The sequence below is a fragment of the Actinomadura nitritigenes genome, from assembly GCF_017573545.1.
GTDB classification, from domain to species: Bacteria; Actinomycetota; Actinomycetes; order Streptosporangiales; family Streptosporangiaceae; genus Spirillospora; species Spirillospora nitritigenes.
On sequence record NZ_JAGEOK010000014.1, the window covers coordinates 57,209 to 167,719 of the forward strand.

Annotated in this window: 114 protein-coding genes, 3 tRNA genes, 1 pseudogene and 1 riboswitch (2 of these 119 only partly in view); of the genes and pseudogenes, 51 read left to right on the forward strand and 67 right to left on the reverse strand. The window is 72.3% G+C overall.

Going from position 1 to position 110,511, the window contains the following annotated elements; all coding sequences use genetic code 11:
• The 6 genes in view from J4557_RS22375 to J4557_RS22400 are tightly spaced (at most 33 nt apart) and all read right to left on the reverse strand, a layout consistent with a single transcriptional unit that may run on beyond the window.
• Positions 1-604, reverse strand: partial view of a putative type IV secretion/conjugal transfer ATPase gene (locus tag J4557_RS22375; RefSeq protein ID WP_243776186.1) — the start only. It extends 824 nt beyond the left edge of the window; 604 of the gene's 1,428 nt are visible here — the first part of the coding sequence; it begins with the start codon at positions 602-604; the stop codon falls past the left edge of the window.
• A gap of 33 nt (positions 605-637) precedes the next feature.
• Positions 638-2,113, reverse strand: a complete 1,476-nt coding sequence (locus tag J4557_RS22380; protein WP_307800134.1) for an SCO6880 family protein — start codon at positions 2,111-2,113, stop codon at positions 638-640.
• Positions 2,103-3,527: a hypothetical protein gene (locus tag J4557_RS22385; RefSeq protein WP_208268672.1), complete on the reverse strand. Its 1,425-nt coding sequence runs from the start codon at positions 3,525-3,527 to the stop codon at positions 2,103-2,105. Before J4557_RS22385 ends, J4557_RS22380 begins: the two co-directional genes overlap by 11 nt.
• Positions 3,524-4,288: a DUF8175 domain-containg protein gene (locus J4557_RS52555; RefSeq protein WP_486303381.1), complete on the reverse strand. Its 765-nt coding sequence runs from the start codon at positions 4,286-4,288 to the stop codon at positions 3,524-3,526. Before J4557_RS52555 ends, J4557_RS22385 begins: the two co-directional genes overlap by 4 nt.
• A complete protein-coding gene (locus J4557_RS22395; protein ID WP_208268674.1) occupies positions 4,285-4,629 on the reverse strand; it encodes a hypothetical protein in 345 nt (114 codons plus the stop codon). Before J4557_RS22395 ends, J4557_RS52555 begins: the two co-directional genes overlap by 4 nt.
• Complete coding sequence (locus tag J4557_RS22400; protein WP_208268675.1) at positions 4,620-5,117, reverse strand: hypothetical protein; 498 nt, start codon at positions 5,115-5,117, stop codon at positions 4,620-4,622. The genes J4557_RS22395 and J4557_RS22400 overlap by 10 nt, the downstream gene beginning before the upstream one ends.
• Before the next feature lie 234 nt (positions 5,118-5,351).
• Between J4557_RS22400 and J4557_RS22405 the strand changes: the two genes are divergently transcribed.
• The 4 genes from J4557_RS22405 to J4557_RS22420 all read left to right on the forward strand — a co-directional run bounded on the left by J4557_RS22405 (position 5,352) and on the right by J4557_RS22420 (position 8,877).
• On the forward strand, positions 5,352-5,645 hold the full coding sequence (locus J4557_RS22405; RefSeq protein ID WP_208268676.1) for a helix-turn-helix domain-containing protein: 294 nt from the start codon (positions 5,352-5,354) through the stop codon (positions 5,643-5,645).
• A 27-nt stretch (positions 5,646-5,672) separates the two neighbouring features.
• Complete coding sequence (locus J4557_RS49770) at positions 5,673-6,650, forward strand: C40 family peptidase (RefSeq protein ID WP_243776187.1); 978 nt, start codon at positions 5,673-5,675, stop codon at positions 6,648-6,650.
• Positions 6,651-6,838: 188 nt separating this feature from the next.
• A complete protein-coding gene (locus J4557_RS22415) occupies positions 6,839-7,051 on the forward strand; it encodes a helix-turn-helix transcriptional regulator (RefSeq protein WP_243776188.1) in 213 nt (70 codons plus the stop codon).
• A 263-nt stretch (positions 7,052-7,314) separates the two neighbouring features.
• Positions 7,315-8,877 (forward strand): site-specific integrase, encoded by a 1,563-nt coding sequence (locus J4557_RS22420; RefSeq protein ID WP_208268677.1) that lies wholly within the window; start codon positions 7,315-7,317, stop codon positions 8,875-8,877.
• Here J4557_RS22420 and J4557_RS22425 read toward each other — a convergent pair.
• Both J4557_RS22425 and J4557_RS22430 read right to left on the reverse strand, forming a co-directional pair.
• Positions 8,856-8,948, reverse strand: a tRNA-Ser gene (locus J4557_RS22425). The two genes, J4557_RS22420 and J4557_RS22425, sit on opposite strands and share 22 nt — an antisense overlap.
• Positions 8,949-9,100: 152 nt before the next feature.
• On the reverse strand, positions 9,101-9,532 hold the full coding sequence (locus J4557_RS22430; RefSeq protein WP_208268678.1) for a hypothetical protein: 432 nt from the start codon (positions 9,530-9,532) through the stop codon (positions 9,101-9,103).
• 193 nt (positions 9,533-9,725) lie between these two features.
• Here J4557_RS22430 and J4557_RS22435 point away from each other — a divergent pair.
• A tRNA-Arg gene (locus J4557_RS22435) sits at positions 9,726-9,798 on the forward strand.
• A gap of 78 nt (positions 9,799-9,876) precedes the next feature.
• Here J4557_RS22435 and J4557_RS22440 read toward each other — a convergent pair.
• From J4557_RS22440 to J4557_RS22485, 10 genes are all read right to left on the reverse strand, one after another.
• Complete coding sequence (locus J4557_RS22440; RefSeq protein ID WP_243776189.1) at positions 9,877-11,130, reverse strand: tyrosine-type recombinase/integrase; 1,254 nt, start codon at positions 11,128-11,130, stop codon at positions 9,877-9,879.
• Positions 11,127-11,306 (reverse strand): helix-turn-helix domain-containing protein, encoded by a 180-nt coding sequence (locus J4557_RS22445; protein ID WP_208268679.1) that lies wholly within the window; start codon positions 11,304-11,306, stop codon positions 11,127-11,129. The genes J4557_RS22440 and J4557_RS22445 overlap by 4 nt, the downstream gene beginning before the upstream one ends.
• Positions 11,288-12,706: a replication initiator gene (locus J4557_RS22450; protein WP_307800135.1), complete on the reverse strand. Its 1,419-nt coding sequence runs from the start codon at positions 12,704-12,706 to the stop codon at positions 11,288-11,290. The genes J4557_RS22445 and J4557_RS22450 overlap by 19 nt, the downstream gene beginning before the upstream one ends.
• A gap of 98 nt (positions 12,707-12,804) precedes the next feature.
• The gene (locus J4557_RS22455; protein WP_208268680.1) at positions 12,805-12,960 is read right to left on the reverse strand and encodes a hypothetical protein; all 156 of its coding nucleotides are present in this window, start codon (positions 12,958-12,960) and stop codon (positions 12,805-12,807) included.
• 258 nt (positions 12,961-13,218) lie between these two features.
• A complete protein-coding gene (locus J4557_RS22460; protein WP_208268681.1) occupies positions 13,219-14,079 on the reverse strand; it encodes a DUF2637 domain-containing protein in 861 nt (286 codons plus the stop codon).
• Positions 14,076-14,273 (reverse strand): hypothetical protein, encoded by a 198-nt coding sequence (locus J4557_RS22465; RefSeq protein WP_208268682.1) that lies wholly within the window; start codon positions 14,271-14,273, stop codon positions 14,076-14,078. Before J4557_RS22465 ends, J4557_RS22460 begins: the two co-directional genes overlap by 4 nt.
• Before the next feature lie 171 nt (positions 14,274-14,444).
• Positions 14,445-15,785 (reverse strand): FtsK/SpoIIIE domain-containing protein, encoded by a 1,341-nt coding sequence (locus tag J4557_RS22470; RefSeq protein ID WP_208268683.1) that lies wholly within the window; start codon positions 15,783-15,785, stop codon positions 14,445-14,447.
• 14 nt (positions 15,786-15,799) lie between these two features.
• Positions 15,800-16,174: an SCO3933 family regulatory protein gene (locus J4557_RS22475; RefSeq protein ID WP_208268684.1), complete on the reverse strand. Its 375-nt coding sequence runs from the start codon at positions 16,172-16,174 to the stop codon at positions 15,800-15,802.
• Between the two features lie 316 nt (positions 16,175-16,490).
• The gene (locus J4557_RS22480) at positions 16,491-17,693 is read right to left on the reverse strand and encodes a helix-turn-helix transcriptional regulator (protein ID WP_208268685.1); all 1,203 of its coding nucleotides are present in this window, start codon (positions 17,691-17,693) and stop codon (positions 16,491-16,493) included.
• Entirely contained in the window at positions 17,690-17,998 is a 309-nt protein-coding gene (locus tag J4557_RS22485) for a putative quinol monooxygenase (protein ID WP_208268686.1), read from the reverse strand. The genes J4557_RS22480 and J4557_RS22485 overlap by 4 nt, the downstream gene beginning before the upstream one ends.
• A 187-nt stretch (positions 17,999-18,185) precedes the next feature.
• On the opposite strand from J4557_RS22485, the gene J4557_RS22490 reads away from it, so the two are divergent.
• From J4557_RS22490 to J4557_RS22510, 5 genes are all read left to right on the forward strand, one after another.
• Positions 18,186-18,593 (forward strand): hypothetical protein, encoded by a 408-nt coding sequence (locus J4557_RS22490; protein ID WP_208268687.1) that lies wholly within the window; start codon positions 18,186-18,188, stop codon positions 18,591-18,593.
• Positions 18,590-18,982, forward strand: coding sequence for a hypothetical protein (locus J4557_RS22495; protein ID WP_208268688.1), 393 nt, complete (start codon positions 18,590-18,592; stop codon positions 18,980-18,982). The genes J4557_RS22490 and J4557_RS22495 overlap by 4 nt, the downstream gene beginning before the upstream one ends.
• 1,301 nt (positions 18,983-20,283) lie before the next feature.
• Positions 20,284-20,622: a hypothetical protein gene (locus J4557_RS22500; protein ID WP_208268689.1), complete on the forward strand. Its 339-nt coding sequence runs from the start codon at positions 20,284-20,286 to the stop codon at positions 20,620-20,622.
• Between the two features lie 515 nt (positions 20,623-21,137).
• On the forward strand, positions 21,138-21,674 hold the full coding sequence (locus J4557_RS22505; RefSeq protein ID WP_208268690.1) for a hypothetical protein: 537 nt from the start codon (positions 21,138-21,140) through the stop codon (positions 21,672-21,674).
• A 192-nt stretch (positions 21,675-21,866) separates the two neighbouring features.
• Positions 21,867-22,358 carry an SMI1/KNR4 family protein gene (locus J4557_RS22510; protein WP_243776190.1) on the forward strand — a complete coding sequence of 164 codons (492 nt, stop codon included), beginning with the start codon at positions 21,867-21,869 and terminating at the stop codon, positions 22,356-22,358.
• A gap of 102 nt (positions 22,359-22,460) precedes the next feature.
• On the opposite strand, the gene J4557_RS22515 is transcribed toward J4557_RS22510, so the two are convergent.
• Together J4557_RS22515 and J4557_RS52215 are read right to left on the reverse strand one after the other, a co-directional pair.
• A complete protein-coding gene (locus J4557_RS22515; RefSeq protein ID WP_344409225.1) occupies positions 22,461-22,931 on the reverse strand; it encodes a DUF4282 domain-containing protein in 471 nt (156 codons plus the stop codon).
• A 332-nt stretch (positions 22,932-23,263) separates the two neighbouring features.
• On the reverse strand, positions 23,264-23,491 hold the full coding sequence (locus J4557_RS52215) for a site-specific integrase (protein ID WP_372442514.1): 228 nt from the start codon (positions 23,489-23,491) through the stop codon (positions 23,264-23,266).
• A gap of 298 nt (positions 23,492-23,789) precedes the next feature.
• Between J4557_RS52215 and J4557_RS22520 the strand changes: the two genes are divergently transcribed.
• Both J4557_RS22520 and J4557_RS22525 read left to right on the forward strand, forming a co-directional pair.
• Positions 23,790-24,233 (forward strand): hypothetical protein, encoded by a 444-nt coding sequence (locus tag J4557_RS22520; RefSeq protein ID WP_208268692.1) that lies wholly within the window; start codon positions 23,790-23,792, stop codon positions 24,231-24,233.
• 148 nt (positions 24,234-24,381) lie between these two features.
• Positions 24,382-24,849, forward strand: a complete 468-nt coding sequence (locus tag J4557_RS22525) for a hypothetical protein (protein WP_208268693.1) — start codon at positions 24,382-24,384, stop codon at positions 24,847-24,849.
• On the opposite strand, the gene J4557_RS22530 is transcribed toward J4557_RS22525, so the two are convergent.
• Positions 24,800-25,402, reverse strand: coding sequence for a TetR/AcrR family transcriptional regulator (locus J4557_RS22530; RefSeq protein WP_208268694.1), 603 nt, complete (start codon positions 25,400-25,402; stop codon positions 24,800-24,802). The two genes, J4557_RS22525 and J4557_RS22530, sit on opposite strands and share 50 nt — an antisense overlap.
• A 98-nt stretch (positions 25,403-25,500) precedes the next feature.
• Here J4557_RS22530 and J4557_RS22535 point away from each other — a divergent pair, with 98 nt between their 5' ends.
• Complete coding sequence (locus J4557_RS22535) at positions 25,501-26,403, forward strand: SDR family oxidoreductase (RefSeq protein ID WP_208268695.1); 903 nt, start codon at positions 25,501-25,503, stop codon at positions 26,401-26,403.
• Here the strand turns inward: J4557_RS22535 and J4557_RS22540 are convergent.
• Positions 26,400-26,714 carry a hypothetical protein gene (locus J4557_RS22540; protein ID WP_208268696.1) on the reverse strand — a complete coding sequence of 105 codons (315 nt, stop codon included), beginning with the start codon at positions 26,712-26,714 and terminating at the stop codon, positions 26,400-26,402. The two genes, J4557_RS22535 and J4557_RS22540, sit on opposite strands and share 4 nt — an antisense overlap.
• Positions 26,715-26,886: 172 nt before the next feature.
• Here J4557_RS22540 and lepB point away from each other — a divergent pair, with 172 nt between their 5' ends.
• The 3 genes from lepB (at position 26,887) to pabB (ending at position 31,521) form a co-directional block, all read left to right on the forward strand.
• Positions 26,887-27,801 carry a signal peptidase I gene (lepB, locus tag J4557_RS22545; RefSeq protein WP_208268697.1) on the forward strand — a complete coding sequence of 305 codons (915 nt, stop codon included), beginning with the start codon at positions 26,887-26,889 and terminating at the stop codon, positions 27,799-27,801.
• Positions 27,802-27,959: 158 nt separating this feature from the next.
• A complete protein-coding gene (locus J4557_RS22550) occupies positions 27,960-29,201 on the forward strand; it encodes an ion channel protein (RefSeq protein ID WP_307800136.1) in 1,242 nt (413 codons plus the stop codon).
• A gap of 39 nt (positions 29,202-29,240) precedes the next feature.
• A riboswitch (ZMP/ZTP riboswitch) is annotated at positions 29,241-29,322 on the forward strand.
• A gap of 24 nt (positions 29,323-29,346) precedes the next feature.
• Positions 29,347-31,521: an aminodeoxychorismate synthase component I gene (pabB, locus tag J4557_RS22555; RefSeq protein ID WP_208268698.1), complete on the forward strand. Its 2,175-nt coding sequence runs from the start codon at positions 29,347-29,349 to the stop codon at positions 31,519-31,521.
• On the opposite strand, the gene J4557_RS22560 is transcribed toward pabB, so the two are convergent.
• The gene (locus J4557_RS22560) at positions 31,432-32,070 is read right to left on the reverse strand and encodes a helix-turn-helix domain-containing protein (protein WP_208268699.1); all 639 of its coding nucleotides are present in this window, start codon (positions 32,068-32,070) and stop codon (positions 31,432-31,434) included. The genes pabB and J4557_RS22560 overlap by 90 nt on opposite strands.
• Before the next feature lie 92 nt (positions 32,071-32,162).
• Between J4557_RS22560 and J4557_RS22565 the strand changes: the two genes are divergently transcribed.
• The 4 genes from J4557_RS22565 to J4557_RS22580 all read left to right on the forward strand — a co-directional run bounded on the left by J4557_RS22565 (position 32,163) and on the right by J4557_RS22580 (position 36,486).
• On the forward strand, positions 32,163-33,146 hold the full coding sequence (locus J4557_RS22565) for an NAD(P)/FAD-dependent oxidoreductase (protein ID WP_208268700.1): 984 nt from the start codon (positions 32,163-32,165) through the stop codon (positions 33,144-33,146).
• Complete coding sequence (locus J4557_RS22570; RefSeq protein ID WP_208268701.1) at positions 33,143-34,366, forward strand: MFS transporter; 1,224 nt, start codon at positions 33,143-33,145, stop codon at positions 34,364-34,366. Before J4557_RS22565 ends, J4557_RS22570 begins: the two co-directional genes overlap by 4 nt.
• A gap of 82 nt (positions 34,367-34,448) precedes the next feature.
• Complete coding sequence (locus tag J4557_RS22575) at positions 34,449-35,543, forward strand: NAD(P)/FAD-dependent oxidoreductase (protein ID WP_208268702.1); 1,095 nt, start codon at positions 34,449-34,451, stop codon at positions 35,541-35,543.
• A 37-nt stretch (positions 35,544-35,580) separates the two neighbouring features.
• The gene (locus J4557_RS22580; RefSeq protein ID WP_208268703.1) at positions 35,581-36,486 is read left to right on the forward strand and encodes an RNA polymerase sigma-70 factor; all 906 of its coding nucleotides are present in this window, start codon (positions 35,581-35,583) and stop codon (positions 36,484-36,486) included.
• Between the two features lie 37 nt (positions 36,487-36,523).
• On the opposite strand, the gene J4557_RS22585 is transcribed toward J4557_RS22580, so the two are convergent.
• A complete protein-coding gene (locus J4557_RS22585) occupies positions 36,524-36,982 on the reverse strand; it encodes an STAS domain-containing protein (RefSeq protein ID WP_208268704.1) in 459 nt (152 codons plus the stop codon).
• Positions 36,983-37,197: 215 nt separating this feature from the next.
• On the opposite strand from J4557_RS22585, the gene J4557_RS22590 reads away from it, so the two are divergent.
• The 5 genes from J4557_RS22590 to J4557_RS22610 all read left to right on the forward strand — a co-directional run bounded on the left by J4557_RS22590 (position 37,198) and on the right by J4557_RS22610 (position 40,837).
• Positions 37,198-37,635 carry a hypothetical protein gene (locus J4557_RS22590; protein ID WP_208268705.1) on the forward strand — a complete coding sequence of 146 codons (438 nt, stop codon included), beginning with the start codon at positions 37,198-37,200 and terminating at the stop codon, positions 37,633-37,635.
• A gap of 112 nt (positions 37,636-37,747) precedes the next feature.
• Positions 37,748-38,683: a DUF5996 family protein gene (locus J4557_RS22595; RefSeq protein WP_208268706.1), complete on the forward strand. Its 936-nt coding sequence runs from the start codon at positions 37,748-37,750 to the stop codon at positions 38,681-38,683.
• 75 nt (positions 38,684-38,758) lie between these two features.
• Entirely contained in the window at positions 38,759-39,211 is a 453-nt protein-coding gene (locus J4557_RS22600) for a VOC family protein (protein ID WP_208268707.1), read from the forward strand.
• A 168-nt stretch (positions 39,212-39,379) separates the two neighbouring features.
• Positions 39,380-40,339, forward strand: a complete 960-nt coding sequence (locus J4557_RS22605; RefSeq protein WP_208268708.1) for a sigma-70 family RNA polymerase sigma factor — start codon at positions 39,380-39,382, stop codon at positions 40,337-40,339.
• A gap of 48 nt (positions 40,340-40,387) precedes the next feature.
• Positions 40,388-40,837, forward strand: coding sequence for a MarR family winged helix-turn-helix transcriptional regulator (locus J4557_RS22610; protein WP_208268709.1), 450 nt, complete (start codon positions 40,388-40,390; stop codon positions 40,835-40,837).
• Here the strand turns inward: J4557_RS22610 and J4557_RS22615 are convergent.
• Both J4557_RS22615 and J4557_RS22620 read right to left on the reverse strand, forming a co-directional pair.
• Positions 40,809-41,984: a hypothetical protein gene (locus J4557_RS22615; protein ID WP_208268710.1), complete on the reverse strand. Its 1,176-nt coding sequence runs from the start codon at positions 41,982-41,984 to the stop codon at positions 40,809-40,811. The genes J4557_RS22610 and J4557_RS22615 overlap by 29 nt on opposite strands.
• A 78-nt stretch (positions 41,985-42,062) precedes the next feature.
• Positions 42,063-43,070 (reverse strand): adenylate/guanylate cyclase domain-containing protein, encoded by a 1,008-nt coding sequence (locus J4557_RS22620; RefSeq protein WP_208268711.1) that lies wholly within the window; start codon positions 43,068-43,070, stop codon positions 42,063-42,065.
• 90 nt (positions 43,071-43,160) lie between these two features.
• Here J4557_RS22620 and J4557_RS22625 point away from each other — a divergent pair, with 90 nt between their 5' ends.
• Complete coding sequence (locus tag J4557_RS22625; protein ID WP_208268712.1) at positions 43,161-43,928, forward strand: MerR family transcriptional regulator; 768 nt, start codon at positions 43,161-43,163, stop codon at positions 43,926-43,928.
• A gap of 27 nt (positions 43,929-43,955) precedes the next feature.
• Here J4557_RS22625 and J4557_RS51010 read toward each other — a convergent pair whose 3' ends face one another.
• Positions 43,956-45,704 (reverse strand): sigma-70 family RNA polymerase sigma factor, encoded by a 1,749-nt coding sequence (locus J4557_RS51010; RefSeq protein ID WP_208268713.1) that lies wholly within the window; start codon positions 45,702-45,704, stop codon positions 43,956-43,958.
• A gap of 222 nt (positions 45,705-45,926) precedes the next feature.
• Between J4557_RS51010 and J4557_RS22635 the strand changes: the two genes are divergently transcribed.
• Both J4557_RS22635 and J4557_RS22640 read left to right on the forward strand, forming a co-directional pair.
• Positions 45,927-46,172 (forward strand): hypothetical protein, encoded by a 246-nt coding sequence (locus J4557_RS22635; protein WP_208268714.1) that lies wholly within the window; start codon positions 45,927-45,929, stop codon positions 46,170-46,172.
• Positions 46,169-46,633 carry an SRPBCC family protein gene (locus J4557_RS22640; RefSeq protein WP_208268715.1) on the forward strand — a complete coding sequence of 155 codons (465 nt, stop codon included), beginning with the start codon at positions 46,169-46,171 and terminating at the stop codon, positions 46,631-46,633. The genes J4557_RS22635 and J4557_RS22640 overlap by 4 nt, the downstream gene beginning before the upstream one ends.
• Here the strand turns inward: J4557_RS22640 and J4557_RS22645 are convergent.
• The gene (locus J4557_RS22645) at positions 46,594-48,216 is read right to left on the reverse strand and encodes a long-chain fatty acid--CoA ligase (protein WP_208268716.1); all 1,623 of its coding nucleotides are present in this window, start codon (positions 48,214-48,216) and stop codon (positions 46,594-46,596) included. The two genes, J4557_RS22640 and J4557_RS22645, sit on opposite strands and share 40 nt — an antisense overlap.
• A gap of 67 nt (positions 48,217-48,283) precedes the next feature.
• Positions 48,284-48,805: a SigE family RNA polymerase sigma factor gene (locus J4557_RS22650; RefSeq protein WP_208268717.1), complete on the reverse strand. Its 522-nt coding sequence runs from the start codon at positions 48,803-48,805 to the stop codon at positions 48,284-48,286.
• 284 nt (positions 48,806-49,089) lie between these two features.
• Between J4557_RS22650 and J4557_RS22655 the strand changes: the two genes are divergently transcribed.
• From J4557_RS22655 to J4557_RS22665, 3 genes are all read left to right on the forward strand, one after another.
• Entirely contained in the window at positions 49,090-50,079 is a 990-nt protein-coding gene (locus J4557_RS22655; protein WP_208268718.1) for a hypothetical protein, read from the forward strand.
• Entirely contained in the window at positions 50,073-50,903 is an 831-nt protein-coding gene (locus J4557_RS22660; protein ID WP_208268719.1) for a MauE/DoxX family redox-associated membrane protein, read from the forward strand. The genes J4557_RS22655 and J4557_RS22660 overlap by 7 nt, the downstream gene beginning before the upstream one ends.
• A gap of 67 nt (positions 50,904-50,970) precedes the next feature.
• Positions 50,971-54,222, forward strand: coding sequence for a S41 family peptidase (locus J4557_RS22665; protein WP_208268720.1), 3,252 nt, complete (start codon positions 50,971-50,973; stop codon positions 54,220-54,222).
• Positions 54,223-54,281: 59 nt separating this feature from the next.
• Here the strand turns inward: J4557_RS22665 and J4557_RS22670 are convergent, their stop codons facing one another.
• Together J4557_RS22670 and J4557_RS22675 are read right to left on the reverse strand one after the other, a co-directional pair.
• Complete coding sequence (locus J4557_RS22670) at positions 54,282-54,719, reverse strand: hypothetical protein (RefSeq protein ID WP_208268721.1); 438 nt, start codon at positions 54,717-54,719, stop codon at positions 54,282-54,284.
• Between the two features lie 235 nt (positions 54,720-54,954).
• On the reverse strand, positions 54,955-56,142 hold the full coding sequence (locus J4557_RS22675; protein WP_425544054.1) for an ATP-binding protein: 1,188 nt from the start codon (positions 56,140-56,142) through the stop codon (positions 54,955-54,957).
• Between the two features lie 548 nt (positions 56,143-56,690).
• Between J4557_RS22675 and J4557_RS22680 the strand changes: the two genes are divergently transcribed.
• From J4557_RS22680 to J4557_RS22695, 4 genes are all read left to right on the forward strand, one after another.
• The gene (locus J4557_RS22680; protein ID WP_208268723.1) at positions 56,691-57,302 is read left to right on the forward strand and encodes a hypothetical protein; all 612 of its coding nucleotides are present in this window, start codon (positions 56,691-56,693) and stop codon (positions 57,300-57,302) included.
• A 55-nt stretch (positions 57,303-57,357) separates the two neighbouring features.
• Entirely contained in the window at positions 57,358-57,837 is a 480-nt protein-coding gene (locus J4557_RS22685; protein ID WP_208268724.1) for a macro domain-containing protein, read from the forward strand.
• A 105-nt stretch (positions 57,838-57,942) separates the two neighbouring features.
• Complete coding sequence (locus J4557_RS22690; RefSeq protein ID WP_208268725.1) at positions 57,943-59,085, forward strand: serine hydrolase domain-containing protein; 1,143 nt, start codon at positions 57,943-57,945, stop codon at positions 59,083-59,085.
• 93 nt (positions 59,086-59,178) lie between these two features.
• Complete coding sequence (locus J4557_RS22695) at positions 59,179-59,637, forward strand: hypothetical protein (protein ID WP_208268726.1); 459 nt, start codon at positions 59,179-59,181, stop codon at positions 59,635-59,637.
• 12 nt (positions 59,638-59,649) lie between these two features.
• Here the strand turns inward: J4557_RS22695 and J4557_RS22700 are convergent, their stop codons facing one another.
• From J4557_RS22700 to J4557_RS22715, 4 genes are all read right to left on the reverse strand, one after another.
• On the reverse strand, positions 59,650-60,900 hold the full coding sequence (locus tag J4557_RS22700) for an RNA polymerase sigma factor (RefSeq protein ID WP_208268727.1): 1,251 nt from the start codon (positions 60,898-60,900) through the stop codon (positions 59,650-59,652).
• Complete coding sequence (locus J4557_RS22705; protein ID WP_208268728.1) at positions 60,897-61,250, reverse strand: YciI family protein; 354 nt, start codon at positions 61,248-61,250, stop codon at positions 60,897-60,899. Before J4557_RS22705 ends, J4557_RS22700 begins: the two co-directional genes overlap by 4 nt.
• Before the next feature lie 136 nt (positions 61,251-61,386).
• A complete protein-coding gene (locus tag J4557_RS51715; protein WP_208268729.1) occupies positions 61,387-62,130 on the reverse strand; it encodes a GntR family transcriptional regulator in 744 nt (247 codons plus the stop codon).
• Positions 62,131-62,235: 105 nt separating this feature from the next.
• Positions 62,236-63,546, reverse strand: a complete 1,311-nt coding sequence (locus tag J4557_RS22715; protein ID WP_208268730.1) for a helix-turn-helix transcriptional regulator — start codon at positions 63,544-63,546, stop codon at positions 62,236-62,238.
• Between the two features lie 251 nt (positions 63,547-63,797).
• On the opposite strand from J4557_RS22715, the gene J4557_RS22720 reads away from it, so the two are divergent.
• Positions 63,798-64,091 (forward strand): hypothetical protein, encoded by a 294-nt coding sequence (locus J4557_RS22720; protein ID WP_208268731.1) that lies wholly within the window; start codon positions 63,798-63,800, stop codon positions 64,089-64,091.
• Between the two features lie 395 nt (positions 64,092-64,486).
• Here J4557_RS22720 and J4557_RS22725 read toward each other — a convergent pair whose 3' ends face one another.
• Entirely contained in the window at positions 64,487-65,488 is a 1,002-nt protein-coding gene (locus J4557_RS22725) for a pirin family protein (protein ID WP_208268732.1), read from the reverse strand.
• Between the two features lie 92 nt (positions 65,489-65,580).
• On the opposite strand from J4557_RS22725, the gene J4557_RS22730 reads away from it, so the two are divergent.
• On the forward strand, positions 65,581-66,039 hold the full coding sequence (locus J4557_RS22730) for a MarR family winged helix-turn-helix transcriptional regulator (RefSeq protein ID WP_208268733.1): 459 nt from the start codon (positions 65,581-65,583) through the stop codon (positions 66,037-66,039).
• A 21-nt stretch (positions 66,040-66,060) separates the two neighbouring features.
• Here J4557_RS22730 and J4557_RS22735 read toward each other — a convergent pair whose 3' ends face one another.
• Positions 66,061-66,492, reverse strand: a complete 432-nt coding sequence (locus tag J4557_RS22735; protein WP_208268734.1) for an MFS transporter — start codon at positions 66,490-66,492, stop codon at positions 66,061-66,063.
• A gap of 164 nt (positions 66,493-66,656) precedes the next feature.
• On the opposite strand from J4557_RS22735, the gene J4557_RS22740 reads away from it, so the two are divergent.
• A complete protein-coding gene (locus J4557_RS22740; protein ID WP_208268735.1) occupies positions 66,657-67,421 on the forward strand; it encodes a M15 family metallopeptidase in 765 nt (254 codons plus the stop codon).
• A 61-nt stretch (positions 67,422-67,482) separates the two neighbouring features.
• Here J4557_RS22740 and J4557_RS22745 read toward each other — a convergent pair whose 3' ends face one another.
• The 4 genes from J4557_RS22745 to J4557_RS49785 form a co-directional block, all read right to left on the reverse strand.
• Entirely contained in the window at positions 67,483-67,647 is a 165-nt protein-coding gene (locus J4557_RS22745; RefSeq protein ID WP_208268736.1) for a hypothetical protein, read from the reverse strand.
• Positions 67,648-67,718: 71 nt separating this feature from the next.
• Positions 67,719-67,807 (reverse strand) — tRNA-Ser (locus J4557_RS22750).
• A 39-nt stretch (positions 67,808-67,846) separates the two neighbouring features.
• A complete protein-coding gene (locus J4557_RS22755; RefSeq protein WP_208268737.1) occupies positions 67,847-68,227 on the reverse strand; it encodes a cupin domain-containing protein in 381 nt (126 codons plus the stop codon).
• A 79-nt stretch (positions 68,228-68,306) separates the two neighbouring features.
• The gene (locus J4557_RS49785; protein ID WP_307800137.1) at positions 68,307-70,472 is read right to left on the reverse strand and encodes a MinD/ParA family protein; all 2,166 of its coding nucleotides are present in this window, start codon (positions 70,470-70,472) and stop codon (positions 68,307-68,309) included.
• A gap of 201 nt (positions 70,473-70,673) precedes the next feature.
• Here J4557_RS49785 and J4557_RS22765 point away from each other — a divergent pair, with 201 nt between their 5' ends.
• Together J4557_RS22765 and J4557_RS22770 are read left to right on the forward strand one after the other, a co-directional pair.
• Positions 70,674-71,630, forward strand: coding sequence for an NAD(P)H-quinone oxidoreductase (locus J4557_RS22765; protein WP_208268738.1), 957 nt, complete (start codon positions 70,674-70,676; stop codon positions 71,628-71,630).
• A gap of 13 nt (positions 71,631-71,643) precedes the next feature.
• A complete protein-coding gene (locus J4557_RS22770) occupies positions 71,644-72,189 on the forward strand; it encodes a bacterial proteasome activator family protein (protein WP_208268739.1) in 546 nt (181 codons plus the stop codon).
• 46 nt (positions 72,190-72,235) lie between these two features.
• Here the strand turns inward: J4557_RS22770 and J4557_RS22775 are convergent, their stop codons facing one another.
• Complete coding sequence (locus J4557_RS22775) at positions 72,236-73,039, reverse strand: HAD family hydrolase (protein ID WP_208268740.1); 804 nt, start codon at positions 73,037-73,039, stop codon at positions 72,236-72,238.
• A gap of 267 nt (positions 73,040-73,306) precedes the next feature.
• On the opposite strand from J4557_RS22775, the gene J4557_RS22780 reads away from it, so the two are divergent.
• The gene (locus tag J4557_RS22780) at positions 73,307-74,191 is read left to right on the forward strand and encodes a tyrosine-protein phosphatase (RefSeq protein WP_208268741.1); all 885 of its coding nucleotides are present in this window, start codon (positions 73,307-73,309) and stop codon (positions 74,189-74,191) included.
• Positions 74,192-74,239: 48 nt separating this feature from the next.
• On the opposite strand, the gene serS is transcribed toward J4557_RS22780, so the two are convergent.
• The 5 genes from serS to J4557_RS22805 all read right to left on the reverse strand — a co-directional run bounded on the left by serS (position 74,240) and on the right by J4557_RS22805 (position 80,694).
• Positions 74,240-75,499: a serine--tRNA ligase gene (gene serS, locus J4557_RS22785; protein ID WP_208268742.1), complete on the reverse strand. Its 1,260-nt coding sequence runs from the start codon at positions 75,497-75,499 to the stop codon at positions 74,240-74,242.
• 103 nt (positions 75,500-75,602) lie between these two features.
• Entirely contained in the window at positions 75,603-76,436 is an 834-nt protein-coding gene (locus J4557_RS22790) for a class I SAM-dependent methyltransferase (RefSeq protein ID WP_208268743.1), read from the reverse strand.
• 99 nt (positions 76,437-76,535) lie between these two features.
• A complete protein-coding gene (locus J4557_RS22795) occupies positions 76,536-78,158 on the reverse strand; it encodes a hypothetical protein (RefSeq protein ID WP_208268745.1) in 1,623 nt (540 codons plus the stop codon).
• Entirely contained in the window at positions 78,155-79,774 is a 1,620-nt protein-coding gene (locus J4557_RS22800; protein WP_208268747.1) for a hypothetical protein, read from the reverse strand. The genes J4557_RS22795 and J4557_RS22800 overlap by 4 nt, the downstream gene beginning before the upstream one ends.
• A gap of 161 nt (positions 79,775-79,935) precedes the next feature.
• Complete coding sequence (locus J4557_RS22805; protein ID WP_208268748.1) at positions 79,936-80,694, reverse strand: SDR family oxidoreductase; 759 nt, start codon at positions 80,692-80,694, stop codon at positions 79,936-79,938.
• A gap of 197 nt (positions 80,695-80,891) precedes the next feature.
• Here J4557_RS22805 and J4557_RS22810 point away from each other — a divergent pair, with 197 nt between their 5' ends.
• The gene (locus tag J4557_RS22810) at positions 80,892-81,803 is read left to right on the forward strand and encodes an RNA polymerase sigma-70 factor (protein WP_208268749.1); all 912 of its coding nucleotides are present in this window, start codon (positions 80,892-80,894) and stop codon (positions 81,801-81,803) included.
• Positions 81,804-81,995: 192 nt separating this feature from the next.
• Here J4557_RS22810 and pheA read toward each other — a convergent pair whose 3' ends face one another.
• The 3 genes from pheA to J4557_RS22825 form a co-directional block, all read right to left on the reverse strand.
• Positions 81,996-82,934, reverse strand: a complete 939-nt coding sequence (pheA, locus tag J4557_RS22815) for a prephenate dehydratase (RefSeq protein WP_307800138.1) — start codon at positions 82,932-82,934, stop codon at positions 81,996-81,998.
• 252 nt (positions 82,935-83,186) lie between these two features.
• A complete protein-coding gene (locus J4557_RS22820) occupies positions 83,187-83,639 on the reverse strand; it encodes a DUF4446 family protein (protein ID WP_190851383.1) in 453 nt (150 codons plus the stop codon).
• Positions 83,639-85,030, reverse strand: coding sequence for a glycosyltransferase 87 family protein (locus J4557_RS22825; RefSeq protein ID WP_208268750.1), 1,392 nt, complete (start codon positions 85,028-85,030; stop codon positions 83,639-83,641). The genes J4557_RS22820 and J4557_RS22825 overlap by 1 nt, the downstream gene beginning before the upstream one ends.
• A 206-nt stretch (positions 85,031-85,236) precedes the next feature.
• On the opposite strand from J4557_RS22825, the gene J4557_RS49790 reads away from it, so the two are divergent.
• A complete protein-coding gene (locus J4557_RS49790; RefSeq protein WP_307800139.1) occupies positions 85,237-87,498 on the forward strand; it encodes a hypothetical protein in 2,262 nt (753 codons plus the stop codon).
• 547 nt (positions 87,499-88,045) lie between these two features.
• On the opposite strand, the pseudogene mptB reads toward J4557_RS49790, so the two are convergent.
• The 3 genes and pseudogenes from mptB to J4557_RS22840 all read right to left on the reverse strand — a co-directional run.
• Positions 88,046-88,789, reverse strand: a pseudogene (gene mptB, locus J4557_RS49795) (polyprenol phosphomannose-dependent alpha 1,6 mannosyltransferase MptB); the annotation flags it as partial.
• A 110-nt stretch (positions 88,790-88,899) separates the two neighbouring features.
• Positions 88,900-89,646, reverse strand: a complete 747-nt coding sequence (locus J4557_RS22835; protein ID WP_208268752.1) for a glycosyltransferase family 2 protein — start codon at positions 89,644-89,646, stop codon at positions 88,900-88,902.
• 72 nt (positions 89,647-89,718) lie between these two features.
• Positions 89,719-90,051, reverse strand: coding sequence for an STAS domain-containing protein (locus J4557_RS22840; protein ID WP_190851203.1), 333 nt, complete (start codon positions 90,049-90,051; stop codon positions 89,719-89,721).
• Between the two features lie 288 nt (positions 90,052-90,339).
• On the opposite strand from J4557_RS22840, the gene J4557_RS22845 reads away from it, so the two are divergent.
• Positions 90,340-90,711, forward strand: coding sequence for a hypothetical protein (locus J4557_RS22845; protein ID WP_208268753.1), 372 nt, complete (start codon positions 90,340-90,342; stop codon positions 90,709-90,711).
• Between the two features lie 69 nt (positions 90,712-90,780).
• Here J4557_RS22845 and J4557_RS22850 read toward each other — a convergent pair whose 3' ends face one another.
• The gene (locus J4557_RS22850) at positions 90,781-91,896 is read right to left on the reverse strand and encodes a sensor histidine kinase (protein WP_307800140.1); all 1,116 of its coding nucleotides are present in this window, start codon (positions 91,894-91,896) and stop codon (positions 90,781-90,783) included.
• Entirely contained in the window at positions 91,893-92,621 is a 729-nt protein-coding gene (locus J4557_RS22855; RefSeq protein ID WP_279576142.1) for a response regulator, read from the reverse strand. Before J4557_RS22855 ends, J4557_RS22850 begins: the two co-directional genes overlap by 4 nt.
• A gap of 99 nt (positions 92,622-92,720) precedes the next feature.
• Between J4557_RS22855 and J4557_RS22860 the strand changes: the two genes are divergently transcribed.
• The 3 genes from J4557_RS22860 to J4557_RS22870 all read left to right on the forward strand — a co-directional run bounded on the left by J4557_RS22860 (position 92,721) and on the right by J4557_RS22870 (position 95,379).
• Positions 92,721-93,485 (forward strand): hypothetical protein, encoded by a 765-nt coding sequence (locus J4557_RS22860; protein WP_208268755.1) that lies wholly within the window; start codon positions 92,721-92,723, stop codon positions 93,483-93,485.
• 87 nt (positions 93,486-93,572) lie between these two features.
• Positions 93,573-93,743, forward strand: coding sequence for a hypothetical protein (locus tag J4557_RS22865; RefSeq protein ID WP_173097526.1), 171 nt, complete (start codon positions 93,573-93,575; stop codon positions 93,741-93,743).
• Between the two features lie 79 nt (positions 93,744-93,822).
• On the forward strand, positions 93,823-95,379 hold the full coding sequence (locus tag J4557_RS22870; RefSeq protein ID WP_208268756.1) for a long-chain-fatty-acid--CoA ligase: 1,557 nt from the start codon (positions 93,823-93,825) through the stop codon (positions 95,377-95,379).
• Between the two features lie 72 nt (positions 95,380-95,451).
• Here the strand turns inward: J4557_RS22870 and J4557_RS22875 are convergent, their stop codons facing one another.
• From J4557_RS22875 to tuf, 6 genes are all read right to left on the reverse strand, one after another.
• Positions 95,452-96,354 (reverse strand): endonuclease/exonuclease/phosphatase family protein, encoded by a 903-nt coding sequence (locus J4557_RS22875; protein ID WP_208268757.1) that lies wholly within the window; start codon positions 96,352-96,354, stop codon positions 95,452-95,454.
• 206 nt (positions 96,355-96,560) lie between these two features.
• Positions 96,561-97,787 (reverse strand): alpha/beta hydrolase family protein, encoded by a 1,227-nt coding sequence (locus tag J4557_RS22880; protein WP_208268758.1) that lies wholly within the window; start codon positions 97,785-97,787, stop codon positions 96,561-96,563.
• A 114-nt stretch (positions 97,788-97,901) separates the two neighbouring features.
• Positions 97,902-98,918, reverse strand: coding sequence for an ABC-2 membrane transporter-related protein (locus J4557_RS22885; RefSeq protein WP_208268760.1), 1,017 nt, complete (start codon positions 98,916-98,918; stop codon positions 97,902-97,904).
• The gene (locus tag J4557_RS22890) at positions 98,918-99,826 is read right to left on the reverse strand and encodes an ABC transporter ATP-binding protein (RefSeq protein WP_208268762.1); all 909 of its coding nucleotides are present in this window, start codon (positions 99,824-99,826) and stop codon (positions 98,918-98,920) included. Before J4557_RS22890 ends, J4557_RS22885 begins: the two co-directional genes overlap by 1 nt.
• A complete protein-coding gene (locus J4557_RS22895; RefSeq protein ID WP_208268763.1) occupies positions 99,823-100,287 on the reverse strand; it encodes a GntR family transcriptional regulator in 465 nt (154 codons plus the stop codon). Before J4557_RS22895 ends, J4557_RS22890 begins: the two co-directional genes overlap by 4 nt.
• Positions 100,288-100,420: 133 nt before the next feature.
• Positions 100,421-101,605: an elongation factor Tu gene (gene tuf / locus J4557_RS22900; protein WP_208268765.1), complete on the reverse strand. Its 1,185-nt coding sequence runs from the start codon at positions 101,603-101,605 to the stop codon at positions 100,421-100,423.
• Between the two features lie 369 nt (positions 101,606-101,974).
• Here tuf and J4557_RS22905 point away from each other — a divergent pair, with 369 nt between their 5' ends.
• Positions 101,975-102,859 (forward strand): haloalkane dehalogenase, encoded by an 885-nt coding sequence (locus tag J4557_RS22905; protein ID WP_208268766.1) that lies wholly within the window; start codon positions 101,975-101,977, stop codon positions 102,857-102,859.
• 7 nt (positions 102,860-102,866) lie between these two features.
• Here J4557_RS22905 and J4557_RS22910 read toward each other — a convergent pair whose 3' ends face one another.
• Positions 102,867-103,709, reverse strand: a complete 843-nt coding sequence (locus tag J4557_RS22910; protein ID WP_243776192.1) for an LLM class flavin-dependent oxidoreductase — start codon at positions 103,707-103,709, stop codon at positions 102,867-102,869.
• Between the two features lie 63 nt (positions 103,710-103,772).
• Positions 103,773-104,666 carry an alpha/beta hydrolase family protein gene (locus tag J4557_RS22915; RefSeq protein WP_307800141.1) on the reverse strand — a complete coding sequence of 298 codons (894 nt, stop codon included), beginning with the start codon at positions 104,664-104,666 and terminating at the stop codon, positions 103,773-103,775.
• Between the two features lie 173 nt (positions 104,667-104,839).
• Between J4557_RS22915 and J4557_RS22920 the strand changes: the two genes are divergently transcribed.
• Positions 104,840-105,421, forward strand: coding sequence for a TetR/AcrR family transcriptional regulator (locus tag J4557_RS22920; protein WP_208268769.1), 582 nt, complete (start codon positions 104,840-104,842; stop codon positions 105,419-105,421).
• A gap of 30 nt (positions 105,422-105,451) precedes the next feature.
• Here J4557_RS22920 and J4557_RS22925 read toward each other — a convergent pair whose 3' ends face one another.
• Positions 105,452-106,459: a sigma-70 family RNA polymerase sigma factor gene (locus J4557_RS22925; RefSeq protein ID WP_208268770.1), complete on the reverse strand. Its 1,008-nt coding sequence runs from the start codon at positions 106,457-106,459 to the stop codon at positions 105,452-105,454.
• A 151-nt stretch (positions 106,460-106,610) separates the two neighbouring features.
• On the opposite strand from J4557_RS22925, the gene J4557_RS22930 reads away from it, so the two are divergent.
• Positions 106,611-107,189 (forward strand): dihydrofolate reductase family protein, encoded by a 579-nt coding sequence (locus tag J4557_RS22930; RefSeq protein ID WP_208268771.1) that lies wholly within the window; start codon positions 106,611-106,613, stop codon positions 107,187-107,189.
• A 49-nt stretch (positions 107,190-107,238) separates the two neighbouring features.
• On the opposite strand, the gene J4557_RS22935 is transcribed toward J4557_RS22930, so the two are convergent.
• From J4557_RS22935 to J4557_RS22945, 3 genes are read right to left on the reverse strand one after another with little or no spacing between them, the layout of a single operon-like run.
• The gene (locus tag J4557_RS22935; protein WP_208268772.1) at positions 107,239-107,754 is read right to left on the reverse strand and encodes an SRPBCC family protein; all 516 of its coding nucleotides are present in this window, start codon (positions 107,752-107,754) and stop codon (positions 107,239-107,241) included.
• Positions 107,751-108,110, reverse strand: coding sequence for an ArsR/SmtB family transcription factor (locus tag J4557_RS22940; RefSeq protein WP_208268773.1), 360 nt, complete (start codon positions 108,108-108,110; stop codon positions 107,751-107,753). Before J4557_RS22940 ends, J4557_RS22935 begins: the two co-directional genes overlap by 4 nt.
• Positions 108,111-108,143: 33 nt before the next feature.
• On the reverse strand, positions 108,144-109,397 hold the full coding sequence (locus J4557_RS22945) for an MFS transporter (protein WP_208268775.1): 1,254 nt from the start codon (positions 109,395-109,397) through the stop codon (positions 108,144-108,146).
• Positions 109,398-109,462: 65 nt separating this feature from the next.
• Between J4557_RS22945 and J4557_RS22950 the strand changes: the two genes are divergently transcribed.
• Positions 109,463-110,511, forward strand: the 5' portion of a protein-coding gene (locus J4557_RS22950) for an arginine deiminase (protein ID WP_208268776.1). Its footprint extends 175 nt past the window's final position; only the first 1,049 of its 1,224 coding nucleotides appear in the window; it begins with the start codon at positions 109,463-109,465; the stop codon falls past the right edge of the window.

The following is a 110,511-nucleotide window of genomic DNA, read 5'->3' on the forward strand; positions in this document are numbered from 1 at the left end:
TGGCGCGGCCGAGAACGACTTCTTCAGCGTTGGTGATGCGGGACTCGCGAACGAGAGTCGCCAGCGCCAGCAGCAGCGAAAGCCGACGTGACCGGACTTCCCAGCGCAGTGTCTCGGCATCGGCACCGGTCAGACGTCGCCGTGCTTCGTCCAGCGGACCGGCGTCGAGCGGGTTGATGCGGTCGACGCCGCGCCCGACGCGGATGACCTGACCGCCCAAGTAGTCGACCAGCCGGGTGTAGTCGGGTTTGGTGTCGCCCAGGATGATCGGCGTGGTCCCGGTCGCGACAGCTCCGGTGACCAGCCGCTTGACCAGCGTGGATTTGCCGGTGCCGGGCTGGCCGAGGACGAACATGCCAGGGTTGGTGACCAGCCCCTCGCGCAACCACGCCAGCGGATCGAGGCAGACCACCTCGCCCCACAGTTGATGCCGTCCGATCGGCGTGCCGACGGTAGGCGTGCCGGAGCCGGCGGTGAACGGATACAGCCCGCAGACTTGGCTGGTGGTGGCCTGGAATTCGGGCGCGGGTTCGACGTGAGCGGCGCGGCCGGCGCCAGGACCGCGCCAGCCCCACGGCGGGGCGACCGGCTCGGACATGGCCATGGCTTCGACGTTTCTCAAGACATGTGCTCCGGTTCAGTGCAGGAGGCGGCGGGATAGTTCGGATGGGCAGATGCCGCACGGCAGCGTGGTGGCGAAGCCGGCGGCTTGGCTGCCCCACAGCCGACGCAGCCGGATCTTGGCCGCCTCCGCGGACGCGTCAACATGCGCCACGGCGCGGCGGAGTTGCTCGGGATCGGTGACAGTGACCGTCGCGTACATCGACACCAGGCAGACTCCGGCACCCATCGCCTCCTCGGCGGCGGCCTGCCGGGCGCGCGCCGAATCCCAGCTGTCGCGAGCGGTTTCGTCGCGTCCAGTCCGCCGACGGAACTGGGCGCGGAACGCCGCCGCGTTCACCTCCTGCTGCAACACGCGGCTGGCCGCTGCGGCGGGCAGCGCCCGATATTGCAGGGTGACGCGCTTAGGGAATGGGCCCGGCGCGACGAGCCGAGCGAGGATGTCGGAGCGGACGTTCTGGCGGGGCGGCTCGTGCCAGGCCCAGCTCACCGAGACTCCGCCGTCGTGCTCGTAGTGACCGGTGTGTTCGATCGCGGCCACCGGCCCGGCGTCGCACCAAGTGAGGACCTCGTCCGCTCCAGATCCGGCGAGAATGCGGTTGATCTCGCCGCGGGCGTGCGGGTCGAACGCGGTGCGGACCGCTCCGGCGGTCTCCGCCGCGGTCGCCCGTCCCAGCACCGAGACGCCGCAGCCGCCGAGCCGGGAGGCCAGACCGTCCAGGGTGCGGCCGAGGTCGGCGACCGCTTCGAACAAGTCCCTAGGGGATGCTGCCGAAGCCCTGGGGTCGAAGGTGACCGAGACGCGGGTGTCGACGTCCGCTGCCGCTGCCGGAGCCGTGCGCACCAGCTCGCTCATGATGGTCCGCGCCGCCTCCGGTGCGGCCGGGTCGATGGCTTTGTCGACGGTGTCGACGAGAGTGGAGCCGGGCTCGGGTGCGGTGTCGATGGTGACGGTGACCCAGCGGACGGCGGGCATGTGCCCCAGGGCGGCGAGCCAGCCGCCCCAGGCGGCGACCCACGTGTCGGCGTCGGCGCGGTCGGCCAGCCAGGTCGAGGCCGGCACTACCCGCAGGGTCGCGGTGAGCAGCCCGGTGCGCCGGTCCCAGACGATCCCGTACCGGCCGCCATAGCCGTCCTCGGCACTCAGCAAGGTCAACGGAGCCAGCACCCCAGGAAGCTGGAACGCGCGGGGATGGTCGATGACGACGCCGGCGCGGTAGCGATTGTGGCCGCGCAGCACCGCCCAGCGCCAGCGGCACCGCGCCAGCAGCAGGAGCGCCAGCGGAACACCCTCTACCCGTATGAGTCCCAGGCCGCCACCGATCAGAGCCGGTGGCAACAGGTAGATGAGCAGCCACGGGGCGGCCGCAGCGACGAGAACCAGCACCATCGCAGCACCGAGCGCCAGGAACGTCGACGTGGTGTCCAGGCCGAGCAGCCCGATGCCGCGCCGGCGGCGCCAGCCGCCGTAGGTGCGGATGTCATGCCCCACCTCCGCCACCTCCTTCCCCTACGGCACCGCTCGGGCCACCGTTGCCGGTGTCGGCCGAGCCGGTCGGGTTGCCCATCCAGCGGAGCGTGTCCTGGCCGCGGTGCCGCTCGCGTTCGAACGTCTGGACCGTTGCGGGCCCGACCGGGTCGCCATGGCCGCCATCGGGCGGCGCCCAGCCGTGGCCATTGGAGCTACCTGCGGCGTTCTCGGTGGTTGCGAACTGACCTGTGTCCGGTGGCGTGCCGCCGGAGGGGGCACTCGGATCGCCGCCCGGTGCCTGCGGGGAGCCAGCGGCCGCCTGGTGATCGGAGGGGGCGGGTGCCGGATCGGTGGGAGGCTGTGCGGCTGGCTGATCACCAGAGGGCGCGATGTTCTGGTCGCCCAACTGCTGGCTGAGGTAATCGGCGTGCTCACCGGCCGCACCTCGGCCTCCGCCGGCGGAACCGTTGGCCGCGCCGTAGGCACGCATGGCACCGAGAGCAGTAGCGCCGCCCATCAGCGCCCCAAGGATGCCGCCGCCGCTGCCGGACTCGGCGCCGCCGGTCGTCCAGGTGAAGAACTTCAGCAGCACCGGGAAAGCGATCAGGCTGATCAGCATCATGGCGAATCCCATCAGGACCGAGTGCAGGCTCTTTCCGCTCCCGATCAGGGTGAACGCCGTCGCGTACACCGCCGCGGCGGCGGGCTTGTAGAAGATCAGCGCGAGCATCCAGCCTCCGACGCGGGTCAGCCAGGACCGTGTCGCGGCGGTGAGCCCGCCAGCGGCGGCCAGCGGCAGCAGCCCGGCCAGGATGATCAGGGCGGCGCCGCGGAAGAGCAGCAACAGCGCCTGGACGATGCCGATGACCAGTGCGGCCAGGCACAGCACCAGCACCAGCGCGGCGGGCGTCCCGGTCGGGATGATGACGATCTCGGCCATCCGTTTGGCGAAGTCACCTTGGGACGAGGCGTCCAGCACCCAGCGGCACCACTGGTCGCCCCACTGCAGCAGCAGGTTCGGCAGCACGGTTCCGATCGCGGTCACTGCAGCCAGCACGACCAGCCCGCGACCTGCGTCCACGGCCGGGACGGCCTTGCGAGTGAGCGCCATGCGTGCGGCGACCATCAGCAGCGCCAGCACGGCCACCGCGATCGTCAACGGCCGCACCAGCAACTGCAGATAGCCGATCGCGGCCTCTGACTGCAGGTTCGGCGACGATGTCCGCACCCACCAGGACGCGGTGTGGGAGATCAGCCACCCCACCGCCGACTGGAAGGCCTTGGCCGCATCCTCCAAGGCGTTGCTGCCGATCTCGCCGGGGATGTCGGGCATCGGCGGGCCCCACGGGTGGTCGTCGTTGTCGACCGTCTGCACGCAGCCTGGGTCCAGCACCGACGAGCACGGATCCCACGGCAGTGCGATGAGCGTCATCATGACCCGCCTCCTCCGTTCGGGAAGCGGACATATCCGTCCGGCGACGGGATCGAAGCCGCAGAGCCGCCCCATGTGCCGCCGGGTGGAGCGATGACCCGCCAGTCGCCGTTCTGCCACCGGAGCTGGAGCCGGGTGACGGCCCGGACGGTGACGTCACTGTCGCCAGGGCCAGCGGAGACCAGGTCCAGGCTGGCCGTGTCGGAGGAGTAGCCCTGCCAGCGGAATCCCTCCAGCACCGCATACGCCCGCCCCAGCGCCGCACCATCCCGGAGGTGCCCGCGTCGCTTGTCGTACAGCCCCTGCGTCGCCGTCAGCAGGGACGCGGCGTCCGGCCCGATGACCTGGTCCTTGATGGTCGGCTCGAACACCTTCGGCCCCCACTGGGCGTTCGCCCGCACGGCCACATGCACCGCGGCCAGCAGCGCCCCTAACGGCGTCCGCGCAAACCCCGAAGCCAGGTCGCCGCGAACAATGCGCGGCCCATCGCCGGAGGAGTAGGGCAAGAGGACACCGTGGTAGTCCCGCCATCTCACCCAGGCGAACGAAACCGGCGGAGCGGACGCCATCTGCTGTACCAACACGGAGGAGGGACCGCTCGATGCCCGGGACACCCCCTTGGTCCGGGCTGTGGAGGCGGGACCGTGAAGCACGAAGTCGGCTGCGACGCCCACGACGGCACCACCGGTGATGGCCGCGAGAACGAGGCCGCCAGTGCGCAGCCGACCACCAGCTGCAGATCCGGTGAGACGGAGCCGGGTCATTTGAAGAACACCGCGACGATCGGGGCCGCGGTCGCGGCCAAACTGAGCCCGCCGAGCACCCAGGGGATGCCGGTGGCGCCGTCGGCGGCGAAGGTGGAGCGGTTCTTGCGGCCGATGGCCATCTGCCCGGCGCAGATGAACAGTCCGGCGACGCCGCAGATCAGCACGCCCCACTTGCCCCACGACAGCAGCGTGTTCATCTTGGCGTCCATCCCTGGCGGCGGCGCGGGCGGTGGATTGGGCACCGGCACCCCGAGACCATCCTTCGGGTGCAGCCTCGACGGCCTGTCCAGGAGCTCGCCGAACTCGGCTGCGCGGACGATGAGGGAGATCAGAAGCATTCCACCTCCTGCCGGCGCGTCGTGGCGTCACCGCCGGTCCGGCTGAGCAGGCTGCGGAGCTGCTGCAGAGCGTGGCGTGCCTTACTCGGCAGGACGACCTGTGCGGGGTCCTCGGCCAGCCGCAGCTGCCTGACGTGCGGGACGCGGACGATGCCGTCGACGCGCGCCTGGAGAAGTGCGAACCGGGCCGTGGCGTCACGCGTTTCGGGGCCGCCGTCGCTGACGATCGCCAGCGCCGCGACCTGCTCGTCCCACTCGCTCAGCACACCGATTGCCGCCGTCGCGCGCTTGGCCGCCACCGCGGTGTTGCGTACCGCGAGGACGATGGGGCGTCCCTTGGCGCGCAGCGGTGGACGGTCCAACTCCAGCAGGTGCTCCATCGAGCCCATGTCCCAAGGCGTGCGCAGCAGCGCTGCCAGCGTGGAGGTCCCGGCGCCGCCGTGCGCGCCGGCCACCACCACATCCAGGGCGCCCGGCTCTGCGGCCAAGCCCGGAGCTGGTCGGTGGTGGGTTGTTGTGGTTTGGCGGAGACTCACCCGCTACCCCCGAATCGTTGCTGTGAGTTGATCGAGCATCACCGTACGTGGCAACATTATGGAGCGCAAGCATCGTCAAACACTTTCTTTGGAACCCAACACGATTCACAGCGTGCTTCCGCGGCACCGCATCCGCGACACTTGAAGGGACCATCGCACGTGACCGCAACCCCAGGAGCCCCAGCGATGACCGACACGCCCGGCCGCGACCCCGACGTGCTCACCACCGCCGAACTCGCGACCAAACTCGGCCTGTCGCCCCAGACCGTCCGCCGGATGGCCAACGCCGGGCAGATCCCCGCGCTCAAGACCGGCAAGGACTTCCGCTACTCCTGGGAAGCGGTGCGAGAGGTGCTGCGGCAGCCCCACCACCAAGGGGACGCCGCCGATGACGAACAGACCGACCAACCTGCCCAGCCCACACGGAGGGGAGCCGGATACCGCGCCCAACGCCGCGCCCGCACCGGCGCCCAGGACTAACCTCCCGGACCCAAGGCGGCCCATCCGTTGAAGGCCGCCGCCACCGCATGCGCCGCCGTCCTGGCGCTCCCGCTCGGTCTCGTCCTACTCCTGGCCGGACAACAGGATCCGGCCGTCGGCGCCGGGCCAGCGGGGGCGCCTACCCGGCTCGCCCGCGCCGACATCCCGCCCGCCTACCTGCGCTGGTACCTCGACGCCGCCCTAACCTGCCCGGGCCTGGGCTGGAACGTCCTGGCCGCGGTCGGCAAGATCGAGTCCGACCACGGCCGCTCCACCGCACCCGGCGTCAAGACCGGGGAGAACAGCGCAGGCGCTGCCGGCCCCATGCAGTTCCTCGCCGGCACCTGGGCGACCTACGGCGTCGACGGCGACCACGACGGACACACCGACCGCTACAACCCCGCCGACGCCATCTACGGCGCCGCCCACTACCTGTGCGCCAACCACGCCGGCCAAGGCGGACGGCACCTCTACCAAGCGATCTGGCAGTACAACCACGCCGACTGGTACGTCCACAAAGTCCTCACCCAAGCCGCCGCCTACGCCACCCCCACACCCACCGCCAGCGGACACGGCGCCATCGCGGTCCGCGCCGCGCTGCACTGGCTCGGCACCCCCTACTCCTGGGGCGGCGGCGGACTGGCAGGTCCGAGCTACGGCATCGCTCAAGGCGCCGGCACCAAAGGTTTCGACTGCTCCGGCCTCACCCAATACGCCTGGGCCAAAGCCGGCATCCAGTTACCCCGCGTCGCGGCCGCCCAATACACCGCTGGACCGCACATCCCCCGCACCCAACTGCGCCCGGGTGACCTGCTGTTCTTCGCCACCGACACCCGCAACCCGGCGACGATCCACCACGTCGGCCTCTACTACGGCCGGGGGCAGATGATCCACGCCCCGCAGACCGGCGACGTCGTACGCATCTCCCAATTCACCGGCAACCCCTACCGCGAGCGCCAGTACATCGGCGCCACGCGCCCGAGCACTCCCCACATCACAGCCTGATCAACAAACGCCGCCACGTCCTCGACAGGACCCCGTCTACCTCACCCGCTACAACGCACCCCTCGCCGACGTCACGCTCAACGCAGACACTCTCCTCTTCGACCAGGACGACGGCACCCGTGACACCGGCTGGTGCTTCACCTAACCGATCCGCAGCCAACACGAACCCGACAACACGGAGGCTCTCCATGCAGCCCATGAAGTACACCGACCTGGCCGACCTGCCCACCGTCGTGGACATCACCACCGCCGCCCGAGCCCTCGGTCTCTCCCGCACCTACGCCTACCACCTCGCCAAACACGACCAGTTCCCCTGCAAGGTCATCCGTATCGGCATCTCCTACCGCGTCCCGGTGGCAGCGCTTCTAGACCTCCTCGACTACGAGCCAGAACCCGGCTGACGGACCTGCCTTCGCCACCAGCGTGACTCTGACGGCCGGGGTGTAGCGATAGCCGCAGCCTCACCACCCCGGCCGTCGGCTGGCAGGACGAGGAAGAGCAAAGACGCTGGTCAACACAGATACTCGATGCCCGCGCAACCGAGCTTCGACAATTAAAAGCGCCATACAACGTACTCAAGTCCTTCAGTTGACGAGCTGATGCCGACCATGTTAACACTGAACGCGCAAGTGCGATCACACAGAGTCACAAAGGTGGTGATGTCGTGAAGGGGGCCGTTTTCAAACGATGCCGCTGCACGAACCCCAAAACCGGCAAGCGGTACGACACCAACTGTCCCGAGATCAAGAAGAAGGGCCACGGCACCTGGTGGTTCCGCTACGAGGCGCCCGCGTCGGTCGATGGGAAGCGGCGCAGGCCCCGCGTCGGGCCGTTCAAGAGGAAGGAGGACGCCGAGGAGGAGCTCATCAAGGAACTTGCGAAGATCGGGCTAGACGGCCAAGCGTCAGACCGTCAGATGACCGTCGCTCAGTGGCTCGATCGATGGCTGGCCGGCAAGGTCGACCTGAAGAGCTCCACTCTCGCGAGCTACCGGGAGGCGGTCGAGCTCTACCACAAACCAGCGCTCGGCCACCTGCGGCTGGTGGACCTTCGAGCCCATCACGCGAGCGAGCTGTACGCGGAGATGATGAAGATCAACCGGCCGGAGTTCGCGGGCGAGAAGTGCAGCGAGATGATGCGCCGCCTCATCGACGCCCGAGCTGACTCGTCGAAGCGGACCGGACCTGCGGGCGAGAGGCTGAAGAAGCACACAAGGCCCGTGTCACCCGCGCGGATCAAGCGCGTCCATGCGGTGCTCAGTTCCGCAATGGGCTCTGCGGCCAAGAAGAAGTATCTGCCGCACAACCCTGTCGAGCACGTCGAACTCCCCCGCGTGCCCAGGCGCAAGCCTCTCGTCTGGACAGCCGCGCGTATCGCTCGGTGGGAGCAGACGAGAAAGGCCCCCGCGGCGGTCATGGTCTGGACCCCGGAGCAGACCGGGGCCTTCCTCGATTACATCTACGAGTCGGAACGTCTGTACGCGATGTTCCACCTCGTCGCCCTGCGAGGGCTCCGCCGAGCAGAGGTCGCCGGACTCCCCTGGAGTGATGTCGATCTGGACGCAGGCATCCTCGCGGTCCGCGAAACGCGGCCCGACGACGACCTGGAGGTGGACGACACCAAGTCCGAAGCCGGCGACCGGACCATCACCCTCGACTCCACGACCGTCGACATCCTCCGCTCCTGGCGCACTCACCAGCGCTCGGAAAGGCTCGCCGCCGGACCAGCATGGGTCGACTCCGCGCTGGTCTTCACACGTCCGGACGGATCCCCGCTCCGGCCCGAGTGGATCTCCCAGCGCCTCGACCTGCTGCTCAAGCAGTACGAGGCCATCAGGCGACGGTATGCCGAGGATGGATGGGACCTGTCCCGCATCGCCAGGCAGCACCGCGTCAGCGAGGCGAAAGCCCGAGCAGCCATCGAAGGCGGTCCTCTGCCGCCCATCCGGCTCCACGACCTCCGGCACGGGGCGGCGACGCTGTCTCTCACCGCCGGGGTCGACATGAAGGTGGTGAGCGAGACGCTCGGGCACGCCCGGTCGGCGTTCACCGCCGACGTCTACGCCTCGGTGGTCCCGCAGGTCTTCAAGGCCGCCGCCGAGGCGTCAGCCGCGGTGGTCCCCCGCCGCTTCGGCCCCCCATCGGCCCCCCAAAGCAAAACCAGCGGCCCGCTCGACGCTCGTCACATCGAGAGAACCGCTGGTAGTGGCGGAGGATCGGGGATTTGAACCCCGGATGGGCGGTAAACCCAAACCGCATTAGCAGTGCGGCGCCATAGACCGGACTAGGCGAATCCTCCAGGAGCCATCAGGCTCAGGACAGGTTACCGGTTCAGCGCAGCAACCGGCAAAGTCTGGCCTGTGGCACTGAAGCATAGTGCGAACACGCCCTCCGGGCGACGAGGTCGCCGGACGATTCGCTCCCGGGGCCGCGGGAGCGAAGCGCCGCGGATCAGCCGATGTGGAAGCCGGTGTAGCCGCAGGCCTTGCCGAGGTCCTCGCCGTGCTGCTGCATCTGCGTGAAGTTGGGCGTGCCGCCGGACAGGTTGCCGGAGCTGAGCTTGCGGAGCGTGGCGGCGGTCTCGTCGAGGTCGCCGGCGAACGCGGTGGCGGCGGTCTCGACATCGCCGCCGGCGTTCTGGCCCTCGCTGCGGATCTTGGCGGCCGCGTCGGAGAACGTCTGGGCCGTCGACTCGGCGCCGCCGGAGCCGGTGGCCGAGCCGCCGCTCGAGGCGACGCTCTTCAACTCGGTCTCGATGTTCTTGCAGGCGGTCTTCTTCTTGCCGCCGCCGGTGATGGAATCCACCGGACCGCAGGCCGTGGAGCCGATCAGCAGGCCACCGATGGCCAGGGCGCCGACGAGCTTGGCGGCAGACATGCGCATGAACTTTCTCCTTCAGGGGGGTTTGGGACTTCGGGACGAGGGTAAACCGCGCTGGCCACATCCGTCTCGAATACCCCTTTGGCGTTATTCCGCCACAGACGGTTCCGTGACCCAGCTCACACTGCCCTCGGCGCCTCTTCGGCCGCCGATTCGCCGTCCGGTGCCGGGAGCCGGTACAGTTGGGTCCGAACGGGCACCCGTAGCTCAATGGATAGAGCATCTGACTACGGATCAGAAGGTTAGGGGTTCGAATCCCTTCGGGTGCGCCCAGGTCAGAGGCCCTTCGCGATCACCGCGAGGGGCCCCTTTGCTAACGGCCTTGCTAACAGCGTGGCTCCCAGGGACTACGCCGCGCCCTCCACTTGCTGAGCGAAGATCGCGGCTGCCTCCACGAGCTGCTCGCTGATCACGTGCGCGTAGACCCGCAGCGTGATGGACGGGTCGGCGTGGCCGAGGCGGGCCGCCACCACATGGACGGGAACGCCCGCCAGAAGCAGCGTCGTCGCGTGGATGTGCCGGAGGTCGTGAAGCCGCGCGTGGGGCAGCGGCTCAGCCGGAAGCATCCCGTCCTTCGGCTCGTTGTGCGCCTTGATCAGGGTCGTCATCAGGGACGTTGCCGTGTCCGGGTGGATCGGCTCGCCCCATCCAGTGGCGAACACGAAATCGTCCGTGACCTTGTCCGCACCCTTCCACGCCTCACCGACCTTGAGCTTGTCGGCGGCCTGGCGCTTGCGGTGCGCCTTGAGGACATCGACCGTGCCAGGGTCGATGCTGACGACGCGAGACCGGCCGCTCTTGGTCGTCCCCTCGATGCGTTCGCCGGCGATGAAGGCAGCCGAGCCCTTGATGTGGATCGAGGCGCCGTCAAGGTCGACGTCTCGCCACCGCAGATTGAGCAGCTCACCGCGCCGAGCCCCGGTGTAGGCGGCCAGGTGGAAGAACGCGGCCAGCCGATGCCGTCCAGCGACCTTGAGGAAGGCGCGCAGCTCAGCCGCCGTCCAGACCTTGCCAGGCTCTGGACGCCGCATCCTGGGCCGCTTCGCCCGCTCGACCGGGTTGGACGGAATGAGCTGGTCGACGAGGACGGCGTCACCGAACGCCTTGCGGAGCACCGCGTGCACGTAGGAAACGGTTCGGGGCGACAGACCGGCCCCCCTTCGGCCCCCCGTGGTGATGAGGTCGCGGTAGAGCTTGGTGATCTGGCCGGGCCGGACGGCTTGGAGGCGCAGGCCGCCGATGTTGGGCTTGACGTGGCGATCGATGAGGTGGCGGTAGTCCGCGAGGGTCTTGGGCTTGACCTCGACCGCATGGGCTTCAAGCCACTCGTCGAGGTAATCGGCCACGGTGACGGCGTTGCGGTCGATGTACTCGCCGCGCCGTGCCCTGACGCGTGCCTCGTCGCGGGCTTCTTTGGCGGCGGCCTCGGTGGGAAAGCCGCCGACCCACTTGGGCTTGGAGATGCCTGTCTCCGGATCCGTGACGCGGATGACGTAGGACCAGGTTCTTCCGCGCTTCATGATCCCGTCGCGGAGCTTGGGCTTGTTCCTGCCGGGCCTGCGCGGCTCTTCCGGGTTGGCGAGAGCGGTCTTGGTCATCATGCAGCCTCTTTCATCAGAGTCTCGATGTAGGCGTTGAGAGCGTTGAGAGGAATGCGGCGAGAGCCGTCGATGCGGATGGAGCGGATCGCGCCAGAGGCGAGCAGCTCGTAGAGCTTGCTGCGCGAGATCGAGAGCGCTTTGGCGGCCTCCGGGACGGTCAGCAGGAGCTTGGACACGCGGAACTCCGTTCATCGGTGACGAGAGCTGGCAGCGGCTTGCCAGTGAGGGCAGCGGTGAGGAGTGCTTCGCCGGGCGTCATGCCTTGCCCGAGGTAGCGCCAGTGGGCGACGACGAGGACCTGGTCGTCGTCGAAGGGGAGGCGCCCGGTGGTGATCTCGTCGTGTTCGCGCTGGTTGTGCTCGATACGAGCCGCGCGGAGGCGCCCGAGGGTGGTCGAGTAGCGGCGGGATTTGGTGGAGAAGTGGCCGCGGAAGCCGAGCATGTGAGCCCACTCGGCCAGCCGCAGCCCCGCGTACTCCTCCAGGGCACTCAAGCGGAGGCATTCGGCGATGAGCCGCCGGGCGTGTGCCGAGACGGGTAGGTCGGCGAGGTCGTCGGTTGCCCGCACTCGGCGGTCGAGGGTGCCGACGCATTCGGCGGCTTTGGTGGCGTACTTGGCGATGTAGCCCGCCACGGCGTTATCGGTCAGGTCCCCGGTGGTGGTGATCGGCCGGACGTCGACCTGGGAGCCCCACGCGTGCGTCATGGCCGGGACGTCGCCCGCCGCTGGAGTCGACACCCGAACCGCGCTCGCCGAGTGGTCGACGGCCGCCTTGAGGAGCTCGTGTGTCGCCCAGGCGGGCGGGGCCGTGTCGGGGCCGCCGGGTCCGTCGAGGCGGATGACGGCGTGAAAGTGCACCAGTCCGCGCCGCTGGTATTCGGCGACCTTGGCGAAGGAGACGGTGAGCACCTCGCGCAGTTCGCGGACGAGCAGGCCCGCCGACCGGGCGACGTACCGGCGGAAGGCCAGGGTGAACCGTCGCCATAGTTCGGGTGCGTGTGCGTTCCAGAGCACGGCGCCGGTGTAGTCGAAGCAGTCGGGGCAGATGGGTTGCCCGAGTCGAGGGTCATCGGCGGAGTGCCGGACGGTGCACGACACCGGCCGCCCATGCTGGCAGCTCCCGCCGTTGCGTCGGGGATGGCAGGACACGACGGCGCCGCCGGCCCCGGTGCGGCGGGAGTGCACCGGCCCGAACGAGGGCGCGGTGAGGGTGACGCACGCCGCCGGATGCTGGGTGACCGTGTCCGGGACGCCTTTGCCGCCGACCAGGCCGGCGCGGACGAGTTGGTAGGTGTCGGCGCGGTAGATCTCGGCGCAGGCCGGGCAGCGCGACGCACGTCGAGTCTTGCACGCCACCCGCAACGCTCCGCCCGGTTCACGTGCGGTCGAGTAGCGGTGCAGGACGGCGCCGGTCGTGGGGTCGATGTGGTCGACGCCACCGCGTAGGTGGATGGGTTGGGCGCATCCGCCCGTGGTGTGGGCGCGGTGTGCCCAGGCGCGGAAGTCGGGCCGGTTGAAGCGTTCGGCCATGTCGCGCGCGGCGATCGTGGAGACGTGTGGAGCGGCGTGCGGCACGATGGACGGGTCTCCTCATCCGTTCAGGCGGTTGGCGGGGATGGCCCCGGCGTGGCTGTGTGTGCTTGGCGGCTTGTGCGGCCACGCCGGGGGCGGAGCTAGAATGCGGTCACGAAGCGCGAGAGCGCGTCGGCCAGCAACGCCAAGCCGCTGAAGATGGCCTGGACGGCATGCGCGGCGTTGGCGGGGTGGTTGAGGGCGAACAGGGCCAGGACGAGCCAGAAGGCGGCGAAGCCGCAGCGGCGCAGGAACATCGAGGCATCCCCCTCAGAGCGTGTGGCCGTGGCCGTCGCAGTCAGGACAGGTCGACCCGTCGGAGGCGACCCCGCCCCCGCCACAGGTGGCACACGCCCAGCGCCGCACCATCGAGAGGTGCGGCCGGTCATCCCGGTCGGCCCGTGCCCGGAGGCCGGCGATGGTCTGGTGACGGGTGAGCAAGGCCCCCAGTGCGACCGAAGCGGTCCGGCCGGTGGGGTTCGTGTGAGCGGTCATGGTGCGATGCCTCCAGGCGGTCAGGCGACGGGTGCGGGCTCGGTGCGGATCTGGCGGAGGAGGTCAGAGGCGAGTTGGTTGGACACTCCGAGGCGGGCACGCAGCGCGTCACGAGTGATCGGCCGCCCCTCCCGGTCCTCGTGTTCGGAGGCGACGCGGCGCGCGAAGTCGACCAGCGGGGCCGCTGCAGTCGGAACCGGATCGGACGAGGCAGCCGCGGACCCGTTCATGGCCGGGACAGGGATTGCGGTCTGCCCGTCTCGCGCGTCCTGGCTGCCAGCCATTCCCGGGGGCCGGTCGTCCGGAATTGGTCGAGCGGCCGGGGCGGCTTCAATGTTCTGAGGACGGCCGTCCTCCCACACCACCCACGGCGAGGACGGCGACGAGGCCGAGGACGGGACGGCGGACGAGGGCGACCTGTCCGAGGATGAACGGCCCACTGCGTCCGGGGTGGCCGCCCCATCCGAGACGAGAGCGGACGAGCCTCGCTGAGCCGCAGGCGCGGCCTTGCGCCGTTCGAGCATGGAGACTGCGACCAGAAAGCCCAGGGCCGGGGTGCCTGCGGTAATCCAGCCCCACACCGACCGGTCCGCCTGTGCCAAGTTCGCGGCCAGGGACAGCAGGACGCCGCCGACGAGGACAAGCGTCGGCCACGACAGCCGCCCCGTCTGACGCCCAGTGCGCTTGTCCCGTTGCCGCTCCCCCGCCGCCATGACGCAGGTCAGGTCAATGCACACGGCGATGGCCCAGGCCATCCACCCTTGCTGGCCGTGGTCGGTGGCGGTGTCGCGGATGTGGGTGAACGACCCGGCCGCCGCGATCCCAGCCAGAACGACCACCGGCCCGGAGTCCGCGACTACACCGACGACGCGCCGGGTCATGCGGCCCGCCGGGTGTCGACGAGCGCGAGCAGCGCGACGATTTCGGCATCGCAGCGGTGGGCGTCGGCCCAGTCATCGACCTCGCCAGCGCGAGACGAGGCGAACGACTCGGCGCACCACTGGCACCGAGCGACGTGCAGGGACAGAAACTCGTCCCACTCGACGCCGACCGGCCACACGTCCCACAACGACACCGGGGACGGCGAGGACGGGGCGGGGACGACAGCGAACCGAGGACGAGGACGAAGGACACGGATGCGAGCGGCCATCAGGAACCTCCAGAGGCGGTTTCGGGCAAGGACCAGGTAGGGACGCGGCGTGATCAGGGCTCACGCCGAGCCGCAGGGAAGAGAGAGACCGGGCGGTTATGCGGCCGGACGAAGCACCGGGACGGAGCCGATGAGGGTCTTCCAGTCCGGGGCCAAGTGCGCGTACTCGCGCGCAGCTTGTTCGGCCTCCTGCTCGGGGACGTAGACCGAGCGAGCGCGGTGCCAGGCGCCGTCTTGGCCGGCGACGATGCACACGCCCGGAGTCTCGGCAGGGATCGCGCGGGCGGCGTCCAGAGCGGCCGGGTCGAGATCGCCGAGCGTCATGTTCGCGGTCTCGGGGTCGTTGACCCGATGGCACACCCGCCCGGAGAGCTGCGCACGCAGAGCGGTGACGCCGGGTCCCAGGTCGGAGCCGATGCGCTGCCCGCACACGATCAGGTAGACCGCGAACGCCCGGCCGAGCTGCGCGACCCGCAGGAGTGAGGTTGCGGTCTTGGAGACCTCGTCTTTCTCGGACTTGTCGGCCATCAGGAACAGCTCGGCGACCTCGTCCACTAGGACCACGACTGGCACCGGCCGCAGGTCCTCAGGCAGCGTCCACACGTTGCGGGCGCCATGCGCGCGACACAGGGCCATGCGGTTCTCGACCTCCCCGACGAGGTCAGAGAGCAGGTCGACGGACTCTTTGCGAGTCGAGGCCAGCGCCGACAACCGAGGCGCGTACGGGGTGAACTCGACCCCGCCCTTGAGATCGAAGCCCACCAGCGCGACCGGTTGAGGTGCGAGGTCGCGAATGATGGCGTTGGCCAGGTTGGACTTGCCGGATTGTGTCGCCCCGGCGTTGAGCCAGTGCGGGACGATGCGGAAGTCCATCACCCAGTCGGCGCCGTTCTCCAGCTTCCCCGGCCGGACCCGCAGCAGCTCGACCGGTGCGGGCGGCACGATGACCTCGGTGAGCGGGTCACGCATGGTCGCCCACAGCGTCACGAACCCCGGCCGCACGTCGACCACCCGCACCGAGTGCACGCGCCAGGCGTGCGCGATTCCTTCCGCCGCCTTCTCGTAGTCCGCCGGTACCTGCCCATCATGCAGCCGCAGGCGCATCCGCCACCCGAGCCGAGTCGGGCGCAGGATGCCCAGGCGGGGAGAGCGCTCGACGTCGACCCGCCGCACCCGCCGCTTCTGCCGCACCACGGTCTCGCTCGCCCGAGCCGCGGGACCGAGCACCGGGACCGCATCGAAGGTGAGGCGGAACCTGCGCCGGTTGCGAGTCAGCTTGCAACCGGACGCGACGTGATGCCACGTCAGGTAGACCAGCGCGGCCCGCACTGGGAAGCCGACGCCGTACCAGAAGGACACCGGATGCCACCGGCGCCAGGCCCAGAGCCCGGCCGCCGCAGCGGCCGAGACTCCGAGCACCAGGTAGAAGTCAGTCATGACCGGGCCGCCGCTCAGGCCACGTCCGCCGCAGCGGACGACGAGCCCGGAGCGCCCGGCACCGCGACTGGACCGGCCACCGCGATCCGCGACGCCCGGTAGGCGACACCCCACCGCTTCTGACCGCCGATGACCTGCTCCCACGGAAACGCCACCAGCCCGACCGGCGTCACGATCTGCCCGATGCTCACGTCCTGGTCGCCGGGCACCGAGACGTTCACCAGCTCGACCCGCCCCATGGCGTCCGCCGCCGACAGCCCGACCGTGAACACCGTCTTGCCGTCCCGGTCCACCTTCACTTCGCCCGTGTCCTGGTTGACGAGCTTGGGACGCGGCGCGGACACGCACACGAAGGTGAGAGCGGAGACGTCGACAGGAATGCTGCGCATGCTGAATACACCTCTCGTCCGCCTGCTGAGCAGGCGTTACGGATACGTGGGAGCACGCACGCCATCAAGACGGACGAGGTAGCATCGAAGCGCCAACTAGGGTGCTAACCGCATCCGGCCTGGGCGGGTCTCCCGCTCAGGCCACTTTCATGTGTGGCCTGTCTCGCCGTTCAAGAGCGGCCTTCCGCCCCTGAAACACGAAGAGCGTTCGTGTTGGGCCTTCACCTCCTGTTAGGAGTGCTCCAGCGTCAACACGAACGCTACCCCGTACTCAGGGTATCTACTAGTACTTCAAGTACTAGGACACGTACTTTTTCTACGCGCCCACCCGATCGGCTAGTTCTCGCAGGTCAGACGAGGGTGAATCCTGCATGGTCAGCAGGTCGGACACGACCTGGCGCACGATTCGGTGGTTCCGTATCTGCTCCGGAGTGATCGACTCGGCGTCCAGCAGCGCGGCAACGGCCTCGTCGACTTGGCGCCGCTGGGCGTGCGCGCGCGCCATGTCGATCTGGAGGCGTGCCCGCCGCTCGCCCGACAGCGTCGAGGCATCCACCTCGGCCCCCACGCGCAGCGCATGACCGGCGTCGCCCAACTCGACCGCCACCGCGACCTCGTGAAGCGCGACGTTCGCCGGCCCGAACTCGGTGTTGTAGTCGTTGCGTCCATCCCCGAGCCGCTCGGCGACCTCGCGCGCCCGCGCCAGGTGCTCGTATGCGGCGTCAGCTTGATTCAGCCGGGACGCGGTCACGGCCCGTTGCAGCGTCAGGCCACCCCACAGTGACGTGGCCTCAGGCTTGCCCTGGTCGACGAGGAACCACAGTGCCTCGGCAGCGGTCCGGGCGTTCTCTTCCGCCTGGTCGAACTGCCGAGCGCCGAGGAACACGAAGCCGAGCCGGAAAGCCCCGGCCGCCATCATCAGGGGATCACCCGCGCGCTCGGCGGCCACGATCGCCCGGTCAGCGGCGATCCACGCCGCTTCCGGTTCACCGAGCTTGGACAGCGCGGCCGAGCAAGCTTGATAGGTCACCGCCAGCAGATCGAACAGCTCTGCCCGCCGCTCCTCGGGCGCCGACCGCACAGCGGACTCAAGCGCGGGGACCAGCCCCCGCAGCAGGTCCGCCAACTCGACGTACTGGCTCTCATGCGCCAGTTCCCAAGCACGATCCACCCGTGGCTTGATCTCCGCCGTCGTGGGGACGGGCGCCGAATGAAGCATGGCCCGCAACGAATGCGCACCGGACAAAACCAGGCGCAGCCCGGCCGAGCCCGGCATCTCCTCAGTCGTCGCAGCGACTACCGGCGCCTCAGCCGCCAACTCCGAGAGCGGAAGCTCCAGCACCTCGGCCACCCGCTCCAACACCGACATGCGGTCGACCTTGCGGACGCCACGTTCAACCTGCGACACCCAGGCAACCGACCGGTCGATCAGCCGCGCTAACTCGGCTTGAGAGAGTCCGCGCCGCTTGCGCTCCTGGGCGATCCGACGTCCCAGAGCCCTCTGATACTCGTTGCTCACCCGTCAGTTCCCTTGCCCGTCTGGAGGTCCAGCCAGTCGACCTCCACCGAGGCCAGCAGCTCGTCACGGGCGCCGAGGAAACGCCGCGTGTGCGTCTGCTCCTCGTGGGCGTCGAAGGCGGCCCGGTCCCGATAGAGCTCATAGAACATCCGCTGGAGCGGTTGCCCGTCGACCTTGTGCACCGCGTAGACGAGCGTGCCCGGTTCGTCGGTCCTGATCTTGTCGACCGTCTCTGACACCAGTTGATCGAACGCTCTCGCGCTCTGCTCGTCCTTGCAGGTGAACCGCACGACCAAGCCGAACATCGGCACCCTCCTCCATCGCTCACTACGAGACCAGTACTTATTGTGCGGCGCAAGTACACGAAGTGACTTGTACTTGAAGTACTGTACCCATACTTTAAGTATCAGTCACGGAGTCTCGCTCTGACCTGCAAGATCACCGTGCGACGGCCCAACCGACCTCAACCGAGGACCGCCCGAAGGGATCCTGATGTCTGTTCGACCGGACGCCCCCAGGCAAGGCACAGCGGAGCCGAGCCCGCGCCCGCCCGGAAGTCAACGGGAGTGGAGAGACGCGGCCCTGGCGCTGGTCGCCGCGCTCGACCAGCGCGGCCTGGTGGCGAGCCCGTACGGACACGGCGCCGTCCGGGCCACCAACCCAGACGGGGAACCAGACCCCGACAACCCGCTCGGCCAGTTGATGCACCCTGGCATGCGGCAGGAGGTCAGGTGCCGCCCGTACGGCCCCGCCGGCGAGCTGTGGTGGCACTGGGTCTGGTCTGGCCCGACCCGCGACGCCGAGCCCGAACTCGAACCCCTCTGCCCACTCTGGGAAGCCGACGTGGCCGCCGACCGCATCCACCGCGTCCTCGCCCTCATCGAGACGAGCGACCGATGACCGGCAGCCCACCTCTCACCCTGCGGCTATGGAGCCGTCGAACCCGGCGCTTCCTCCGCTGGTTCGGCACACGCGACCGCAAGGACCGCCTCACCATGTGGCACCTGGACCGCCTCGCCCACGCACTCGCCATGAACGGATGGCGAATCAAGCGACGCTTCAACGTCTCCCCGGCAACGCTTCGCGTCAGCCCCGCCAAGCACTCGCCGGCGGCCGCGGAACTCACCGCCATCCACTTTGGCGTGTGGGTCTACGTCACCCGCAGCAGCCCACTCCCCATCCCATGCGCCGACCTGGCAGGCGCAGTCGCCGAGGTCGAACACATCCTGTCCGAGCAGCTCGACACCCCGGACTCGACAAAGGCCCCGCCGCATGGACGCCAGCACTGACCGGCAGCGGGCCGCCCGGAGCCTCGCCCACCAGTTCCAAGGCGTCCACGCCTGGTACGGCGAGCACACCCACGAGTGGTGGGCGATGGTTTCCCTCCCAGGAGGCCCACGCCTCCTATCAGCCGCTGACCCGGGGCAACTGCGCCAAGCCATAGCCAACGCCCAGGCATGGCCATGGCGCCAAACCTGAACAGCCCCAACCACCACCGAACAACCAGGCCCCTGGAGCCGTGCCTCCTCAGGAGCACCGGCCCAGGGGCCTACTCACGCCCGCAATCTCCAGATCAGCAGGGCCCGCCCAGCTCGGATGAGAACTTTCTCTACGTTTTCAAGGGCGCCCGCTTCGCGGTCGCCGGCGGCCGCCCGCCCCGGCGCGCCGGGCGTGCGGGCCTGTTCCGTCCGGTCCCGCCGCGCCGCGTCGCCCGTCCGCCCACATGCAATCCTGGCGACATGACCGAAACCTCACGAGTGACGTTCTTGCGGCCGAAACTAGGCCCACGGGATTGGTTACGCGCTTACCGCCTCTTCATCGATGGCGCCCCCCACGGAAAAATCAAGCGAGGCCAAGAGGTCAGTGTTGACATCGCCCCAGGACCGCATGAGGTTGAGGCCCGCATCGACTGGACAGGCAGCCCTCGACTGACTTTTACTGCGTCTCCGGGGGCAGACACTCGCATACGTGTTGAGCCAGGAGGCAACCCTTTCCTGACCTTATGGCACGCCAGGAAACGGACGGGGTATCTCAGGATCACTCCTCTGCCGCCCGGGAGCTGAGCGAGCGCGCACCAGGGGCTGCACCGCACCCTGGACCCCCGCGAGCCGGGGTGCTCGGTCGGGCGAAAAACGGCCTGTCACACCCCGGACTGGCTTGCGAAAGCTGAGGGCTGAGTGTGTCAGGGAACAAACCGTGACCATGACTCTCATGGTTGTGAGGGGATACGTCAAGACAGAGCTAAGTGTTTACCTCTAAGATCATCTGGCGGCAGGTCGTGCACCCTTGCGAGGGAGGACTCATGGCAGGACAGCGGGTCTCGATCACTCTTGTTCTGACGGCGTTGCTCCTTGCTGGCTGTGGAGCAGGTGGGTCTACCTCGGGCAAGAGTTCACCGAAACTCCCCAGCGCACGAGAGCAGCCTAGGTCTGTCACTGCCTCGCCATCGAAGACGCCGGACACAGTGTCGGCGGCAGGGCCGGTCCTGGCGTTCGGGGGCGACTTCCCGTTCACGGTGCAAGGGGTCCAGGTTGCTGCCGGGCCTACCTACGGAGAGGAGGTGGCCCCAGCGGGTCAGCAGTTTGTTGATGTGACGCTGGAGATCAAGGGGCAACTCACGGACCGTCCTACGGTCGGGCCAAATCCTGACCTCTTCTTCGAGTGGTCAGCTTGCAAGCATACGGTTATCGGTTGTTTGGCAAAGCTGGAGCGCAAGACCAAATATCTGACATACGCCGAGAATGCCGCGTCAGAGGACGGGAATCTGCCACCGGCAAGCTATGGTGAACTCCTTGCCCCAGGTACGGCCTATGTCGCCGATTTCATCGGCCAGGTGCCTCAAAGTGTTCCAGTCGACTCATTGAAGATCTGTCCTGTCCAATCGGGCAACTGTATACCCACGCGGGAGTTGTGGCACCCACAAGGCTGATCGCAGCAAAAGGTCTTCGCGACTAGCGCCAGCACACGTCTGGCACGTTGTAGCTGAAGTGGATGGTGGCAGCGCTTCGGCCGTATGCGCTGGGGTGTTTGCTAACGCGGGCGTTAACGGCGGGTCTCGAAGAGGCTGGACGATCTTGGCCAAAGCGGCACTGGGGAGGTCGCAGAGCTGGTCAGCAGACGGATCCTCGACGAATGTGGATCTTGTTCGTGAGACTCGTAATGAATCGCTCTGCAACTCAGCCCTACGATCGCCACAGCGTGGTAGAGCTGGTTGCGTGGTTGGGGGCGATCGCTGCCGCGCGGCTTCCGGTGCTCGGGCCGTGGCCGGCCCTGCGCTCCGGGTCCGCTTGCCCTCGGATGATCGGGGTGCGGTCGCTGTTCCGAGAAGGCTGAGGACGCACAGCTCGGCCCCTACGGCGGCGTGCATTTAGCATGCAATCAGGCAGGGTGATCAGGAGGCAGTCACGGTCACTTGCGGTAAGAGCGAAGGCCAGGTCAGCCGCTATGACGGCCCGGATCGGTTTGATTCCCAAGCTGACAGCGTGGGTTCGCTTCCGTCGCCCGCTTCGGCATGCCTGGGGGCAGGCCAGGTTCTTGTACCGGAACGTCCTGGCAATCGGACAGTATGAAGCGATGCCCTTGGATCAGCCGGTGCCCCGCATGCTGAAGGTTGTGGACACTGCCGTACTGGTCACGCTGGAGGAGATTGCACTCCGGCTGAGCCTCTCCCAGCGACTTCCCGCTGCATGGGTGGTCGAGAACACCGCCCCCGAAGGACGCCACTACCTGTGGCCGGCTTTCTGGCACAGGCTGTCCCACCGCCCCGACATCCCCGACCACTTGCGGTGCGAGTTGCTGCTACAGCTTCGTACCGGGGACCAAGTGAGGAGCCTGCTGGACGTACTCCCGGTGGATTTCGACCCACTTGCGAACGTGACGTCACACGACGAAGGGCAACGGGTCGGCTACCTGCTGAACACGGAGCTCTCGGTGAGGGAATGGGACCTGCGCAGGGGCGAGGGCGCATCCGGTTCCGAGTGAACCCTTGCGATTGCTAACGGTGGTGCTACCAGCAAGAGTTGATGATCTTGGGCGGGTGCGGACCTGCGGGACGTCGCGAGGCTAGTCAGGGGACCTGTGGAGACATCCCTGGACGTCCTTGATCTTGCTTGTAACAGACGGCAGTTGGTGGAGCGGGGCCGGCCGCGGAGGCGGACACGTAGAATCCGCGCCATGGCCCCGTTCGGAGATGTCAAAGCCTCGTTCTGGGGGACTGGAGACCATGGTGTTCAGCCGCCCTTGGTGACGGGGGCGATCGAGGAGGCCGAAGGCCTGCTTGAGGTGAGGCTTCCCCCGGCTCTGCTTGATCTCCTAAGGGTCCAGAACGGTGGTCCCGTGGCTGACGCTTGGAATGCCTTCCCGACTGACCAGCCCAACTCATGGAGTCCCACTCATGTCCCCTTGGCCGAACTGTTCGGGATCGGTCGCCGTGAAGGCACGTTGTCTCTCCTCGACACCCCGTACTTGGTCCAGGAGTGGGACTTGCCGTCCCCAACCGTCCTCTTGTCAGGTGATGGGCACTACTGGATAGCGCTGGACTACCGCGCAAACGGACGACAGGGTGAGCCGTCTGTCGCCTGGATCGATGCCGATCTAGAAACCGCACTCTGGCTCGCGGCAGACTTCCGATCGTTCGTCCAGGGGCTCGTCCCTGCTGCCAGCTAGCTCGGTGTGCCGAATGCGGGAGTTCAGCGGCCTGGGAGAGAAAGCGTAGGCCGGGGAGTTCGGCGGTGGGACTGTAATTCCGTCGGCTTGCTGAGGCTGAGGTCACGGTGCTGATGCGCCGCTTCCGGTGCTCGGGCCGTGGCCGGCCCTGTGCCCCGGGTCGGCTTGTCCTCGGACTGTGGTCGTGCTGGCCGTTGCCCAGTCCGGGTTATGCGCGAAGGTATGCGGCGCGAAGGCTGTGGAATCTTGGGGGATGGCCGTCTGGGGTTGGGAGGGCCATGCGTGTTGGAAGCGGGTGAGGGTCCACTCGCAGGCGATGCGGACTGTGAGCAGGGTGACCAGGCCCGCGCCGAGGACGATGGGTGCTGCCAGCCAGAGTGCGACGCCCATCCAGGTGGCCAGCGACCAGACCCAGAGCAGGCCGAAGATGATTCCGAAGCCGACCATGACGAGGGCGCCGAGGTAGATCCAGCGGACCAGGAGCGGAGTCACTGCGCGTTCGAACTTCACGTCGACCAGGGCAGCGAACAGGCCGGGGCGGTGTGGAGCGTGGTTGTACTCGTCTGGCGGCATCACGAGGTCAGCGGATCGCAGGGCGTACGGGGCGGTCAAACACCTTGGAGTTGGGCTGAGCGTGTCTACCTCGTGGCTTTGCTTCGGCGCGACGGTTCGTCGGGCGGCTGTGCGCTGGGGGAGGTCCGGTGCTAACGGAGGTGCTAACAGCGAGGCTGGATGATCTTGGACGGGGGTGGACGGGCGGGGTGTTGCGGTGCTGGTCAGGGGAGCTTTGGGGACTGCGCTGGACGGCCTTGATCTTGCTACGGATCAGAAGGTTAGGGGTTCGAATCCCTTCGGGTGCGCCCAGGTCAGAGGCCCTTCGCGATCACCGCGAGGGGCCTCTTGCGTTAGCACGGGAGCCACGTTGGGAGCCACGGCAGGACGAGCGTCCGGCGTGACTTGGGCGTCTTCAACTCCCCCACCACCAGCCGTGTCTTCCGTCCGCTCGCCTTGTCGCGGTCTTTGATCCGCTTCACGGAGTGCGTCAGCCGAACCGTTCCGGCGTCCCAGTCGACAGCCGCCCAATGCAGGCCGAGAACCTCCCCACGGCGCAGGCCGTATGCCAGCGCGAGCATGATGGCAACGTCGAAGCGGTGGCCGAATCGAGGAGCGCTTTGGCCTGGTCGATGGTCAGCGTTCGGCCTTCGCCACTACTTGAGGAGCTGCCCAGAGAGCAGCGGCGTTGCGCGGGAGGGTGCCTCCCGGCTCCCCCTGGGTGAGAGCCTTCCGGGGGACCGTCCTGCTGTAGCCCGGAGCTTCTCCGCCGGTATGCGGCCGGGCGGAGACCTTCTTCTCGTCGTGGCCCAGGTGGATCACGCCACCGGGTCGCGCCGGTAGGCTCGCGCAGCCCCCCAATGCGTACAGCGGAGCGTTATGCGAGTCGAGGATGCACAGCAGCAGTTGCTCGCGTGCCTGCAAGAGGCGGGCCAAGAGCCGTGTCGACTCGACCCGCCGCCAGCGTGGAGAGCATTCGGCCGCTTCATGCGTCACCCGGTAGAGGCCGAGGAAGACGCCCTGCTGTACGAGTACGGCACCTTCTCCTTCAGAGGGCCACGACGCTTCACCCTCAGCTTCTGCCGACAGTTCGACGTCGACGAGGACGGCGCGCCGGCTCTCATCCAACTGCGCTGCGAGATCGAATACGAGCCGACACCTGCGCTCGAAGCCCTGGGTGCACACAATCAATGGTGGTCCGGCGCGGAGGGGGAGCCGTCGCTCGCCGTAATGCTGGACGAGATCGACCGCAGGCCGGAATGGCAGGTCATCAGCGCACACCGGCCGGTCGGCAGCTCGGTGTATCAGGAGCGTCCCTGCTGATCCTCGGCTCCTGAGGGCTCGGTTTCATTCGGCCGAGGTTCGTCCGGCGGGGATCCCGCGGCACCCGTCATCGAAGAGCGCCCCGCCCCAGGGGCTCATGTTCGGGGAGGAACCGGGGGGCGGGGGCGGGCGTCTCAGCGGGGTGAGCGTGGCGACGACGGTTCTGCCGTTGGCCGGGGTGGCTCTCGGTTCGGCCGGGACGCTGGTCGGTCAGTACATCTCCACACGCGTGGACGCGCGGCGGGCGCGGTTCGAGCGGGACAGCGCGGAACGGGCGGAGCGCAAGGAGGCGCTCATGGAGTTCCTGTCCGCGGCCCAGCAGGTGGAACTGTGCCTGGACCGCCTCTCCATGGGGGAGGTGATCGAGGATGCCGAGAAGTGGCGGCATCTGCACGCGCTCTGGCTCGCCAAGAAGGTTCCGGAACTGGTGTGCAGCCCTTCGCTGGCCCAGGCGGCTCACGACTACACGGCGGCCCTCCACGCGTTGCTTCGGGGGATGGACGCGCCGGCCAAGCGTGAGCTCCGGTTCGCGTTCATGGAGGCCGCGAGGGTGGAGCTCGGTGTGGCTAGCGAGCCGTTGAGGAGGGATCCTCCGGCGGTGGCGTCCGGCCCGTAGCCGAGAGGGCGCGCAGGTCGTCGAAGGCCTGGAGGAGATGGGCGTCCAGGCTCTGCGAGGGGTCGTCGATCCAGGCCTGGGCGGCGTGGTGGAAGGCGGCCCAGCCGGTCTGGGCGGCGAGGGCGGCCAGCCGGTCGGGGACGCCGCGCCGGCGCAGGGCGCCCGCCAGGGCGTCGGTGAGCGAGGCGGCCTTCGCCAGTTCCCGTTCGCGGAGCGTGGGCGTCGCGGCGATGATCTCCAGCCGGGGTTCGGAGAACGGGCGGTTCTCCTCGAGGACGCGTCCGGCCGTGCGGAAGGTGCCGAGCAGGACGTCGAGCGGTTCCAGGCCGGCGGGCGCCTCGGCCACCGCCTGGATCAGCGCGTCGCGCAGGTCGGCCTCGCCGTCGAAGAGCACTTCGCGCTTGTCGGGGAAGTGCCGGAAGAACGTGCGCTCGTTGACGCCGGCGCGGGCGGCGATCTCGGCCGCGGTGGTCCGGTCGTAGCCGCGTTCCCGGTACAGCTCCAGGGCCGCCTGGCGAAGGCGGCGGCGCGCTTCTGCTCCACTCCGTGGCACCCGTCGAGACTACCCCATATGTCAGTGACTGGCGTTACGTGTAGAGTCAGTGACTGGCGCTAAGAAGCGCCAGTCACTGGCGTTATGAGGGAGTTGCCATGCACGTCTTCGTCACGGGCGGTTCGGGTCTGACCGGACCGGCCGTCGTCGCCGAGCTCATCGCGGCCGGTCACAGCGTCACCGGGCTGGCGCGTTCGGACGCGGCGGCGGCGCGCCTGGAGTCGCTGGGCGCCGTGCCGCACCGGGGTTCCCTGGACGATCTCGACAGCCTGCGCCGCGGCGCCGAAGCCGCCGACGGCGTCCTGCACATGGCGTTCGGCGGCGACTTCGCCGACCCCGACGGCATGATCAGGCGCGACCGGACCGCGATCGAGACGCTCGGCCGGGCGCTCGGCGGCTCGGGCAGGCCGTTCGTCAGCACCTCGGGCACGCTGGTCATGCCCGCCGGACGGGTGGGCACCGAGCAGGACGAGCCCGATCCGTCCGGGATCGCCGGCTTCCGGCTCCCGGGCGAGCGGGCCTGCCTGGGCTTCGCCGCCGAGGGGGTGCGCTCGAGCGTGGTCCGGCTCGCCCCGACCGTCCACGGGCCCGGCGACTACGGGTTCATCGGCATGCTCGTCGACACCGCGCGGAAGACCGGTGTGTCGGCCTATGTCGGGGACGGGGGCAACCGGTGGCCCGCGGTGCATCGGCTCGACGCGGCGGTCCTGTTCCGCCTGGCGCTGGAGAAGGCGCCTGCGGGGAGCGTGCTGCACGGGGCGGCGGAAACCGGCGTGACGTTGAGGAGCGTCGCGGAGACGATCGCGCGTGGTCTGGGGCTGCCTGCGGTCTCACTGTCCCCGGACGAGGCCGCCGCGCATTTCCCGAGCCCGTTCATGGCCGTCGTCTACGGCTGCGACGCGCCCGTCTCCGCGTCGTCCACGCGGGAGCTGCTCGGCTGGACGCCCGTCCATCCGACCCTGCTCGACGACCTGGAGCACGGCGACTACCTCAAGGACTAGCGCGCCCGCGAGCGGCGCCGCTCCACCACGGCCGCCGCCAGGAACAGCGCCACCGTCACCCCGACGGCCACCTGTCCCGGACGCTTGACCTGGTCCCTGGCCTCGCCGCACCGGACGTCGCGCTGGAGATCGACCTCGCCGGTCGGATCGTTCCTCGACGGATGCTCGTCGCTGGGCGTCCGGGAGAACCACACCGACCCGCAGCTCTCCTTCTCGACGCCCACCCGGATGTGCGTCGGCCAGAGGCCGAGAACGGCCACAACGAGCAGCGAGCAGAATCCCAGCACGACGAGGAGGCGCGGAAGAGACATAGAGGCATCATGGATCACTCTCCGCCGCCGAGACAGGGGCCCGAACCGGGCCATCACTAATCCCCGGGTTTCGGACAGGGGTGCCGGCGGAGGGCGGCTCTTCATGAGGAGATGGGGCGCGGCGACAGTAGGATCCCGGCTTGGACGGAAGGCGCGAGGCGATCGGAGAGACATGCATCCCAGCTCTGACGGCGCGGCGCCCCGCGAGGAGGACCTCGACGGGTCCGCACCCGCAGACGAGGACTCGGAGCGGCCGTCCGGCGGAGCGGGCACCGGGACGGACGGCGAACGGCCCGACGACGCGCCGGAACCGGAGAAGAGGAAGAAGAAGGGGTCGTTCTGGAAGGAACTGCCCGTCCTCATCGTCGTCGCCGTGGTCCTCGCCCTCGTGGTGAAGACGTTCCTGGTGCAGGCCTTCTACATCCCGTCGGGATCCATGCAGAACACGCTGGAGATCGGCGACCGGGTCCTCGTCAACAAGATCGTTTACCACACGCGCGACGTCAAGCGCGGCGACATCGTGGTGTTCAACGGGATGGACTCGTGGGACCCCGAGGTGACGTACACGACGCCGAAGAACCCGGTGGCGCGGTTCTTCCGGTGGGTCGGCGGCGCGTTCGGGGTGGCCCCCGGCGAGAAGGACTACATCAAGCGGGTCATCGGCGTGCCGGGCGACCACGTGAAGTGCTGCGACGCGCAGGGCCGCGTGACCGTCAACGGGGTGGCCCTGGACGAGCGGTCGTACCTCTACACCGATCCGGTAACGCACGAGCGGAACAAGCCGTCCGAGCAGCCGTTCGACGTGACGGTGAAGCCGGGGACCCTGTGGGTCATGGGCGACCACCGGGAGCTGTCCGCGGATTCGCGCGCGCATCGGAGCGACCCCGGCGGCGGCGCGATCCCGAGGGACCGGGTCATCGGCCGCGCCTTCGTCGTCGTGTGGCCGCTGAACCGGATGAAGATGCTCCCCATCCCCGGCACTTTCGATCAGGCCATCGGCGGTCTAGCGCCGGCCACGCCGTTCGCGCTCGGACTGGCGGCCGCGACGCCGGTCGTCCTGCTGCGGCGCCGCTCGCGGAAGGGCTGAGGATCGGGGCGCCCGGACGGAACGCAGCGGGCCCTCCCCCGCGGGGCGGTCGCCGCGCGGGGGTCGTCGCGGGAATTTGACCAGGGGTTTCCGCGCAGCGCGATCCCCGCGGGTACGGCGGTGGAAGATCGATCGCGTCGGCTCCGGGGGGAGGGCGGGTGGCCGAGACCACCGCGACCAAGCCTTCCGCGCTGCTGGCGCTGTCGCTTCCCGCGCTGCTGATCGGCGTGGTGTCGAGCCTGCTCCTGCTCGGCGTGAGCACCGTCGCCGGGGCGTTGCAGAAGTCCGTCTGGGACCGGCTGCCGCACGCCCTCGGCATCGGCGGGGAGCCCGCCTGGTGGACGTTCGTGATCCTCACCCTGACGGGCGTCGCGGTGGGGCTCACCGTCTGGAAGGTGCCGGGCCACGCGGGACCCGACCCCGCCACCGAGGGGCTGGTCGGGCCGCCGATGCCCGCACCCGTCGTCCCGAGCCTGCTGCTCGCCACCGTGCTCGCCCTCGCGGGCGGCGTCAGCCTCGGCCCGGAGAACCCGATCACCGCGGTCAACATCGCGCTGGCGTTCGCGCTCGGGCGGCGCTTCCTGCCCGCGGTCCCGGGCGAGGCGTGGGGGGGACTCGCGGCGGCCGGGACGATCGGCGCGCTGTTCGGCACCCCGGTCGCCGCCGCGCTCATCCTGTCGGAGACGGCGACGGGCAAGGACGGCAACCCCCTGTGGGACCGCCTGGTCGCACCGCTCGTCGCGGCCGGCGCCGGGTCGCTCACCACCGTCGCGCTCGCCGCGCCGGTGCTGGCGGTGGACGTCCCCCGCTACCCCGGCTTCAAGGTCGCCGATCTCGTCAGCGGCTCGGTCATCGCGCTCGCGGCGTGCGCGCTCGGCATGGTGCTGGTGTACGCGTTCCCGCACGTCCACGGGCTCTTCCACCGGCTGCCCGGCCCGGTCGCCGCGCTCGCGGCCGGCGGGGCGGTGCTCGGCGTGCTCGGCGCTATCGGCGGCCGGATCACCCTGTTCAAGGGCCTGGACGAGATGAAGACCCTCACCGAGCACGCATCGTCCCACTCGACGGGCGGGCTGCTGCTGATCGTCGCGGTGAAGCCGGCCGCGCTGCTGGTCGCCGCGTCGTGCGGGTTCCGCGGCGGGCGGATCTTCCCGTCGGTGTTCACGGGCGTGGCGATCGGGCTGCTCGCGAACCGGCTGGTGGACGCCGTCCCGGCGGCCCTCGCGGTCAGCGCCGGGGTGCTCGGCATGCTCGTCGCCATCACCCGGCTGGGCTGGCTGAGCCTGTTCGTGGCGGTCGGCGTCGTCGACGACATCAAGCTGCTGCCGCTGCTGTGCGTCGTCATCCTGCCGCCGTGGCTGCTGGCGGTCGGACGCCCTCCGATGCTCGTCGAGAAGGACTGAGGCGCCGGCCGTCGGCGGTGCCCGCGCCCGGTTACAGTGTGGGCGGGCCGTGACTGGCGCCTAGGGTGGAGCACCACCGGGGAGCGGCCCGACACGGCCGCCGTGCGCCTGGGCGATCCATGACGACGCCCGGGAGCGGTCGCCGATGCGGACACTTCTGATCGACAACTACGACTCGTTCACGTTCAACCTGTACCAGCTGCTGGGCGAGGTGAACGGGCGGCCGCCGACGGTCGTCCGCAACGACGCCGACTGGTCGCTGCTGTCCCCCGCCGACTTCGACAACGTCGTCATCTCCCCCGGGCCGGGGCGTCCCGACCGCGACCGCGACGTCGGCATCGGCGGCCGGGTGATCGACGACTGGTCGCTGCCGCTGCTCGGCGTGTGCCTGGGGCACCAGGGCATCTGCCACCGGCTCGGCGGCAAGGTCGAGCACGCGCCGGAACCCGTGCACGGGCGCGTCTCCCAGGTCGTCCACACCGGGGAGGGGCTCTTCGCGGGGCTGCCGTCGCCGCTGCCCGTCGTCCGGTACCACTCGCTGGCCGTCACGGCGCTGCCGGACGAGCTGGAGGCCGTCGCGTGGTCGGAGGACGGCGTCCTGATGGGGGTGCGGCACCGGTCGGCGCCGATCTGGGGCATCCAGTTCCATCCGGAGTCCGTCCGGACCGGCCACGGCCGCGAACTGCTGGCCAACTTCCGCGACCTCACGCGCGCCCACCACGGCGCGGGGCCCTACCGGCTCCACGTCCACCGGCTGGCGGCGGCGCCCGACGCCGAGGCGGCCTACCGGACGGTGTTCGCCGGACGTCCCGGCGCGTTCTGGCTGGACAGCGGCACGCACGCGGAGGGGACGTCGCGGTTCACGATGATGGGCGACGGCGACGGCCCGCTCGGCGAGCTGGTGACGTACCGGGTCGGGGAGCGGCGCGTCCGGGTGGCCGGGCACGGCACCGTGTCCGAGCAGGCCGCCGGCTCGTTCTTCGACTACCTGGAACGGGAGGTGACCCGGCGGGCGCTGCCCGACGACGGCGATCTCCCGTTCGGGTTCCGCCTGGGCTACGTCGGCTACCTCGGGTACGAGCTGAAGGCCGAGACGGGCGGCACCGCCGCGCACGCCTCGCCCACCCCGGACGCCGCGATGGTGTTCGCCGACCGGGCGCTGGTCATCGACCACGCGGAGGGCGAGTCCTACCTGCTGCGCCTCAGCCGCCTGGCCCGCGACCCGGAGGTGGACGCGTGGTTCGCCGCGACCGCCGAGCGCGTCCGGGGCCTCCCGTCCGGGCCGGAGGCGCCGGCTCCGCCGCTGACGGGGCCGCTGACCGGGCCGCTGACCGGCGACGGGACGGCGGAGCCGCACGTCGAGCTGCACCACGACCGGGAGGCGTACCTCGGGCTGGTCGCCGAGTGCCTGGACGAGATCCGCGACGGGGAGTCGTACGAGATCTGCCTGTCCAACACCGCGACCGCGCGCACCGCCGTCGACCCCGCCGCCACGTTCGCGCACCTCCGGCGGGTCAGCCCCGTCCCGTACGGCGCGCTGCTCGCCTTCCCCGGGGTCGCGGTGCTCAGCGCCTCACCGGAGCAGTTCCTGGCGGTGACCTCCGAGGGGCTGGTGCGGTCGAAGCCGATCAAGGGCACCCGGCCGCGCGGCGCCACCCCGGAACGGGACGCCGCCCTCCGCGGCGAGCTGGCGGGCAGCGAGAAGGACCGCGCCGAGAACCTCATGATCGTGGACCTCGTCCGCAACGACCTGAACACCGTCTGCGCCGTCGGCTCCGTGCGCGTCCCGCGGCTGTTCGACGTCGAGTCGTTCGCGCCCGTCCACCACCTGGTGTCCACGGTCGAGGGCAGGCTCCGCGACGGGGTGACGGCCGTCGGGTGCGCGCGCGCCGCGTTCCCGCCGGGGTCGATGACCGGCGCGCCGAAGGTCCGCACGATGGAGATCATCGACCGGCTGGAGGGGCGGGCCCGCGGCGTCTACTCCGGGGCGCTCGGCTGGTTCTCCCTCGGCGGCGCGTGTGAGCTGAGCGTCGTCAACCGGACGATCGTCGCCACGCCCGGCGGCGCCTCCTTCAACGTGGGCGGCGCGGTCGTCGCGCTGTCCGACCCGGAGGAGGAGTTCGCCGAGACCCTGGTGAAGGCCCGCGCGATGATCGCCGCCATCGCCGCGTCGGCGCCCCCCGCGACGGGGACGCCCGCGACGGGGACGGCAGCGTCGGGTACAGAGCCGTCACCGGTCGGCGTCGCGGGAGCGCGGCCGGGCGCGGATGTGGACGCGCTCGCCCTGGCGGCCGAACAGGTTGAGGACCTCCACCGGTGAGTCGCCGGCGGGGCCGAACCAGTGCGGCAGGCGAGTGTCGAACTCGGCGGCCTCGCCCGGCCCCATGACGAGGTCGTGGTCGGCCAGGATAAGCCGCAGCCGCCCGGACAGGACGTACAGCCACTCGTAGCCCTCGTGCGTGCACGGGTCGGGGGTGTTCTGGTCGGCCGGGATGATCGACTTCCATGCCTGGAGCGGGCCCGGGTGCGGGGTCAGCGGGATCACCGTGCGGCCGTTGCGGACGACGGGCTTGGCGCGCACGCGCGGGTCGCCGACCTGCGGCGCCCCGACCAGCTCGTCCAGCGGCACCTGATGGGCCTGCGCGATCGGCAGCAGCAGTTCGAGGCTCGGTCGGCGCCGGCCCGTCTCCAGCCTGGACAGCGTGCTCTTGGAGATGCCGGTGGCCTCGGACAGCGCCGCGAGGCTCACGCCGCGCTGGGTGCGGACGCGTTTGAGGCGGGGGCCGACCTGGGCCAGCGTGTCGGCGATCGCGGCCGCCGGGGCCGGGGCGTCCGGTGCGGGCGCAGGAGGCAGGGGGTCCTCGGTCATCTCCCCATTCCACCTCTCGCGTCCCAGAAATGGCAACGGAAGTTGTCGGTTCGGGGTGCCGGACCTGAGCATCGGCGGCGGAGGTGATCGCCGTGAACGAGGCGACGAACGACCAGGCCGGCGGCGTGCCGCGCGCCGCCGGGGACGGGTCCTACGACGTGGTGGCGGTCGGCGCGGGTGCGGCCGGGCTGAACGCGGCCCTGCTGCTCGGACGGGCCCGCCGCAGGGTGGCGGTGATCGACGCCGGCGAGCCGCGCAACGCGCCCGCCGCGCACATGCACGGCTTCCTGTCCCGCGACGGGCTGCCCCCGGCGACGCTGCTGGAGCTCGGCCGCGCCGAGATCGCCCGGTACGGCGCCGGGCTGGTGCGCGGACGGGTGGAGCACATCGACCCCGGCTTCCACGTGCGGCTGGACGGCGGGCCGGTGCTCGCCGCCCGCCGGATCCTCGTCGCGACCGGGCTCCGCGACGAGCTGCCGGACATCCCCGGCGTGCGGGAGCGGTGGGGCAAGGACGTGCTGCACTGCCCCTACTGCCACGGGTTCGAGGTCCGCGACCGGCCGCTCGCCGTCCTCGGCACCGGGCCCGGGGCGGTGCACCAGGCGCTGCTCCTGCGCGGGTGGAGCGACGACGTCGCCTTCTTCGCCCACACGCTCGACCTGGCGGCGGAGGACCGGGAACGGCTGGAGGCGCGCGGGCTGCGCATCGTCGAGGGCCGGATCGAGCACCTGGTCGCCGACGGGGACGGGCTGCGGGGCGTCGCGCTCGCGGACGGCCGGACCGTCCCCCGCGCCGCCGCGTTCCTCTTCCCCCGCTTGGTCCCGAACGACGGGCTGCTGACCCGGCTGGGCTGCGAGAAGGACGGCGGGTGGGTCGTCACCGACCGCACCGGACGCACCAGCGTGGCGGGCGTCTGGGCGGCGGGGAACGTCGTCGACCCGCGCGCCCAGGTCGTCACGGCGGCCGGGATGGGCTCCGCCGCCGCGTTCGCGATCAACAACGACCTGCTGGAGGAGGACGTCGCGGGCGCGGTCGCGCGGCGCCGCGCCGCCACGGCGGGCGGTGGGGTCCGATGAGCGCCGCGTCCCGTCCGAGGAGCGCCGCGTCACGGGGGAGGCTGCCGCTCGGCGTCTACCTGCTCGCGTTCAGCCTGTTCGCGATGGGCAGCGCGGAGTTCCTGCTCGCCGGGGTCCTGCCGGACATCGCCGACGACCTCGATGTCGGCCTGTCGTCGGCCGGCGCACTGATCTCGGCGTTCGCGATCGGCGTCGTGATCGGCGGGCCGCCGTTCGCGATCCTCACGCTGCGCCTGCCGCGCCGCACCACGCTCGTCGCCACGCAGGCGGTCTTCGCCGCCGCGGTCGCCGCCGGGCTGCTGACCGGCGGTTACACGGTGCTGCTGGCCTGCCGCTTCGTCTGCGGCCTCGCCTACGCGGGGTACTGGGCGGTCGCCGCGGTCACCGCCGTCGGCCTCGTGGCCCCCGACCGCACCGCACGGGCCTCCGGGGTCGTCGTCAGCGGGCTCAGCCTCGCGATGATCGCGGGCGGGCCGGCGGGCGCGCTGCTCAGCCACTTCACCGGATGGCGGGGCGGGTTCTGGGGCGTCGCCGCGCTGACCGCCGCAGGCGCCGTCCTGAGCCTGACCGCCGTGCCCGCGACCGGCGGCGGCGGGGAGCCCAGCGTCAGGCGCGAGCTCGGCGCCATGAGGCGGCCGCAGCTGTGGGTCGTGTACGCGGCCACCCTGCTGAGCACGGCCGCCTACATGATCTCCTTCAACTACCTCGCGCCGCTCCTGACCGGCGTCACCGGCGTCCCCGGGGTGTGGGTGCCCGCGATCCTCGCGCTGTTCGGCGCCGGCGCGTTCGCCGGGCTGTCGGTCGGCGGGCGGATCGCCGACCGGCGCCCCACGCACGCGCTCCTCGCCGGGGCCGCGGGGATCCTGGCGTGCTCGGTCCTGCTCGCGCTCCTCGCCCGGCACGCGTGGGCCGTCGTCCCGCTCGTCCTGCTCCTCGGGATCGCGGGGTTCGTGCTGAACCCGGCGATCTACGGGCGGGTGTTCGCGATCGCAGGGCGGGCGCCGACGCTCGCGGGCGCCACCACCGTCTCGGCGTTCCAGCTCGGCATCAGCCTCGTCCCGGCGCTCGCCGGCGCCGCGCTGAACGCCGGCGCGGGCATCACCGCCGTCGCCTGGATCGGGGCGGCCCTCGCCGCCGCCGTCGTCCCCGCCGCCCTCCTCGACCGGGCGCTCTCCCGGCGCCGGTCGCGGGCGGTCCCCGCCCCGGTCTCGGCGGTGTGACGCACGTTACCTGCGGCGTTGTTATGGACCGGGCGTCCGCGGTGTCTCGTGGGCAGACCCATCCGAGACGCAGGAGGCGGACATGAAGGTGATCGTGGCAGGCGCCGGGTACGCCGGGACGCTCGCGGCGAACCGGCTGACGAAGAAGGCGCCGGGCGCGGAGATCACGGTGGTGAACCCGCGGCCCGACTTCGTCGAGCGGGTGCGGCTGCACCAGCAGATCGCGGGGACGGGCCGGGCGGCGACCCCGCTGGCGGAGATGCTCCGCGACGGGATCCGCACGCGGCAGGCGACCGTGGAGAAGATCGGCGACGGGTGCGTGGTGCTCGACGGCGGCGAGACCCTCGACTTCGACTACCTGGTCCTGGCCGTCGGGAGCACGCTCTCGCCCCTGCCGGGCACCGTCCCGGTCGGGACGTGGGAAGGGGCGGAGCAGGCCCGTGCGGCGCTGGCGGGCCTGCCCGCGGACGCCGCGGTGACCGTCGTCGGCGCCGGGCCGACCGGCATCGAGACCGCCGCCGAGGTCGCCCACGCCCGCCCCGACCTGACGGTGCGGCTCGTCGGGCGGGACTTCGCGGCGAGCATCTCGGAGAAGGCCCGCAGGCGCGTGCGGACGGGCTTGGAACGGTTGAATGTGACCGTGCTGGACGACGTGGTCACCGAAGTGCGGGACGCCGGAGAGGGCGCGGGCGAGGTGCGGCTCGAGTCGGGCGAGCGGCTCGCGTCGGACCTCGTCCTGTGGGCCGTCATCGGCGGCGTCCCCGACCTCGCCGCGCGCAGCGGCCTGAAGGTCGACGAGCGGGGCCGCGCCCTCGTGGACGAGTACCTGCGCAGCGTCGGCGACCCGCGCATCGTCGTCGCCGGCGACTGCGCCGCCGTCCCCGGCTCGCGGATGTCCTGCCAGACGGCGGAACCGCAGGGCGCGCAGGCCGCCGACACGGTGGCCTGGATGATCCGGGGAGGCCTGCCCAAGCCGTACTCGGTGGAGTACGTCGCCACGTGCATCAGCCTCGGCCGGCGCGACGGCGTCATCCAGCCGTCCCACCGGGACGACAGCCCGCGCCGCCGCTTCCTCGCCGGACGGGCGGCCGCCATGACGAAGGAAGGGATCGTCCGCAGCGCCCGGTTCAGCGCCCGCACCGGCATCGGCGCCACCGGGCTCCCCGGATCGAAGTGACCGGCCGGCGGCTCCGGCACAGGACAGGGACGAGGACATGACCGACGACCACGCCACCGACCCGGCGACCGACGCCTTCGTCGCCCACCGCAACCTCCTCTTCACCGTCGCCTACGAGATGCTCGGCTCCGCGGCCGACGCCGAGGACGTCCTCCAGGAGACGTGGCTGCGGTGGGTCGGGGTCGACCTGGACCATGTGCAGGACCCGCGCGCCTACCTGGTCCGGATCGCGACCCGGCAGGCGCTCAACCGGCTGCGCACGATGTCCCGGCGCAGGGAGTCCTATGTCGGCCCGTGGCTGCCGGAGCCGCTGCTCACCGCGCCGGACGTGGCCGAGGACGCCGTCCTCGCCGAGAGCATGTCGATGGCGCTGATGCTCGTGCTGGAGACGCTGTCGCCGACCGAGCGCGCGGTGTTCGTGCTGCGCGAGGCGTTCGACGTGAGCTACGAGGAGATCGCGGCCGCGGTCGGCAAGAGCCCCGCGGCCGTCCGGCAGATCGCCTACCGCGCCCGCCGGCACGTCGACGCCCGCCGCCCCCGCGAGGCGGTCTCGGCGACCGAGACCCGGGCGGTCGTGGAGTCGTTCCGGCGCGCGCTCGACACCGGCGACCTGCAGGGCCTGCTGGACGTCCTCGCGCCCGAGGTCGTCCTGATCGGCGACGGCGGCGGCGTGAAGCAGGCCGGGGCGCGGCCGATCGTCGGGGCGAGCAAGGTCGCCCGCTACATCGTCGGCGGCAGCGGCAAGCTCAAGGGCACGGTCACGATCACGACGGAGCTCACGGCCGTCAACGGCGCACCGGCGCTGCTCCTGCGGTTCGACGGCGAGCTCGACGGCGTCATGGCGGCCCGCGTGGAGGGCGGCCGCATCACCGGCCTCTACTACGTCCGCAACCCCGAGAAGCTGACCCGCGTGGACTCCGAGACCCCGCTCAGCCTGGGCTGATCGCCGGGCGGGGCGGGGACGCCGCCCTGGGAGCGGTTCAGGGGCCGGCGCGCGGCACCGTGGTCTGGTGCACGGCGACCGCCGGCTCCACCGCCGAGTAGATCGGCACGAACCGGGTGAACCCGGTGGTGCGCAGCACCTCGCGGATCCGCAGGTTCACCCCGGCGAGGGCGAGCGTCCCGGACGCGCGGCCGCCTTCGCCGGAACCGTCCGCACGGGAGCCCTCCCCGCCGGAGCCGGCACCGCCCTCGCCGGAGGCGGGACGCTCGGGGGAGGACAGCAGCCGGTGGATCCCGGCGAGCACGCTGAGCCCGCTGGAGTCGATGAACGCGACGCCCGCGAAGTCCAGCACCAGATGGCGCGCGCCGCGCGCGATCAGCGCGGCCAGGTGGTCGCGCAGGCGGCCGGCGGTGGCCACGTCCACCTCGCCGGTCAGCGTGACGACGACCAGATCGGTGTGCACCGGGTCGGCCCGGCTCTCCACGGTCAGGCCCATGGTGGCTGCTCCATACCCGAGGAAGAGCCGATTACTCATTTCTCTTATTTCGGACGCATTCGACGGAAAGACCGGAATTCCACTGCGGGGAAACGGGGCTTTTTGCGGCGGTTGCGCGGCCCGCCGGGAATCGCCGCGCTCCCCGGCGGTCGCCCGTCCGGCGCGCCCGCCCTGGAAGACTCGACGGTCGACATCGACGCGACGAAGAAAAGACGATGAGCAGCGAGCGGCAGCGGAACACGGCACCAGGGGTCCGATACCGAGGGGACCGCCGGGACCCGCGCGCGCGGACGGCCGCCGCCGGGCCGCCCGCCGCCGTCGCGGACCTCGCGCCGCCCCGCCCGCCCGGGACGCCCGGACCGCCGTCCGCGCTCCGCCCGCCCGCCGCCCCGGGCAGGGCGCGGCGCCGGCGGGCGGCCGTGGGCAGGGCCCTCGCCCGCACCGTCCTGATCATCGCCGCCGGCCTGGCGGCCGGGCTGCTGACGGCGCTCACGTTCGTCCTGCTGCTGTTCGCGGTCGGGTACCTGCTTCAGGGCACGTGGCGGACGGGCCTGTGGCTGCTCGCCGCCGCGCCGGCCGCCTTCGCGTCCGCGCTGGCCGCCGGCGGCTGCCTGTTCCGGCTGATCCGCCGCGCCCGGTCCCGGCGGCCCTGAGGCCCTCCGCACCGGACGGTTGCCCGGGGGGAACCGGGGGTAGGAGGGCGACCGTAGGAGGCGGGCGGGCCCCCGGACGCCCCGCGGAGGCGTGCGCGCGAGGGGGACTCCAGTGGGGGAGCACAGGCAGGAGGCATGGCCGCGGCTGCGCGTCGCGGACTGGACCGGCACGCGGGACACCCTGCACATGTGGGCGCAGATCGTCGGCAAGATCCGCTTGGCGCACGCTCCGCTGCTCAACCACTGGTGGCAGGTCACGCTGTACGTCAGCCCGCGGGGGCTGACCACCTCGACGATCCCGTACGCGGCCGGCGCGTTCGACCTCGAGTTCGACTTCGTCGACCACCTGCTGCGCATCCGCAGGGACAGCGGCGAGCAGCGCTGCGTGGTGCTGGAGCCGAAGCCGGTCGCCGACTTCTACGCCGAGACCATGGACCACCTCGTCGGGCTGGGGATCGAGACGACGATCCAGGCGCGGCCGAACGAGGTGGAGCCGTCGATCCCGTTCGCCGACGACCACCAGCACGCGTCCTACGACCCGGAGGCGGCGCACCTGTTCTGGCGGCAGCTGCTCCAGGCGAACCGGGTGCTCGGCGAGTTCCGGTCCCATTTCGTCGGCAAGGTGAGCCCGGTGCACTTCTTCTGGGGCGCGATGGACCTCGCCTGCACCCGGTTCTCCGGACGCGACGCGCCCCGGCATCCGGGCGGCGCGCCGAACTGCGGCGACTGGGTGATGGTCGAGGGGTACTCGAAGGAGCTGAGCAGCTGCGGGTTCTGGCCCGGCCTCGACGAGGGCGCCTTCTACGCCTACGCCTACCCCGAGCCCGAGGGGTTCGCCGACCGTCCCGTCGCGCCGGACGCGGCGTTCTACAGCCGCGAGAACGGGCAGTTCCTGCTGCCGTACGAGGCGGTGGCCACGGCGGACGACCCCGACCGGACGCTCTCCGCGTTCCTCCAGAGCACCTACGAGGCCGCCGCGGACCTCGGCGGCTGGGACCGGGCCGCGCTCGAGGCCGACCCGAACCGCTGGGCCCTGCACCAGGCGTAGCGCGGTACGGGCGTAGCGCGAATACAGGCGTAGCGCGGCACCAGGCGTAGCGCGCGACGAGAGAAGGGAGCCGGGATGCCCGGCCAAGGTGGTTTCCCCGCACCGACCGAAGGTCTGGTGCTCACGCACTTCCTGACCGTCCGGGACGTCGCCGTCTCCAGGGACTTCTACGTGAACGTCCTGGGCGGGGAGGTGATCCTTGAGGAGAACCCCGCCACCGTCAAGGTGGCGAACAGCTGGATCATCATGAACCCGGGCGGCGGACCGACACCGGACAAGCCGGACATCGTCCTTACGCCGCCCTCGCCGGGCGACCCGGTGTCGACATTCCTCAACGTCCGGGTGGCGGACATCAACGCCTTCTATGCGCATGCCACGGCCCAGGGGGTCCGGTTCCTCACCGAGCCGCTGGACCGCAAGGCCGAGATCCGCTGCTACATGCGCGACCCCGACGGCTACCTCATCGAGGTGGGCCAGGCGACCGGCCTGCTCCAGGGCATCTTCGCCGACCCGCCGGCGTCCGGCTGACGGCGCCCCTGCCGGTCCCGGAGGGATTCCCTCTCCCTGGAGCGATGAGAAAACCGGATCCGGCAGGTATATCCGACGACCTGACGAGTGCCCGGATGCCCCGCGCGCACACAGCCCGCCCGCGAACCGGCGTTCCGGCGCGGCGGACGCCCTTGGAGGAGGCCCGGTATGGACGAGGACTTCGAGGCCCGTGTGGAGCCCTACCGGCGCGAGCTGCTGGTGCACTGCTACCGGATGCTCGGGGCCGTCCACGAGGCCGAGGATCTCGTCCAGGAGACGATGCTGCGCGCGTGGCGGGCCCGCGAGCGCTACGACGCGGGGCGGGCGTCCGTCCGGACGTGGCTGTACCGGATCGCGACGAACGCCTGCCTGACGGCGCTCGAGGGCCGGTCGCGGCGGCCGCTGCCGTCCGGCCTCTGCGCCCCGAGCGACGACCCGTACGCGCCGCTCGCCCCGTCGCTGGACGTGCCGTGGCTCCAGCCCTTCCCGGACGCGCTGCTCGGCGATCCGGCGGAGCGAGCCGTCCGGCGGGGGAGCCTGCGGTTGGCGCTGATCGCGGCGATGCAGGCGCTGCCGCCCAAGCAGCGGGCGGTGCTGATCCTCCGCGACGTGCTGGAGTTCCCGGCGGCGGACGTCGCGGAGCTGCTGGAGACGACCCCGGCGGCGGTGAACAGCGCGCTCCAGCGGGCGCGGGCCGGCCTGGAGGAGGCGGCCCCGGTGGAGGACCGGATCGCCGAGCCGGACGACGGCGCCGTCGACGCGCTCGTGGACCGCTACATCCGGTCGTTCGAGGCCGCCGACGTGGCGGGGCTCGTCGCCCTGCTGACGGAGGACGCGGTGCTGGAGATGCCGCCCGTCCCGCTCTGGTATCGCGGGCGGGACGCCTACGGCCGGTTCATGGAGCGGCTCTTCGCGATGCGGGACACCGACTGGCGGATGGTGCGGACGGCGGCGAACGCGCAGCCCGCCGTCGCCGCCTACCACCGGGACGACGACGGCGGCGGCCTCGTGCTCCACACCCTTCAGGTCTTCTCCGTCCGCCCCGACGGGCTGGCGCGCAACGTCGTCTTCCAGGACGCGCGGGTCTTCGCGGCGTTCGAGCTGCCGCCGCGGCTGGAGGCGCGCTGAGATTCCGGTTGCGGACAACTCAATGGGCGCAAACGTAGACTGGCGGGCATGACCGGGATCCCCGACGGCGACCTGATGCGGCTCGACCACCAGGTCTGCTTCGCCCTGCACACCACGTCCCGGGCCTTCGACGCGCTCTACCGCACGGAGCTGAACGGCCTCGGGCTGACGTACCCGCAGTACCTGGCGATGCTCGCGCTGTGGGAGGCGGACGGCCCGACGGTCAAGCGGCTGGGCGAGCGCCTGCGGCTCGACTCGGGGACCCTCTCGCCGCTGCTCAAGCGGCTGGAGTCCGCGGGCCTGGTGGAGCGGCGCCGCAGCCGCGAGGACGAGCGCTCGGTGACGGTGCACCTCACCGAGCGGGGCGGTGCGCTCAGGGCGCGCGCGGCCGAGGTCCCGCGCCGGATCCTGGAGGCGACCGGCCTGGACCTCCAGGAGCTCCTCACCCTGCGCGAGACGCTGAGCCGGGTCACCGCCAACCTGGACGCCGCTCATTGAGTCGGTGGACGGCGATGCGGTCGAGGACGGGGAGCGGGACCAGGCCGTACTGGTAGAAGTCGACCGTGTCGGCGCCGGACGCGCGGGCCGCGTCGACCTTGGCCGCCAGGTGCTCGGCGGACGCGGTTTCCGGGCGCCCCGGGCGCAGGACGGCCCGCAGGGCGGTGTCCGGGCCGAGCGCGGCACGGTAGGCGGCGACGTCCTCGGCGATCCGCCCGGCCTCCCGGGCGTAGCAGAGGACGGCATAGGACGGGACGGCGCCCGCCAGGGAGGCGGGGTCGACGCCGACCTGCCAGGCGTCGGCGGCGGCCGGAGCGCCGGTGGGGAGGCCGTCCGCGTAGCCCTTCATGGCGCCGGTCAGGTCGACGAATGTCAACGGGGAGCCTTCCGCCGCCACGGCGTCGGCGACCTCGGCGGCCAGGGACGTGACGACCGGCGTCCGCGCGCGGGCGAACTCGGCCAGGACGTCAGGGATCTCCTCCGCGGGCGGGCCTCCGTCGAGCACCGGCGCCACGAGCCGGGCCGCGACGTCGCGGGCGTGGTCGGCCTCAGGGACGCGGCGGCGGCAGTGCTCGCAGAAGCACAGGCCGAGAGCGAACTCGGCGGCCGGGCCGAGTTCCACGAACGAGCGTTCGTGGTGGTAGCCGTGGCCGAACGTCCCGAAGTGCAGGGACTCGGCGACGACGGAGTCCATCCCCTGCCGGGCTATGGCGCGGCCGAGGGCGACGGCGTAGGCGCGGACGTCCGGGTGGGACGGGCACAGGTCGGCGGGCGCGGCGCGGTCGCCGAAGCAGTTCTCCTGCGTCACGTCCGGGAACGCCAGGCCGAGCGTGGTGTTGTGCAGGAACACGCCCCAGCCGTGTAGGGGGACACCGAGCGCGCGCGTCTCCTCCCTGAGCGCGCGCAGCGGCTGCTCGTCCGCTCCCTCGCGCACGGGCGGGACGAGCCTGAGCCCGTCGAAGTGGCCGTCCAGCGGGAAATGGACGCCGTCGTGGCGGAACGTGACGCGCGAGCGGCCGTGGGGCGTCACATCGCGGGCGCGGTGGTAGGCCGCGCCGACCGTGATCGAGGAGACCCCGTGGGCCAGGATCCCCGCGGCGTCGACGCCGCGCAGGTCCTCCACCAGGACATAGAGGGAGGAGTCCATCAGCTCTTCTCGGGGACGGCGGCGGGCCCGACGAGGATACGGCGCCCCCGACCCGCCCCGATCAGGGCCGCCGCGGCGTCAGCGCCCGCCGCCGGAGGCGCGGCGCAGGAGCCGCGGCCTGACCCGCCCGAGGCCCTGGAGCGGGCGGGGGCGGAGCGACGAGATGTCGAAGCGGCCGCCGCCGGGAAGCGCGGACGCCAGCTCGCCGTCGATGAGAACGGTGCCGGGGTAGGCGGTGGCGGTCAGGCGGGCGGCGAGGTTGACGGGGGTCCCGAAGACGTCGCCGAGCCGCTGGATGACCTCGCCGTACGCCAGGCCGACGCGGACCTTGGGGAACCCGGGGTCCTCGTCGAAGCGCTCCGCGACGCGCAGGCCGATCTCGGCGGCGGCGGACGGGTCGGTCGCGACGAAGAGGACCTCGTCGCCGAGGGTCTTGACGACCCGGCCGCCGAGGTCCGCGACGATCTCCGCCGTCGCGGACTCGAAGCGCTCGACGAACGCGGCGAGCGCGTCCGCGTCGAGGCTGCGGCTGAGCCGGGTGAAGGAGACGACGTCGGCGAACCCGACCGCGAGGTGGGCGAGGCCGGCGGCGGGGTCGGACGGCGCGGCGGCCGTGACGGCGGCGGCGCGCAGCCCGGCGGCGGTGAGCTGGCGGCGCCAGCCGTGCAGCAGCAGCCGCTCGAACGCGGGCCGCAGCTCCTCGGTGGCGGCGAGGGCCGCGGTGACCAGGTCGGGGGTGACGGGCTCGTCGGACGGCAGCACGCTGAGGCGCTGCAACCAGACGTCGCCGAGCCAGCTCGCGAGCCGCCCCATCGTCTGGCCGACGGCGCGGACCAGCTGCAGGACGGTGTCCTCGTCGACGAGGTCGTGGCCGAGCACCTCGTTGATCTCGCGGAGGGCGGTGACGTCGCCGTCGGTGAAGGCGACCTCGTCGTCGGGCGGGATGGGGAAGCCCAGGGCCTGCCAGATGCGGCGCGCGTACGCGTCCGGGACGCCGGAGAGGGCCTCGACGTCCTTGCGCGTGTAGCGCAGGGGGCCGCCGAGGAGGGTCTCCTCGATGTCCAGGGGTCCGCCGGGGTCCGTCATGGACTCCCCCTCTATGTCTCATTGATCAATGTAACAATGATGGCGGAGTAAGATCGCGGCGGTCAAGATGGACGCGACGGCAGGCGGGGCATGGCCGAGTACCGAATCGACGACCTGGCGCGAGCCGCCGGGAGCACCGTGCGCAACATCCGCGCCTACCAGGACCGGGGGCTGCTGCCGCCGCCGCGCCTCGCCGGCCGGGTCGGCCTGTACGACGACTCCCACCTGGCCCGGCTGCGGCTGATCGGCCAGCTCCTCGGCCGCGGCTACACGTTCGCGGTCATCAAGGACCTGCTGACGGCGTGGGAGACCGGCAAGGACGTCGGCGACGTCCTCGGCCTGGAGAAGGTGCTCACCGACCCGTGGTCGGACGAGATCCCCGGCACCGTCGGCTACGACGAGCTCGTCGCGATCTTCGGCGCCGGGCTGGACGACGCCGACCGGGAGCGGATCCGGGAGCGGACCATCGCGCTCGGCCTGATCGAGCCGGACGGCGACACGTTCCGCGTGCCGAGCCCCCGGCTGCTGCACGTCGGCGCCGAGCTGGTCGCGGCGGGCATCCCGCTGGACGCGGTGCTCGACATCGCCGAGAAGATCCGCGGCGACGTCGACGTGATCGCGGGACGGTTCGTGGGCCTCGTCCAGGAGCACGTCTTCACCCGGCTGGAGGACCAGCCGGGCGGCGAGGAGGTCACCGAGGTCGCCGCGGTGGTGCGGCGGATGCGCCCGCTGGTGAAGATGGTCGTCGACCCGCTGATCGCGCGGGCGATGGAGGCCCGCGTGCAGGCGGCGCTCGGCGAGCACCTCGAGACGATCAGGGACCACCTCGCCGGCGACGGCCGGCACGCCGCGGGCTGAGCCGGCGCCGAGGCCCGGAGCCGCGCGTCACAGCAGCGAGGCGCCCCACTTGACGGTGACCTGGTGGGCGGCGCCCTCGGAGTCGGTGAAGGTCAGCGTGCCCTGGCCGGGCAGGCCGATGAGCGCGGTCCGCAGCGTGACCGTCACGTACGCCGTCCCGCCCTTGGCGACGCCGCCCTGCATCTGCGACAGCACCAGCTCGCCGTTGGACGTCATCGCCGTCCAGGTCACCGGACCGTTCCGGGCGGACAGGCGGACCTGCGCGGTCTTGGTGCCGTACATCTCGACCGTGCCGGGGTTGACCACGAGCACGCCCGGCCGCGCGGGCGGCTTCGGGGTCGGCGGCGCTGACGTGGGGGGCGCGGACGTCGCCGGAGTCGACGGGCTCTTCCCGTCGGTCTGCGGCTGGACGGGCGCGCCGGACGGGCCGCCCGGCGTGCCGGACGGGCCGCCGGGCCCGCCGGGCGCGCCGGACCGGTGGCCGCCGTGCTCCTTGCCCCCGCCGCCGTGCCCGCCGTCGTGCTTGATCGACGGCTGGTTCAGGAACGGCGGCCACGACAGCGTGCCCCCGCCGATCCCGGGTCCCATGAGGAGCGCCGCCACGACCGCCGCCACCAGCGCTCCCGCCATCCCGCCGCCGGTGAACAGCCACCGCCGGGTGAACGGCGACGGCACGTCCGGCTGGCTCGGCAGGCCCTCCGGGGTCAGCGGGCCGCCGCGCGCGGCGATGTCCGCACGGTAGCCGGCCAGCTCCGGGTCGGTCGCGGTGTGCATGACGCGGTGGCGCAGCGCGGCGGGCAGCACGGGCGCGGGCGCCCGGCGCAGCAGCGGCGCGGCGCGGACCAGGCCGCGGGCCCGGCAGGCCGGGCATCCCTCGGCGTGCTCGGCGAGGGACGGGTCGGCGGCGGGGGTCTCGGCGCCGGCCTCGCCGCGGCGGTGGAACGTCCGCCACAGCGCGGCGGACAGCGGGCCGCGCCTCGCACCCTCGCGGGGGGCGCCGGACGCGCCGTCCGCCGCCTCAGGGCCGTCCTCGGGGTCCTGGTGATCTTCGGCCTCCGGCACCTCAGGGCCGGGCGGCGGCTTCACCGGCGGGGTGCGGGCCGCCAGGACCGCGATGGCGGCGGACCTGCTCTCCTCGGAGGGCTCCTCGCCGTCCGGTTCCGGAACGGGCGCCGTGGAACCGGCGCAGGAGCCGGCGGTCCGGACGACCTCGGCGGCGAGCGCGGCCTCCATCGCGGCGCCGCCCTGGCGGACGCGCGCGGCGGCCCGGCGGCCCGACATCCCGAGCGCGGCGCCGAGCCGCGCGGGCCGCAGGTCGTGCCGGAACGCCATCAGCACGGCCTCCTGGTCGACCGGGTCCAGGGCGTCGAGGCAGGCCCGCAGCAGGCGGTGCAGCTCGGCGGACGGCGGCCAGCCGGAGACGTCGCCCGCGTCGGCGCGATCCAGGAACGGGGTGTCGGAGAACTCCGCGTCCCGGTCCCAGTACAGGTGTCTGGGGCGGCCGCGGCGGATGCAGCGGCGCCGGGCGGAGCCGTAGAGCCACGAGCTCAGGTGCAGGTGGTCGCGCATCCGGGGGGCGCGGCGGCACGCGTCGATGAAGGTGTCGTGGACGATGTCGGCGGCGGTCTTCTCGTCTCCCGTCATCGACAACGCGTAGTCGTAAAGACGCTCACCGTACTCGTCATAGAGCGTGCCCAGCGCCGCCTCGTCGCCTTCGTTCAGACCCTGGACCAGTTTCCGGTCCGCCACGTCTTCGGAGGGGGACAACCTGGGCATACACGCTCCCCGACACCGACATGAGAGTCGCCCCCAAAGGGGCCGTCCGGACATTCAGCCCACCTTGCATACACCCCTTGGCCCGTTCGACACCACTCGATCCCCCGAAATCGCCGATACCGGTGACCGAGCGCCGAAGCACCCGCCCCCTCCGTGATCACTTCGTTCATGACCGGGCGTCAGAATCGGGTCAGATGGTGTTATGTTGGTACCATGGTACATGTGGACCGAGTTCAGACCGGCATGCGGATCGAGCGGAACGTGCTGAAGGTGCTCAAGGGGCTGGCCGAGTACCTCGACATCTCGCTCGGCGACCTGGTCGAGGGCATCGCCCTGCACGCCTTCGACGGCAGCGCCCCCTTCTCCCCCGAGACGCTCGACAAGATCCGGCAGCTCAAGTCCGTCTACGGGCTGACGCTCACCGCCGCCGACGCGCACGCCCTCACCGAGGACGGAGCGGCCCGATGAGGCGCCGCCTCTCGGGGACCGTCCGGGTCCCGCTGCCGCCCGCCGAGGCGTTCGCGCTGTTCACGCCGCGCGGCGAGGAGCGCTGGGTGCACGGCTGGCGACCACTCTTCCCCGCGGACGCCCCCGACGACACCGAACCCGGAACGGTCTTCGAGACCGTCCACGGCGACGAGCGGACGACGTGGGTCGTCCTCGCCCGCCACCCCGGACGGCACGTCTCCTACGCCCGCGTGACGCCGGGCCTCCGCGCCGGGACCGTCACCGTCGGCGTCGTCCCGCGCCCGGACGGCGGGAGCACCGCCGAGGTCGTCTACGACCTGACCGCCCTCACCGCCGACGGCGCGCGCGACCTCGACGCGTTCGCCGGCGGGTACGCGGCGTTCCTGCGGTCATGGGAGGACGCGATCGCCGCGCACCTCGCTCAGTCGACGCGCTCGACCTCCAGCCCGCCCTCCGCGTAGCGGCGGCGCAGCACCTTCTTGTCGAACTTTCCAACGCTCGTCTTGGGGACTTCGGCGATGAACGTCCAGCGCTCGGGGAGCTGCCACCTCGGCACCCGGTCGGTGAGGAACTCCCTGAGCCGCGCCGCCGTGACCGACGCGCCGTCCCGGACGACCACGGACGCCAGCGGGCGCTCCTGCCAGCGGTCGTCCGGGACCCCGACGACGGCCGCCTCGATCACGTCCGGATGGGCCATGAGGTGGTTCTCCAGCTCCACCGAGGAGATCCACTCGCCGCCGGACTTGATGACGTCCTTCGCCCGGTCGGTGAGGACCATGTACCCGTCGGGGGAGAGGTTGCCGACGTCGCCCGTGCGCAGCCAGCCGTCGTGGAACCTGCCGGGGTCCTCGTCGCGGTAGTAGGCGCCGGTGATCCACGGGCCGCGGATCTCCACCTCGCCGACGGCGTCCCCGTCGTTCGGCAGCACCACGTCCCCGTCCCCGACCACCCGGATCTCCAGCCCGGCGAGGACCCGCCCCTGGCTGACCCGCGCCTGCCACGCCCGCTCCCCCTCCGCGCCGGCCGGCGCGTGCGCCATCGTCGCGACCGGCGACGTCTCCGTCATCCCCCACGCCTGCACGATCCGCACGCCGATCTCGTCGAACCCGCGCATCAGGGCCTCCGGCACCGCCGACCCGCCGCACGGGACGAGCCGCAGCGAGCTGAGGTCCGACCCGTGCTCCCGCGTGTACCGCAGCACGTCCGACCAGATCGTGGGAACGGCGCCCGCGATCGTCGGACGCTCCTCCTCGATCAGCCTCACCAGCGGCTCCGCCTGGAGGAACCGGTCCGGCATCACCAGCGACGCGCCCGCCAGCATCGCCGCGTAGGGCAGGCCCCACGCGTTCGCGTGGAACATCGGGACCACCGGCAGCACCACGTCGGCGCCGCTCATCCCCAACGCGTTCCCGGTGCACACCGACAGCGAGTGCAGGTACGCGGACCGGTGCGAGTAGACGACGCCCTTCGGGTTTCCGGTGGTGCCGCTCGTGTAGCACATGGCCGCCGCCGCGCGTTCGTCGATCTCCGGCCAGTCGAACTCCGGCGGCGCGGCGGCCAGCAGCTCCTCGTACGAGTGCAACTGCTTGCCCGCCCCCTCCAGGGGCGCCGTGTCGCCGTCGCCCACCACGACGACGTGCCGGACGGTCTTCATCTGCGACAGCACCGGCGCGAGCAGCGGGAGGAGCGACCCGTCCACGATGACGACGTAGTCCTCGGCGTGGTTCGCGATGTACACGAGCTGGTCGGGGAACAGCCGCAGGTTGAGCGTGTGCAGGACGGCCCCCATCGACGGGACCGCGAGGTACGCCTCCAGGTGCTCGGTGTTGTTCCACATGAACGTGGCGACGCGCTGGTCACCGTCCACCCCGAGCGCGCGCAACGCCCCGGCGAGCCGGGCGGCGCGCTCACCGACCTCGGCATAGGTCCGGCGCCGCGCGCCGTCCCCGGTCCAGGTCGCGATCTCCGCGGACCCGCACACCTGCGTGCCGTACCGCATGATGGTGGTGATGGTCAGCGGGAAGTCCTGCATGGTGCTCCACACGGCACACCTCCGGCTCAGCTGCGGAACTCCGTTCTAGCCCACTGACCCCGGTTTGCCCAGAGTTCGGTCACTCCCGCTGCTGCGGGATTCCAGGGAAGTCGTCGCCGAGGGCGTCGTCGTCGCGGAGGCGGGCCATGGCGCGGGAGACGGTGCTCTTGACGGTGCCGACGCTGACGCCGAGGACGTCGGCGATCTCCGCTTCGGACATGTCCTCGTAATAGCGGAGCATAACGGCGAGGCGCTGCCGTTCGGGGAGCCGTCCGAGCGCGCGGCCGAGCGCGTCGCGCATTTCGGCGCGCCGCGTGTGATCGTCCACCGGACGGTCGGGAACCTGATCCGTGGGGTAGATATCCAGCTTTTTCCGGCGCCACCACGAGATCTGCGTGTTGGCCATGGCGCGCCGGACGTAACCGTCGAGGGCGGCCCGGTCCTGAATGCGGTCCCAGGCGAGGTAGGTCTTGGCGAGGGCGGCCTGGAGGAGGTCCTCGGCCTCGGCGCGGTCGCTGGTCAGCCGCATCGCGGCGCGCAGCAGGGTGGGGCCGCGGTCCGCCACGTAGGCGCGGAACTCCTCGTGCCGCGTGCTGTTCACCGTCACCACCGAACCAGGGGTCGTGGAGTCGGCGCGGATTGTGGATCTTGACCGCGCCGGTTCCCGGTACAGTTGACGATCTCAGGTTGATCGTAATTCCGGTCCTACTTAAAGTACATATCCGGGTCAACCAGTTAATAATCCTCATCCCAGGTGGATGGAACATCTCCCGTCGCTCGACTTATCGCGACAAATCCGTCGACAGCGCGTGCACGGCGCGTGACTCTTGACAGGCCGTCCTAACAGACGTCACCCCCCGTGAAGTTTCGAGCCGGAGTGCCGCCATGCCGCTACCCCACCGCCGTGGAGCCAGGCGCCGCCGTCTCCGGGAGGCCGTGCTCGGCGCGTCCCCCGAGGCCGGCGGCCTCCCGGAGAACGCGGCCCGGCCGCTCGGCGCGCTGTCCGGGACGATCCTGGACGCGAGCCCGCACCTGCTGGTGCTGGACGCGGACGGCGCCGAGCTGCGGCTGGCGATGAGCGGGGACACGACGGTGTGGCACGGCGGGCGCGGGGGCCCCGCCGCGCTGCGCCCGGGGCGTGAGGCGATCGTCCGGCCGAAGGCCGGCGGGCCGGGGATCGACCGGATCTGGGTCGATGCCGACCGGGTCGCCGGCACCCTGCTGGCGTGCGGGCGGGACGCCTGGGAGGTGGACATGGGCCCCCATCGCGGGCGCGCCCATGTGGCGATCCCCCCGCACGCCCTCCAGCAGGTGCTCGTCCGGCACCCTCGGCTGGAACCCGGCTATCTGGTCGACGTGATCTGCGTGCGCTCCCCCGGCGGGCCGCAGGCGGTGCGTCCGGGCACGTCGCAGCCCGGCTACCGGGCCGACGACCTGGCCGGTCCGGAGGCGGCGGAGCCCGCGCCGGCGGTGCTGCGGGGGACGGCGACCTGGTTCGCGGATCCCCCGGTGCCGCGCGGCGCGGCGTACCCGGCGGTCGACCCGGAGGGGAACGGCGGCGGGTGCGCGGACGCCCCGTCCGGCTGCGTCGCGTTCCCGTACCTGTCGATCGGCAGCGAGATCACGGTGCACAACGAGTGCAGCGGGCGGGCGGGGCGCGTGCCGGTGGTGGAGTGCGGCTGCGCGGCGGCCCGGTTCTGCGACCGGTGCGTGGAGTGCGGGGCGTCGCCCCGGGGCAGGATCGTGGAGCTGACCCCGGAGTCGTTCGTGGGGCTCGGCGGCGATCTGGAGGCCGGGTGCTTCAACGTGCTCGCGCAGCCGGACGTCCCGGCCATCGGTTTCGGCGGCGCCGCGGAGGAGGGCTCGTCATGGTGACGTTCCAGAACACGCAGGTGCTGCTGCTGGCGATGGTGCTGCTGGTGGCCTGCCTGGCGAAGCTGACGATCCGCGAGCGGGCGGCGGACGCGCCGGACCACGTGCACGGCGTGCCGGTGCCCGCCGGGCTCGCGGGGCTGACGGCGCTGCGCCGCAGCCGCGGGCTGAGCGTCGGGCTCGGCCTCGGCGAGGGCCTGCTCGGGCTGGCGCTGCTGGTGACCTCCCAGTTCTCGGTGCGGCTGGCGACGACGCTGGCGTTCGCGGCGGCGACCTGGGTGGTGGGGGAGCTGCGCGTGCGGCGGCCGGACGCGGGCTGCGGCTGCTTCGGCGGCCTCAGCGCCAAGCGGGTCGGCCGCCGCAGCGTGGCGCGCGCGCTGCTGTTCACCGGCGCGGGCATAGCGTCGCTGGGCGCGCCCATGGCGGGCCTGGACGTGCTGCGGGACGAGCACACGCAGGTGGGGCCGGTGCTGATACTGGAGCTCGCGCTGTTCGCCGCGCTGTCCCCGGAGTTGCCGGAGCTGCTGGACAGGCGGTCCCGCGCGCGCGGGCTGGGACGTCCGGAGGCACCGTGCGAGCGGCGCCCCAGCCCTATGGCGGAGACGTACGCGGCGCTCTATGACAGCCCCGCGTGGGCGGAGCACGAGAACGCGGTGGCGAGCGCCGTGCCGCTGGACGTGTGGCGGGAGGGCTGCTGGCGGTTCGTGGTGTTCCCGGCCCGCGTGGACGAGCACGACCTGGAGGTCGTGTTCGCGGTGTCGACGGCGGAGCGGAACCGGACCGTCCGGGCGGCGCTCGTCCCGGCGCCGGTGGCGACCGCCGTCTAACCGAGTATTGGACGCGTCCAAGAAGGCCGTAGAGATTCCTCGCCGGGAGAGCGGGCACTGACCGCGCGTGGGGGGAAACGGCGGCTACCTGCGGTTCCCGTCGATCCGCGGGGACGACGTCGTCTTCGTGTGCGAGGACGCCCTGTGGACGGTGCCCGCGTCCGGCGGCCGGGCCTACCGGCTGACGGCCGGGGTCGCGGCGGCCGCCTATCCCCGGCTGTCCCCGGACGGGCGGCTGCTGGCGTTCGTCGGGCGGGAGGAGGGCCCCGCCGAGGTGTACGTGATGCCGGCGACGGGCGGGGCGGCGCGGCGGCTGACGTTCCACGGGACGTCCTGCACGATCACCGGCTGGGACCCGGACGGACGGATCGTCTACGCCAGCGACGTCCGGCGCCCGTTCCGCGGCTACCAGTGGCTGTACGCGATCGACCCGTCCGGCAGCGGCATTCCCGCCGAGCTTCCGTACGGGCCGGCGAGCAGCGCCACCTACGGGCCGGACGGCGCGGTCGTCATCGGCCGCAACACCGCCGACCCGGCGAGGTGGAAGCGGTACCGGGGCGGCACCGCCGGCGACCTGTGGATCGCCCCCGACGGGTCCGGCGACTTCCGGCGGTTGATCGATCTGGACGGCAACCTCGCGGCCCCCTGCCGGGTCGGCGGCCGGATCCACTTCCTGTCCGACCACGAGGGCGTCGGCAACGTCTACTCGTGCCTGCCGGACGGCGGTGACCTGCGCAGGCACACCCACCACGAGGACTACTACGCCCGCAACCTCAGCGACGACGGCCGCCGGCTGGTCTACCACGCCGCCGCCGACCTGTACGTCCTCGACCCGGACGACGGCGGCGGCCCGCGCCGGATCGACGTGCGGCTCGGCAGCTCCCGCACGCAGCGGAACCGGCGGTTCGTGCCCGCCGCCGAGTACCTCGACACGGTCACGGTGAACTCGGCGGGCGACGGCCTGGCGGTCACCACCCGCGGCAAGGCGTACTCGTTCGCGGCCTGGGAGGGGCCGGTCCGCCAGCACGGGCGGCAGGACGGCGTCCGGTACCGGCTGCTGACCTGGTTCAACGACGACCGGCGGCTGATCGCGGCGGCGTCCGGGGAGGACGGGCGGGAGCGCCTCGTGGTGCTGACGGCGTCCGGCGCCCGGGACGCGGCGCACGCCGAGACGTCCGGGGACGTCGGCCGGGTGCTGGAGCTGGCGCCGTCGCCGGCCGCGGACCGGTTCGCGTTCACCAACCACCGCAACGAGCTGTACCTGCTCGAACCGGCGGGGGACGGCCCGCTGGAGCCGGTGCCGCTGGACGTCAGCCCCTACGGCGCGATCACCGGCCTGGCCTGGTCGCCCGGCGGCGAGTGGCTCGCCTACGCCTGCCCGACGTCCGCGCAGACCACCGCGATCAAGGTGTGCAACGCCGAGACGGGCCTGGTCGCGCCGGTCACCCGCCCCGTCCTGCACGACCGCGCACCGGCCTGGGACCCGGAGGGCCGCTACCTGTACTTCATCGGGCAGCGGGTGTTCGACCCGGTGTCCGACACGCTCCAGTTCGACCGGGGCTTCCCGCTCGGCGCCCGCCCGTACGCGGTCACCCTGCGCAAGGACGTGCCGTCGCCGTTCACGGCCGCGCCGCGCCCGGTGGCCGGCGAGGCCGCGCCCGCACCCGGCGAGGCGAGCCTCGCGGAGGGGTCGGACGCGCGGGACGTCGCCGGTCCGGGCCTCGGCGCGAGCGTCGCGGCGGCGGCGCGGCTGGCGATCGACTTCGACGGGATCGAGCGGCGGGTGGTCGCGTTCCCCGTCGCGGAGGGCCGCTACGGGCGGATCGCGGGGATCAGGGGCCAGGCGCTGTACTCGGTGTTCCCGGTGAAGGGCGGGCGCGGCGACGACCCGCCGCTCGGCCGCGTCGACGCGTTCGACTTCGCGGCGCGGCAGGCGCGGACCCGGCTGCGCGACGTCGGCGACTTCTGGCTCGCCCGGGACGGCGCCACGCTCCTCTACCGGTCGCGGTCGCGGCTGCGGCTGGTCGCGGCGGGCCGCGAGCAGCCCGCGGACGACCGGCCGGGCCGCCGCAGCGGCTGGGTCGACCTGGACCGCGTCAAGGTGTCGGTGTCCCCGGCGACCGAGTGGCGGCAGATGCTCCGCGAGACGTGGGTGCTGCAACGCGAGCACTTCTGGGACGAGGACATGGCGGGCATCGACTGGGACGCCGTGTACCGCCGATACCTCCCTCTTGTCGACAAAGTGACAACTCGTGGGGAGTTCTCCGACCTGCTCTGGGAGATGCAGGGCGAGCTCGGCACGTCCCACGCCTACGAGATCGGCGGCGAGTACCGCAGCCGCCCCGTCTACGACCAGGGCTTCCTCGGCGTCGACTGGGCGATCCGGGACGGCCGGTTCGTGCTCGCGCACATCATCGAGGGCGACCCGTGGGACCCGGCCGCCACGTCCCCGCTGAACCGGCCCGGCATCGACGTCCGGCCCGGCGACGCGGTCGTCGCGATCAACGGCGAGCCCGTCGCGCCGGGCGGTGTCGTCCCCGGCGAGCGGCTGGTCAACCTGGCCGGGGAGGAGGTGCTGCTGACGATCCGGCGCGGCGGGTCCGCACCGTTCACCGTCGCCGTCCGGACCCTCGCCGACGAGCGCCCCGGCCGGTACCGCGACTGGGTCGCCGCGAACCGCGCGCTCGTCCACGAGCGGACCGGCGGCCGCGCCGGCTACCTGCACGTCCCCGACATGGGCCCGGACGGGTTCGCCGAGTTCCACCGCGGCTTCCTCGCCGAGTACGACCGCGAGGCGCTGATCGTCGACGTCCGGTTCAACGGCGGCGGCAACGTGTCCGGGCTGCTGCTGCAGAAGCTGTCCCGCCGCCGGATCGGCTACAACTTCCCGCGCTGGGGCGTCCCCATGCCGTACCCGCGCGAGTCGCCGCGCGGGCCGATGGTCGCGATCACCAACGAGCGGACCGGCTCCGACGGCGACATCTTCAGCCACGCGTTCAAGCTGCTCGGCCTCGGCCCGCTCGTCGGCCGCCGGACGTGGGGCGGCGTCGTCGGCATCCGGCCCCGGCACCGCCTCGCCGACGGCACCGTGACCACCCAGCCCGAGTTCTCGTTCACGTTCGACGACGTCGGCTGGCGTGTCGAGAACTACGGGACGGACCCCGACATCGATGTCGACATAACGCCACAGGACCATGCGAACAGCACCGACGCCCAGCTCGTCCGCGCGATCGACGAGGCGCTCGGCCTGCTCGACCGGTTCCCGCCGCACACGCCCGACCCGTCCACCCGCCCGGTGTTCAAGGCGGGAGGCGCCTGAGCGGGTCCGCTACGGACGGCGCCCGAACCGAAGATCCCGCGCCGGCCCGGGCCGGGACGTCACCAGTTCTCGCCGGTCTCGTCGTCGCGGTCGTGCATGTCGTCGAGCTGGTTGCCGTACAGCTCGTCCTCGTCGTCCTGGGGGCGCGGGCGGTGGCTCGCGATGCCCTCGTCATGCATGCCGCCCATGTCGGACGAGTAGTAGTCGTCCTCGTCGAGCCCCTGGTCGCCGCCCGCGAAGCCCGGCTCGTCCTGGTAGCCGCGCGGGCCGGGGCCGTACCCCTGGCCGCCCTGCTCCTGCCGCATCGACGGCTCGTCGGCGCTCCGCGCCCCCGCCGGTCGCGCCGACGAGGTCGGCTCGTCGCCGCTCGCGTACGCGTCCTCCTCGCGCGTCGAGTACAGGTCGTCCGGGTCCTGGCCCCGGTAGCGGTCCTGGTCGCCCATCATGATCCCCCCGACATCGGCTTTTCGCGCCTGCTCCGGCACATCGACCCCCATACCCAGATAACTCCGCGTAACAACCGCGATGCCGGACAGCACCCTCTGCATCTTTATAGGGATGCATAGCACCAAGCCTAGAAAGCCTTAGAGAAACCTCGGAAGGCAGGGCAGGAGAATCTACGGCTTTCTAGTACGTCCGCTAGAAAGCCGGATAGACATCGGACGTCGCGACCCGATGCAGCCTTATAACGGCTTCTAGCATCACGGCTAGAAACCCGTAGAGAGTTCTGGGCTAGGCGGGCTGGGAGCGGAGGAACTTGCCGAAGTGCGGGACCGTGAACGCGACCATGCCGCGCTCCGCGCTGTAGATCAGGCCCTTCTTGATCAGGCCGTCGCGGGCCGGCGACAGGCTGGACGGCTTGCGGCCCAGCTCGTCGGCGACCGCCGCCGTCGGCACCGGATCGTCGCCGAGCATCGCCATCGCGCGCATGTAGTCGCGCTCGGCCGGCGTCGCGCGCTCGTAGCGGCTGCCGAAGAAGCCGACCGCCAGCTCGCTCTCGGCCTCCGGCGCGGCGACCCGGATGTCCTCGGCGGTGATCGGGGTGTCGGGCGCGACGTCCCAGACGACCTTCGCGTACGCCTGCACGAAGTACGGGTAGCCGTCGGCGGCGCCGTACAGCGCGTCGAGGGCGTCCTCGGTGAAGGTGACCTCCTCCCGCTCGGCCGGCGCGAGCAGCGCGACGTCGGCGGACTCGCGGTCGAGCCGGTCGATGCGCGCGTACCGGAACAGCCGCTCGGAGTAGGACTTGCTCGCCGACAGGACGGCCGGCAGGTGCGGCAGGCCCGCGCCGACCACGATCAGCGGCCCGCCGATCTGCGACAGCTCGTGGCACGCGGCGCACAGCGCGGACACGTCGTCGGCGGGGACGTCCTGCATCTCGTCCACGAACAGCGCGATGCCCGCGCCGACGTCCGTGGCGACGGACGCGGCGTCCACGAACAGCTCGGTGAGGTCGATCTCCAGGTCGCCGGAGTCGGCGCGGCCGCGCGAGGCGGGCACGTCGATCCCCGGCTGCCAGCGGTGCGCCCGCGCCTTCGCCTTGGTGCCGGACGGTTCCGGCCCGGCCTGCGCGAACGCCTTCAGCACGCCGAGGAACGCCTCGATCCGGTCGGGGGCGCGGTGCCGGGGCGCCAGCTCCCGCACCGCCATGTGCAGCGCGGACGCGACCGGCCGCCGGATCGACTGGTCGGGCCGGGCCTCGATCTTGCCGGTCCCCCAGAGCTTCTGGATCGCCATCGAGCGGAACGCGTTGAGCAGCACGGTCTTGCCGACGCCGCGCAGCCCGGTGATGATCATGCTGCGCTCCGGGCGGCCTCGGGCCACCCGTTCCAGCACCACCTCGAACTGCCTCAGCTCACGGTCGCGGCCGGCCAGCTCGGGAGGGCGCTGCCCGGCGCCAGGGGCATAGGGATTGCGCACGGGGTCCACGCTCTCGGACTCTATGAGGCGATATAGCTGCGGCCGTAGATTTGGGTAGAAACCGCTGCGGCGTGTCGCGTGCTCATGTCGCCGGGGGCGCCGGGCGGGGGCGTCCGCATGGCGGGCACCGCCGCCGCGAGCGTGCGCAGGGCCGCCGACCTGTGCAGGGCCGCTGACATGTGCAGGGCCGTTGACGTGCGCGGTGCCGTTGAGAGGTGGGGCCGCCGTCGCCACCATGTCGCCTCCCGGGCGAGCGGGTCCGAACAAGTCGAACTGCTGTTCGACTATTCGAACACAGTAGCGCACGCCTCCCACCCCGTCACCCGAACCCGCCAACTCCCCCGACGGCTCCCGGACGCGACTCTCGGACGCTGCTCCCGGACAGGCTTCGCGGCCGGAGGTGGCCCAGGCCGAACCTCCCACCACCCGGGCACGTCGAAACCGGCATGTTCGCGGGAAGCAGCCCATCCGGACGCGGCGCGCTCGCGGCGCCCTCGACCGCCGGGCCAGACGTCTTCGCAGCCATCCCCTTCCTGTTCTTCGGGCTCATGGCCTTGGTGGTCGCCGGAATCGTGTGGGGGGTGCTGCGGAACAGCCGGCGGATCAAGGCGCTCCACGCGCACGCGGCCCAGTGCGGCTGGTGGCCGATCACGGCCGACCAGCCGATGCCGGGCCCGGTCGCGCATGCGGCGCGGTCCCGGCGGACGAGGCTGGCCGTCGCGACGACGCGCGGGCAGCCGATGTGGCTGATCTGGCACCGCTGGACGGAGAGCAGCGGCGTCGGCGACGACCGCACGTCGTCCACCCACGACCTGACCCGCTACTTCCTGCTGCTCGGCCCGGGATACGAGGACGTGGAGGTCGTCAAGCGGACGGCCATCGGCGGGTTGTTCATGCCGGTCCGCGGCGTCGGCACCGGCGACGCGGACTTCGACAAGCGGTTCCTGATCCGCGGGCCCGGCGAGCACCAGGCCGTGCGGCTGCTCACGCCCCCGATCCGCGCGGCGATGCTCGCCGGCCACGCCCCCGCGTGGGCGGTCTCCGCCGGCGTGCTGATCTCCGCGTACTCCGTGCCGCCGTCCGTGGAGACCCTCGAACCGCGGGCGAACGCGCTCGTCGTCCTGTCCCGCATGCTGACCGGCCCCACCGCCGGCGGCTAGCGGCGGCGGCGGGCCGGGCGGGCGTTTGTCGGTGGCCCCGGATAGCGTCGCGATCATGGCGGTGATCCGATACCTCAAGGGCGACGCGACCTCGCCTCAGGCCAAGGGCCCGAAGGTCATCGCGCACATCTGCAACGACCGCGGCGGCTGGGGCCGGGGGTTCGTCGAGGCGGTCTCGCGGCGCTGGCCCGAGCCGGAGGCCGCCTACCGGCGCTGGCACCGCGAACGCGCCCGCAACGACTTCGCGCTCGGCGCCGTCCAGATCGTCCAGGTCAAGCCCGACACCTGGGTCGCGAACATGGTCGGGCAGCACGGCACCAGGCCGAGCCGGAGCGCCGGCCCGCCGATCCGCTACGAGGCGGTGCGCGCGTGCCTGCGCCGGCTCGCCGTGGAGGCAGCCGATCTCGGCGCGTCCGTCCACATGCCGCGGATCGGCTGCGGCCTGGCCGGCGGGCGCTGGGACCGCGTCGAACCGCTCATCACCGCCGAGCTCACCGGCCACGGCGTCCAGGTCACGGTCTACGACGCGGACTGACCGCCTCCGACTCCGGTGCCAGGCGGACGTTGGCTCTCGCGGGTGAGGCGCGTCCGGCACCGCGGTTCCTAGCGTGAGGGCTCCAACGATCAAGAAGGAGTCCACGTGTTCCGGAACAGGCGTGTCATGGTCGGCGCACTCGCCACGGGCCTCGCGGTCGGTGCGCTGGCGGGCACCGGCGTGCCCGCACGGTCCGCCGCGGCCGCCGACCGCACCGGGCTGCCCGCGATCCTGCATCGGCTGACCACGGACGACGGCGCGCCCGGGGCGCTCCTCGAAGTCCGGGACCGGAACCGCCGCACGGTGCTGACCAGCGGTGTCGGGGACGTGCGGAGCGGCACGCCCGTCCCCCGCGACAGCGCCTTCCGGATCGGCAGCGCGACGAAGCCGTTCGTGGCGACGGTCGTCCTTCAGCTGGTGGGCGAGCACCGCGTCGCCCTCGACGCGCCGGTCGAGCGCTACCTGCCCGGCGTCATCCGCGGGCACGGCAACGACGGGCGGCGCATCACCGTCCGGCAACTGCTCCAGCACACCAGCGGCCTGCCCGACTACCTGGACTACGTCACCCCGCAGGACATCCTCAAGGACCCGCTCGCCCACCATGACCTCCGCGACATGGTGGACGTCGCGCTCGCCCACCACCGCGTGTTCAAGCCCGGCACCGACTGGGAGTACTCCAACACCAACTACCTGGTGGCGGGCCTGCTCATCGAGAGCGTGACCGGCCACCCGTACGGCGACGAGATCCGCCGGCGCATCATCGAACCGCTCGGCCTGACCGCGACGTCGGCGCCGGTCGACGACCCGGCGATCCCCGGACCGCATCCGCGCGGGTACGTGCGGCCGGGCGAGGGCGCGCCGCTCATGGACGTCACCGAGCTCAACCCGTCGGTCGCGGGACCGGGCGGCGGGATGATCTCCAGCGCGCCCGACCTCGGCCGGTTCATGGCCGCCCTGCTCGACGGCCGCCTCCTGCGCCCGGCCGAGCTGCGGGAGATGATGCGGACCCGCCCGACCGGCAACGCGGACGGCCGCGCCTACGGCCTCGGCCTGGAGAGCAGGCCGCTGCCCTGCGGCGGTCTCTACTGGGGCCACACCGGCGACATGCTCGGATTCGAGACGGTCACCGGCGCCACCGCCGACGGCAGGCAGGCGACGGTCATGGTGAACCTCGACCCGGGCGGCTCCGACGCGCAGGACGCCGACATGGAGACCGCCGTCCAGACGGCCCTCTGCGACGCCTCGTGAGCAGACCTCCGATCACTCATCGTATACCAGTCGTATACCGATAGTTGAGATGGTCCCTTCGAAGCGGCCCAAGCCACAGAGAAGGGAAGTGCCATGCGGGGACGAAAGGCGACGTGGAAGACGACGACCGGCTGGTTGCTCACCGTCGGTGCGATCGCGGCAGGCGGCATCGCCGTCTCGGCCGGGACCGCCAGCGCCGGTGACGGATGCGTGCCCTACAAGGGCGGATGCGGCAAGGTCGTCAACCACACGACGCCGATCACCACCTGCATCTCATGGCACGGCAACGGCGACGACGGCACGTACCAGACGTCCGGCTACTGCAAGAAGAAGGGCAAGGTGTACACCAACGGCACGTCCACCGCCACGCACGACGTGGACGCCATCTACATCCCCAAGGGGATGAAGTTCGTCGGATCGGGGCGAAGCCACAACCGCCTGTTCCCCAGCTCCTGGTGCGGAGGGAAGCGGTCGTGGACGCACCGCGGCAACGGGTGGTGGAAGTTCGGCAACTACTGCACCATCACGCTCGACTACTGGACCACTCCCTGACGCTCGCGCCGATCAGCAGCCGGTAAGGGCGGTGAGCTTGCGGCGGAACGTGGCGCGCTCCGGTTCGTTGCCGGCGAGCGCCAGCGCGGCCCGGTAGGCGGCGGCCGCTTCCTCGGTGCGGCCGAGGCGGCGCAGCAGGTCGGCGCGCGCCGCGTGGAGCAGCGGGTAGCGGCGCAGTTCCGCGGCGCCGCTCAGCTCCTCCAGCAGGACGAGCCCCGCCTCCGGGCCGTCGCGCATGGCGACGGCCACGGCCCGGTTCAGCGCGACGAGCGGGGACGGCTCGATCCGGAGCAGCACGTCGTACAGCGCGGCGATCTGCGGCCAGTCGGTGGCGTCGAAGCAGGCCGCCTCGTCGTGCAGCGCCGCGATCGCGGCCTGCACGGCGTACGGCCCGGCGCCGGGACCGGTCAGCGCCGCCACGACGAGCCCCTGCCCCTCGGCGATGAGGTCGGCGTCCCACAGCGCGCGGTCCTGGTCTTCGAGCAGGACCTGGTTCCCCGCCGGGTCGACCCGCGCCGCGCGCCGCGCGTCGGTGAGAAGCAGCAGCGCGAGCAGGCCCGTCACCTCCCGCTCCCGGGGCAGCAGCGCGTGCAGGATCCGCGCGAGCCGGACGGCCTCGTCGGCCAGACCGGGGCGCAGCAGGTCGTCACCGGAACTGGCGGCATAGCCCTCGGTGAAGACGAGGTAGACGGCGCGGAGCACCCCGGGCAGCCGGTCCGGCAGCTCGTCCGGCCCCGGCACCCGGAACGGGATGCGCGCCTCGCGGATCTTGCGTTTCGCGCGCACGATCCGCTGCGCCATCGTCGCGGTCGGCACCAGGAACGCGCGGGCCACCTCGGGCGTGGTGAGCCCCGCGAGGAACCGCAGCATCAGCGCCGTCCGCGCCTCCTCCGGCAGCGCGGGATGGCAGCAGGTGAAGAACAGCCGCAGCCGCTCGTCGGGGATGTCGTCGAAGCCGGGCTCAGCCGGGGCGGCGGCGGCCCGGTCGCTCTCCACCCGCAGCTCGGCGAGGCGCGCCGCGTGCGCCCGGTCGCGGCGGATCCGGTCGAGCGCCTTGCGGCGGGCCACCGTCAGCAGCCACGCCAGCGGCTTGTCCGGCACGCCGTCGACCGGCCACCGCTCCAGCGCGGTCTCCACCGCGTCGGAGACGACCTCCTCGGCGAGGTCGAGATCGCCGAAGCGGGCGGCGAGCAGCGCGAGGAGCCGGCCCCGGTCCTCGCGGAACACCGCCTCCACGGAGCGGGCCGCCCGCCCCCCGCTCACGACGCGTCCGGCTCCCACACCGTGCGGACCTCGACGGTGCCGTACCGCGCCCCGGGGCACCGCGCCGCCCAGTCCAGCGCCGCGTCCAGGTCGGGGACGTCGATCAGGTAGTAGCCGCCGACGATCTCCCGCGTCTCGGCGAACGGCCCGTCCGTCACGACGCGCTCCCCGCTCGCCCGGACGTGCACGGTCGTCGCGGTGCCGAGGTCCAGCGCGTTGCCGTCGAGCTTGACCCCGGCGTCGGTGACGGCCTTCTCGTACGCCATGAACTCCTCCACGGTCGGCTCCCCGGCCGGCGGCTCCTCGGCCGACTCGGGCGACCACGTGTTGATCAGCAGCAGGTACTTCACCGCGCGCTCCTCACACCTAGGGACGATTGCACGGTAATGACGCACCCCCACCCCCCGAATCGACACCACCCCCGGAAATTCTTCCGACGTGGGCATCCGCAACGAGCACCCTCCACCAGCGGTTGCGGCGAGGGACCTATCCGACGGGAATGAGGTAGCCCAACTCGTAACGATCGGTGGGGATGACGATGTCCGCCGTCTCCACCGGACGGTCGGCGGTGCGGTACGTCCGGCGAATCACCATGACGATCGCGCCGACCGGCTCACCGAGCTCCTCCGCCTCGGCGGCGAGGATCGGCCGGGCGGTGACGACCTCCTCCGCCGTCTCGACCCGCTGCCCGATCGCCCGCATCCGTGCGACGACACCGGCGCCCGTGTACGGCCCTTCCTCCGGGAACATGACCTGCGTGCCCCGGGTGATCGCGAGCGGCTCCCAGGAGACCGACGTCATGACCGGCCGACCGTCGGCGAGGTAGGTGTAGCGGCTGCACATGACGGCGTCGCCCGCCGCGATACCGAGACGCTCCGCGACCGCCTCGCTCGCCTGCTCGGTCGAGGACGAGACGTGCCAGTCGCCGGTCCGTCCCTGCCGGGCCATCTCCTCACGGAACGGGCTGGTCGTCCGGCCTTCCTTGTACCAGTAGCGCGAGAGCCGCTTCAGCTCCGGCCGGCGGCGCACGTACGTCCCAGAGCCGGAGCGCGCTTCCAGATGCCCCTCGGAGGTGAGCAGCCGGACGGCCTGGAGCGCGACCGCGTCCGAGACGCCGTACCGCTCGCGCAGCTGCGGGCGCGAGGGGATCTTGTCGCCCGGCGCCAGCACCCCGTCCATGATCTGTTGCCGCAGGTCATCCGCTATGCGCTGGTATGCGGGCTGCGTCACGGTTGCTCCGGTGGCCGGGGGCGGGCGATGTCCAGGGACAGCTTGACAGCCGAACTCGCGAGATCGCCATGCCGGACGCGGGACGCCTTGCCACCCCGTCTGCGGTCAGGCGGCGGCAAGCTCTCGCAGTTCCCGCGCCGCCGAGAGCCCCCGCGCACTTCTGGGGAGAGTGGCGAGAACTTGTTCGGCCAACTGCCGCGTGGCCATGACGGGCCGGGGCCGCTCCTGGAGCGACGCGACCGCCGACTCCGTCCCCTCGCGCACCTCGCCGCGCCTGACCAGGTCGACCGCGCGCATGAGACGCAGGTTGACGATGGGCGCCGTGGCCGTTGGCGGATAGAGCGTTTCGGCGTAGTCGACCGCCACTCCGGCTCGTTCATCACCGACGATGGTGTGGACGTACGCCTCGTTCCAATAGAGCTGGCTCTCCTGGAAGTCGAGGATGGTCTGCTCCCCGGAACCGCGCGGTAGGTGCTCGAACGTGCGCTTCAGCATGTCGAGAGTGTCGTGCGCCGTGGCCATATCGCCGTGAGAGGCGGCCATGTAGGCGCCCGCAGCATAAGCCCGCGCGAGGCCGGAGGACGGTCTTCCTGCGGCGATCCGCTCCGCGTCCTTGACCAGAGTCATGACGGAATGGTGCGAACCGCTCGCCCATCCGGCCCACTGCGCCGCCCTGCCACGGACCCAGACGCGCAGCATGCGGTCGCCCGACGCGTCGGCCGCTCGGCGCGCCGTGTGCCACGTCCGGCGCGCGGCGCGGTCCTCGCCCAGGTTGCCCAGCGCCTCGGCCAGAACGCCCGAGAGACCGGCGCTCACCCGCAGGAGCCCGGCCTGCTCACGAGGCGGGCGGCCCTGCTTGAGGAGTTCACCCAGCGCGACGACGTCCGCGGTCACGGCCGGGACGATCGACTCGAAAGGCTGCCGATAAATCCGATGGCCGTATTCATGGACGACCCGCTCCCACTCCTCGACATCTTCACTGCGGCCGAGGACGTGGTCGATGCCGGACAGCAGCTCTTCTATGACGCCGGGCGGGACGACGCTTCCCGCGCCGATCGCTGCGATCAACTGGAGTGCGGCGCGCCTTTTCACATCGTCGTCCCGAGGGTCGAGGGCAGGCACCTTGACCGTACCCGTGACGGCCGTGACCGCATCATGACCGTCCGTACGCGGGGCCGGAAAGAGGTCGTCCGGCTCCATTCCGAAGGCGGCGGCGTAGGCGTGCGCCCATTCGCGCGGGAAATGCCTGCCCTTCTCGTGGTCGAGGATCTGGCGCGCGAGGTTGGCGACGGAGCCTTGGCGCAACCCGGCGGCCTGCATCAACCGCCGGGCCATCTCGTGCTTGCCCCACCCGCGGGCCTCGCGTTCGACCTGGATGCGGACGGCCCATGACGGACGGGGCTGCTCGCTGGTCATCGTCGTGCCACCTCGCGCTCTGACCGGAGAACCCGGAGACGGGGAGCCTCTCCGGGGCTTCTCCGCCATTCTCCACTGCCATCACGCGGTGTGACGGCGTTTCACTGTACGAAGCGGGACGCGCGTCGGGGCTTGGCGGCCAGGGCGGTGGTCTGGCCGCCGGCGCCGCGTCCCATCCCTGCGGATGAGACGGCCCCGGCGCGGCGATTGCGGCGCCAGCCGGGGCCTGACCAGGAAATGAGGTCCTGGCTGTGGCGAATCGTACGATCTCCGGCGACCCGCTCGCGGCGCTTGCGGCACATCTGTCGGCGCATCGGCTCGCGGTGGAGCTGACGTCGCGCGGACTGCGGGTCGTCAATCCAGACGTTCCGGGCTGCTGCGCCGAGGTGGAGCGGGCGTCCGATCTCATCACTTGCCGCGCGCGGCCCGAGGACTTCGGGAACGGGTGGTTCTGGACGTCGTGGGGCGAGCCGATCGCGCGCGCCGACCGCATCACCGACGCGGCCGTCATCATCCGCGGCTACCTGGCCGGGGCCGGACGGTGACGGCGCCGTGGGCGGCCGTCGAGCTCGATCCCGAGCGGGTGGCGGCGGAGCTGGCGCGCCGGTTTCCGGGTGCGTCGGCGTGGTGGGGCGAGTTCACCGGACGGTGGTGGGCCTTCGCGCGTGACCAGTGGGGACATGACCGGCTGGTCGAGGCCGCGGACCCCGCGGCGCTTGCGCAACTGTTGCACGAGATCGGTGCGGGGCGGCGTCCACCGTCCTCCGCGCCGGACGTCGTGCCGGTCCGGCGTGCCGACGTGGCGGCTTGTCGACATGTGGGCCGGGCCGAGTCGCGGCGCAGGCGTCCGCGACGGCGCGGGTGGTTCCGCAGGGCGTTCGCCTTCTAGACCGGGGCGATGGTGCGGGGTGGCCCCCGGCCCCGCACCATCGCTCCTTTGTCAGGCCAGGTTCTCGTCGGCCGCCGAGAGGTGCGGGACGGGGACCGTGCCCATGCGGCCGGCCTGGAAGTCCTCGAAGGCCTGCACGATCTCGTCACGGGTGTTCATGACGAACGGCCCGTAGCGGGCGACCGGCTCGCGGATCGGGAGGCCGCCGAGGACCAGGATCTCCCAGCCGTTCGCGCTCGCGGCGGGCTGGGAATCGGCGGCGCGGACGACCAGGCCGTCCTGCGAGCCGTGGTGGTGCGAGCCCGCGAAGACCGCGAGCTGCCCCTCGTCCAGGCCGACCTCCTCGACGCCGACGGTGCCGCGTCCGGACAGGACGTAGACCATCGCGTTGAAGTCGCGCGGCCACGGCAGGGCGAGCCGGGCGCCCGGCGCGACGGTGGCGTGCAGGTAGTTGATCGGCGTGTAGGTGACGCCGGGGCCGTCGTGCCCGGCGAGGGAACCGGCGATCACCCGGACGAGCGAGGAGCCGTCGTCGGCGGCGAGCAGCTTCACGTCGCGGGCCTGGATGTCCTGGTAGCGGGGCTGCACCCACTTCTGCGCGCGCGGCAGGTTCACCCAGAGCTGGACGCCGTGGAACAGGCCGCCCTTGGCGACGAGCTCGGGCGGCGGCTGCTCGATGTGCTGGATGCCGGACGCGGCCGTCATCCACTGGGTGGCGCCGTCGGAGATGAGGCCGCCGCCGCCCGTGGTGTCCTGGTGCTGGAACGCGCCGTCGATGATGTAGGTGACGGTCTCGAAGCCGCGGTGCGGATGCCACGGGGTGCCCTTCGCCTCACCGGGGGCGTACTCGACGGCTCCCATGTGGTCGAGGAGGAGGAACGGGTCGGCGAGCGACAGGTCGATGCCCGGGAACGGGCGGCGGACCTCGAAGCCCTCGCCCTCCAGGTGGCGCTTCGCGGTCACGACCTTCGCGACGCGGCGCCAGTCGGTGTCGGCGTCCGGCAGCAGCGGCAGCCGGGGCAGGGTCAGCGGGTCGGCCATCACGGCTGGCATGGGGTCCTCCTCCGTCGGGTGCCCGTCCGTGGCGGGCGTTGCCCCCTACAATCTAGTTGATGCTTCAACTATTCCCCCACTATACTGATCCCATGAGCGAACCACGCTGGCTCGATGCCTCCCAGCAACGCGATTGGCGGGCCTACGTGGACGGCAGCGTCCGGCTCACCGAGATCATGGACCGGGACCTGAAGACCAAGCACGGCCTCTCGGTGTCGGAGTACGAGATCCTCGTCCGGCTGTCCGAGGCGTCCGGCCACCGGCTGCGCATGGCGGAGCTCGCCGAGAACGCCAGCCAGTCCCGCAGCCGGCTGTCCCACACCTGCTCCCGGCTGGAGTCGAAGGGCCTGGTCAAGCGGGACAACTGCGGCACCGACAAGCGCGGCGTCTACGCGCAGCTGACCGAGGACGGCTTCGCGACGCTCGAACGCGCCGCCCGCGACCACGTCGAGGTCGTCCGCGAGTACCTCATCGACGTGATCGAACCCGAGGACCTGGAGGCCATCGGGCGCGCCTTCGGCGCCGTCCTCAAGCGGCTCGGCGCGACCTGACCGGCGCCGGCACGCCGGCGTCTAGAGCGTGACCGTCACCCCGGTCAGGAACCCCACCGACACCAGCGTGAGGAACACCCACGCCAGCATCATCCCCGCGCCGAACGACCGCCACCGGCCGCCGACCTTCCACATCAGCAGCCCGCCCAGCCCGAACGCCAGCACCAGCAGCGTGACGAACTGCGGCAGCAGGCTCGGCCGCCGGCTGTTCATCAGCGGCGCGTACATCATCACGAAGTCGACGAACACGAACAGCCCGAACCCCGCGGCGATCGCGCCGACCTCCCGGCCGCTCAGCGACCGCGTGCGCTCGGCGAAGTCCAGCGCGCGCTCCGACCGCAGCCGCAGCCGCGGCCGCTCCGCGTCCGCGGCGGGCTCCTCCTGCACGCTCTGCGCGACGGCGAAGATCTCGTCCTCGAGGCTCGGGACGTCCCTCTCCTGCGGATCCGCCATTCCGGCTCCCTGAGGGCCGGCGGATGCCGGGCGACATGCCCGGCGAGGTGGACGACGTTCGCGGCCCGTTCGCCCCGGCCCCTTTCCGGCGGACGCGCCGTCAAACGCACCGTAGCGAATCCGAGGTCCAACGCGAAGGCCACGCGACGTGCGATCCTGCAAAGATGCCAGCTAGAGGGCCACTTCGCAGTGCGGCGTTCGCCGCCGTGTTCATCGCCGTGTCGGCCGCCGCGACCGGATGCGGCAACGGATCCGACGACGGGGGCAAGTCCGGGACGGCGACTCCCGCCACGCCGCCGACCGCGACCGGCACCGCGACCGGGACCGGCCCGGCGTCGCCGTCCGCGAAACCGACGAACCAGAAGTTCGCGGCGCAGATCACAAAGGTCACCGCCGCCGACCTCAAGTACTCCTGGCACCGGGGCTGCCCGGTCGCCCCGTCCGGGCTCCGGATGATCCAGATGACGTACTGGGGCATGGACCACAAGCCGCACGACAACGGGCAGCTCGTCGTGAACGAAAAGGCGGCCGGCGACCTGGTCACGGTGTTCCGCAAGCTCTACAACATGCGCTACCCGATCGAGCGCATGGAGCCGGTCGACAAGTACAAGGGAAGCGACTTCGCCTCCATCGAGGCCGGCAACACCTCCGCGTTCAACTGCCGCAACGCCACCGGGTCCAACTCGTTCTCCCAGCACGCCTTCGGCCTCGCCGTCGACCTCAACACGTGCCAGAACCCGTACGTCTACGCGGACGGGCACGTCGCCCACAAGAACTGTGCGAAGTACGCGAACCGGAAGAGCCGCGATCCCGGGGTGATCCACGCCGGCGACCGGGTGGTGAAGGCGTTCGCGTCGATCGGCTGGGGCTGGGGCGGCGAATGGAGCGGCGCCCGCGACTACCAGCACTTCAGCAGCAACGGCCGCTGACCGGGGCCCGCGCACGGGGGATGGACGCACCGTCGCGTCCGCGCGGGCGGCCGCCCGGGGATCAGACCATCATGAGCGCGATCACGCCGACCACGACCACGACCGCCACGACGGCGAGGCCGACGACGAGGGGCATGTTCGGGCCGGACTTCTCCGCCGGCGCACGGTTGGCGAAATTCTGAAACTGGTGGGTGGTGCCTGCCGGATCATTCGGTGTCTGCGACATGCCGAAGAGAGTAACGGATGCCTTCCGCCCGATTCGGGCGGTTTCACGGGCCCGCATCGCCCGATTCCGAGCGGAGAGTGTGGGATTCGAACCCACGAGGACTGTCCCCAGCCCTGGGCGCTTTCAAGGCGCCTGCACTAGTCCACTATGCGAACTCTCCTCGGCCACGCCCGGGTGGCCACGGCCAACGATAGCGGGCTCACCCGGGCGTCTCGACCGCATATCCCGGGATCGACGGCCACCGGACGGTCATGACGACGGACTCCTCCTCGGCCTGCCAGGAGTGGTCGACGCCGCGTCCCCACACCACGTAGTCGCCGGGCTCGGCGAGCACGACGTCGCGTCCGGGGAACTCCAGCCGGAACCGGCCGCTGATCAGCACGAGCAGCGCCGTGCGCTTTTCACCGTCGGTCCAGCGCGCGCGCCGCTCGCCCTTGGGATGGACACCCCATTTGATCTCGATGTCCTCGCTGTGCCGCAGGTCGCCGGGCGGCTTGAAGTGGCCCAGCAGCCAGCCGCGGTCCCCCGCCGCGTCCGCCGCGGCCCTGCCCACGTAGACGCCCTGGTCGTCGCTCTCCACGGGAGGCGACTCTAGCGGCGGCGGCACGCGGGCCGGGCCGGGCGGAGCGGCCGGAGGACGTCCCGTTCCGGCGGCCGGGTCAGGCGGAGGTGTCGGGGCGCGGGTAGGCGAAGCCGTCGCCGACGATCGCGGCGAGGGTCAGGTACGCCTCGCGCGTCGCGGGGGCGAGCTGCTCCAGAGCCACTTCGGCGCCCTCCTCCAGATGGTCGTCGTAGGGGATGCGGACGACGGCGCGGCAGCGGCTCTCGAAGTGGGCCTGCAGCTTGTCCAGGTCGACCTGGCTGCGGGTGCGGTTGCGGACCATCGACAGCACCACGACGCCGTTGCGGACGAGGTGGCCGTGGTCGTGCGCCTCCAGCCAGTCGAGGGTCGCGCTCGCGGACCGGGCGCCGTCCACCGACGGGGAGCTGACCAGGACGAGCTGGTCGGCGAGGCGCAGCACCCCGGACATCGCGGAGTGCAGCAGGCCCGTCCCGCAGTCGGTGATGCAGATGGAGTAGTACTGCTCCAGGACGGCGGCGACGGCCTCGTAGTCCTCGGCGCTGAACGCCTCGCTGACCGCGGGGTCGCGGTCGGACGCGAGCACCTCCAGGCGCGCGGCGTTCTGCGAGGTGAAGGCGCGGACGTCGGCGTACCGCTGGATCTTGTCGCGGTTGTTGAGCAGGTCGCGGACGGTCGCGGCGGTCTCCAGGCGGACCTTGTCCGACAGCGTGCCGCGGTCGGGGTTGGCGTCCACGGCGATCACGGTGTCGCCGCGCATGGAGCCGAGCATCGAGCCGAGGCCGGTCGTGGTGGTGGTCTTGCCGACGCCGCCCTTGAGCGACATCACCGCGACGCGGTGGTGGCCGCCCGCCACGGGGGTGCGGGCGCGGGCGATGAGGTCCTTGCGGCGCATCTCGCTCTGCGACTCGCCGGGGTGGACGCTGCCGCCGGTGGCCTTGTAGACGGCGCGCCGCCAGCCGGAGGACGGCGCGATGCGGCGCTCGCCGAGGAGGTTCTCGGAGCTGAGGCTGTCGGCGCTCGTCGGGTCGGTCTGCTGCTGCGGCTGCCCCGGGTACTGGTGGCCCGGCGGGACCTGCTGGTACGCGCCGGGCTGGCCGGGCTGCGGCTGGCCCGGGTGGGGCGGCTGGCCCGGCTGCGGGTAGGCGTAGCCCTGGTACGGCTGGGCCGGATCGCCGCCCGGCGGCATCGGCGTGTACGGCCGTCCGGTGCTCGGGTCGATCGGATGGGCCTGGCCGGTGTTCGGGTCGACCATGTACGGCTGGCCCGTGTTGGGGTCGACCGGGTAGGGCTGCCCGGTGCTGGGGTCGACCGGGTACGGCTGGCCGCCCGGGTTCTGCGGGTAGGGCTGCCCGGTGTTCGGGTCGACCGCGTACGGCTGCGCGCCGGCGTTCGGATCGTGCGCGAACTGCTGCGCGTTCGGATCGTGCGCGAACTGCTGCGCGTTCGGGTCCTGGGCGAACTGCTGGGCGTTGGGGTCCACCGGGAACGGCTGGGCGCTCGGATCCTGCGGGAACGGCTGGGCGCTCGGGTCCGCCGGGAACTGCTGCCCGGCGTTGGGGTCCTGCGGGAACGGTTGGACGCCGTTCGGCTCGCCGTGGAACGGCTGGGCACCGCCCGCGTTCGGGTCCGGCGGGGGCGGGAACGGCTGGTCGGGCATGTAGGGCGGCAGCTGGTCGAGCGGCGGCGCGCCCTGGCCGTTGCCCGCGTCGTACGGCTGCGGCGGCCCGGTCTCCCAGGGCTGCCGGGGCTCGAACGGCTGGTAGCCGCCGTACGGCGGGGGCAGCATGCCGCCCTCGAAGGGCTGCGGCATGGGACCGCCGTCGTAGGGCGGCAGGTTCTGCGCGGGCGGCGCGGTGGGCGGCGGCGGGCCGAACCCCTCCGGACCGTAGTTCTCGGGGACGTAGTTCTCTGGGCCGTAGGTCTCCGGGCCGAAGTTCTCCGGCGGCTGGAGCGGCGGCGCGGTAAGCCACGGGTTGGCGTTCGGGTCGTGCTGGGGCTGCTGCTCCGGCTCGCCGGGTGCGCCCTCCGGCTGCGCCGCCGGAGGCTGCTCGGGCTGCGGGCCCTGCTGCTCGGAGGGCGCGGGCTGCTGGGGCGGCGCGGGAGGCGCCTGCGCCCCCGGCTGCTCGCCCTCGGTGGCGGCGGGCGGGGCGGCGTCGGACGGCCCCGTCGACTCGCCGCTCATCGCGTCGAGGGAGGCCAGCCGCTCCTCCAGGGAACGCCCGTCGTGCTCGTTCCTCGCCACCGATTTCTCCCCTCGGGCACACCTCAGATGATCATTACGGAGCAGGAGGGCAAAACGGCCCCCAGGAAGGATACCCGCGCGTCAATACCACGCATCACGTCCGTAGATCCACTTTTCCCGGCGGGGCCGCGCGGAGGGCGCCGGAGGCGGTGTCCGGACGCGCGGAAGTGCGCCCGCCCCTCGCCCGGTAGCGTGACCGTCATGCATGCGATCGTGATTCGCGAGCCGGGGGACGCCGACGTCCTGGAATGGACGCGGGTGCCCGATCCGGAGCCGGGGCCCGGCGAGGTGCTGGTCGAGGTGGCGGCGAGCGCGGTGAACCGCGCGGACGTCATGCAGCGGATGGGCTTCTACGACCCGCCCGAGGGCGCCCCGCCGTATCCGGGGCTGGAGGTGTCGGGACGGGTCGCCGCGCTGGGCGAGGGAGTGACGGGCCTCGCACCGGGCGACGAGGTGTGCGCGCTGCTGTCCGGCGGGGGCTACGCCGAGCTGGTCGCCGTGCCCGCGTCGCAGGTGCTCCCGGTACCGTCCGGTGTCGACCTCGTGGACGCGGCCGGGCTGCCGGAAGTGGCGTGCACGGTGTGGTCGAACGTGTTCATGCTCGCCGGGCTGGGCGCCGGGGAGACGTTCCTGGTGCACGGCGGCGGCAGCGGCATCGGGACGCTCGCGATCCAGCTGGCGAAGGCGCGCGGCGCGAGGGTGGCGTGCACCGTCGGCAGCGCGGAGAAGGCGGACCGCTGCCGCGAGCTGGGCGCCGACGTCGTCGTCAACTACCGCGAGGACGACTTCGTCGAGAGCGGCCCGTACGACGTGATCCTGGACGTGATCGGCGCGAAGTACCTGGCGCGGAACGTCGAGGCCCTCGCGACCGGCGGGCGGCTGATGATCATCGGCCTGCAGGGCGGCACGAGGGCGGAGCTGGACATCAACGCGCTGCTGCGGAAAAGGGCGCTCGTCCACGCAACGGCGCTGCGATCCCGTCCGTTGGAGGAGAAGGCGGAGATCGTGGCGGCCGTCCGCGAGCACGTGTGGCCGCTGCTGGAGTCGGGGAAGGTCCGCCCGGTGGTCGACCGGCGCGTGCCGATCGCCGACGCCGCCGCGGCGCACCGGCTGATGGAGGAGAGCGGCCACGTCGGCAAGATCCTGCTGACCGTGTGAGGATGAGGGAGATATGAGCGAGCCTTCGAAGAACCAGTCGGAACAGGAACCGCACGTGCTCGTGGTCGGGCCGAACGGCATCGCCATGGAGAGCGCGGGCGAGGGCGGCGAGCACGAGGGCAAGTCGATCACCGAGATGGTCGAGCAGCCCGCGAAGGTCATGCGGATCGGCGGGATGATCCGCCAGCTGCTGGACGAGGTCAAGGCCGCCCCGCTGGACGAGGCGAGCCGGGCCCGGCTGCGGGAGATCCACAAGTCGTCCATCAAGGAGCTCGAGGACGGCCTGGCCCCGGAGCTGGTCGAGGAGCTGGAGCGGCTGTCGCTGCCGTTCGCCGACGAGTCCGTGCCGAGCGAGGGCGAGCTGCGGATCGCGCAGGCGCAGCTGGTCGGCTGGCTGGAGGGGCTGTTCCACGGCATCCAGACGACGCTGTTCGCGCAGCAGATGGCGGCGCGCGCGCAGCTGGAGCAGATGCGCCGGGCACTGCCCGCGGGGATGATGCCGCAGGGCATGGAGCAGCAGCAGGAGGAGGGACCCCGCTCGTCCGGTCCCTACCTGTAGGACGTCGGAACGGCGGCCGCACCCGGCACCACGGGTGCGGCCGCGGTCACGGGAACAGGCGTTCCAGGATCTGCGCCACGCCGTCGTCGTCGTTGCGGGACGTCCTGTGCGTCACGGCGGCGAGGACGAGCGGGTGCGCGTTCGCGACCGCGTACGACGTGCCCGCCCACGCGAGCATCGGCAGGTCGTTGGGCATGTCGCCGAACGCGGTGACGTCGGCGGGGCCGATGCCGTGCTCGGCGCACAGGTCGGCGAGGGCGCTGGCCTTGGTGACGCCGTGCGCGCTGATCTCCAGCAGCCCCCGCCCGGACGAGTGGGTGACCGTGACGAGGTCCCCGACGGCCTTCTCGGCCCGCGCGGCCAGCTCGTCGGGGTTCGCGTCGGGGTGGAAGGCGAGCAGCTTGGTGCCGGGGCTCGCGATCAGCTCGGCGCCGTCGACGGGCCGGCCGCCGAGCGCCTCGGCGTCCCAGCGGGACAGGTCGTAGCTGGCCTCGAACACGAAACCGGTCGGGTACTCGACGGCGAACCGGAAGCCGGGCGACACGCCGCGCAGCCGGTCGACGGCCTCGGCGAGCACGTCCGGCGGGATCTGCCGGGCGTGCACGACGGTCTCGGAGTGCAGGTCGTAGACGAGGGCTCCGTTCGCGCAGATGGCGAGGCCGCGGTGCCGGACGGCGGCGGCGATCTCCGTCATCCAGCGCGGGGGGCGGCCGGTGACCATGACGAGCATCGCGCCGGCCTGCTCGACGCGCTCGAGGGCGGCGACGGTGCGGGCGGAGATGGTCCCGTCGGAGCGCACGATCGTGCCGTCGAGGTCGGTGGCGATCACGCGCGGCGCAGGTTCGGTCATGTCACCTTCCAGGTCGGCTCGGACTCACCTTAGGCGACGGGTCCGACGGGATATCCGCCCGGTCGCCCCGTCCATCCGGTCGCACTCGGTTCGACCGGTGCGCTCGAAGTTCGGGCGAAGGTGCCGGTTCGGTGGGATACGCCGCTTCTTCACGCGTTCGCGTCCTGTTCCCGCCACGGCCCTTCCGCCCCGCCCGCCGCGCACCTAGGGTGTGGGGTCATCCGAATCTTCTTCACGTTCCCTCCCCCCGCGTGCGGAAGGCAGCAGATGACCTCCCGAACCCCCCGCCTGGTGTCGGCCGCGCTCGCGGGCGCCGTCGCGCTGGCCCCCTTCACCCTCCCGGCCTCCGCGTCCGCCGCGCCGCCGATGGCCGCACAGACCGCCTCCACCGTCCGCGACATCGCGGTGGACGGCGCCGTCAACGTCCGCGACATCGGCGGATACACGGCACGGGACGGCCGGCACGTGCGCTACGGCCTCGTCTACCGGTCCGCGTCGCTCAGCAAGGTCACCGCCACCGGCGTCGCGCAGCTCCAGCGGCTCGGGCTGGCCGCCTCCGTCGACTTCCGCTCGCAGCTCGAAGTCGGCATGTCGGGCGCCGACAAGCTGCCCGCCGGGGTCGCGCCCGTCGCCGCGAACATCAACGCGTTCTCGCCGACGCTGCTGACGATGGTCCCCGACCTGCTCAAGGCGATCCTCGCGCAGGACAAGCCCGGCGAGTTCATGGCGCTGTCGTACCGCGGGTTCGTCCACGACCCCGACTCCCGCAAGCAGTTCGCCACCGCGCTCACCCGCATCGCGTCCGGCAAGGGCCCCGTCCTCTACCACTGCACCGAGGGCAAGGACCGCACCGGCGTCATGACCGCGATCCTGCTCACCGTCCTCGGCGTCCCCAAGGCCCAGGTGTACGCCGACTACCTGCGCTCCAACCAGGAGCTCGCCGGCCAGAACGCCGCCGAGCTCGCCGAGCTGGAGAAGGTCGGCATCGACCCGGCCCTCGCCGAGCCGTTCCTGACCGTCCGCGCCTCCTACCTGGACACCGCGTTCGACCAGATCACGCGGGACTACGGGACGTTCGACGCGTTCGTCGCCAAGGGCCTCGGCATCGACGCCGCCACCCGGGCCGCGCTGCGCAACCGGCTCCTGAAATAGCGAAAAGGGCCCGTCCGGCACGCGGACGGGCCCTTTTCGCTCGGTCGTTCAGCGCTTCACGGGCTCGAGGACCTCCAGGCCCAGGAACTTCTGCAGCGCCTCCGGGACGCGCACCGAACCGTCCGCCCGCTGGTGGTTCTCCAGGATCGCGACCATCCAGCGCGTCGTCGCCAGCGTCCCGTTCAGCGTCGCGACGGGCTGGTTCTTCCCGTCGGCGTCCTTGTACCGCACCGACAGGCGCCGCGCCTGGAACTCGGTGCAGTTCGACGTCGACGTGACCTCGCGGTAGGTGTTCTGCGTCGGCACCCACGCCTCGCAGTCGTACTTGCGCGCCGCGCTCGCCCCGAGGTCGCCCGCCGCCACGTCGATCACCCGGTACGGGATCTCGACCTTCGCGAGCATCTCCTTCTCCCACTCCAGGAGCCGCAGGTGCTCGGCGTGCGCGTCCGCCGGGTCGCAGTAGGAGAACATCTCCACCTTGTCGAACTGGTGGACCCGGATGATGCCGCGCGTGTCCTTGCCGTACGAGCCGGCCTCGCGGCGGAAGCACGACGACCACGCCACGTACCGCCGCGGCAGCTCGTCGATGATCTCGTTCATGTGGTACGCGGCGAGCGGCACCTCGGACGTCCCCACCAGGTACAGCTCCTCCTGCGGGAGCTGGTACACCTCCGCCGCGTGCGCGCCGAGGAACCCGGTGCCCTCCATGGCCTCCGGCTTCACCAGCACCGGCGGGTACATCGGCACGAACCCGCTCGCGACCGCCTGCTCCATCGCCAGGTTCAGCAGCGCGTACTGCAGCCGCGCGCCGACCCCGGTCAGGTAGTAGAACCGGGCGCCCGACACCTTCGCGCCGCGCTCCATGTCGATCGCGCCGAGGCTCTCGCCCAGCTCCAGGTGGTCCTTCGGCTCGAAGTCGAACGCGGTGGGCTCGCCGACGTGCTCCAGGACGACGTAGTCCTGCTCACCGCCGGGCGGGGCGCCCTCCTCGATCAGGTTCGGCACGCCCTTCAGCGCCGCGTCCAGCTCCTCGCCGAGCCGGTCGGCCTCCGCCTCCCGGTCCTTGACCTGCTGCGCCAGCTCCTTCGCGCGGGCCAGCAGCGCCTGCCGCTCGTCGCCCTGCGCCCGCGACACCGACTTGCCGAAACTCTTCTGCTCGGCGCGCAGCTGCTCGAACGAGGTCAGCGCGGAGCGCCGCCTCCCGTCCAGGTCCAGCAGCCGGTCGACGACGGCGTCATCCTCACCGCGGGCGCGCTGCGAGGCGCGCAGCCGCTCGGGATCCTCTCGAAGAGCTCGCAGGTCAATCACAGACCCGAGGCTACCGGCCCCGAGCCCTCCGGCGCGCGCGAGTATCGCGGTCCGGTCGGGTCGCCGTCCGCGCGCGATCCGATGCCCGCGCCGCGGCGGCCGGTCAGCGGCGCGCGCTCGCCAGCAGCGCGTGCGCGGGCAGCGCCACGCGCATGCCGTCGACGCCGTCCGCACCGTCGGCGCCGTCCGGCAGGGCGTACCCGGCGACGATCCGGTCGTACTCCGCCTTGATCCGCGCGACGGTCGCCGCGTCCTGCCGGCTCACCGCGACGCCGTTGCTGCCGACCCTGGACAGCGCGCCCGTCTCCCACCACTCCTCGGGGTCGACGACGTGCTCCCAGGTCACCTCCTCGACCGCCACGTCGGCGAAGCCCGCCTCCACCACCAGCCGCTGGAACGCCATCGCCTCGCCGTACTCCATGAACGGCGACGGCGGGATGTCGTCCGGCCACGGCACCCCGGCCGCGTCCATCGCCTCCCGCACGACCGCGAGCGCGCCGACGCCCGGCATCACCCAGCAGCTCAGCGCCAGCCGCCCCTCCGGCCGCAGCACCCGCCGCAGCCCGGCGAGCGCCGCGTCCGGCGCGCCGACGTGGTTGATGACGAAGTTGCCGACGGCCGCGTCGAACGTCCCGTCCGGGAACGGCACCTCCGGCAGCACCGCCACCCGGACGTCCAGCCCCGGCACGTTCCGCCGCGCCGTCTCCGCCATGCCCGGCTCGGCGTCCAGCGCGGACACCTCCGCGCCGCGCCGCACCGCCTCCGCCGCCACGAAGCCCGGCCCCGTGCCGACCTCGAGCACCCGGGTCCCCGCCGCGACGCCCGCCGCGTCGAGCAGCGGCCCGACCATGTACCGCGTCATCCGGGCGAATCCCCGCTCGTACGCGGGGGCGCGCCCGGCCCACAGCTCGCGCTCGTAAAGATCAAAGTCGACCACGAGGGCAGCGTACGCCAACCTACGTCCCCGTAACCGGCGGTCCTGTCACCCGGTCCTCCGCCCGAAGGGCGAGCCCGCCTCGACCTCGTCACGCGCCTCTCATTGCACGTCCACGAAGTCGGTGGGCTTGTTGGAGGCGAGGTATGCGGCGCTGCCGTTGTAGGAGGCCTTCCACGTGCCGTCCTGGGTGGCCTTGAACGTCTTGCTGAACCAGCCGTTGGACGCCGTCTTCACGACCGCCACCTGCGTCCACTTCGACGAGCCCTTGACCTGGAAGTAGAGGGAGACCGGCGCGTTCGGCCCAGGCAGCTTCTTGTCCATGTACCGGAACAGCTGCCCTTTGACGGTGATGCTCTTCCCCTTCTTCACCGGCTCAGGAGAAGCGTTGAACCCGGCGATGGCCGTCCCGTACCGCACGTCGACGAAGGTGGGAGTGGTGACGAGCGGCTTGTAAAGCCCGTCCCCCGCGTACCGGACCCGCCAATAGCCGTCCTTCTCCGTGTGCGCGTCCGCGGCGAAGAAGTCGAAGCCGCCGGCCGCCGTCGTCGTGCCGGACGTGGCGCGCGCCCACGTCTTGCCGTCGGTGGAGAACTCCAGGAACACCGGTGCGCCGGCGATCGCGCCCCAGTCGCCGACGAGCTTTCCGGTCACCTCCAACGAGCCGCGGTACGCCAGTGGCCGCGGCGAGTAGGTGAGGCCGGAGATCCGCGCGGTCCTGGACAGGTCCACCGTCCCGAGATCGACGGACCCGCCGGTCAGGAAGAACGTCTCGGGCGTCTCGATCAGGAGCCGGCCCGACCGCGTCACCGGGAAGGACGCGTCGAAGGTCCCGTCGGCGCCCGTTGTCGGCCACGTACCGCCGCTCGTCTTCGGCACGGCGACGGTGTTCGCCGTTCCCTCCTGGTAGTCGATCGTGACCGAGAGGCCGCTGACGGGCATGGGGCCGGCCGAGCCGTCCCGCATGACCGTGCCGTGGACGGTGACCTCGGCTCCATCGCGCGTGGGACGCACCGACACGAGCCGCGCCGTCGTCTCGGTCGCCTCCTTGACGACCGTCAGCGGGGTCGACTCCGTGGCCCCGCACAACGCCCCTTGCCGTGCGACCGACACCGACATCGAGGGATCTGTGGCGGTGAGGGTGAACGCTCCGTCCGCCCCGGTGCGCGCAGTGCCGTTCCCCGCCCTCACCGTCGCTCCCTCGGCGGGTTCGAGGGGTTCGTCGCGGTACTTTCGCACCATGACCCGCCCTTGGTAGGTCACGTCCGGGTGCTCGATGTCGATCGTCTTCGGGGCGTATCCGACATCGGTGATGGAAGTCGGATGGCAGTCGACGAATCCGCCGGACCGGCTCGACGTGGAGCCGTCGGCGGACCGGACGGTCACCTGGACGATGTTCGTGCCCGGGTGTTCCTCCGCGTCGGCCCGGAGCGCGGCCTGCCAGGTGCCGTCCTTGTCGGTGCCGTCGACGAGCGTGAACCGCAGCGCCGCATAAGGAGCGGCGGCGGGCGGATTCACCGCCGTGCCGTCGACGGCGACGATCCCGTCGGACGACTTGGCCTTGAGCGTGAAGGTCGCGATCCGATCGTGCGACATCCGGTCGAAGGCCGACGTCAACTGGACGTCATGGATCTCCGCATGGGCGACCGCCGGGGCGACGACACTCGCCGCCGTCACGGCGGCGGCCGCGAGGGACGCCTTGGTCGCCTTCCCGCGGCGACTCATCGGACATCCACGTAGTCGCTGGGCTTGTTGGAGGTGATGTAGTTCGCGCTGCCGTTGTAGGAGGCCATCCACGTGCCGTCCTTGGCCGCCTTGAAGTTCTTGCTGAACCACCCGTTGGACGCCGTCTTCACGACCGCCACCTGGGACCACTTCGTCGAGCCCGACGGCTTGAAGTAGATCGACACCGGCGCGTTAGGGCCGGGAACCGCCTTGTCCATGAAGCGGTACAGCAGGCCCTTGACCGTGATGGTCTTGCCCTTCTTCACCGGCTCAGGGGAGGCGTTGAAGTTGTAGATCTGCGTCCGGTACTTGATGTCGACGTAGACGGAGTTGCTGACGGACGGGCCGACGAGCGCGCTGCCCGCGTACCTGGCCCGCCAGTAACCGTCCTCCTTCGGAAGTGTGTTCGGCGAGAAGTAGAAGGTCCCCGGGTACTGCGGTTCCCGCTGGAACAGGGTCCACTTCTTGCCGTCCCGGGAGAACTCGAGATCCACCGGCAGGTTCGTGATCCCGTTGGAGTTCGGGAGCAGCGCCAGCCGTCCGGACGCCTCGATCGGGTCGCCGTAAGGCAGCGGGCGCCGCCCCACGGTGAAGTCCGTGATCCGGGTGGCGTTGCCGATGGTGAACGGACCCAGCTCGGCCTTGCCCTCGGCGAGGAAGCCACTGCTGTCCGAGGCGTGCACCGTGAGCTTGCCGGACTTCCCGACGGTCCATCCCGCTTTGAAGGTGATCTGGAACGTCCCGTCCGGCCCCGTCGACACAGCGCCGGGCGGGTCGAAGTACAGCAGGTCTTTCGGCACCTCCACCCACACCGGGACACCGGCGACGGGGACCGTGCCGGCGGCTCCGTGCCGCACGACCTTTCCCCTCACCACCACGTCCCCCTGGGCGGTCATCGGCGCGGACGGCGTCGCCTGCGCGGTGATCTCCATGGCCTGCAGGTTCACCGTCGGGTTCGCGGGTGCGCTCACGGGGCACAGCTGTCCCTGCCGGTGGACGTAGCTTCCCGGCCACGGCGTGCCGGTGAACTGCTGGACGTACCGGCCGTCCTGGTCCGTCGTCGCCTCCGGTTTCGTCGCCGGCCCGTCGACCAGGACGCCCACCGCCGGCTCCGGCGCGGTGTCGCGGCTCTTCTGGACCATGACCCGGCCGCGCAGCGTCACGTCCGAGTGATCGATGTCGATGACGGAGGGCGAGCTCGTGAAGTCGTCGATGGTCGTCCGGTAGCAGTCGTCGAACGACGTCACCTTCCGGAACGTGGCTCCGTCCGCCGTGGTGATGAGCACCTCGACGAAACTGAGACCGGGACGGCTCTGGATGTCGGGCCGCAGTTCGGCCCGCCAGACGCCGTCGTTGTCCGTCCCCCCTGCCCGCGTGAACTCGAGCGCGGCGTACGGTTCCGCGCTGGGGGACCGGTAGTGCACGTTCGCGCGGACACCGGTGACTCCGGACGCCGACGTCGCGGCGACCTCGATGGTGGCCACGCGGTCCGGGTCCAGGATGTCGAAGGCGGTGGTCACCTTCACACCGGCGGCGTCCGCGTGGGCGGCGGTGGGGACGAGCACGGCCGACGCCGCGAGGGCGGTCGCGGCCAGGAAGGACGACGTACGGCGCAAGGAAGGGCCTCTCCGCTGGCGTTCAGAGAACGATCAGGAGACGTCCAAGATCGACTGCCGGTTGGCGCGTCCGGAAGGCCCGGTGATCACATTTCGGTCACCGGATTTTCCGCCTCCGGCCGGTCACGGATCGACGCTCGATGCGGGGGTGCAGGCCGTTGTCAGGGCTGGGCGTCGAGCCACTCCTTGAAGGTGGGGCCGGCGAGCCGGGCGTGCGGGCCGGGCAGGAGGCCGCCCGCGGCGGCGTACTCGGCGTCGGGCAGGCCGGGATCGGCGACGCCGACGACCTTCACGCCCCGGCGGGCACCGAGAAGCGCGGCCGCTTCGGAGACGATCTCCCTGCGGGGCCCGGCGACCTCCGGGATCGGCCCTCCGGGGGTGGGCCCCTCGGGGTCGGCGGCCAGGTCGACCAGCGCCTCGGCCACGGTGCGCGCGGCGACGAGCTGGCTGGGCCAGTTCGGGATGTAGGCGACGTCGCCCTGCTGCCAGTCCATGAGCTGCCCGACGAACTCGTGGAACTGCGCGGCCCGCAGGATGCGGGCGGGGAGGAGCCCGGACAGGTGCAGCTGCTCGTGCACCTTCTTGGCGACGCCGAAACCGGCGGTGGTCTTGTCGATGCCGATGATGGACGCCACGGTGATGTGGGCGACCCCTGCCGCGTGCCCGGCCTCGTGCAGGTTGCGGGCCGACGTGCGGAAGAAATCCGTCGCCTCCTCCTCCTCGGAGGCGTGCCAGGACGCGACGTCGATGATGGCGTCGGCCCCGGCGAGCGCCTCGGCCAGGCCCTTACCGGTGATGACGTCCACGCCGGTGGCCCGTGCCATCGGCACGACCTGGTGGCCCCGTTCGGTGAGGACGTCGACGACGTGGCGTCCGAGCCGTCCGGTCGCTCCCGCCACGGCGAACTTGCTGCTGCTCATCGTTCCTGCCTTTCCTGTAAGGGGCGCCGCGAGCCCGTCAGGGGCGGCGTCCTGACGAACACGAGACGGCGGCGTCCCGGCCCCCGTAACAGCGCGGCCATGTGACCTGGGTCATCGCGAAGGGCGTGTTACGCACCGGCGCGGACCGGCGTCTAGTGCATGGAGAAGGGCTGCGAACCGACGGGCAGGAGCCGGGCATGAGCGAACGCACTGTGGACACCGCCGACCCGATGGACTCCGCCACCGAGGCGTTCGTCGCCCACCGCAACCTGCTGTTCACGGTCGCCTACGAGATGCTCGGTTCGGCCACCGACGCCGAGGACGTCCTCCAGGAGACCTGGCTGCGCTGGGTGGGCGTCGATCGGGCCACCGTGCGGGAGGAGCGCGCCTACCTGGTGCGGATCGTCACCCGCCAGGCCCTGGACCGGCTGCGCGCGCTCGGCCGGCGCAAGGAGTTCTACGTCGGGCCGTGGCTGCCCGAGCCGCTGCTGACCGCGCCGGACGTGGCCGAGGACGTCGAACTCGCCGACAGCGTTTCGATGGCGATGCTGCTGGTGCTGGAGACGCTCCAGCCGACCGAACGGGCCGTGTTCGTGCTGCGCGAGGTCTTCGACCTGGACTACGAGGAGATCGCCGAGGCCGTCGGCAAGAGTCCCAGCGCCGTCCGCCAGCTCGCCTACCGGGCGCGGTCGCACGTCGCCGCGCGCCAGCCGCGCGGCTCCGCCACCCCGGCCGAGACGCGAGCCGCCCTTCTGGCCTTCCAGCGGGCCGTCGAAACCGGCGAGCTCCAGAGCCTGCTCGACATCCTCGCGCCGGACGTCGTCGCCCTGAACGACGGCGGCGGCGTCAGGCATGCCCTCCTCCGGCCCGTCGTTGGGGTCGGCAACGTCGCCCGACTGCTGGCCGTGGGCTGGTGGAGGCGCGACGGCGAAAGGGTGCTCGAACCGGTCTACGTCAACGGCGCTCCCGGGCTGCTCGTGCGGATCGACGGGGAGATCGACGGCGTGGTCGCGGTACAGATCGAGAACGGCCGCGTCACCGGCCTCTACCACGTGCGCAATCCCGAGAAGCTGTCCCACGTCGAGCGCGAGACCCCCATGACCCGCTGACCCGGGCGAACTCAGAGGGCGGCGCGGAGCGGGTGGGACCGAGCGCGTCGGCCAGCGCGTAGCGGCCCTCCCAGTCGTCCGACAGAGTGTCGAAGAGGTGCAGGCCGTCGGGCCTGGCCTCCGCGACCCAGGAGTTGCCCGACCGGTCCTCCTCCGGGCTTCGCCCGGCCTTGGCCGTGCGGCGTGCGCGGCTCAGGCGTGGCCGGTGCGGATGGTGCTGAGCCAGGCGGCGGCCTCAGTGAAGTCGTTGTCGTGCGTGCCGCGGCGGATCTCGGGGCGGACGCGGTCGGCGCGCGGGTAGGACCCGACGAAGCGGACGTCCGCGCAGATGCGGCGCAGGCCCATCAGCGCCTCGCCGACGCGGGCGTCGTCCACGTGCCCTTCGAGGTCCATCCAGAAGAGGTACGAGCCGAGGCCGGCGCCGGTCGGGCGGGACTGGATCAGCGACAGGTTGATGCCGCGCACGGAGAACTCGGTGAGGATCTCCAGCAGCGCGCCCGGGTGGTCCTCGCCGATGAACGCGACGACGCTGGTGCGGTCCATGCCGGTGGCGGCCGGCGGCGCGCAGGGGCGGCGCAGCTGGACGAACCGGGTGACGGCGTCGGCGACGTCGTGGATGTCCTCGGCGAGGACGGCGAGGCCGTAGCGGGCGGCGGCGAACGAGCCGGCGAGCGCGGCGTCGTAGTGGCCGTCGGCGACGTGCTGGGCGGCCTCGGCGTTGGACGTGGCGGCCCGCCACTCGGCGTCCGGGACGTTCTCGGCGAGCCAGCGGCGGCACTGCGGCTGCGCGATCGGGTGCGACGCGACGGTCTTGATGTCGGCGAGCGCGGTGCCGGGCCGCACCAGCAGCGCGAACGAGACCGGCAGGTGGACCTCGGCGACGATCTGGAGGGGCTCTCCGGTGGCCAGCTCGTCCAGCGTGGTGGGGACGGAGCCCTCGACGGAGTTCTCCAGCGCGACCACGGCGGAGTCGGCCTCGCCGCGGCGGAGCGCGTCCAGGACGGCGGGGACGGTGGCGAGCGGGAGCTGCTCGGCGGCGGCCGCGCCCGGCAGGGACATGAGCGCGGCCTCGGTGAACGTGCCCTGCGGACCCAGGTAGGCGTAGCGTTCTGGCCTGGTTTCTGCGGTCACGAAGATCCCCCGAGGGCGCGGTCCGGCGGTGCACCTGCTTCTGCGGTGCCGAGAGAGACGAGTGTACTTGCCGCCGCGTAAAGTCCCGGCCGGGGCGGCGGGCGCGCGCGGTGCCGCGCCTCCGGCCCCGGACCGGGCACGTTCCCGGGAATCCGGGTGCGACGGCGGGGCTCGCGCGCCGGTCGGGCGCGGGAGCGCGTCCCGCGGCCGGTCAGGGCGCGGGCGGTAGAGGTGCGGGCGGTGGCGGCCCGGTCAGGCGCGGGCGGTGGAGGCGCGGTCGCCGAAGTCGGGCAGGGGGTCGTCCATCGAGACGATGGGCCCCTTGCCCAGGCGGGCGGCGCGCAGCACCTGGTTCTCCTCGGGGGAGAGCATCTCGACGGGATGCCCTCCCTGGACGGCCTTGGCGTAGGTCCTGGTCTCGGTCCGCCCGTTGATCGAGCTGAGCACGACGCCGTCCCCGACGGCGTTGAGCACGGCGAGCGAGAAGGACCGGTGCCCCGACATCTCCTTGAGCGCGTCGTAATGCACGATGGCGAGGTCGCGCAGCGCGCGTTCGTCCACCTCGCCGGAGGCCACCTGGAGTTGGCGCCTCAGCATTTCCCCGCACTCTTCGACGACCTGGTTCACCCGATTGTGGGCCACCACCGCGATGGAGAGCCCGGCCACACCGGCGACCAGGCCGGCGACGGCCACCGCGACAAGCATCACGTGGCGAGCGTACCCACCTCGACCTGCCGTTGCGAAGGATCCTCGCGACCGGCCCGCCGGGTGACGCGGTGCACGAGCCAGTTCCCGAGCAGGAGGATGGCGACGATCGCCGCGAGGCCGAACGAATCACGCTCCAGACTGCCCCAGAAACGGGCGATCGGAGGGTGTCCGGTGCCGGACAGGTGCGACCCCCACCAGGGCAGCGGGAACAGAAAGAAGATCCAGAACATCAGGCCGAAGAGACATCTTCGCGTGTCTCGCCCGTCGCCCACCAGAGCCCCGATGACCGGGATGATCCACACAAGGTGATGAATCCACCCGACGGGGGACAGAAGCACGGACAGCAGCCCGGTGATCGCGACCCCGGCGAGCAGCAGGCCGTACGCGCCCGGACCGGACGCCGGGTCGGCGGCGGCGCAGTGGTCGGTCCCGACCGGTCCGGTGACGGCGGGGCGGGCGCCGGCCAGGGCGTCCGCCGCGTACGTCGCCCGGCGCGCCAGCTTGAAGCCGGCGTACGCCATGGCCAGCGCGAGGACGAGCCACACGGCCGTCCGGGCGGGGCCCTGGTCGAGGACCCGCGCGACGATCCCGTTGATCGCCTGGTTCGTCGTCCCGTCGACGGCGCCGGTCCGGTCGCCGCCCTGCAGCAGGGCGCCGAACCAGTAGGCGGCCGAGGCGTGTGGCAGCACCGCGAACCCGCCCAGCGTCGCCACCACCGCGGTGGCCAGCGCGTTCACGAACGCGTCCCGGCGCCCGGTGATCAGGAAGTAGACCAGGAACACGCCCGGCACCAGCTTGATCGCCAGCGCCAGCCCGACCAGCAGCCCGCGCGGCCAGCGCGGCGAGCGGGTGCAGCAGTCGGCCAGGCACATCGCCAGCAGGAACACCCCGACCTGCCCGAACCGGACCTGGTCGCGGACCGGGTCGAGCCAGGCCGCCCCGGCGACCAGCACTCCGGTCGTCAGCGGCGCCCACCGCCCGGTGCGGCGGATCAGGTCGCGGAACGCGTACCAGACGGCCACCGCCAGCGCGGCGTAGATCAGCACCGTCCACGCCCACTGCGCGGCCCGCCACGACAGCAGCGTGAACGGGACGGCGAGGAGCGCCGCGAACGGCGGGTAGGTGAACGGCAGCAGCTGCGGCGGCTGGGTCAGGAAGTCGTACAGGGGCGCGCCGCGCAGCACCGCCAGCCCGCCCTCCCGGTAGACCTCCAGGTCGACGAGCCGCTGGTCGGGCTGGTTGTAGAGCCACCGGGAGACGATCGGTGTGACGGCGGCCACCACGACGGCGACACCGGCCAGCGCGATCAGCGCGTCCAGCGGCGACCACCGGGCCCGCGCGCGCCCCGGCCGCCGGGCCGCCTCGCGCGTCCCGCTGACTGCTCGCATCCCCACATCCTGGCGTAGTCGGGCCCGACCGGGCCGGGGCCCGATCGGTGGCCCAGCCCGAAGGATATGCACCCCGGAAGCGCACCGCGCGCGGTGTGCCGGAGCGCTCCCGCCCTGCCCGGAGGCCCGGCGCGCCATGGTGAAGCTCTTGTAACCTGAGCGCCATGACGCAGCGGGGGGCGAATATCGGGATTTTCGTCGCCGCCGTGGCCCTGTTGACCGCCGTGCTCGCCCCTTCGGCGGCGAGCGCCGCGACGGCGCCGGCCGCACCCGCCCCCGCCCTCGCTTCGACTGCGCAGGCGGCCGCGATCAGCGGACGCGTCGTGATCATCGGGATTCCGGGCCTGATGTGGAGCGACGTGAGCGCGAAGACGACCCCCGCGCTGTGGGGGCTGACCCGCGACGGCTCGGCGGGCGGGCTCAGCGTCCGCACGACGCGGACCAGCACCTGCCCCACCGACGGCTGGCTGACGGTGTCGGCGGGCCAGCGGGCCCGGCTCGCGCACGGCGACTGCGCGCTGCCCCCGACCCCGATCCTGCCGGGCCAGCCAGCCCCTGCGGGAGCGCCGCCCGCCGGCGGCGCCGTCGCGCCCGGCTGGCCCGCGATCAAGAGCGACAACGCGGGCACCGGCTACCACGCGCAGATCGGCCTGCTCGGCGACGCCGTCCACGCGGCGGGCGGCTGCACCCTCGCCGTCGGCCCCGGCGCGGTGTTCGCCGCCGGCGACGGCGGCGGCCGCGTCGACCGCTACGTCGCGTCCACCGACCAGGCGGCCTCCGCCGACTGGGCGCGCTGCCAGCTCGCCGCCGTCGACGTGGACGAGATCTTCCGCGCCTACCTCAACGCGGGCGTCGACCCGCACGGCGACCAGGTCCCCGTGCCCGACGGCAAGCGCGCCGCCGCCGCGTCCGCCGCCGACCGCCGCGTCGCGCAGGTGGTGAGCCAGGTCCCGGCGGGGACGACGATCCTGGTGGCGGGCCTGTCCGACACCGGCGTCAACCCGCACCTCCGCGTGGCCGTCGCCAAGGGCGGCGGCTACGGGCCCGGCCTCCTCACCTCCAGCGCGACCCGCCAGGACGGCCTGGTCACGCTCACCGACCTGACGTCGACGGCGTTCCAGCAGCTCGGGCTCAAGGAACCGCAGCAGGCCGTCGGGTCCGCATGGCGGTCCCAGCACTCCGGCGACTCCACGGCCACGCGCGTCGAGGACCTGGAGGACGAGGACGTCGCCGCGCAGGCGATCCGCGCCGTCCAGACCTCCTTCTACTGGGTGCTGTTCGCGACGCAGCTCGTCCTGTACGCGATCGCGGCGCTGGCGCTGCGGCGGCTCGGCAACGACCCGCGCTCGCGGGCCCGGATCCTCGGCGGCATGCGGGTGATCGCGCTGCTCGGCGGAGCGGCGCCCGGCGCGTCGTTCCTGGCCGGGCTGATGCCGTGGTGGCGGGCCGCGCACCCGACCCCGGTGCTGATCTGCGCGGTGCTCGGCTTCGCGGGGCTGATGACGGGCGTCGCGCTGGCCGGCCCGTGGCGCCGGTCGGCGTTCCTGCCCGGGCTGGTGATCACCGCGGTCACCGCGGTCGTCCTCGCGCTGGACGTGATGACGGGCTCGTCGCTCCAGCTCAACACGCTGATGGGGTACACGGCGCTGGTCGCCGGGCGCTTCTACGGGTTCGGCAACCAGGCGTTCTCGCTGTTCGCGGTGGCCGCGATCCTGACGGCGGCGTGGGTGTGCGAGTTCCCGCTGCGCCGCCACCGCGCCGAACCGGACCCGGGCGGCCCGGCCGGGGCGTCCCGCCGCGCGAAGACCGTCTCGGTGGGGATCGTCGCGGCGATCGGGCTGCTCACCGTCGCGGTCGACGGCCTGCCGGCCTGGGGCAGCGACTTCGGCGGCGTCATCGCGATCACCCCGGCGTTCGCGATGCTCGGCATGATGATCACCGGCAAGCGGGTGTCACCGGTGAAGCTCGGCGCGTTCTGCGCGGCCGGGATCGCGCTGGTGCTGGCGATCTCCTGGTGGAACTCGCGGAGCGCCAACCCGACCCACATGGGCCGGTTCTGGCGCGACCTCATGGACGGCAACGCCTGGGACGTCGTCACCCGCAAGTTCGACGCGATGCTGAACAGCCTCGGGTACTGGCCGTTCACGCTGGCGCTGGCCGCCGCGCTGGTGTTCCTGTTCTTCGTGCTGGCGCGGCCGACGCGGTGGCCGGCGGTGTCGCTGCTGCACCGCGCCTACCAGCACACCATGACGATGCGCCCGGCGCTGATCTGCGCGCTCGCGGTCGGCATCATCGGGACGCTGGTGAACGACTCGGGCGTGGTGATCCTGTCGGTGGCGTTCAGCCTGGCGACCCCGCTGATGCTGGCGGCCGCGGTGCGGTCGCTGGAGCTCGACCTGGACGAAGGCACTGAACAGCCAGGGCCGCGAGCACCGCGAGCAGCGTCCACGGAATCACCGTCGGCCTGACGACGGTGAACAGCCACGACAGGTCGTGCGGCATCCCGATGCGCTGGGGCGCGCGCGCGGGAAGGTAGGCGAGGCTGAGCGCGGCGGTGTGGGCCAGCAGGATCCAGTCGATGCGCGACAGGGGGAGCAGCGCCAGCAGCGCCCAGCCGAACCCGTCGTACCAGGGCAGCACGTAGGGCGCGGCCAGCAGCCACGCCATGACGAACGCCGTGGCCATCCGCCGGTTGGCGACCTGCCCCGGATGCTCCGCCAGCGGGTCGTCCTTCGGCAGGCCGCGCGCCAGCAGCAGGAACAGGACGATCCCGAGCAGCAGCGAGCCGGTCTTGATCACGTCGCGCTGCGAGCCGCGGCCCAGCATCCGGTCGAGGAGATGCCAGGGGGTGGCGAACGACACCATGTTGCTCGCCTCGTGCACCTGGTCGAGGGCGTGCGGACCGGCCAGCGCGTACGCGGTCGCGGCCGTCGCGGCGGCGCCCCCGGCCAGCGCGACGAGCCCGCCGAGCGCCCGCCACCGGTGGCCCTTCCACCCCTCGCGCAGCAGCACCCACGCCGGGCCGCCGCCCGCGAGCGCCGCCGGCATCTTGATCGCCCCGCCGACGCCCGTGAGGACCCCGGCCGCCAGCGCGCTCCCCCACATCCGCCACCGTCCGCCGGCCGCGTACGTGTCGAACACCGTCAGCGCCGCCACCATCGGCGCGATCGCCAGGACGTCGTTGTGCGCGCCGGAGATCAGGTGGAACAGCAGGAGCGGGTTGCACGTCCAGAGCAGCGCGGTCCGCAGCCGCCGGTCCTCGTCGCGGGACGTCCGGTAGAGGATCAGCGCGGTCACCGCGAACGCCAGGACGTTGAACACCGACAGCACGAACACCGTCAGCCGCACCGAGCCGCCGCCGATCCACGACGCGACCGCCTGCTCCCCCGTCGCGATCGGCCCGTACACCGACGGCGTCGACCGCCACTCCTCGGGCGCCCCGGCCACCGGGTCCTTCGGCAGGTCCACCGCACGGGTCTCGTACGGGTCGTGCCCGGTCGCCGCCATCCGCCCGTACGACGCGTAGTTCAGATGGTCGGTCGACCCGACCGGCGGCATGAACATGAACGCGACCGCCGCCAGCAGTCCCGCCGCGACCAGCGGGAACGCCCGGACGCGCCACCCCCGCCGGACGGCGAGGAAGCACAGCGCGAGGCCCGCCGTGCCCGCCGCGACCCCCGCCACGACGAGCCCGAGCACCAGGTACGGCGACGGGTGCACGTCCAGCGAGTACGGCGGCTCCCCGAACCGCGCGTCCATCGCGGGCTGGAAGGCGGACGGCCCGAGCAGCGCGGTGGCGAGGAAGCAGCAGAGGGAGGCCCCGATGGCCCACAGCCCGGCGGTCCCCGGCCGCGCGGGACCGGGGCGGGTCACGTGCGGCGGCCGCGCAGGCGGGCGAGCTGCTCGGCCACGACCGGCTCGCGCACGGCCAGCGCCCTGGCCACGTCGCGGAACTGGCGGCCGCGGTGCAGCTGCGCGCGCCAGTCGGTGCCGGTCGCGCGGTGCGCCAGCGGCACCTCCACCTCCGCCACCCGGAAGCCCTTGCGCAGCAGGTCGATGGTGAGGCCGGTCTCCACGCCGAACCCGGCGGCGAGCGGCAGCGCGGCGTCGAACGCGGCGCGGGTCAGGCAGCGCTGGCCGTTCAGCGGCTGCGTCGCCTCCCAGCCGGTGGCGCGGCGGATGCCGTCGCGGGACAGCCGGACGACGAACCCGTGCCCGCCGAGCTTCACCGTCGAGGAGAACGCGGCGATCGTCATGTCGGCCTCGCCGGCCAGCACCGGCGCGACGAGCGGTGCCGCCTCGGCGGCCGTCTCGGCCAGGTCGGCGTCCAGGAACAGCAGGTGGCGGGGCTGGTCACGGCCCTCGCCCAGCAGCCGGACGGCCTCCGCGCCGGTCTCCATCGCGGCGCCCTTGCCCCGGTTGCGGGCGTGCCGCACGACCCGGGCCCCCGCCTGCGCCGCCACCGGCCCGGTCCGGTCGGACGAACCGTCGTCGACGACGACGATCAGGTCGGCCCCGGGCAGCTCCTGCGCGGCCTTGACGGTGGCCGCGATGCGGTCGGCCTCGTCCTTGGCCGGGATGATCACCGCTACACCCTGCGTATCCGCGTCCTGCATATCCGCGATCGTAGTCGGCGGGCGGGCATGCCGCCGTGAACAACCGGCGACGGCGAGGCGACCGGCGGCCGATCAGTCCAGGGCGGGCGCCGCGTCGTCGGTCACGGTGAACACGGTGTCGAGTCCGGTGACCTGCAGGATCCGCTTCACGGCCGGACGCGGCGCGGCGAGCTCGAGCGAGCCGCCCTGCTCCTTGATCCGCTTCATGGCCGAGAGCAGCACGTTCATGCCGGTCGAGTCGCAGAACTCGACGCCGGCCAGGTCGACCACGATCCGGTCGACGTCGCCGCGCAGCAGCCCCGCGAGGGCCGCCTGCAGCCTGGGCGCGGTGTACAGGTCCAGCTCGCCGGTCGCTGTGACGACGGCGTGACCTCCCTGAGACGCGGTCGAGACATTTAGCTCCACGTCCGGCACACTATCTCGACTCCGCTCCATGAGCCAGACGGTTCGCCAAGTCGCGTGTGGCGCGGGCGTGTCCCTGGCGCGGCGCCGCCCCGTCCAGCCCATACGCTTTGAGTACTACGCACCGTGATGTCGCGGTTTCGGGCTTGGGCGGGGCGCGGCACCGGTTCGCGAGCGCCTCCCGTGCCGTCCGGGCGCGGCCCCAGGGGAACTCCCCGTTCCCCCTTCGCGGACGTCCCGAGTAGGGAAGGCTGGCCCCGTGCAACAGCGGCATTGGGGGGTGCGCGGCACGTGAAGGCCGACCGTACGACCGACCCGAGGCACGCGCGGCTGCGCGAACGCCTCGACGCGATCCGCGCGCGCTCCGCGAAGTCCACCTCGTGGCGCATGTCCACGCAGTACCTGTCCCGGCTGGTGAACCGGGACGGCTTCGTGCCGGTCAAGACCCGGCTGACCCGCGAGGACCTCGCGTTCCTCACCGGTGCCCGCGACGAGGTCATCGCGCTCGCCGAGCTGGGCGTCCGGATCCTCGACCTGCACCGGCCGCAGGAGGCCGGCGGCATCACCAGCGACCCCGACAGCCCCATCCGCCGGTGCCGCGCCTGCATGTGGCGCTGGCCCTGCCCCACCTTCCGCGCGATCGACGACTCCCTCGACCACTGAGTCGCGGCGCGTCGTCGTTCTGACGCGCTCACGACGACGGCACGCCGCAGCTCGGCGGGGGCGGGAAGATCAGGCGGGGAGGGGGAGGCGGACCTCGAAGCGGCAGCCCGGGCCGGCGTTCGCGACGCCGATCTCGCCCGCGTGGGCCTCGACGATGCCGCGCGCGATGGCCAGGCCGAGGCCGGCGCCGCCGCCCGGCGTGCGGGCCGTCTCGCCCCGGAACGCCACGTCGAACACGCGCGGCAGGTCGGCCTCCGGGATGCCGCCGCAGGCGTCCGCGACGGTGACGCGGGCCTCGCCGCCGCGCACCTCCCCGGTGATCTCGACGGCGCCGTCGCTCGGGGTGTGCCGGATCGCGTTCACCACCAGGTTCCGCAGCGCCCGCCCCAGCTCGCCGGCGTCCACATGGACGGGCAGCCCCGCGCGGACGTCCCCGCTGATCCGCACGCCCTTGGCCCGGGCGAGCGCCTCCGCGCCCGCCACCGCCTCGGCGACCAGGTCGGCGAGGCCGACGCGCTCCCGCGACAGCCGCAGCGCGCCCGCGTGGATGCGCGACAGCTCGAACAGGTCGTCCACCATCTCGGCGAGCCGCTCGACCTCCACGCGGATGCGGCCGTGGTAGCGGCGGACGGTGCCGCCGTCGGCGACGACGCCGTCCTCCAGCGCCTCCGCCATCGCGCGCAGCCCGGCGAGCGGGGTCCGCAGGTCGTGGCTGACCCACGCGACCAGCTCGCGGCGGCTCGCCTCCAGCGCCTGCTCCCGCTCGTGCGCCGCGGCGAGCCGGTCGTAGGCGGCCTCCAGCTCCCGCGACAGCTCCGCCAGCTCGGCGGGCAGCGGCGCGGCGGGCGCCCGGAACCGGTCCGCGCGGACGGCCTCGACCAGCACCCGGTTCGCGGCCACGAGCCGCCGCCCGAGCAGCACGGACACCACCGTCGCGACCAGCCCGGCCGACACGACGACCGTCAGCACGACCGACCGGTCGTGGTCGTTGATCAGCATCAGGACCGAGATCACCATGATGCCGGAGACCGTCGCCAGCACGGTCGCCGCGGCGACGACGCCCAGCTGGACCGCCACCGACCGGGCGCGCAGCAGGTGCAGCAGGCCGAGCGCGACCGCCGTGACCACCAGCGCGGCGAGGGCCGCGTAGAAGACGACCAGGAGCAGGTCCGGGAACGGGATCACCGGCCCGCCTCCCCGCCGTCGCCCGGTTCGTACCGGTAGCCGACGCCCCACACGGTGACGATGCGGCGCGGCGCCGTCGGGTCGTCCTCGATCTTCTCGCGCAGCCGCCGGACGTGCACGGTGACCGTCGAGGAGTCCCCGAACGACCAGTCCCACACCCGTTCCAGCAGCTCGTCGCGGGTGAACGCGCGGCGCGGATGGCGCATCAGGAACGCCAGCAGGTCGAACTCGCGGGACGTCAGCGCGAGCGTCGCGCCGCGCAGCCCCGCCTCGTGCGCGCCGACGTCGACCACCAGCTCGCCGTCGCGCAGCGGGCCCGCGGGGACGGTCGGGACGAGCGCGCCGCGCGCGCGCCGCAGCACCGACCGCACGCGCAGCGCCAGCTCGCGCGGGCTGAACGGCTTGGTCACGTAGTCGTCCGCGCCGGTCTCCAGGCCGACGAGCCGGTCGGTCTCCGCGCCGAGCGCGGTCAGCATCACGATCGGGACCGCGGAGGTCTCGCGCAGCCGCCGGCACACCTCCAGGCCGTCCATCCCGGGCAGCATCAGGTCCAGGACGACCAGGTCGGGCGCGTTCTCGCGGGCGCGGCGCAGCGCCGCGGGGCCGTCCGCGACGCACTCGACGTCGTGGCCGTCGCGGGCCAGGTACCGGGCGACGACGTCGGCGACGGTCGGATCGTCGTCGACCACCAGCACCCGGCCGGCGTGGTCCTTCGGCGGCATCATTCGTTCACGCTACGGGCACTCGCGCCGGTTCCGCTCCATCCGTCACCACTCCGTAAGGGTTCGCCTGCGGCTGCGAACGATGACCGCTTTAATGGGCGAATGTCCCAGTCTCGTCCCCCGACGTCCACGGGCGGCGCGATCGCCATGGTCCTGGTGGGCGGCGCCGTCGCCACCGGGGTCGTCACCCTGATCGCCGCGTTCGCCTCCTACCCGTCCCCGGAGATGCTGAGCTTCCGCACCTCGACGGGCTTCTACCTCTTCAACTGCGCGCTCTGCGGGCTCGTCACCGCGCTCGGGCTGCTGCTGTGCCGGCCGCGCGGCCCCCTCCCGCCGATCCTCGCCGCGGTCTCCGCGTTCGTGGCGTTCGAGGTCGGCAAGCGCATCGGCGCCACGCTGGCCCTGATGATCGGCCTGGAGCGCATGCCGGACGGCATGATGAGCGCGATCATGAAGCCGCACTTCAACAAGTACCTCGCCTACGAGCTGCTGGCCGTGGTCATCGCAGGCGGGATCGCCGCGCTGCGGGTCGGGACGAGCGGCGGCTTCGGACCGGGCGGGCAGCGTCCGCCCGCGTGGACGGGACCGCAGCCGGCCGTCGGATACGGCCAGCCGATGCCGGGTCAGCCGATGCCGGGTCAGCCGCCCATGGCCCACCCCGGCCAGCCGCCCATGGCGCCTCCCGGCCAGCCGTACGGCGCGCCCGCCGGGCAGCCGTCCTTCGCGCCCCCGCCCGGTGGCGCCGCCGCACCAGGCAGCCAGCCTCCGCCGCCGTCCGGCCCGCCGCTCGACGCGCCGCCGCCCGGAAGCCAGCCGCAGCCCCCCGAGGCGACTCCGGGCGGTCCCCTGGGCGGCCCTCAGGGTTGACCTCCGCCGAACGGTCCAGAGGGAGCGGGCGCGGCTTCGTACTGAAGGGTGATGCTCCGCCCGCGATGACCGCATACGGTGAGGGACATGGGTAAGACAATCCTGACCATTGTCGGCGTGGTCCTCGCGATCTGGCTGCTGATGACGGTGATCGGCGCGATCATCTCGATGCTGAAGTTCTTCTTCTTCATCGGGTTCGTCGCGGTCATCGTCGTCCTCGCGGTGACCCTCGTGTCCAAGATGGCCCGAAGCAGGTAGCGCTTTCCCCTTGCGGGGCTTCGCCGATGACCGCATGATGCCGGGACAACCAGGCGGTCATCGGCGAAAGGGACCTACCGTGCCGGGTCTGACGGAGATTCTGCGCGAGCGGGCGCTCGCGCAGCCGGACCGCGTCGCCTACATCGCGGGCGACGCGAGCCTCACCTACCGCGAGTTCGACCGGCGCGCCGACCGGGCCGCCGCCGCCCTCGCCGCCGCCGGTGTCGGGCGCGGGGACCGCGTCGCGATCCTCGACAAGAACTCGCTCGAGTACGCCGAGCAGCTGTTCGGCGCGGCGCGGATCGGCGCCGTCCAGGTGCCCGTGAACTACCGGCTCGCCGCCGACGAGGTCGCCTACATCGTCAACAACGCGCAGGCCAAGGTCTTCATCGTCGGGCCCGAGTTCGTCCCGGTGCTGGACGCCATCGCCGGGAAGCTCGAGCACACCACCCACACCGTCGTCATCGGCGGCGAGGGGCACGCCCACCTCGACTACGCCGCCTGGATGGACGCCGCCGACGCCGACCCGCCCGCCCACGAGGGCGCCACGTCGGACGTCTTCGTGCAGCTCTACTCGTCGGGCACCACGGGCCTGCCCAAGGGCGTGATGCTCACCCACGACAACTTCCTCGCCGCGCTCGAGGTGACCAACGACGCCTGGGACGTCGACGACACGACCGTCCTCATGGTCGCGATGCCGATGTACCACGTGGCCGGCAACGTGCTGACGGTCTCGGTCGTCTACAACGGCATCACCGGCGTGATCAGCAGGGAGCCCGATCCGACCGAGATCGCGCGGGCGATCGAGCGGAACCGCGTCACGCACATCTTCCTCGTCCCGGTGCTGCTCCAGTTCATGCCGCTGATCCCCGAGGTGGCGGCGTGCGATCTGTCGAGCCTCGAGCTGATGCTGTACGGGGCGTCGCCGATCAGCGAGGACGTGCTGCGCGGCGCGATGCGGATGCTGCCCGGCACCGACTTCATGCAGGTGTACGGGCTGACGGAGGTCACCGGCGCGATCACGATGCTGCCCGCCGAGGACCACGACCCGGACGGCCCGAACGCGCGCCGGCTGCGCAGCGCCGGGCTGCCGAACGCGGGCTGCGAGCTGCGGATCGTCGACCCGGCGACGGGCGAGGACGTGCCGGCCGGGCAGGTCGGCGAGATCGTCTGCCGTACCGCGCAGAACATGAAGGGCTACTGGGGCATGGAGGAGGCGACGGCGTCCGCGCTGTCGGCCGACAACTGGTTCCGCACGGGCGACGCGGGCTACCTCGACGAGGACGGCTACCTCTACATCCACGACCGGGTCAAGGACATGATCATCTCTGGGGGCGAGAACATCTACCCCGCCGAGGTCGAGAACGTCCTGATGGGGCATCCCGCCGTCACCGACTGCGCGGTCATCGGCGTGCCCGACGAGCGGTGGGGCGAGACGCCCAAGGCCCTGGTGGTGCTCTCGGAGGACGTCCCCGAGCAGCAGATCATCGACTACTGCCGCGAGCGCCTCGCGCACTTCAAGTGCCCGACGTCGGTGGAGCGCCGCGACGCGATCCCGCGCAACCCCACCGGCAAGATCCTCAAGCGGGAGCTCCGCGCCCCCTACTGGCAGGGCCGCGACCGCGGCGTCCACTGACCCCCACGGCCCGCCCCACCCCCGGCCACCGGCGCCCGCCGGCGGCCAGGGGCAGCCGGTGGGCGGGCGGGGTCAGCGGAAGCGGATCATCGCTGAGACGGGGCGGTGGTCGGACGACTTGTCGGTGCCGGCGGGCACGGTGCACGAGACGGTGGCCGACTTGGTGATGAACAGGTAGTCGTCCTTCTCCACGGCCGTGCCCTGCCAGTTCTGCAGGGTCTTCGCGCCGGTGCGGGACGACCCCGACTGGTCGCACTCGGCGTAGGCGCGGTACAGCGGGTCGAGCGCCGCGTTCTCGGGAGGCTCGGCGAGGTCGCCGCCCGCGACGACGCGGGTGCCGGCGCCCGCCAGCGAGGCGAAGGCGCGGGCCTGCTTGCGGCGCCACTCGCCCTGCGGGTCCTCGGCGGGCGAGCTGAACTGCGTGACGCACAGGCGCGTCCGCCACGCCCCGGCCTCCCCGCACAGGGCGATGCGCCGGGCGCCGGACGGCGACGGCAGCCGCGTCTGCTGGACGCCGTCCAGCGCGACGCGCGCGCCGAGCGCGACCCCGAGCCGCCCCTGGCCGCCCACGCAGGACGGGCCGTCCGGATACGCGGCGAACTGCCAGCTCCACGAGGCGAACCAGGACGCCTTCTTCAGCGCCTGCACCTGCCCCGAGCAGATCTCCTGGAGGAACGCGGCGTTCGCGTGGACCTTCCGCCCGCCGACCTCGGTGACGTGCAGCTGCCCGGCGACGCGCTTGGCGAGCTCGGCGGGCCGGGAGCCGAGCGGGCAGCCGGCCTCGGGGGCGCCGCAGACGTTCCAGTCCACCGCCGTGATCGCCGCTTTGGGCGGCGGTTTGCGGACGGCGCCGTCGGCGTGCGCCGGGCCGCCGCCCGGGAGTCCGTCGATGTCGGCGCCGACGCCCGCGGCCGTGACGACGGCGGCGGCTCCGCAGACCGAGAGAAGGGGAATCAGAGCGCGGGGGGCTCGCACACGTTCTCCATGAGGGGGGAAATCAGCGGGGATGTTGGGAGAGATCCCACCACATCACGATCTTGTCCGCCAGCAATTCGCGCTCGTTCGGTCACTGCGCGGTCGACCAATTTCGGCCGACCGCAAGCAACGACATGGTCATGAAACGACAAGTCGACAAATCACCGGGAGCCCGGCGGATCGACCGACGACCCGCCGGGCCGGCATCAAGGGGACTGGAAGGTGACCTCGGGGTCGGCCGATGACGGGCCTTCGAGCAGGGGCTGCGGGGTGCCTTCGAGGTGCAGGCCGAAGAAGGCGCCGACATAGGTGCGAGTGATCTGCTCCGAGCGCTGCGGGGAGAGCGCGGTGCCGGGTCTGCCCGCCCAGGCGGAAAGGACGGGCATATCGGTGAAGGTCCCGTGGTCGGAACCGGCGACGGTCAGCCAGCGCTTCCAGCCGTCCAGGCTTCTCCACGCCTGTTCCCAGGTGGGATCGGCGCCCGGGGCCTCGTGTTCCGCGCCGAACATCAGGAAGGGGCGATGCCCAAGGCCGGTGGACGGGACCGGCGCGTAGAAGGTGCCGTCCATGTCCACCCCCGCGCGGACCCGCCGGTCGGCGGCCATGGTCGCGGCGGCGGCGTCGCCGCCGATGGAGTGCCCGGCCATGCCGATGCGCCTGGAGTCGATCAGGTGGGCGTCGCGCCAGGCCGGGTGGTGGCCGGTCAGCCGGTCGATCACGAAGGAGATGTCCCCGGCCCGGCTCCGGGCGATGGCCGGCTGCCCGCCCGCGGGGGGCTTGTCGCAGATGGCACAGGCGAGGGTGCGTCCGTCGGGGAAGGTCGTACCGGAGTTCTCGTAGGTGTGGTCGACCAGCGCGATCACGTACCCGTGGCTGGCCAGGTCCTCGGCGAGGCCGGTGAGGGTGGCGCGCGGGAACCCGAAGCCCGGTGAGAGCAGCACCAGCGGGAAACGGCCGCCCGCCGGGCGCGCGCCGGTCCGCGCGTAGGTGCGGGTCGCGCTGAGCGCCTCGGGCGGGAATCCGGCCCCCGGAGCCTTCTCCCGCAGGAACAGCCGGGCCTCCTCCGTGGTCATGTACGCGGCGGGCCCGCCGGTCCCGGGCCGGGCGGGGTAGTACATCGACACCATGAGCTGCCGCGGGCCGGCCGACGGCACCCAGGGATCCGGTCGGCGGGTGTCGACGAGGTGGAGGACGGAGCGGCCGACCGCGTGCGGGCCGGTCGGGGGAGGCAGGACCGGGGATCCGGCAGGCCGCGCGGCGGAACGCGCGGCGCGTGCGGCGGCGACCTGCTGTGCCGGCGAAGCGCCGCAGGCCGCCGTCGCCAGCGCGACGCCCAGCAGGGCGGCGGCCGACCGTGACGCACGTGTGCGGCCGCGCAGGCCGGTCCGGACCCGGCCGACCGGCCGGGGCGCATGGGTGATCTCTGGTTTCATCGGTTTCCCGTTTCGTGGAAGGGCATGCGACGCCGGTGGCGCCGGAGGGCACCGGCGTCACTGGACGAGCGCGGGAGTGTGGACGCCGGATCGTGCCGATCCGGCGGGCGGGCTTCAGCCGATCCGGCGGCGGACCAGCCAGACGGTGGCGATGCCCAGGAGCAGGATGAGCAGCGTCATCCAGCCGGTTTCGATGAACTGGAAGGTCCAGAACCGTCCGGCGGGGTGGTAGCTCGTCACGATGGTGTAGTGCCGGGCCTGCAGCCAGTCCCTGTACGAGACGGACGGAGTTCCGTCGCTCGACGATGGGATCTGTGCCAGGTACTTCGTGAACAGGACGTGGCTGTCGCCGGTGTTCAGCAGGTGCCCGTTGGGATCCACGTACGCCCTGCCGACCACCCAGTCACGCGGGTTCGTCCCGCCTGCCGTGACGAGTGGCGTCATGTAGTACTTGCGAAGCTCGAAGACGAGTGCCAGGACCAGCCCGGACATGCCGAGGAAGACCCCGGCGACCGTGGCGATGCTGCGGCGGGTCAGCAGGCCGGCGAACACCCCGGCCGTGAACGCCAGCAGCGTCTGGACCGGAAAGACGACTCCCTTGAGCTCGAAGCCGAGGTAGTCGCCGAAGCCGAAACGCATGACGTGGTCCAGAGGCGCGTTGTACCAGGTGTACAGAGCCCCGTACGCCTCTGCCACCGCGGCCAGCACCGCGGCGACCAGCAGCAGTTGCGTCAGCAGCAGGCGGGTCCGTCCGGCGCCCTGGGTCCAGGCGAACCGGTAGGTGCCCGTCTCCAGCTCCCGGGCGATCAGCGGCCCTCCGGCGATGGCGCCCAGGGCCGCGGGGAGCAGCAGGAGGAACAAGAACGGCACCTGCTGCGGGTACCAGTCGAAGAACTCCATGCGGAGGTGTTCGCAGCGGTCGCCGGTGAACGAGGTGCACTGGTTCAGCCCGAGCCGGTGATAGGTCGAGCGGGCCCGCAGGCCACCGGCCACCATCAGCACGGCGAAGCCGGCCAGCATCCCCAGCAGGGCGTAGAAGGCGGTCCGGTGCCGGCGCCACGTCACCCAAGCGGCGCCCAGCCGGGGCAGCGGGCCGCCGGGGGCCGGGGCCGCGGAATCGACCGCGGTCATCAGCACGCCACCTGTTCGCCGCGTCCGGCTCTCGGCCCGGGGAGCACCGAGGCCGACGGTTCGCGCATGTAGGCCAGTACCAGTTCCTCCAGCCCGACCGGGTGCCGCTGCCAGCCCGGCGGCGCGGCGTCCTGGTCGGTGCCGCGGACCAGCAGGTGAGCCTGCGCGGCGGCGCGCCGGTCCCGGACGACCGGGAGGTGCTCGGCGACGGCGTCGGCCCGGTCGGCCGGCCCGGTCAGGACGTGATGACCGGCCACCAGGTCCTCGGCCTCGCCCGACACCTGGATCCGCCCGCCGTGCACGACGACCACGTAGTCGCAGACCCGCTCCAGCTCCGCGACGACGTGGGAGGAGAACACCACCGAGACGCCGTCCTCCGCCACGGCCGCCAGCAACGCCGCCATGAAGTCGTGCCGGGCCACCGGGTCCAGCGCGGCCAGCGGCTCGTCCAGGATCAGCAGTTCCGGGCATTTGGCGAGGGCGAGGGTCAGCGCCACCTGGGACCGCTGGCCGCCCGACAACGCGCCGACCTTCTTCTCCAGCGGAATGCCCAGCTCCGCCAGCCGATCGCGAGCGCGCCGGTCGTCCCAGCGCCGGTTCAGGCTGCGCCCCACCCGCAGCATGTCGGCCACGGGCAGATTGCGGTAGAGCGCCGCCTCCTGGGCCACGAAGGCGACGGCGTCCAGCGCGGCGGCCGACCCCGCGGCCCTGCCGCCCGCCACCCGCACGCGTCCCGCCGTCGGCGTCGCCAGCCCGGCCGCCAGGCTCAGCAGCGTGGTCTTGCCCGCGCCGTTCGGGCCGACGAGGCCGACCACGTGCCCGGCCGGGATCGCCAGCGAGCAGTCCCGCAGCGCCCACGTACGGCCGTAGCGCTTGCCGAGCCCGGACGCCTCGATCGCGGTGCTCATGCGACCACCCCCGGGCGGCCGCCGCCTTCCTCGCCGCTCCGACCCTCCCGGCTCTGCCGCAGGTCGTGCAGCGCGGCCGTGAACACGGCGCTCATGCCGTCCTCGTCGAGGCCGGCCTCGGCCGCCGTGCGCATCCAGGCCAGCATGCTCTTGTGCAGGGCCGCCTGTTCGCGCAGTCCGACCCGGTCCAACGCGCCCTCGACGAACGTGCCGACGCCGCGCCGTCCCGCCACCAGCCCCCGGTGCTCCAGCTCCCGGTACGCCTTCAGCACCGTGTTCGGGTTGATCGCCAGCCCGGCGACGACGTCCTTGACCCGCGGAAGCTGGTCGCCCCTGCGCAGGTACCCCAGCCGCATCGCCTGCTCCACCTGGTGCACCAGCTGGAGATAGGTCGGCACCCCCGAGCCGGGATCGAGCCGGAACTCGATCGGCGACGGCGAACCGGCTTTATCTATATCCATAGTTATGGAGTTAAAGGGGTATTGATCGCCGCTGTCAACCTCCGTGCCGGCCTGATGGGCCGATCCGGATCGGAGAGGGGCCCGGCAGGTCGCCCCGCCGGACCCCGAAACCGCATCCCGATGGACGCGGCGGCTAACCGAGCAGCTCGACGACCGTTCCGGCGCCGACCGTCCGGCCGCCCTCCCGGATCGCGAACCCGAGCCCCTCGCTCATCGCGACGGGCCGGCCCAGCTCGACGGCCATCTCGACGGAGTCGCCCGGCATCGCCATGCCGCCCTCACCGCCGAGGTCCACACCGCCGACCACGTCCGTCGTCCGGAAGTGGAACTGCGGCCGGTACCCGTGGAAGAACGGCCTGCTCCGGCCGCCCTCCGCCGCCGTCAGCACCCGGACCCGCGCGCGGAACCGGGTGTGCGGCCGGATCGCGCCCGGCGCCGCGACCACCTGGCCGCGCCGCACCTGGTCGCGCCGCACGCCGCGGAGCAGCATCGCGGTGTTGTCGCCCGCCTCGGCGTGGTCCATGGACTGCCCGAAGGTCTCCAGCCCCGTCGCGACCGAGCCGAACGACGCGCCGAGCCCGACGACCTCCACCGCGTCCCCGACCCGGACCGAGCCCTGCGCCACCACGCCGGTCACGACGGTGCCGCGCCCGGTGATGGTGAGCACGCTCTCCACCGGCATGAGGAACGGCCTGTCGAGCACGCGGTCCGGCACCGGCACGTACGCGTCGATCGCGTCGAGCAGGTCGCCGATCCGGGCCGTCCAGTACGGGTCGCCCTCCAGCGCCTTCAGCCCGGAGACCCGGACCACGGGCACCTCGTCGCCGGGGAACCCGTACTCGGTGAGCAGCTCGCGCACCTCCAGCTCGACGAGGTCGAGCAGCTCGGTGTCCTCGACCGTGTCGGCCTTGTTGAGCGCGACCACGATGTGCCGGACGCCGACCTGGTGCGCCAGCACGATGTGCTCCCGCGTCTGCGGCATCGCGCCGTCCTGCGCCGAGACGACCAGCACCGCCCCGTCCACCTGCGCCGCACCGGTGATCATGTTCTTCACGTAGTCGGCGTGACCGGGCATGTCGACGTGGGCGTAGTGCCTGGTCGCGGTGGAGTACTGGACGTGCGCGACGTTGATGGTGATGCCGCGGTCGCGCTCCTCGGGGGCGCGGTCGATGCCCTCGAACGGCACGGCGGACGCCAGCCCGCGCTCGGCCAGCACCTTCGTGATCGCCGCGGTCAGCGTCGTCTTGCCGTGGTCGACGTGGCCCATCGTGCCGATGTTCAGGTGCGGCTTGTCCCGCTCGTACAGCTTCTTCGCCATGGTCTCTTCGTCCTCACGATGATCCGAACGTGAGAACCCGCGCGCGCCCGTGCGGGCGCGCCGCGTTCGCTTGGCCAACCCCCCTCCGCTGGTTCTCCGGAGGCGGGACGGAGAGGGGTCAGCTTCGGACGCCGTCGTCGGCGATCGCCGCTGCCGCTGCCACGAGGAAGGCAGCCGGCACCGCGCTCAGCAGGCAGTCGCCTGCGAGCGTCCGGGTGCCGGCTGCGAAGAACATGCCCCGCACACTACGAAGCCGACCGGACGAAGTCGACCGGTTTTCCGCGGGCAGGTGTTGCGTTGGTGCGACCAACGATGTAATTTCATTGGTGGCGCCAACGTTGGCGCCACCAATGAAATGTGGAGGCTTCCATGCCGGTGATCGACGTGCTCGACTCGACGATGTACTACGAGGAGACCGGGGACGGCGCGCCCGTCGTCTTCCTGCACGGCAACCCCAGCTCGTCGCGCCTGTGGCGGCGGGTGCTGCCCGCGATGGGCGGGACCGGGCGGCTCCTCGCCCCCGACCTCATCGGCATGGGCCGCTCGGGCAAGCCGGACGTCCCCTACCGCTTCGACGACCACGCCCGCTACCTGGACGCCTGGTTCGACGCGCTGGGCCTGGAGGAGGTCGTGCTGGTCGGCCACGACTGGGGCGGCGCGCTGGCCTTCGACTGGGCGGCCCGCCATCCGGGGCGGACCCGCGGCGTCGCGTTCTTCGAGACGATCGTCAAGCCCGTGTCCTGGGACGAACTGGGCGACGCGCCGCGGGCCCGCGCCGAGATGATGCGCGGCCCCGAGGGCGAGAAGCGGGTGCTCGACACCAACTTCTTCATCGAGACGGCGTACACCGGCGGCGTCCTCACCCCGCTCGACGAGGAGGAGCTCCGCCCGTACCTGGAGCCCTACCCCACGCCGGAGAGCCGCCGCCCGATCCTGCAGTGGGCGCGCTCGCTGCCGATCGGCGGGGAGCCCGCCGACGTCCACGCGCGGGTCGAGCGGTACGACGCGTGGCTGGCCGCGAGCCGCGACGTCCCCAAGCTGCTGATCACCTTCGACACCTCGCCCACTCTCGCGATCGACCCGGCGACGGCCGCCTGGTGCGCGGAGCACATCGCGAACCTGGAGATCGAGCACGGCGGCGCGTCCGGGCACCACGCCCCCGAGGACCGCCCCGACACGATCGCCGACGCGATCACCGCCTGGGGGCACCGCCACGACCTCCTCACCGGCCGGCCCGCAGGGGCCGCCCGGTGAGGCCGGGTCAGGCGGACGGTTTGATCAGCTCGTCGGCGAGCCACCGCGCGGCGCCGTCCGGGTAGGGCGCGGGCAGGGAGAGGACGAAGTGCCGGAAACCGGCGTCGAGCGCCTCGCCGATCGCGTCCCTGGCGGCGCCGGGCTCGTCGTAGGAGACGGGCAGGTGGATGGAGCGGGTGATCGAGGCGGGGTCGCGGCCGATGGCGGCGCAGTAGCGGTCCAGCAGGGCGCTGCGGGCGGTCACGTCCGCGATGTCGCCGCCGGGGATGTTCCACAGGTCGGCGTGCTCGGCGACCACGCGCAGCGTCGCGGACGAGCGGCCGCCGATGAGGATCGGCGGGTGCGGGCGCTGGACGGGCTTGGGGTTGCCGAACGCGCCGGTGAGCCGGTGGTGGACGCCGGCGAAGTCGAACGGCTCGGGCTCCGTCCACAGCCGCCGGACGATGGCGCACGCCTCGGCGAGGCTCTCCACGGAGTGCTCGAAGTCGTGGAAGGGCAGGCCGTGCGCCTCGTACTCGCGCCGGGCGAGCGGGTGGCCGGGACGCGAGCCCGCGCCGATGCCGAAGTCGAGCCGCCCGCCGGAGACGATGTCGACGGTGGTGGCGATCTTGGCGAGCATCGCGGGCGGGCGGAACCGGTTGCTGGTCACCAGCAGGCCGAGGCGCAGCCGCCGGGTCCGCGCGGCCAGCGCGGACAGCAGCGTCCAGCCCTCGTAGGCCGGGCCGTCCGGGTCGCCGCCGATCGGCATGAGGTGGTCGAACAGCCAGGCGTGGCCGATCTCGGGGATCGCGTCGGCCTCGCGCCAGACCCGCAGGATGTCGTCGTAGCCGACCTGCATCGGCGCGGTCATGATCCCGAAACTGGGTGATCGCGGCATGAGCCCTGGTTCCTTTCTCGGTGGACGGGGATCCGCCTACTTGATGTCGAGCCGCCCGAGCGGGCGCGGGTCGCTTTCCAGCGCGGAGCGCGCCTCCTGCCAGCCGGTGTCGTCCGGGTAGAGGACGCCGCGCAGGTAGGCGGTGGTGAGCCGCTGGACGAGGGCGACGCGCTCGGGGTTCTCGTCCGTCGTCTCGGCGACCTCGTATCCCGGGACGCCGCCGAGCGAGTGCTCCGCTCCGAACAGCGTGAGCAGGGCCTTGTCCTTCGGGCCGAGCACGTAGGCGTCGGTGAACCAGTCCGGCCCCCGGGTGGTCAGGGGCGACCGGTCGTGGTCGCCGGCGACGATGAGCGCGGGCGCGGCCATGCCGTCGAAGGACGGGTTCATGAAGGGGAAGTGCTCGGCCGCGAACGCCGACAGGTCGGTTCCGCCCCGGCCGGTCAGGGCGAGCAGCACGCCCGCCTTCACGCGGGGGTCGGACAGGTCCTCACCGGGTGCGCCGTCCGGGTCCAGGACGCGCGCGCCCAGCAGCATGCTCGCCGTCTGGGCTCCCCAGGAGTGGCCCGCCACGGCGATGCGGTCGCGGTCGAGGCGCCCGGCGAGGCCGGGAACGGCGGCCTCCAGGGCGTCGAGCCCGTCGATCACGCGCGTCAGGTCGTCGACGCGCAGGCGCCAGATCCGCGGCGTGCGGGGATCGTCGGCGGGGATGCCGAGCCGCCTGGAGTCGAGGTGGGTGGGCCGGACGACCGCGAAGCCGTGCGCGGCCCAGTGGTCGGCGAGCGGCGCGTAGCCGTCCATCGACCAGCCGAAGCCGTGCGAGAAGACGATGACGGGCAGGTCGCCGCCGGTCGCGGGCGCGGACACGCTGACCTGGAGGTCCTCGCCGCGGTCCGGGGCGGGCAGCACGACGGGCCTCGCGGTGATGGTCATGGTGGAAGCGTTCGACATGGGTGCGGCTTTCGTCGGGAGAGGTCGCGAGCGGCGCCGGCGGCGCAGGGGGATTGGTGGCCACGCTCGCGCTCTGGCATGATGATTAACCGGGACGATGTCCCACTTAGACGATACGGAACGATGTCCCGTTTAGCAACCCCGGAGTCGGAGGCATGGTGAAGGACGGCGAGCGCGCGGCCCGGCCCAGGCGGGCGGACGCCCGGCGCAACGAGGAGGCCCTGCTCGACGCGGCCGCCGAGATCTTCGTGACGTCGGGCGTGGAGGCGCCCGTGCGCGACATCGCGGCGAAGGCGGGCGTCGGGACGGCCACGATCTACCGCCACTTCCCGACACGGGCGGACCTCATCGTGGCCGTCTACCGGCACCAGGTCGAGTCCTGCGCCGAGGCCGGACCCGCCCTGCTGGAGGAGAGCGCGACGCCGTACGCGGCGCTGGGGCGGTGGATCGACCTGTTCGTGGACTTCCTGGTCACCAAGCACGGGCTCGCGGCCGTGCTGCGGTCCGACACCGCCGGGTTCGAGACGCTGCACGCCTACTTCCTCGAACGCCTCGTCCCCGTGTGCGCGCGGCTGCTCGACGCCGCGGCCGGCGCGGGCGAGATCCGCTCCGGCATCGGCGCCTACGAGCTCATGCGGGGCATCGGCAACCTCTGCATCGGCGCCGAGAACGACGACCGCTACGACGCGCGGCGCCTCGTCCGCCTCCTGATCGCCGGCCTGCGCCCGCCCCAGTGACCACCGCGGTGACCGCGTGGCGCAGCGCGGCTACCGGCTCGGAAGCGAGCGCGGCAGGCCGAACGACGGGAGCACGCCGTTCTCGAAGCGGGTCATGGCGCTGATCCGGCCGCCCGCGAGGGTGAGGACGTACAGGCCGGTCCCGTGCCGGGCGCCGGTGGGGGCGCGCAGGTAGCTCCCGAACGCCGGCTGTCCGTTGGCGCGCGTCGGCACGAGGTCGAACCTCCGCCCTGCGCCGAACAGGTCGGCGCAGAAGCCCGCCACGACGTCCCGCCCCTCGTACTCGAACGGCAGCGGCGGCATGGACACGAAGGCGTCGTCGGTCAGCAGCGCCACCAGCGCGTCGACGTCGGCGGCCTCCCAGGCGCGGACGAAGCCCGCCACCACGGCGTTCTCGGCGGGCGAGCCGGCGGCGGGAGGCGGTTCGTCGCCGGCCTGCGCCGCCTGCCGCCGCCGCAGGCCGGTGCGCGCCCGTTTCAGGGCGCTCTTGACCGAGTCGACGGTCGTGTCCAGCATCGCGGCGACCTCGTCCGCGTGGAACCCGAGCACGTCACGGAGGATGAGAACGGCGATCTGGCGGGGCGGCAGGGTCTGGAGCGCCGTCACGAAGGCGAGCGAGACGGACTCGGTCCGCTCGTAGCGCGCCTCCGGACCGAGCGGCACCGGCGGCGCGCCTTCCAGGAGGGCGTCGGGGAACGGCTCCAGCCACACGACCTCGCCGAGCCGGGTCGGTTCGGGCGGCTCGACACCGGGGATGTCCCACGCCTTGGCCGGGCGCCGGGCCGCCGAGCGAAGCGTGCTCAGGCACCGGTTCGTGGCGATCCGGTAGAGCCAGGTGCGCAACGAGGCGCGTCCGTCGAACCCGCCGAGGCCCCGCCAGGCGTCCAGCAGCGTGTCCTGGAGGGCGTCCTCGGCGTCCTGGAACGATCCCAGCATCCGGTAGCAGTGCACGTGCAGCTCCCGGCGGTGCGGCTCGGTGAGCGCGCGGAACGCCTCGCCGTCCCCGGCCCGCGCCCTCGAGATCAGGTCGGCTCCCATCGGCGCTCGCCACCTCTCCTCTGCGCCCGTTCTCTTCCCATCCTGTACGGACGCCGGGCGGGCCCCGAAGGGGGCGGTCCTCGGCCGCCCCCTTCTCCGGGATCGCGGCATCTGCATCGGCGACGGCAACGACACCGATGGGAGAAGCGCCATGGGAAGGATCGTCATCAGCGAGAACGTCTCGCTCGACGGAGTCACCGAGATCGCGGGCGACGAGGACGCCAGGTTCGGCCGCTGGTTCGACTGGATGGCGGACGAGGACCGCATCGCGTGGGCCGAGGCCGAGACCGCGGAGGCGATGGGCACCGAGGCGCTGCTCATGGGCCGGCGCAGCTACGAGTACTTCATCGCGCGGGGCTGGCCCTCGCGGACCGGCCCGTGGGCGGACCGGCTGCGGTCCCTGCCCAAGCACGTCGTGTCCTCGACCCTGGAGGACCTCGGCTGGGAGAACACCGCGGTCCTGGGCGGCGACCCCGTCCACGAGATCTCGAGGCTGAAGGAGAAGGTGGACGGGGACATCGTCGTGTACGCGAGCACCCGGCTCGTGCACACGCTGATCGAGCACGACCTCGCCGACGAGCTGCGGCTGATCGTGTGGCCGCTCGTCATCGGGGCCGGCCCGCGGCTGTTCGGCGAGACGAGCGGCGTGAAGTCCATGCGCCTGGTGGACACCCGCATGGTCGGTGACGGCATGCCGCTCCTCACCTACCGGACCGCCCGGGAGTCCTAGGCGCCTGCGTCCCGTGCCCCGTCCCGGCCCCCGGCCCCCGGCCCCCGGCTCAGTCCCGGCCGGGGATCGGGGCGCCGGACGGCAGGCCCGCCGCCACGTACCCGTCGTACGCCGGCTGCCACGCGGGCTGCTCGGCGGGGCGGTCCTCGGCGAGGGCGTCGAGCGCGGCCAGGCAGACGTCCCAGCCGGCCGCGTTGCGCGCCGCCGTGTCGCGGGCCTCGAGGACGTTGGTGAGGACGAACCGGGTCCGGCCGCCGTCGAGCGGTTCGAGGTCGAAGTGCAGCTCGTCGCCGCCCCAGCTGAAGGCGAGCCGGCGCGGCGGGTCGACGTCGATGACCCGGCCGCTCGACGTCGCCTCGGGCATGGCCGGGTCGCCGGAGAAGGTGATCGCGCCGCCGGGGACCGGATCGATGGTGATCTTCGGGGCCGGGAACCAGCGCGCCAGCTCGGCGGGGTCGGCGACCATGCGCCACACCCGCTCCACCGGGTGGTCGTAGATCCGCTCGAAGCGGACGGCCGGGCGGCCGCCGATCTCGAGGTAGCGGCCGGGATTCGTGATGATCATGGTTCGCCTCTCTCGGTGGCGCCGGCGCCGGGCCGTCCGCCGGACGGGTCGTCCAGGCGGTCCAGCCGGTCGCCCAGCGCGTCCAGGCTCGCGTTCCACAACCGCCGGTAGGGCGCCAGCCAGGCGTCCAGCTCCGCCATCGGGGCGGGCCGGATCGCGTACAGCCGGCGCTGCGCGTCCCGTTCGACGTCGACCAGCCCGGCCTCGCGCAGCACGCGCAGGTGCTTGGACGTGCCGGGCTGGCTCAGGCCGCAGGCGCGGGCCAGGTCGCCGACCGGCCGCGGACCGTCCAGCAGCCGGTCGAGGATCGCCCGCCGGCCGGGGTCGGCGAGCGCGTGCCAGACCGCGGTTGCCATGTCGTTCAATATGCCTCACCAGGAATATAACCGTCAAGGAATAGAGCGAGGTCGGCGCGGTCGCAGCAGGATCCAGCCGGAGAGCGCGCCGGCGAACTGGAGCGAGGCGATCGCCAGCACCAGCCCGACCGGGCCGACCGCGTCCGCGCACGCGGCGGTGAGCGCCGCGCCGAGCGCGGAGGCGCCGATCTTCAGGCTGCCGCCGGTGGTGTTCACCTGGCCGAGCCGGTCCGGCGGCGACTCGCGCTGGCGGAGCATCAGCGTCGCGGTGAACACCGGCCCCTCGGCGAGCCCCGCCGCGCAGAACGCGGCCATCGCCCACGGCACCGACGGGACCACCGCGAGCGCCGCCAGCGCGGCGCCGAACGCGACGAGCCCGCCGACCAGGACCGGCTCGGCGCGCCGGGGCGTCAGCCAGCGGCTCGACGCCAGCGAGCCGAGCAGCGACCCGGCGGCCATCGCCACCAGCAGCCGCCCGCCCGCGCTGGGCGCGGCGCCGATGTGCCCGGCGAGCAGGACCGCCGTCACCGCGACGCCGCCGAACCCGAGCCACGCGAGCGTCGTCGCGACGGTCAGCGCGCGCAGCACCCGGCCCCGGGCCAGCACGAGCAGCCCGCCGGCGATCACGTCGCCGAGGCCGGACCGGGCGTCCTCGGTGACCTCGCCGATGTCCCGCTCGGCGATCGCGCCCTTCCCCGCCTCGGCGGCCCGCCCCGCCTCGGCGGGCTTTCCGGGCCCGGCGAAGGGCAGCAGGGGAAGGACGCAGAGCCCGAGGACGGCGCTCGCCACGATGCCCGCCCCCGCGTACCGGCCGCTCGCGAACGAGGCGACGCCCGCCGCGAGACCGGGGCCGACGATCGCTGCCACGTTGTAGCTCGACGCCTCCAGCCCGTACGCGCGCGACAGCCGGTCGGCCGGGACGAACCGCGGCAGCAGGCTGGTCAGCGCCACGACGATCGGCTCGGTGCAGCCGATCACGGCCGCGACGCACAGCGCCGCGACCAGCGGCGAGCCGCCCGCCATCACCAGCAGCAGGCCGGTCGCGGCGACATAGGCGAGGGCCAGCGGGACGACGGCGCGGCGCGGGCGGGCCATCCGGTCCAGCGCGTTGCCGATCACCGGCCCGCTGACCACGTACGGCAGCGTCATCGCGGTCTGCAGGTAGCCGGCGGTGGCGGCGTGGCCCGTCCGGGCCTGGACGGTCAGGACGAGCGCCGTCGCGACGCCCTCGGCGGACACCCGCAGCAGCGTCGCGGCGGTCAAATGCAGTGAAAGCCCCCGGATCACCCTCGGATCGTGGCACAGGAACGGGCCAACGGCTCCGCCGGAAAGGGCCGATCTAGACTTCTGGTGTGACGCAGACAACGGGGACGACGGCACCGGACGCGCACGAGCACCGGGTGACCAGCGAGGTCGGGCGGCTGCGGACGGTCCTGCTGCACCGTCCGGGCGCGGAGCTGAAGCGGCTGACGCCGCGCAACAGCGACAAGCTGCTGTTCGACGCGATCCCGTGGGCGGGCCGCGCGCAGGAGGAGCACGACGCGTTCGCGGAGGCGCTGCGGGAGCGCGGCGTCGAGGTGCTGTACGTCACCGAGCTGCTGCAGGACGCGCTGGAGTACGGGGCGGCGCGGGAGCAGGCGATCGCGGACGCGATCGTCGACCTGCGGCTCGGCGACCAGCTGCGCCGCGTCGTGGAGGGGTACCTGCGCGACCTCGACCCGGAGGACCTGTCGCAGACGCTGGTCGCGGGGCTGGCGCACGAGGAGCTGAAGGCCGGGCACGGCCTGGTGTACCGGCTGATGGACCGGCTCGACTTCATCGTGGACCCGCTGCCGGGCCTGCTGTTCACCCGCGACAACAGCGCGTGGATCGGCGACCGGGTGGCGGTGACGAGCCTGGCGATGGAGGCGCGGCGCCGGGAGGCGCAGCTCACCGGGCTGATCTACGCGCACCACCCGCGGTTCGCGGGGGTGGAGCCGGTGTACTCGCCGGCGCTGGAGCACCTGGAGGGCGGCGACGTCCTGCTGCTGTGCCCGGGGGTGATCGCGGTCGGGACGGGCGAGCGGACGACCCCGGCGGGCGTGGAGCGGCTGGCCCGGCAGGTGATCGGGGCGGGGCTGGCGCACACGGTGCTGGCGGTGCCGATCGCGCAGGAGCGCGCGACCATGCACCTGGACACGGTGTGCACCATGGTCGACGTCGACACCGTGGTCATGTACCCGCCGGTCGCGCACTCGCTGACCGCGTACACGGTGACGCTGCACGACGGCGACCTGCGGGTGGCGGAGCCGCGCCCGTTCCTGGAGGCGGCGGCGGACGCGATGGGCCTGGACCGGCTGAAGGTGATCGACACCGGTCTCGACCCGGTGACCGCCGAGCGGGAGCAGTGGGACGACGGCAA

What these genes read in the sequence shown, in the direction of transcription:
- J4557_RS51010 (WP_208268713.1), bottom strand. Translation starts at nt 45,704, where the DNA reads ATGCCCAGGTTGTCCCCCTCCGAAGACGTGGCGGACCGGAAACTGGTC.
- J4557_RS22515 (WP_344409225.1), bottom strand. Translation starts at nt 22,931, where the DNA reads ATGCCGCCAGACGAGTACAACCACGCTCCACACCGCCCCGGCCTGTTC.
- J4557_RS22600 (WP_208268707.1), top strand. Translation starts at nt 38,759, where the DNA reads ATGCCCGGCCAAGGTGGTTTCCCCGCACCGACCGAAGGTCTGGTGCTC.
- J4557_RS22715 (WP_208268730.1), bottom strand. Translation starts at nt 63,546, where the DNA reads ATGACCAGCGAGCAGCCCCGTCCGTCATGGGCCGTCCGCATCCAGGTC.
- J4557_RS22475 (WP_208268684.1), bottom strand. Translation starts at nt 16,174, where the DNA reads ATGCGCAGCATTCCTGTCGACGTCTCCGCTCTCACCTTCGTGTGCGTG.
- J4557_RS22385 (WP_208268672.1), bottom strand. Translation starts at nt 3,527, where the DNA reads ATGATGACGCTCATCGCACTGCCGTGGGATCCGTGCTCGTCGGTGCTG.
- J4557_RS22740 (WP_208268735.1), top strand. Translation starts at nt 66,657, where the DNA reads ATGCCAGCTAGAGGGCCACTTCGCAGTGCGGCGTTCGCCGCCGTGTTC.
- J4557_RS22570 (WP_208268701.1), top strand. Translation starts at nt 33,143, where the DNA reads ATGAGCGCCGCGTCCCGTCCGAGGAGCGCCGCGTCACGGGGGAGGCTG.
- J4557_RS22725 (WP_208268732.1), bottom strand. Translation starts at nt 65,488, where the DNA reads ATGCCAGCCGTGATGGCCGACCCGCTGACCCTGCCCCGGCTGCCGCTG.
- J4557_RS22585 (WP_208268704.1), bottom strand. Translation starts at nt 36,982, where the DNA reads ATGGGCCTGACCGTGGAGAGCCGGGCCGACCCGGTGCACACCGATCTG.
- J4557_RS22430 (WP_208268678.1), bottom strand. Translation starts at nt 9,532, where the DNA reads ATGCGCATGTCTGCCGCCAAGCTCGTCGGCGCCCTGGCCATCGGTGGC.
- J4557_RS22580 (WP_208268703.1), top strand. Translation starts at nt 35,581, where the DNA reads ATGACCGACGACCACGCCACCGACCCGGCGACCGACGCCTTCGTCGCC.
- J4557_RS22615 (WP_208268710.1), bottom strand. Translation starts at nt 41,984, where the DNA reads ATGGACTCCTCCCTCTATGTCCTGGTGGAGGACCTGCGCGGCGTCGAC.
- J4557_RS22915 (WP_307800141.1), bottom strand. Translation starts at nt 104,666, where the DNA reads ATGACCATCACCGCGAGGCCCGTCGTGCTGCCCGCCCCGGACCGCGGC.
- J4557_RS22810 (WP_208268749.1), top strand. Translation starts at nt 80,892, where the DNA reads ATGAGCGAACGCACTGTGGACACCGCCGACCCGATGGACTCCGCCACC.
- J4557_RS22890 (WP_208268762.1), bottom strand. Translation starts at nt 99,826, where the DNA reads ATGAGCACCGCGATCGAGGCGTCCGGGCTCGGCAAGCGCTACGGCCGT.
- J4557_RS22910 (WP_243776192.1), bottom strand. Translation starts at nt 103,709, where the DNA reads ATGACCGCGCCGATGCAGGTCGGCTACGACGACATCCTGCGGGTCTGG.
- J4557_RS22495 (WP_208268688.1), top strand. Translation starts at nt 18,590, where the DNA reads ATGACCGGCAGCCCACCTCTCACCCTGCGGCTATGGAGCCGTCGAACC.
- J4557_RS22620 (WP_208268711.1), bottom strand. Translation starts at nt 43,070, where the DNA reads ATGACGGACCCCGGCGGACCCCTGGACATCGAGGAGACCCTCCTCGGC.
- J4557_RS22655 (WP_208268718.1), top strand. Translation starts at nt 49,090, where the DNA reads ATGCCGCTACCCCACCGCCGTGGAGCCAGGCGCCGCCGTCTCCGGGAG.
- J4557_RS22745 (WP_208268736.1), bottom strand. Translation starts at nt 67,647, where the DNA reads ATGTCGCAGACACCGAATGATCCGGCAGGCACCACCCACCAGTTTCAG.
- J4557_RS22625 (WP_208268712.1), top strand. Translation starts at nt 43,161, where the DNA reads ATGGCCGAGTACCGAATCGACGACCTGGCGCGAGCCGCCGGGAGCACC.
- J4557_RS22405 (WP_208268676.1), top strand. Translation starts at nt 5,352, where the DNA reads ATGACCGACACGCCCGGCCGCGACCCCGACGTGCTCACCACCGCCGAA.
- J4557_RS22460 (WP_208268681.1), bottom strand. Translation starts at nt 14,079, where the DNA reads ATGACCCGGCGCGTCGTCGGTGTAGTCGCGGACTCCGGGCCGGTGGTC.
- J4557_RS22610 (WP_208268709.1), top strand. Translation starts at nt 40,388, where the DNA reads ATGACCGGGATCCCCGACGGCGACCTGATGCGGCTCGACCACCAGGTC.
- J4557_RS22470 (WP_208268683.1), bottom strand. Translation starts at nt 15,785, where the DNA reads ATGACTGACTTCTACCTGGTGCTCGGAGTCTCGGCCGCTGCGGCGGCC.
- J4557_RS22880 (WP_208268758.1), bottom strand. Translation starts at nt 97,787, where the DNA reads ATGAAACCAGAGATCACCCATGCGCCCCGGCCGGTCGGCCGGGTCCGG.
- J4557_RS52555 (WP_486303381.1), bottom strand. Translation starts at nt 4,288, where the DNA reads ATGACCCGGCTCCGTCTCACCGGATCTGCAGCTGGTGGTCGGCTGCGC.
- J4557_RS22735 (WP_208268734.1), bottom strand. Translation starts at nt 66,492, where the DNA reads ATGGCGGATCCGCAGGAGAGGGACGTCCCGAGCCTCGAGGACGAGATC.
- J4557_RS22855 (WP_279576142.1), bottom strand. Translation starts at nt 92,621, where the DNA reads ATGATGCCGCCGAAGGACCACGCCGGCCGGGTGCTGGTGGTCGACGAC.
- J4557_RS22505 (WP_208268690.1), top strand. Translation starts at nt 21,138, where the DNA reads ATGACGGCCCGGATCGGTTTGATTCCCAAGCTGACAGCGTGGGTTCGC.
- J4557_RS22680 (WP_208268723.1), top strand. Translation starts at nt 56,691, where the DNA reads ATGGCCTTGGTGGTCGCCGGAATCGTGTGGGGGGTGCTGCGGAACAGC.
- J4557_RS22935 (WP_208268772.1), bottom strand. Translation starts at nt 107,754, where the DNA reads ATGATCATCACGAATCCCGGCCGCTACCTCGAGATCGGCGGCCGCCCG.
- J4557_RS22575 (WP_208268702.1), top strand. Translation starts at nt 34,449, where the DNA reads ATGAAGGTGATCGTGGCAGGCGCCGGGTACGCCGGGACGCTCGCGGCG.
- J4557_RS22795 (WP_208268745.1), bottom strand. Translation starts at nt 78,158, where the DNA reads ATGAGTCGCCGCGGGAAGGCGACCAAGGCGTCCCTCGCGGCCGCCGCC.
- J4557_RS22940 (WP_208268773.1), bottom strand. Translation starts at nt 108,110, where the DNA reads ATGGCAACCGCGGTCTGGCACGCGCTCGCCGACCCCGGCCGGCGGGCG.
- J4557_RS22930 (WP_208268771.1), top strand. Translation starts at nt 106,611, where the DNA reads ATGGGAAGGATCGTCATCAGCGAGAACGTCTCGCTCGACGGAGTCACC.
- J4557_RS22560 (WP_208268699.1), bottom strand. Translation starts at nt 32,070, where the DNA reads ATGACCGAGGACCCCCTGCCTCCTGCGCCCGCACCGGACGCCCCGGCC.
- J4557_RS22820 (WP_190851383.1), bottom strand. Translation starts at nt 83,639, where the DNA reads ATGCTTGTCGCGGTGGCCGTCGCCGGCCTGGTCGCCGGTGTGGCCGGG.
- J4557_RS22695 (WP_208268726.1), top strand. Translation starts at nt 59,179, where the DNA reads ATGCGGGGACGAAAGGCGACGTGGAAGACGACGACCGGCTGGTTGCTC.
- J4557_RS22395 (WP_208268674.1), bottom strand. Translation starts at nt 4,629, where the DNA reads ATGCTTCTGATCTCCCTCATCGTCCGCGCAGCCGAGTTCGGCGAGCTC.
- J4557_RS22590 (WP_208268705.1), top strand. Translation starts at nt 37,198, where the DNA reads ATGAGCAGCGAGCGGCAGCGGAACACGGCACCAGGGGTCCGATACCGA.
- J4557_RS22925 (WP_208268770.1), bottom strand. Translation starts at nt 106,459, where the DNA reads ATGGGAGCCGACCTGATCTCGAGGGCGCGGGCCGGGGACGGCGAGGCG.
- J4557_RS22455 (WP_208268680.1), bottom strand. Translation starts at nt 12,960, where the DNA reads ATGTTCCTGCGCCGCTGCGGCTTCGCCGCCTTCTGGCTCGTCCTGGCC.
- pabB (WP_208268698.1), top strand. Translation starts at nt 29,347, where the DNA reads ATGCGGACACTTCTGATCGACAACTACGACTCGTTCACGTTCAACCTG.
- J4557_RS22540 (WP_208268696.1), bottom strand. Translation starts at nt 26,714, where the DNA reads ATGTCTCTTCCGCGCCTCCTCGTCGTGCTGGGATTCTGCTCGCTGCTC.
- J4557_RS22640 (WP_208268715.1), top strand. Translation starts at nt 46,169, where the DNA reads ATGAGGCGCCGCCTCTCGGGGACCGTCCGGGTCCCGCTGCCGCCCGCC.
- J4557_RS22865 (WP_173097526.1), top strand. Translation starts at nt 93,573, where the DNA reads ATGGGTAAGACAATCCTGACCATTGTCGGCGTGGTCCTCGCGATCTGG.
- J4557_RS22685 (WP_208268724.1), top strand. Translation starts at nt 57,358, where the DNA reads ATGGCGGTGATCCGATACCTCAAGGGCGACGCGACCTCGCCTCAGGCC.
- J4557_RS22520 (WP_208268692.1), top strand. Translation starts at nt 23,790, where the DNA reads ATGCGAGTCGAGGATGCACAGCAGCAGTTGCTCGCGTGCCTGCAAGAG.
- J4557_RS22535 (WP_208268695.1), top strand. Translation starts at nt 25,501, where the DNA reads ATGCACGTCTTCGTCACGGGCGGTTCGGGTCTGACCGGACCGGCCGTC.
- J4557_RS22415 (WP_243776188.1), top strand. Translation starts at nt 6,839, where the DNA reads ATGCAGCCCATGAAGTACACCGACCTGGCCGACCTGCCCACCGTCGTG.
- J4557_RS22805 (WP_208268748.1), bottom strand. Translation starts at nt 80,694, where the DNA reads ATGAGCAGCAGCAAGTTCGCCGTGGCGGGAGCGACCGGACGGCTCGGA.
- J4557_RS22605 (WP_208268708.1), top strand. Translation starts at nt 39,380, where the DNA reads ATGGACGAGGACTTCGAGGCCCGTGTGGAGCCCTACCGGCGCGAGCTG.
- J4557_RS22440 (WP_243776189.1), bottom strand. Translation starts at nt 11,130, where the DNA reads ATGATGACCAAGACCGCTCTCGCCAACCCGGAAGAGCCGCGCAGGCCC.
- J4557_RS22825 (WP_208268750.1), bottom strand. Translation starts at nt 85,030, where the DNA reads ATGCGAGCAGTCAGCGGGACGCGCGAGGCGGCCCGGCGGCCGGGGCGC.
- J4557_RS22485 (WP_208268686.1), bottom strand. Translation starts at nt 17,998, where the DNA reads ATGTTCGGCTTGGTCGTGCGGTTCACCTGCAAGGACGAGCAGAGCGCG.
- lepB (WP_208268697.1), top strand. Translation starts at nt 26,887, where the DNA reads ATGCATCCCAGCTCTGACGGCGCGGCGCCCCGCGAGGAGGACCTCGAC.
- J4557_RS22835 (WP_208268752.1), bottom strand. Translation starts at nt 89,646, where the DNA reads ATGCAGGACGCGGATACGCAGGGTGTAGCGGTGATCATCCCGGCCAAG.
- J4557_RS22730 (WP_208268733.1), top strand. Translation starts at nt 65,581, where the DNA reads ATGAGCGAACCACGCTGGCTCGATGCCTCCCAGCAACGCGATTGGCGG.
- J4557_RS22490 (WP_208268687.1), top strand. Translation starts at nt 18,186, where the DNA reads ATGTCTGTTCGACCGGACGCCCCCAGGCAAGGCACAGCGGAGCCGAGC.
- J4557_RS22510 (WP_243776190.1), top strand. Translation starts at nt 21,867, where the DNA reads ATGGCCCCGTTCGGAGATGTCAAAGCCTCGTTCTGGGGGACTGGAGAC.
- J4557_RS22780 (WP_208268741.1), top strand. Translation starts at nt 73,307, where the DNA reads ATGACCTCCCGAACCCCCCGCCTGGTGTCGGCCGCGCTCGCGGGCGCC.
- J4557_RS22765 (WP_208268738.1), top strand. Translation starts at nt 70,674, where the DNA reads ATGCATGCGATCGTGATTCGCGAGCCGGGGGACGCCGACGTCCTGGAA.
- J4557_RS22670 (WP_208268721.1), bottom strand. Translation starts at nt 54,719, where the DNA reads ATGGGGGTCGATGTGCCGGAGCAGGCGCGAAAAGCCGATGTCGGGGGG.
- J4557_RS22775 (WP_208268740.1), bottom strand. Translation starts at nt 73,039, where the DNA reads ATGACCGAACCTGCGCCGCGCGTGATCGCCACCGACCTCGACGGCACG.
- J4557_RS22895 (WP_208268763.1), bottom strand. Translation starts at nt 100,287, where the DNA reads ATGGATATAGATAAAGCCGGTTCGCCGTCGCCGATCGAGTTCCGGCTC.
- J4557_RS22660 (WP_208268719.1), top strand. Translation starts at nt 50,073, where the DNA reads ATGGTGACGTTCCAGAACACGCAGGTGCTGCTGCTGGCGATGGTGCTG.
- J4557_RS22905 (WP_208268766.1), top strand. Translation starts at nt 101,975, where the DNA reads ATGCCGGTGATCGACGTGCTCGACTCGACGATGTACTACGAGGAGACC.
- J4557_RS52215 (WP_372442514.1), bottom strand. Translation starts at nt 23,491, where the DNA reads ATGCTCGCGCTGGCATACGGCCTGCGCCGTGGGGAGGTTCTCGGCCTG.
- J4557_RS22885 (WP_208268760.1), bottom strand. Translation starts at nt 98,918, where the DNA reads ATGACCGCGGTCGATTCCGCGGCCCCGGCCCCCGGCGGCCCGCTGCCC.
- J4557_RS22770 (WP_208268739.1), top strand. Translation starts at nt 71,644, where the DNA reads ATGAGCGAGCCTTCGAAGAACCAGTCGGAACAGGAACCGCACGTGCTC.
- J4557_RS22860 (WP_208268755.1), top strand. Translation starts at nt 92,721, where the DNA reads ATGTCCCAGTCTCGTCCCCCGACGTCCACGGGCGGCGCGATCGCCATG.
- tuf (WP_208268765.1), bottom strand. Translation starts at nt 101,605, where the DNA reads ATGGCGAAGAAGCTGTACGAGCGGGACAAGCCGCACCTGAACATCGGC.
- J4557_RS22920 (WP_208268769.1), top strand. Translation starts at nt 104,840, where the DNA reads ATGGTGAAGGACGGCGAGCGCGCGGCCCGGCCCAGGCGGGCGGACGCC.